General features: G+C 51.5%; 102 protein-coding genes and 2 tRNA genes (1 of these 104 running past the window's edge). 49 read left to right on the top strand and 55 right to left on the bottom strand.

Features of this window, described 5'->3' with window-relative positions; genetic code table 11:
• Positions 1 to 377, bottom strand: the 5' end (the start) of a protein-coding gene (locus ACYVJQ_RS19110) for a glycerophosphodiester phosphodiesterase (protein ID WP_460894721.1). The gene continues 499 nt to the left of window position 1, outside the view; 377 of the gene's 876 nt are visible here — the first part of the coding sequence; the start codon lies at positions 375 to 377; its stop codon lies beyond the left edge, outside the window.
• Between the two features lie 88 nt (positions 378 to 465).
• Complete coding sequence (locus ACYVJQ_RS19105; RefSeq protein WP_460894720.1) at positions 466 to 930, bottom strand: Lrp/AsnC ligand binding domain-containing protein; 465 nt, start codon at positions 928 to 930, stop codon at positions 466 to 468.
• Between the two features lie 618 nt (positions 931 to 1,548).
• Here ACYVJQ_RS19105 and serA point away from each other — a divergent pair.
• The 3 genes from serA to ACYVJQ_RS19090 all read left to right on the top strand — a co-directional run bounded on the left by serA (position 1,549) and on the right by ACYVJQ_RS19090 (position 5,184).
• Positions 1,549 to 3,441, top strand: a complete 1,893-nt coding sequence (gene serA, locus ACYVJQ_RS19100; protein ID WP_460894719.1) for a phosphoglycerate dehydrogenase — start codon at positions 1,549 to 1,551, stop codon at positions 3,439 to 3,441.
• A 318-nt stretch (positions 3,442 to 3,759) separates the two neighbouring features.
• Positions 3,760 to 4,830, top strand: coding sequence for an aminotransferase class V-fold PLP-dependent enzyme (locus ACYVJQ_RS19095; RefSeq protein ID WP_460894718.1), 1,071 nt, complete (start codon positions 3,760 to 3,762; stop codon positions 4,828 to 4,830).
• A 123-nt stretch (positions 4,831 to 4,953) separates the two neighbouring features.
• On the top strand, positions 4,954 to 5,184 hold the full coding sequence (locus tag ACYVJQ_RS19090) for a hypothetical protein (protein ID WP_460894717.1): 231 nt from the start codon (positions 4,954 to 4,956) through the stop codon (positions 5,182 to 5,184).
• Positions 5,185 to 5,293: 109 nt separating this feature from the next.
• Here the strand turns inward: ACYVJQ_RS19090 and ACYVJQ_RS19085 are convergent, their stop codons facing one another.
• The 5 genes from ACYVJQ_RS19085 to ACYVJQ_RS19065 form a co-directional block, all read right to left on the bottom strand.
• Positions 5,294 to 6,718, bottom strand: a complete 1,425-nt coding sequence (locus ACYVJQ_RS19085; protein ID WP_460894716.1) for a LutB/LldF family L-lactate oxidation iron-sulfur protein — start codon at positions 6,716 to 6,718, stop codon at positions 5,294 to 5,296.
• A gap of 252 nt (positions 6,719 to 6,970) precedes the next feature.
• Positions 6,971 to 8,629: a M28 family peptidase gene (locus ACYVJQ_RS19080; protein WP_460894715.1), complete on the bottom strand. Its 1,659-nt coding sequence runs from the start codon at positions 8,627 to 8,629 to the stop codon at positions 6,971 to 6,973.
• Positions 8,630 to 8,758: 129 nt separating this feature from the next.
• Positions 8,759 to 9,244: a 2-C-methyl-D-erythritol 2,4-cyclodiphosphate synthase gene (ispF, locus tag ACYVJQ_RS19075; protein ID WP_460894714.1), complete on the bottom strand. Its 486-nt coding sequence runs from the start codon at positions 9,242 to 9,244 to the stop codon at positions 8,759 to 8,761.
• A gap of 46 nt (positions 9,245 to 9,290) precedes the next feature.
• On the bottom strand, positions 9,291 to 9,683 hold the full coding sequence (locus tag ACYVJQ_RS19070; RefSeq protein WP_460894713.1) for a hypothetical protein: 393 nt from the start codon (positions 9,681 to 9,683) through the stop codon (positions 9,291 to 9,293).
• Positions 9,684 to 10,062: 379 nt separating this feature from the next.
• A complete protein-coding gene (locus ACYVJQ_RS19065; RefSeq protein ID WP_460894712.1) occupies positions 10,063 to 11,346 on the bottom strand; it encodes a M16 family metallopeptidase in 1,284 nt (427 codons plus the stop codon).
• Between the two features lie 323 nt (positions 11,347 to 11,669).
• On the opposite strand from ACYVJQ_RS19065, the gene ACYVJQ_RS19060 reads away from it, so the two are divergent.
• The 4 genes from ACYVJQ_RS19060 to ytxJ all read left to right on the top strand — a co-directional run bounded on the left by ACYVJQ_RS19060 (position 11,670) and on the right by ytxJ (position 14,752).
• Positions 11,670 to 13,649 (top strand): alpha-ketoacid dehydrogenase subunit alpha/beta, encoded by a 1,980-nt coding sequence (locus ACYVJQ_RS19060; protein WP_460894711.1) that lies wholly within the window; start codon positions 11,670 to 11,672, stop codon positions 13,647 to 13,649.
• Between the two features lie 108 nt (positions 13,650 to 13,757).
• Positions 13,758 to 14,051, top strand: a complete 294-nt coding sequence (locus ACYVJQ_RS19055) for a hypothetical protein (protein ID WP_460894710.1) — start codon at positions 13,758 to 13,760, stop codon at positions 14,049 to 14,051.
• Positions 14,048 to 14,383 carry a hypothetical protein gene (locus ACYVJQ_RS19050; protein ID WP_460894709.1) on the top strand — a complete coding sequence of 112 codons (336 nt, stop codon included), beginning with the start codon at positions 14,048 to 14,050 and terminating at the stop codon, positions 14,381 to 14,383. The genes ACYVJQ_RS19055 and ACYVJQ_RS19050 overlap by 4 nt, the downstream gene beginning before the upstream one ends.
• A gap of 30 nt (positions 14,384 to 14,413) precedes the next feature.
• Entirely contained in the window at positions 14,414 to 14,752 is a 339-nt protein-coding gene (gene ytxJ, locus ACYVJQ_RS19045; protein WP_460894708.1) for a bacillithiol system redox-active protein YtxJ, read from the top strand.
• A gap of 103 nt (positions 14,753 to 14,855) precedes the next feature.
• On the opposite strand, the gene ACYVJQ_RS19040 is transcribed toward ytxJ, so the two are convergent.
• Positions 14,856 to 15,263, bottom strand: a complete 408-nt coding sequence (locus ACYVJQ_RS19040) for an OsmC family protein (protein ID WP_460894707.1) — start codon at positions 15,261 to 15,263, stop codon at positions 14,856 to 14,858.
• Positions 15,264 to 15,335: 72 nt separating this feature from the next.
• On the opposite strand from ACYVJQ_RS19040, the gene ACYVJQ_RS19035 reads away from it, so the two are divergent.
• From ACYVJQ_RS19035 to ACYVJQ_RS19015, 5 genes are all read left to right on the top strand, one after another.
• On the top strand, positions 15,336 to 16,097 hold the full coding sequence (locus ACYVJQ_RS19035) for a hypothetical protein (RefSeq protein WP_460894706.1): 762 nt from the start codon (positions 15,336 to 15,338) through the stop codon (positions 16,095 to 16,097).
• Between the two features lie 69 nt (positions 16,098 to 16,166).
• The gene (lipA, locus tag ACYVJQ_RS19030) at positions 16,167 to 17,057 is read left to right on the top strand and encodes a lipoyl synthase (RefSeq protein ID WP_460894835.1); all 891 of its coding nucleotides are present in this window, start codon (positions 16,167 to 16,169) and stop codon (positions 17,055 to 17,057) included.
• A 476-nt stretch (positions 17,058 to 17,533) separates the two neighbouring features.
• Complete coding sequence (locus ACYVJQ_RS19025; protein ID WP_460894705.1) at positions 17,534 to 19,714, top strand: ice-binding family protein; 2,181 nt, start codon at positions 17,534 to 17,536, stop codon at positions 19,712 to 19,714.
• 38 nt (positions 19,715 to 19,752) lie between these two features.
• Positions 19,753 to 20,709 (top strand): PorP/SprF family type IX secretion system membrane protein, encoded by a 957-nt coding sequence (locus ACYVJQ_RS19020; protein ID WP_460894704.1) that lies wholly within the window; start codon positions 19,753 to 19,755, stop codon positions 20,707 to 20,709.
• 19 nt (positions 20,710 to 20,728) lie between these two features.
• Complete coding sequence (locus ACYVJQ_RS19015; protein ID WP_460894703.1) at positions 20,729 to 22,714, top strand: OmpA family protein; 1,986 nt, start codon at positions 20,729 to 20,731, stop codon at positions 22,712 to 22,714.
• A gap of 85 nt (positions 22,715 to 22,799) precedes the next feature.
• On the opposite strand, the gene ACYVJQ_RS19010 is transcribed toward ACYVJQ_RS19015, so the two are convergent.
• Positions 22,800 to 23,423 (bottom strand): DUF4136 domain-containing protein, encoded by a 624-nt coding sequence (locus ACYVJQ_RS19010; protein ID WP_460894702.1) that lies wholly within the window; start codon positions 23,421 to 23,423, stop codon positions 22,800 to 22,802.
• Between the two features lie 278 nt (positions 23,424 to 23,701).
• Positions 23,702 to 26,617, bottom strand: coding sequence for an aminomethyl-transferring glycine dehydrogenase (gene gcvP, locus ACYVJQ_RS19005; protein ID WP_460894701.1), 2,916 nt, complete (start codon positions 26,615 to 26,617; stop codon positions 23,702 to 23,704).
• 204 nt (positions 26,618 to 26,821) lie between these two features.
• Between gcvP and ACYVJQ_RS19000 the strand changes: the two genes are divergently transcribed.
• A complete protein-coding gene (locus ACYVJQ_RS19000) occupies positions 26,822 to 28,045 on the top strand; it encodes an NAD(P)-dependent oxidoreductase (protein WP_460894700.1) in 1,224 nt (407 codons plus the stop codon).
• An 89-nt stretch (positions 28,046 to 28,134) separates the two neighbouring features.
• On the opposite strand, the gene ACYVJQ_RS18995 is transcribed toward ACYVJQ_RS19000, so the two are convergent.
• The 5 genes from ACYVJQ_RS18995 to ACYVJQ_RS18975 all read right to left on the bottom strand — a co-directional run bounded on the left by ACYVJQ_RS18995 (position 28,135) and on the right by ACYVJQ_RS18975 (position 31,785).
• On the bottom strand, positions 28,135 to 28,569 hold the full coding sequence (locus tag ACYVJQ_RS18995; protein ID WP_460894699.1) for a hypothetical protein: 435 nt from the start codon (positions 28,567 to 28,569) through the stop codon (positions 28,135 to 28,137).
• Between the two features lie 197 nt (positions 28,570 to 28,766).
• Complete coding sequence (locus ACYVJQ_RS18990; RefSeq protein ID WP_460894698.1) at positions 28,767 to 28,988, bottom strand: hypothetical protein; 222 nt, start codon at positions 28,986 to 28,988, stop codon at positions 28,767 to 28,769.
• A gap of 288 nt (positions 28,989 to 29,276) precedes the next feature.
• On the bottom strand, positions 29,277 to 29,663 hold the full coding sequence (locus ACYVJQ_RS18985; protein WP_460894697.1) for a DUF6960 family protein: 387 nt from the start codon (positions 29,661 to 29,663) through the stop codon (positions 29,277 to 29,279).
• 37 nt (positions 29,664 to 29,700) lie between these two features.
• Positions 29,701 to 30,849 carry a ribonuclease D gene (locus ACYVJQ_RS18980; RefSeq protein WP_460894696.1) on the bottom strand — a complete coding sequence of 383 codons (1,149 nt, stop codon included), beginning with the start codon at positions 30,847 to 30,849 and terminating at the stop codon, positions 29,701 to 29,703.
• Between the two features lie 228 nt (positions 30,850 to 31,077).
• Positions 31,078 to 31,785, bottom strand: coding sequence for an SIMPL domain-containing protein (locus ACYVJQ_RS18975; protein WP_460894695.1), 708 nt, complete (start codon positions 31,783 to 31,785; stop codon positions 31,078 to 31,080).
• Between the two features lie 148 nt (positions 31,786 to 31,933).
• Between ACYVJQ_RS18975 and ACYVJQ_RS18970 the strand changes: the two genes are divergently transcribed.
• On the top strand, positions 31,934 to 32,932 hold the full coding sequence (locus ACYVJQ_RS18970; protein ID WP_460894694.1) for a hypothetical protein: 999 nt from the start codon (positions 31,934 to 31,936) through the stop codon (positions 32,930 to 32,932).
• Between the two features lie 19 nt (positions 32,933 to 32,951).
• Here ACYVJQ_RS18970 and ACYVJQ_RS18965 read toward each other — a convergent pair whose 3' ends face one another.
• Positions 32,952 to 33,737, bottom strand: a complete 786-nt coding sequence (locus ACYVJQ_RS18965) for a hypothetical protein (RefSeq protein ID WP_460894693.1) — start codon at positions 33,735 to 33,737, stop codon at positions 32,952 to 32,954.
• Positions 33,738 to 33,919: 182 nt separating this feature from the next.
• Here ACYVJQ_RS18965 and ACYVJQ_RS18960 point away from each other — a divergent pair, with 182 nt between their 5' ends.
• Together ACYVJQ_RS18960 and ACYVJQ_RS18955 are read left to right on the top strand one after the other, a co-directional pair.
• A complete protein-coding gene (locus ACYVJQ_RS18960; RefSeq protein ID WP_460894692.1) occupies positions 33,920 to 35,116 on the top strand; it encodes a cation:proton antiporter domain-containing protein in 1,197 nt (398 codons plus the stop codon).
• A gap of 220 nt (positions 35,117 to 35,336) precedes the next feature.
• Positions 35,337 to 35,732, top strand: a complete 396-nt coding sequence (locus tag ACYVJQ_RS18955; protein WP_460894691.1) for a hypothetical protein — start codon at positions 35,337 to 35,339, stop codon at positions 35,730 to 35,732.
• A 156-nt stretch (positions 35,733 to 35,888) separates the two neighbouring features.
• On the opposite strand, the gene sdaAA is transcribed toward ACYVJQ_RS18955, so the two are convergent.
• Positions 35,889 to 36,797 carry an L-serine ammonia-lyase, iron-sulfur-dependent, subunit alpha gene (gene sdaAA, locus ACYVJQ_RS18950; protein ID WP_460894690.1) on the bottom strand — a complete coding sequence of 303 codons (909 nt, stop codon included), beginning with the start codon at positions 36,795 to 36,797 and terminating at the stop codon, positions 35,889 to 35,891.
• A 222-nt stretch (positions 36,798 to 37,019) separates the two neighbouring features.
• Between sdaAA and ACYVJQ_RS18945 the strand changes: the two genes are divergently transcribed.
• Positions 37,020 to 37,571 (top strand): Crp/Fnr family transcriptional regulator, encoded by a 552-nt coding sequence (locus ACYVJQ_RS18945; RefSeq protein WP_460894689.1) that lies wholly within the window; start codon positions 37,020 to 37,022, stop codon positions 37,569 to 37,571.
• Positions 37,572 to 37,638: 67 nt separating this feature from the next.
• Positions 37,639 to 38,208, top strand: a complete 570-nt coding sequence (locus tag ACYVJQ_RS18940; protein WP_460894688.1) for a DinB family protein — start codon at positions 37,639 to 37,641, stop codon at positions 38,206 to 38,208.
• Here ACYVJQ_RS18940 and ACYVJQ_RS18935 read toward each other — a convergent pair.
• On the bottom strand, positions 38,189 to 39,637 hold the full coding sequence (locus ACYVJQ_RS18935) for a thioredoxin-like domain-containing protein (RefSeq protein WP_460894687.1): 1,449 nt from the start codon (positions 39,635 to 39,637) through the stop codon (positions 38,189 to 38,191). The two genes, ACYVJQ_RS18940 and ACYVJQ_RS18935, sit on opposite strands and share 20 nt — an antisense overlap.
• 149 nt (positions 39,638 to 39,786) lie before the next feature.
• Between ACYVJQ_RS18935 and ACYVJQ_RS18930 the strand changes: the two genes are divergently transcribed.
• From ACYVJQ_RS18930 to ACYVJQ_RS18890, 9 genes are all read left to right on the top strand, one after another.
• On the top strand, positions 39,787 to 40,269 hold the full coding sequence (locus ACYVJQ_RS18930) for an NADH-quinone oxidoreductase subunit A (RefSeq protein WP_460894834.1): 483 nt from the start codon (positions 39,787 to 39,789) through the stop codon (positions 40,267 to 40,269).
• Between the two features lie 20 nt (positions 40,270 to 40,289).
• The gene (locus tag ACYVJQ_RS18925; RefSeq protein ID WP_460894686.1) at positions 40,290 to 41,435 is read left to right on the top strand and encodes a toxin-antitoxin system YwqK family antitoxin; all 1,146 of its coding nucleotides are present in this window, start codon (positions 40,290 to 40,292) and stop codon (positions 41,433 to 41,435) included.
• Positions 41,436 to 41,484: 49 nt separating this feature from the next.
• Entirely contained in the window at positions 41,485 to 42,018 is a 534-nt protein-coding gene (locus ACYVJQ_RS18920; protein ID WP_460894685.1) for an NADH-quinone oxidoreductase subunit B, read from the top strand.
• A gap of 3 nt (positions 42,019 to 42,021) precedes the next feature.
• The gene (locus ACYVJQ_RS18915; RefSeq protein WP_460894684.1) at positions 42,022 to 42,582 is read left to right on the top strand and encodes an NADH-quinone oxidoreductase subunit C; all 561 of its coding nucleotides are present in this window, start codon (positions 42,022 to 42,024) and stop codon (positions 42,580 to 42,582) included.
• On the top strand, positions 42,575 to 43,036 hold the full coding sequence (locus tag ACYVJQ_RS18910; protein WP_460894683.1) for a hypothetical protein: 462 nt from the start codon (positions 42,575 to 42,577) through the stop codon (positions 43,034 to 43,036). Before ACYVJQ_RS18915 ends, ACYVJQ_RS18910 begins: the two co-directional genes overlap by 8 nt.
• A gap of 58 nt (positions 43,037 to 43,094) precedes the next feature.
• Positions 43,095 to 44,303 (top strand): NADH-quinone oxidoreductase subunit D, encoded by a 1,209-nt coding sequence (locus ACYVJQ_RS18905; RefSeq protein ID WP_460894682.1) that lies wholly within the window; start codon positions 43,095 to 43,097, stop codon positions 44,301 to 44,303.
• Between the two features lie 43 nt (positions 44,304 to 44,346).
• The gene (locus ACYVJQ_RS18900) at positions 44,347 to 45,177 is read left to right on the top strand and encodes a phosphatase PAP2 family protein (protein WP_460894681.1); all 831 of its coding nucleotides are present in this window, start codon (positions 44,347 to 44,349) and stop codon (positions 45,175 to 45,177) included.
• A 136-nt stretch (positions 45,178 to 45,313) separates the two neighbouring features.
• Complete coding sequence (locus ACYVJQ_RS18895; protein WP_460894680.1) at positions 45,314 to 46,075, top strand: phosphatase PAP2 family protein; 762 nt, start codon at positions 45,314 to 45,316, stop codon at positions 46,073 to 46,075.
• Positions 46,076 to 46,226: 151 nt separating this feature from the next.
• Positions 46,227 to 47,756 (top strand): NAD(P)H-hydrate dehydratase, encoded by a 1,530-nt coding sequence (locus ACYVJQ_RS18890; protein ID WP_460894679.1) that lies wholly within the window; start codon positions 46,227 to 46,229, stop codon positions 47,754 to 47,756.
• A gap of 112 nt (positions 47,757 to 47,868) precedes the next feature.
• On the opposite strand, the gene ACYVJQ_RS18885 is transcribed toward ACYVJQ_RS18890, so the two are convergent.
• The 11 genes from ACYVJQ_RS18885 to ACYVJQ_RS18835 form a co-directional block, all read right to left on the bottom strand.
• Positions 47,869 to 48,696 carry a UbiA prenyltransferase family protein gene (locus tag ACYVJQ_RS18885; RefSeq protein ID WP_460894678.1) on the bottom strand — a complete coding sequence of 276 codons (828 nt, stop codon included), beginning with the start codon at positions 48,694 to 48,696 and terminating at the stop codon, positions 47,869 to 47,871.
• Between the two features lie 206 nt (positions 48,697 to 48,902).
• Entirely contained in the window at positions 48,903 to 49,439 is a 537-nt protein-coding gene (locus tag ACYVJQ_RS18880; RefSeq protein WP_460894833.1) for an inorganic diphosphatase, read from the bottom strand.
• A 53-nt stretch (positions 49,440 to 49,492) separates the two neighbouring features.
• Positions 49,493 to 51,163, bottom strand: a complete 1,671-nt coding sequence (pafA, locus tag ACYVJQ_RS18875; RefSeq protein WP_460894677.1) for an alkaline phosphatase PafA — start codon at positions 51,161 to 51,163, stop codon at positions 49,493 to 49,495.
• 197 nt (positions 51,164 to 51,360) lie between these two features.
• A complete protein-coding gene (gene atpG, locus ACYVJQ_RS18870) occupies positions 51,361 to 52,251 on the bottom strand; it encodes an ATP synthase F1 subunit gamma (RefSeq protein WP_460894676.1) in 891 nt (296 codons plus the stop codon).
• A 73-nt stretch (positions 52,252 to 52,324) separates the two neighbouring features.
• Positions 52,325 to 53,905 (bottom strand): F0F1 ATP synthase subunit alpha, encoded by a 1,581-nt coding sequence (gene atpA / locus ACYVJQ_RS18865; RefSeq protein ID WP_460894675.1) that lies wholly within the window; start codon positions 53,903 to 53,905, stop codon positions 52,325 to 52,327.
• A gap of 2 nt (positions 53,906 to 53,907) precedes the next feature.
• On the bottom strand, positions 53,908 to 54,465 hold the full coding sequence (gene atpH, locus ACYVJQ_RS18860; RefSeq protein WP_460894674.1) for an ATP synthase F1 subunit delta: 558 nt from the start codon (positions 54,463 to 54,465) through the stop codon (positions 53,908 to 53,910).
• A 72-nt stretch (positions 54,466 to 54,537) separates the two neighbouring features.
• Positions 54,538 to 55,041, bottom strand: a complete 504-nt coding sequence (locus ACYVJQ_RS18855; protein WP_460894673.1) for a F0F1 ATP synthase subunit B — start codon at positions 55,039 to 55,041, stop codon at positions 54,538 to 54,540.
• Positions 55,042 to 55,156: 115 nt separating this feature from the next.
• Positions 55,157 to 55,411: an ATP synthase F0 subunit C gene (atpE, locus tag ACYVJQ_RS18850; RefSeq protein ID WP_048922327.1), complete on the bottom strand. Its 255-nt coding sequence runs from the start codon at positions 55,409 to 55,411 to the stop codon at positions 55,157 to 55,159.
• A gap of 38 nt (positions 55,412 to 55,449) precedes the next feature.
• Positions 55,450 to 56,535 carry a F0F1 ATP synthase subunit A gene (gene atpB / locus ACYVJQ_RS18845; protein ID WP_460894672.1) on the bottom strand — a complete coding sequence of 362 codons (1,086 nt, stop codon included), beginning with the start codon at positions 56,533 to 56,535 and terminating at the stop codon, positions 55,450 to 55,452.
• A gap of 32 nt (positions 56,536 to 56,567) precedes the next feature.
• Positions 56,568 to 56,963, bottom strand: a complete 396-nt coding sequence (locus ACYVJQ_RS18840) for a hypothetical protein (protein WP_460894671.1) — start codon at positions 56,961 to 56,963, stop codon at positions 56,568 to 56,570.
• 6 nt (positions 56,964 to 56,969) lie between these two features.
• Positions 56,970 to 57,206, bottom strand: coding sequence for an AtpZ/AtpI family protein (locus ACYVJQ_RS18835; protein WP_460894670.1), 237 nt, complete (start codon positions 57,204 to 57,206; stop codon positions 56,970 to 56,972).
• A gap of 306 nt (positions 57,207 to 57,512) precedes the next feature.
• Here ACYVJQ_RS18835 and porW point away from each other — a divergent pair, with 306 nt between their 5' ends.
• The 3 genes from porW to uvrC are packed head-to-tail and all read left to right on the top strand — an operon-like array spanning position 57,513 to position 64,208.
• Positions 57,513 to 60,086, top strand: coding sequence for a type IX secretion system periplasmic lipoprotein PorW/SprE (porW, locus tag ACYVJQ_RS18830; RefSeq protein WP_460894669.1), 2,574 nt, complete (start codon positions 57,513 to 57,515; stop codon positions 60,084 to 60,086).
• Between the two features lie 4 nt (positions 60,087 to 60,090).
• On the top strand, positions 60,091 to 62,388 hold the full coding sequence (locus tag ACYVJQ_RS18825; RefSeq protein WP_460894668.1) for a penicillin-binding protein 1A: 2,298 nt from the start codon (positions 60,091 to 60,093) through the stop codon (positions 62,386 to 62,388).
• Positions 62,389 to 62,402: 14 nt separating this feature from the next.
• Positions 62,403 to 64,208 (top strand): excinuclease ABC subunit UvrC, encoded by a 1,806-nt coding sequence (uvrC, locus tag ACYVJQ_RS18820; protein ID WP_460894667.1) that lies wholly within the window; start codon positions 62,403 to 62,405, stop codon positions 64,206 to 64,208.
• Between the two features lie 420 nt (positions 64,209 to 64,628).
• Here the strand turns inward: uvrC and porN are convergent, their stop codons facing one another.
• From porN to lipB, 10 genes are all read right to left on the bottom strand, one after another.
• Positions 64,629 to 65,654: a type IX secretion system ring subunit PorN/GldN gene (gene porN / locus ACYVJQ_RS18815; RefSeq protein ID WP_460894666.1), complete on the bottom strand. Its 1,026-nt coding sequence runs from the start codon at positions 65,652 to 65,654 to the stop codon at positions 64,629 to 64,631.
• A gap of 21 nt (positions 65,655 to 65,675) precedes the next feature.
• Entirely contained in the window at positions 65,676 to 67,268 is a 1,593-nt protein-coding gene (porM, locus tag ACYVJQ_RS18810) for a type IX secretion system motor protein PorM/GldM (RefSeq protein ID WP_460894665.1), read from the bottom strand.
• A gap of 60 nt (positions 67,269 to 67,328) precedes the next feature.
• On the bottom strand, positions 67,329 to 68,126 hold the full coding sequence (porL, locus tag ACYVJQ_RS18805; RefSeq protein ID WP_460894664.1) for a type IX secretion system motor protein PorL/GldL: 798 nt from the start codon (positions 68,124 to 68,126) through the stop codon (positions 67,329 to 67,331).
• A gap of 77 nt (positions 68,127 to 68,203) precedes the next feature.
• Positions 68,204 to 69,226, bottom strand: a complete 1,023-nt coding sequence (porK, locus tag ACYVJQ_RS18800) for a T9SS ring complex lipoprotein PorK/GldK (protein ID WP_460894663.1) — start codon at positions 69,224 to 69,226, stop codon at positions 68,204 to 68,206.
• Positions 69,227 to 69,427: 201 nt separating this feature from the next.
• Complete coding sequence (locus ACYVJQ_RS18795; RefSeq protein WP_460894662.1) at positions 69,428 to 70,396, bottom strand: PorP/SprF family type IX secretion system membrane protein; 969 nt, start codon at positions 70,394 to 70,396, stop codon at positions 69,428 to 69,430.
• 141 nt (positions 70,397 to 70,537) lie between these two features.
• The gene (locus ACYVJQ_RS18790; RefSeq protein WP_460894661.1) at positions 70,538 to 71,329 is read right to left on the bottom strand and encodes a uroporphyrinogen-III synthase; all 792 of its coding nucleotides are present in this window, start codon (positions 71,327 to 71,329) and stop codon (positions 70,538 to 70,540) included.
• A 61-nt stretch (positions 71,330 to 71,390) separates the two neighbouring features.
• Positions 71,391 to 72,518 (bottom strand): DUF4271 domain-containing protein, encoded by a 1,128-nt coding sequence (locus ACYVJQ_RS18785; protein ID WP_460894660.1) that lies wholly within the window; start codon positions 72,516 to 72,518, stop codon positions 71,391 to 71,393.
• A 3-nt stretch (positions 72,519 to 72,521) separates the two neighbouring features.
• Positions 72,522 to 73,556 carry an MraY family glycosyltransferase gene (locus tag ACYVJQ_RS18780; RefSeq protein WP_460894659.1) on the bottom strand — a complete coding sequence of 345 codons (1,035 nt, stop codon included), beginning with the start codon at positions 73,554 to 73,556 and terminating at the stop codon, positions 72,522 to 72,524.
• 67 nt (positions 73,557 to 73,623) lie between these two features.
• The gene (locus ACYVJQ_RS18775; protein ID WP_460894658.1) at positions 73,624 to 74,028 is read right to left on the bottom strand and encodes a hypothetical protein; all 405 of its coding nucleotides are present in this window, start codon (positions 74,026 to 74,028) and stop codon (positions 73,624 to 73,626) included.
• Positions 74,025 to 74,747 carry a lipoyl(octanoyl) transferase LipB gene (gene lipB / locus ACYVJQ_RS18770; RefSeq protein WP_460894657.1) on the bottom strand — a complete coding sequence of 241 codons (723 nt, stop codon included), beginning with the start codon at positions 74,745 to 74,747 and terminating at the stop codon, positions 74,025 to 74,027. Before lipB ends, ACYVJQ_RS18775 begins: the two co-directional genes overlap by 4 nt.
• A gap of 150 nt (positions 74,748 to 74,897) precedes the next feature.
• Here lipB and ACYVJQ_RS18765 point away from each other — a divergent pair, with 150 nt between their 5' ends.
• A complete protein-coding gene (locus ACYVJQ_RS18765; RefSeq protein WP_460894656.1) occupies positions 74,898 to 75,251 on the top strand; it encodes a YraN family protein in 354 nt (117 codons plus the stop codon).
• Positions 75,252 to 75,349: 98 nt separating this feature from the next.
• On the opposite strand, the gene ACYVJQ_RS18760 is transcribed toward ACYVJQ_RS18765, so the two are convergent.
• Both ACYVJQ_RS18760 and ACYVJQ_RS18755 read right to left on the bottom strand, forming a co-directional pair.
• On the bottom strand, positions 75,350 to 76,252 hold the full coding sequence (locus ACYVJQ_RS18760; RefSeq protein WP_460894655.1) for a toxin-antitoxin system YwqK family antitoxin: 903 nt from the start codon (positions 76,250 to 76,252) through the stop codon (positions 75,350 to 75,352).
• Between the two features lie 240 nt (positions 76,253 to 76,492).
• Entirely contained in the window at positions 76,493 to 77,317 is an 825-nt protein-coding gene (locus ACYVJQ_RS18755) for a septal ring lytic transglycosylase RlpA family protein (RefSeq protein WP_460894654.1), read from the bottom strand.
• A 421-nt stretch (positions 77,318 to 77,738) separates the two neighbouring features.
• Here ACYVJQ_RS18755 and ACYVJQ_RS18750 point away from each other — a divergent pair, with 421 nt between their 5' ends.
• Entirely contained in the window at positions 77,739 to 78,647 is a 909-nt protein-coding gene (locus tag ACYVJQ_RS18750; protein WP_460894653.1) for a DUF72 domain-containing protein, read from the top strand.
• Positions 78,648 to 78,778: 131 nt separating this feature from the next.
• Here the strand turns inward: ACYVJQ_RS18750 and ACYVJQ_RS18745 are convergent, their stop codons facing one another.
• The 9 genes from ACYVJQ_RS18745 to ACYVJQ_RS18705 all read right to left on the bottom strand — a co-directional run bounded on the left by ACYVJQ_RS18745 (position 78,779) and on the right by ACYVJQ_RS18705 (position 91,878).
• Positions 78,779 to 80,086: a sensor histidine kinase gene (locus ACYVJQ_RS18745; RefSeq protein ID WP_460894652.1), complete on the bottom strand. Its 1,308-nt coding sequence runs from the start codon at positions 80,084 to 80,086 to the stop codon at positions 78,779 to 78,781.
• Positions 80,070 to 81,452: a sigma-54-dependent transcriptional regulator gene (locus tag ACYVJQ_RS18740; RefSeq protein ID WP_460894651.1), complete on the bottom strand. Its 1,383-nt coding sequence runs from the start codon at positions 81,450 to 81,452 to the stop codon at positions 80,070 to 80,072. Before ACYVJQ_RS18740 ends, ACYVJQ_RS18745 begins: the two co-directional genes overlap by 17 nt.
• A gap of 128 nt (positions 81,453 to 81,580) precedes the next feature.
• Entirely contained in the window at positions 81,581 to 82,759 is a 1,179-nt protein-coding gene (locus ACYVJQ_RS18735; RefSeq protein WP_460894650.1) for an ABC transporter permease, read from the bottom strand.
• Entirely contained in the window at positions 82,756 to 83,997 is a 1,242-nt protein-coding gene (locus ACYVJQ_RS18730) for an ABC transporter permease (protein WP_460894649.1), read from the bottom strand. Before ACYVJQ_RS18730 ends, ACYVJQ_RS18735 begins: the two co-directional genes overlap by 4 nt.
• 10 nt (positions 83,998 to 84,007) lie before the next feature.
• Positions 84,008 to 84,700, bottom strand: coding sequence for an ABC transporter ATP-binding protein (locus ACYVJQ_RS18725; RefSeq protein WP_460894648.1), 693 nt, complete (start codon positions 84,698 to 84,700; stop codon positions 84,008 to 84,010).
• Between the two features lie 244 nt (positions 84,701 to 84,944).
• Positions 84,945 to 86,417 (bottom strand): TolC family protein, encoded by a 1,473-nt coding sequence (locus ACYVJQ_RS18720; RefSeq protein WP_460894647.1) that lies wholly within the window; start codon positions 86,415 to 86,417, stop codon positions 84,945 to 84,947.
• 3 nt (positions 86,418 to 86,420) lie between these two features.
• Entirely contained in the window at positions 86,421 to 87,671 is a 1,251-nt protein-coding gene (locus tag ACYVJQ_RS18715) for an efflux RND transporter periplasmic adaptor subunit (protein WP_460894646.1), read from the bottom strand.
• A 765-nt stretch (positions 87,672 to 88,436) separates the two neighbouring features.
• Positions 88,437 to 90,518, bottom strand: coding sequence for an insulinase family protein (locus ACYVJQ_RS18710; protein WP_460894645.1), 2,082 nt, complete (start codon positions 90,516 to 90,518; stop codon positions 88,437 to 88,439).
• Between the two features lie 34 nt (positions 90,519 to 90,552).
• Positions 90,553 to 91,878 (bottom strand): M16 family metallopeptidase, encoded by a 1,326-nt coding sequence (locus tag ACYVJQ_RS18705; RefSeq protein ID WP_460894644.1) that lies wholly within the window; start codon positions 91,876 to 91,878, stop codon positions 90,553 to 90,555.
• Between the two features lie 212 nt (positions 91,879 to 92,090).
• Between ACYVJQ_RS18705 and ACYVJQ_RS18700 the strand changes: the two genes are divergently transcribed.
• Together ACYVJQ_RS18700 and ACYVJQ_RS18695 are read left to right on the top strand one after the other, a co-directional pair.
• Positions 92,091 to 92,621: a hypothetical protein gene (locus tag ACYVJQ_RS18700; protein WP_460894643.1), complete on the top strand. Its 531-nt coding sequence runs from the start codon at positions 92,091 to 92,093 to the stop codon at positions 92,619 to 92,621.
• An 819-nt stretch (positions 92,622 to 93,440) separates the two neighbouring features.
• A complete protein-coding gene (locus tag ACYVJQ_RS18695) occupies positions 93,441 to 94,667 on the top strand; it encodes a Glu/Leu/Phe/Val dehydrogenase dimerization domain-containing protein (protein ID WP_460894642.1) in 1,227 nt (408 codons plus the stop codon).
• Positions 94,668 to 94,809: 142 nt separating this feature from the next.
• On the opposite strand, the gene ACYVJQ_RS18690 is transcribed toward ACYVJQ_RS18695, so the two are convergent.
• Entirely contained in the window at positions 94,810 to 95,166 is a 357-nt protein-coding gene (locus ACYVJQ_RS18690) for a hypothetical protein (protein WP_460894641.1), read from the bottom strand.
• Positions 95,167 to 95,238: 72 nt separating this feature from the next.
• Here ACYVJQ_RS18690 and ACYVJQ_RS18685 point away from each other — a divergent pair, with 72 nt between their 5' ends.
• A complete protein-coding gene (locus tag ACYVJQ_RS18685; RefSeq protein ID WP_460894640.1) occupies positions 95,239 to 96,354 on the top strand; it encodes a mechanosensitive ion channel family protein in 1,116 nt (371 codons plus the stop codon).
• Positions 96,355 to 96,411: 57 nt separating this feature from the next.
• Positions 96,412 to 97,191, top strand: coding sequence for a tetratricopeptide repeat protein (locus ACYVJQ_RS18680; RefSeq protein WP_460894639.1), 780 nt, complete (start codon positions 96,412 to 96,414; stop codon positions 97,189 to 97,191).
• Between the two features lie 70 nt (positions 97,192 to 97,261).
• Here the strand turns inward: ACYVJQ_RS18680 and ACYVJQ_RS18675 are convergent, their stop codons facing one another.
• From ACYVJQ_RS18675 to ACYVJQ_RS18665, 3 genes are all read right to left on the bottom strand, one after another.
• Entirely contained in the window at positions 97,262 to 98,110 is an 849-nt protein-coding gene (locus tag ACYVJQ_RS18675) for a tellurite resistance TerB family protein (RefSeq protein WP_460894638.1), read from the bottom strand.
• A 112-nt stretch (positions 98,111 to 98,222) separates the two neighbouring features.
• Complete coding sequence (locus ACYVJQ_RS18670) at positions 98,223 to 99,398, bottom strand: serine hydrolase domain-containing protein (protein ID WP_460894637.1); 1,176 nt, start codon at positions 99,396 to 99,398, stop codon at positions 98,223 to 98,225.
• A 62-nt stretch (positions 99,399 to 99,460) separates the two neighbouring features.
• Positions 99,461 to 101,980, bottom strand: a complete 2,520-nt coding sequence (locus ACYVJQ_RS18665) for an AsmA family protein (protein ID WP_460894636.1) — start codon at positions 101,978 to 101,980, stop codon at positions 99,461 to 99,463.
• Between the two features lie 172 nt (positions 101,981 to 102,152).
• Between ACYVJQ_RS18665 and ACYVJQ_RS18660 the strand changes: the two genes are divergently transcribed.
• The 10 genes from ACYVJQ_RS18660 to coaE all read left to right on the top strand — a co-directional run bounded on the left by ACYVJQ_RS18660 (position 102,153) and on the right by coaE (position 110,785).
• Positions 102,153 to 102,227 (top strand) — tRNA-Val (locus ACYVJQ_RS18660).
• Positions 102,228 to 102,496: 269 nt separating this feature from the next.
• On the top strand, positions 102,497 to 103,669 hold the full coding sequence (locus ACYVJQ_RS18655) for a hypothetical protein (protein WP_460894635.1): 1,173 nt from the start codon (positions 102,497 to 102,499) through the stop codon (positions 103,667 to 103,669).
• Between the two features lie 227 nt (positions 103,670 to 103,896).
• Positions 103,897 to 105,063, top strand: coding sequence for a hypothetical protein (locus ACYVJQ_RS18650; RefSeq protein ID WP_460894634.1), 1,167 nt, complete (start codon positions 103,897 to 103,899; stop codon positions 105,061 to 105,063).
• Between the two features lie 634 nt (positions 105,064 to 105,697).
• Positions 105,698 to 106,837, top strand: coding sequence for a transcription antitermination factor NusB (nusB, locus tag ACYVJQ_RS18645; protein WP_460894633.1), 1,140 nt, complete (start codon positions 105,698 to 105,700; stop codon positions 106,835 to 106,837).
• A 120-nt stretch (positions 106,838 to 106,957) separates the two neighbouring features.
• Entirely contained in the window at positions 106,958 to 107,263 is a 306-nt protein-coding gene (locus ACYVJQ_RS18640; protein ID WP_460894632.1) for a YtxH domain-containing protein, read from the top strand.
• A gap of 11 nt (positions 107,264 to 107,274) precedes the next feature.
• A complete protein-coding gene (locus ACYVJQ_RS18635; RefSeq protein WP_460894631.1) occupies positions 107,275 to 108,270 on the top strand; it encodes an isocitrate/isopropylmalate dehydrogenase family protein in 996 nt (331 codons plus the stop codon).
• Between the two features lie 29 nt (positions 108,271 to 108,299).
• Positions 108,300 to 108,842, top strand: coding sequence for a DUF1573 domain-containing protein (locus ACYVJQ_RS18630; RefSeq protein WP_460894630.1), 543 nt, complete (start codon positions 108,300 to 108,302; stop codon positions 108,840 to 108,842).
• Positions 108,843 to 108,857: 15 nt separating this feature from the next.
• Positions 108,858 to 109,193, top strand: coding sequence for a preprotein translocase subunit YajC (gene yajC / locus ACYVJQ_RS18625; protein WP_460894629.1), 336 nt, complete (start codon positions 108,858 to 108,860; stop codon positions 109,191 to 109,193).
• Between the two features lie 89 nt (positions 109,194 to 109,282).
• Positions 109,283 to 110,182: a YbbR-like domain-containing protein gene (locus ACYVJQ_RS18620; RefSeq protein ID WP_460894628.1), complete on the top strand. Its 900-nt coding sequence runs from the start codon at positions 109,283 to 109,285 to the stop codon at positions 110,180 to 110,182.
• Between the two features lie 3 nt (positions 110,183 to 110,185).
• Entirely contained in the window at positions 110,186 to 110,785 is a 600-nt protein-coding gene (gene coaE, locus ACYVJQ_RS18615; protein ID WP_460894627.1) for a dephospho-CoA kinase, read from the top strand.
• 380 nt (positions 110,786 to 111,165) lie between these two features.
• On the opposite strand, the gene ACYVJQ_RS18610 is transcribed toward coaE, so the two are convergent.
• Positions 111,166 to 112,266: a Glu/Leu/Phe/Val dehydrogenase dimerization domain-containing protein gene (locus tag ACYVJQ_RS18610; RefSeq protein WP_460894626.1), complete on the bottom strand. Its 1,101-nt coding sequence runs from the start codon at positions 112,264 to 112,266 to the stop codon at positions 111,166 to 111,168.
• 147 nt (positions 112,267 to 112,413) lie between these two features.
• Here ACYVJQ_RS18610 and ACYVJQ_RS18605 point away from each other — a divergent pair, with 147 nt between their 5' ends.
• The 3 genes from ACYVJQ_RS18605 to ACYVJQ_RS18595 all read left to right on the top strand — a co-directional run bounded on the left by ACYVJQ_RS18605 (position 112,414) and on the right by ACYVJQ_RS18595 (position 115,239).
• Complete coding sequence (locus tag ACYVJQ_RS18605; protein WP_460894625.1) at positions 112,414 to 114,201, top strand: ABC transporter ATP-binding protein; 1,788 nt, start codon at positions 112,414 to 112,416, stop codon at positions 114,199 to 114,201.
• Positions 114,202 to 114,436: 235 nt separating this feature from the next.
• Positions 114,437 to 115,024 (top strand): hypothetical protein, encoded by a 588-nt coding sequence (locus tag ACYVJQ_RS18600; protein WP_460894624.1) that lies wholly within the window; start codon positions 114,437 to 114,439, stop codon positions 115,022 to 115,024.
• A 141-nt stretch (positions 115,025 to 115,165) separates the two neighbouring features.
• Positions 115,166 to 115,239: transfer RNA gene (locus tag ACYVJQ_RS18595), tRNA-Pro, on the top strand.
• Positions 115,240 to 115,343: the final 104 nt, after the last annotated feature.

Below are 115,343 nucleotides of genomic sequence, written 5' to 3'. Positions count from 1 at the left end.
GAATCATGTTTAATGCCGGCGTCCAGGGCTTTCAATTCCTTTAGGGTCAGGTCCCCTACCCGGCCGGCGCCGGTGGTGGTACGGTCTACGGTGGCATCATGAATCACCACTACTTCACCGTCTTTGCTCAGGTGAATGTCTATCTCAATTAAATCGGCGGAGGTTTCCAGGGCCTTTTTCACGGCGGCCAGCGTATTTTCCGGGGCCAGCCCTGAGGCGCCCCTATGGGCGATCACCGTTACCTGGCGGGCCTGCTTTTTATAGAGAATGACTTTATCTGGGGTGCCGGAAGAACCGCAGGCAGATAGGAACAGGAGCAGGAACGGCAGGGCCGCCTGCCGCCACCAAGGGTGCATCCAACGTAAGCTTTCGCGCATAACAAGGCTAGTCCAAATAGGGGCTTCAGCGTTGAAAGATACTATAGTTTTCGGATTCACCCAACGGTTGCCGGCACCGGCCCGCCAATTATAAAATGCTTACCTGGCGGGTAATGCTCTCTTCCAGGGAAATAAAGGTTTCAGTGCGCTCCACCCCTTCAATGGCCTGGATTTTTTCGTTCAGGACCTCGCGCAGGTGCAGGGTGTCACGGCAGATGATTTTGGCAAACATGCTCCATTGCCCGGTGGTATAGTGCATTTCCACAATCTCAGGCACCTGACGCATTTTAGTGACCGCCGTTTGGTAGGCAGAGCCTTTCTCCAGGTAAATGCCAATAAAGGCGCAGATATCATACCCCACCGCATTAGGATTTATAAACAGGTGCGATCCTTTGATCACGCCCAAATCCTCCAGCTTCTTCATACGCACGTGTACGGTACCCCCAGAAACTTGTAGTTCTTTCGCTATGTCAGTGTAGGCTCTGGTAGCATCTTGCATGAGCATGGAAAGAATTCTTCTATCAAGATTATCAATTTCTGAAATTTGGGCCATTCTATAGATCAACTTTTAGCAATTCAACAACAAAGATTACCTCTTATTAAAGATGTGTAAAGATACAAAAAATATGTTTACGAATTTTTCAATTTAATTAAATAATTACTTATAAGTTGTTAATAAAATTAAAACAATGTTACCATATTTTCAATTTACATCTTCTTATGGTGCCTGCCAGTTGCCTAAAAGTACCTTTCAGGCTCTTTTTGCTACAGGAATACCCTTTTTATTGCCATAAATGTATTAAAAGGAAGGCAGGAACCTATAAAGATTCATACTAATGTCCGTTTGGCCACCAATGTAAGAAGAACTCTTCAGGAAAAAGTAAGCCAAACCAGAATTCCCCTTTGCCAGAATCACTATTCGCTTTGGGAATGCAAGTAGCTCTCCTAGAGCCCGCATCCTTAAAAGACGAAGGTTTAACGGTCAACCCAGTATGAGCATCTTTTCAACAAAAAAATCGTTTTTGTGCCGTTTTCTTAAAAACAATGCCGAAACGCTTTTCATTTCAGCAGATACTACCCGATATTGGGACGCCAATCGTAAATGAGAGGCATCCCGTTTCCAGTTTCTGTGACAGGCCTTTACAGCCACCCCATGTAAACCTTTTCTTCCATGAGCACGCACAAGCATTTCATCATTGATTTTGACAGTACGTTCACCAAGGTAGAAGCCCTTGACGAGCTTTGCGCCATCTGTATTCCAGACCCCATCCGCCGGCAGAAAACCCTCACTGAAATACAGCGCATCACAGACCTGGGCATGGAGGGCGAGATACCGCTGGTAGACTCACTGGACCAGCGCCTGGCCTTACTGCACGCTAACCAAAGCCATATAGATTCTTTAATAGAGCACCTCAAGAGCCAGATTTCAGAGTCTTTCAAAAACAACCGCGCCTTCTTTGAAGCCTTCAAAGACGATATCTATATTATCTCCAACGGGTTTAAAGAATTCATCGTGCCCATTGTGCAGGAACTGGGCGTAAAACCCGAAAACGTCTTCGCCAATAGCTTCACCTTTGATGAGACCGGCAACATCATCGGGTTTGACCGCGCCAACCCCCTTACCCAGAACCAAGGCAAGGCCAAGCAGATCAAGGCCCTGAACCTGCCCGGCGAAGTCTACGTGATAGGCGATGGCTATACTGACTATGAGATAAAGGAAGCCGGCATTGCCGATAAGTTCTATGCCTTCACCGAGAACGTGAGCCGCGACAGCGTGGTAGACAAAGCCGACCACGTCACCCCTAGTCTGGACGAGTTCCTGTACGTGAACAAACTGCCCAGCGCACTATCCTACCCCAAGAACCGCATTAAAGTGCTGGTACTGGAAGGCATTCATGAGCAGGCCGTTAACATGTTCAAAGCAGAAGGCTACCAGGTAGAGTTTATGGCCGGCGCCCTGGAGGAGGAAGAACTCTGCGAAAAACTGCATGACGTTTCCATCCTGTGCATCAGGTCTAAAACCCACGTGACCGCCAAGGCCCTGGAACACGCGCCAAGATTGATGGCGGTGGGCGCCTTCTGCATTGGCACCAACCAGATAGACCTGGCCAAATGCACCGAGCGCGGCATTGTGGTGTTCAACGCCCCGTACAGCAACACCCGTAGCGTGGTAGAAATGGCCATTGGCGAGATCATCATGCTTTCCCGCGGGCTGGTAGAGAAAAGCAACCGCATGCACCAAGGAGACTGGGACAAATCTGCCAAAGGATCTAATGAGATACGCGGCAAGAAACTGGGCATCATTGGTTACGGCAACATCGGCTCGCAATTGTCTGTCTTAGCCGAGAGCCTGGGCATGGAAGTCTATTTCTATGACGTGGTAGACAAGCTGGCCCTAGGCAACGCCAAAGTGTGTCATTCCTTGGCTGAACTATTGTCTCTGGCTGATATTGTGACCCTACACGTAGACGGCCGCGCTTCTAATAAAAACATCATCGGACCCAAGGAATTTGAATTGATGAAACCGGGCGTGTTATTCCTGAACCTGGCCCGCGGCCACGTAGTGGATATTGAAGCCCTGGCCCAGAACATCAAGAGCGGCAAGATACGGGGCTGTGCGGTAGACGTGTTTCCGTATGAACCCAAAAACAACCAGGAGAAGTTTGAATCAGCGCTCCGCGGATTGCCCAACACCTTGCTGAGTCCGCACGTGGGGGGCAGCACCGAGGAAGCCCAGGAAAACATTGCCCAGTACGTGCCCTCCAAGATGATTGACTACGTGAACACCGGCGGCTCTTACAACAGCGTGAACTTCCCTAACCTGCAGTTACCGGCCTTGGGTAACGCGCACCGCCTCATTCACATTCACCGCAACGTGCCGGGTATTCTGGCCAAAATCAACAACGTGCTGGCGGAGAGCAACATCAACATTCTGGGCCAGTACCTGAAAACCAACGAGACCATTGGCTACGTGATCACTGACGTTGATACCCAGTATGACCGCTCCGTGATCAAGAAGCTCAAACACATCCCAGACACTATCAAGTCGCGGGCCTTGTATTAGTAGTTATCGGTTGATAGTTGTCAGTTGATAGCCTTCAGTGGTTGCCCACTTGTCGTCCTGAAGGGGCCTTGTGGGCAAGCTGCAATAGCGCTTACTCTTCTGCTTTCCTAGTTGTGGCAAAAGGTCCTTTCAGGATGACAAAGTGAGAAGGTTACAGCATAAGGGGAATATCCTCTTTCGCAGGAATGAGGATATTTTTCTTTCGGTTATCCGAAGCATTAAGCAAACCTGTTTTGGGCCTGTTTTTCTAAAAACAGGCCCAAAACAGGTTTTTGCAATAGCACATCAGCACATTAAAAAAATTAGCACATTACCACCATGGTTTACTTCACCCCCGGCCCGGCCCAGCTTTACCCCACCGTGGCAAGCCACCTGCAGACAGCCTTAGACAAACAGATCTTTTCGCAATCGCATAGAAGTCAGGCGTTCAAAGATTTGTATAAGCGGGCCGATGTGGCTTTGCGGGCGCTGTTTGGGCTACCCGATGATTATGCCATTTACTTTACGGGCTCGGCTACGGAAATCTGGGAACGAAGCCTCCAGAGCCTCACGGCCCAGAACACCTTTCACCTGGTCAACGGCTCCTTCTCCAAGAAGTACCTGGACCACGCCAAATGGTTGGGACGCAACGCCCAGGTAACTGAAGTACCGTTCGGGCAAGGCTTCTTTGCTCAGGACTTACAAATACCCGCGGGCACTGAGCTGCTGGCCGTCACCCAGAACGAGACCAGTTCTGGGGTGTGTATGCCGGCAGCTGCCCTGAACACGCTCAAGCAGGCATTCCCAGAGCCTTTGCTGTCCGTGGACATGGTGTCTGGGGCTCCGTATGCGGCCATTGATTTTTCTAAAATAGACATGGCGTTCTTCTCGGTGCAGAAAGGCTTCGGCTTGCCGGCAGGTCTGGGCGTGTGGTTGGTGAATAAGCGTTGCCGGCAGAAAGCCGCCACCCTGGAAGGCCAGCAATATACCGGCGGCCACTACAGCATAGCTTCTTTACAGGACCAATACCAGCAGTTCCAGACGCCCTGCACGCCCAACGTACTGGGTATTTACCTGCTCACGCACGTGGTGGAAGACATGCTGGCCAAAGGAGTAGACGTCATCAGGAAAGAGACTGACGCTAAGGCGCAGCAGCTGTATGGTTTTCTGGAAGAGAGTACCTTGTTTGCTCCCTTTGTGCAGGAACCCAGCCACCGGTCGCCTACCGTGGTAGTGGCCAATGTACTAGGCACGCCGGCCTCTGAGGTGATTACTACCCTGAAAACAAAGGGCTTAGTAGTAGGATCTGGCTATGGCGCCTTTAAAGACACGCAAATACGAATCGCTAATTTTCCTGCAATATCTGAAGAGGAAGTTGACCTTCTAGTAAAAGAGCTACGTTCTGTATAGAATTATTCCACTACTGCTTTTTCATTGTGTTTTAAAAATTCAAAAATTAATTTGAATTTTTAAAACACAATACCTATAATTGGGTATAACTACTTCCAACTATAACAAAACCGCAGTAACCTCATGAAAAAACTTTTACTTTCTTTAGTACTGTGTGCCTTTGCCTTATCTTTTGCTCCGGTAGCCATGGCTACGGCAGACGTAACTACCTCTGCCACAGAATTGCCGTTCTTCAAGAAGAACAAGAAAAGCGGTTCTAAAGCCCGGTACAGAAAAATCCAGAGAAACAAGAAAGGCTTCTCTTTGAAGAGCTTAATGGGTAGCCGTAACAAGAAACCTCTTTCCAGAGGATAATTTCTTCTTACCTCCTTACCTCTCACACCCAGGCAGACAGACAAACAACCCAATCTTGACGTTCGTCAAACAAAAAGGCCTCCTGAAATCAGGAGGCCTTTTTGTTTGACTATGATTTTTTGGGCCGCTCTTTGCGCCACATCTCATTGAAAGACTTAGGGGCAGCCTCCAGGGGTTCCCGCCGCACGCTCCAGGTGTCTTTCTGCACCTGGCGCAGCACGTAGTTTTTCACAGAGGCCGGCACCATGTTCAGGAGCCGGCGGTTGTGCATGCCCTTCGCCCAGAATTTAAAGGCCAGCTTCTCGTTTTTGTCTACCAGGCCTTCTTCCACACTTTGTTTCCGGTTCAAGAGGAGCAGATTATGCAGGTTGATCTTTACCGGGCACACGCTGGTACAGGCGCCACACAGCGAACTAGCGAAGCTCAGGTGCTTATTTTCCTCAAAGCCGGCCAGGTGCGGCGTGATCACAGAGCCAATGGGGCCGCTGTAGGTGGTTTCATAGGTATGGCCGCCAATATTCTTGTACACTGGGCACACGTTCAGGCAAGCGCCGCAGCGTATGCAGTTAAGGGCCTCGCGCTGCTCGGGTTGGGCCAGCAGGTTGGTACGGCCGTTGTCCAGCAAGATCACGTACATTTCCTCGGGGCCGTCTTTCTCGGTGGGTTGGCGCGGGCCGGTTAAAATGGTGTTGTAGATGGTCACGTTCTGCCCGGTGCCGCTGGTGCTGAGCAAAGGCCAGAACAAGTCCAGGTCTACCATGCTGGGGATGAGCTTCTCAATGCCTACAATGGCAATGTGGGTCTTGGGGAAGGTAGTAGAAAGCCGGGCATTGCCTTCGTTCTCTGTCACGGCCACCCCGCCGATATCCGCAATCAGGAAATTACCGCCGCTAATGCCTACTTCGGCTTGGGTGTATTTCTCACGCAGCAAGTTGCGGGCGGTGAGCACCAGTTGCTGGGCATCATCGGTGAGCGGAATGCCCAGTTTGGCGGTGAACAGCTCAGAGATGTCTTTCTTGGACATGTGCATGGCCGGGGTCACAATGTGGTAGGGGCGCTGGCCCGCTAACTGCACAATGTATTCGCCCAGATCGGTCTCTACGGTTTCAATGCCATTCTTCTCCAGAAAGTCGTTGAGATGGATTTCCTCAGTGCTCATGGACTTAGACTTCACCACCGACTTAGCCCGCTTGCGTTTCATGATGGTGCCAATCTCCCGCAGGGCTTCCTCGGCGTTCTGGGCCCAGATCACCTTCCCGCCGCGCTTGGTGAAGTTGTTCTCAAACTCCACCAAGTACTTGTCCAGGTTATTGATGGTCTGGGTTTTGAGGAAAGAGGCCCGTTCCCGCGCCAGTTCATGGTGCTGGTAGGCCATCATGCCGTTCTGCACGGCCGCGTTGTATTTGCCTATGTTGAAACGTATTTTCCTGCGGTGCTCCAGGTCAAACGCCTTGGTCTCTGAGTCCAGCAGAAACTGTTTTAGTTTAGTACCCAATGTCTTCTCCTCTGGTTCTTTAAGGGCGCAGGCAATCATCTACCCCGCCTGGTTCAATTCCGTTTTAAGCCTGTTTTTTGAAAAACGTGCCCAAAACAGTTACCACTTACAATATTAACGAGCTTCTACGCAAGAAAATACATTAGCAACAAAAAAGGAGAGGCGGGGCCTCTCCTTTTTTGTTGCTAATGTATTTTTAGTCCTGAGTTCTGAGTCTAGAGTCCTGAGTTAAATCGTTTTCAACTCAAGACTTAGAACTCTAGACTCAGAACTCCAAAAAATAAGCTCCGCTTATTTTTTGTTACTGTCTACTTTGATGCGCTCAGTACGGTTGGCCAGGTCCCAGGCGGTGTAGAACACCAGGCGGGCTACTTTCTCAGCGGACTGGAAGTTGATTTTGTCTACATCATCAGTGGGCTGGTGGTAGTCTTCGTGCACGCCATTGAAATAGAAGGCAATAGGAATGTTGTGCTTGGCGAAGTTGTAGTGGTCTGAGCGGTAATAGAACCGGTTAGGATCATTGGGGTCATTGAAGGTGTAATCCAAGTCCAGGTTGGTGTATTTCTTGTTGGCGGCCTCAGAGATGGCATGCAGCTCTGAAGACAGCTTGTCTGACCCAATCACATAGATATAGTCGGGCTTGCCTTCGTGCTCTTTATCATGGCGCCCAATCATGTCAATGTTCAGGTCGGCCACGGTGTTTTCCAGCGGGAACACGGGGTGGTCTGTGTAGTACTCAGAACCTAAAAGGCCTTTCTCCTCGGCGGTCACGGTCAGGAACAGGATGCTGCGGCGCGGGCCGTGTCCGTTCTTTTTGGCTTGGGCAAACGCCTGGGCCAGTTCCATCACAGCCATAGTACCAGAACCGTCATCATTGGCGCCATTGTATACCACGCCGTTCTTGATGCCTTCATGGTCATAGTGTGAACTCACCACCAGCAACTGGTCTTTCAGGTCGGTGCCTTCAATGTAGCCTAGCACGTTCTCAGTGGGCAGAGGCTGCTTGTTACGGGAGGCTTTTATTTTAACGTTGGTAGCCACTTTGTACGGTGACGCCACAGCTTTACCGGCTTTCGCCACAGAGGCGCTGTAGTTGGCTAACTGCTCTGCCTTGGTGTTGAGCAATGCGGCTGCCATGGCCGGCGAAATAAAGAAACTAGCTGCCCGAGGTTGCGAAGGCGTAGCCCCAAACCCAATAGAGGGGCGGGAAAGCATACCCGCGTAGCGCGAGGTCAATTGCTTAAACTCCTCCTCATTAGACCCCATGATCACTAATACGCTCTTGGCTCCTTTTTTAGTAGCGGCAGCGGTTTTAGTGCGGGTGTCCTGAGACCAGGTGCTCATTTTATCAGTGCCACTGATCAGGTACTGCCCGGCGCTGTTCTTGGGCTCACCGGCCAGCACTACCACGGCTTTGCCAGCCACATCAAGATTGGTGTAGTCTGAGTACTTAGGGTCATCAATGCCATAGCCGCCAAATACCACGGCCACGGTTTCCTCATTCTGGTACGGCGAAGCGCCAGACACGAAGAAATCTTTCCCCATCACAAACTTTTTGGTGCCCACCGTTACGTGCCCATCGCCCCAGCTGCTTTTCTCCAGGTCAAAGGTTTGGTAATACGGGTTGGCGCCGCCTTTCACGGGACCAACCAGTCCATTGGCCTGAAAATGCTTGGAGATATAGTCAGCGGCCATTTTTTGCCCGCGCTCCCCGGTCTCACGGCCTTCCAAAGAATCAGAGGCCAATACCCGCAGGTATTTCTCCAGGTCGGCGGCGGTGATGGTATTGGCATAGGTGGTGGGGTCAGCGGCCAGGGCACCTGCGGCGGTGGCGGCTTTGGCACCGGCGGTACTAGTACCCGCGCTGCCCGAGGCACCAGGGGTTTGAGACGAAGAGCAAGCCGACAGGAAAGCGGCGGCCATGCCCAACGTGTACAAATGCTTTTTCATGAAAGGTTGTTTGTTGTAGTAGAATAAGACCTTAATGCTAACCAAATTTTGGCGAATGCGCAAGTAAAAGCCGTTTTGGGCCTGTTTTCTCAAAAACAGGCCCAAAACGGCTTTTACTTGCTAAATGGGTTACTTCCGGTAGATTAACACGGTGGCATACGCGGCCACTCCTTCTTTTTTGCCCACAAACCCTAATTGCTCGGTGGTGGTGGCCTTGATGGAAACGTCTTCCTCCGGAATCTCCATCACCTGGGCTAGGCAGCTTTTCATGGCGGGTATGTGCGGGTTTACCTTGGGCTCTTGCAGGCAGATGGTAGAGTCAATATTGCCCACCTCGTAGCCTTCGGCCCTGATCAGTTTCATGACATCGCGCAGCAGAATCTTGCTGTCTATGCCTTTGTACTGCGGGTCTTTGTCTGAGAAATGAAACCCGATATCTCTAAGGTTAGCGGCCCCCAGCAAGGCATCACAAATCACATGGGTCAGGACATCAGCGTCTGAGTGCCCCAGGGCGCCGTGCGTGTGCGGCACCTTGATGCCACCCAGCCAGAAATCCAGCCCTTCCTGTAATTGGTGCACGTCATAGCCGAAGCCGGTTCTTATGTTGAAAGACATGTATGTTAGATGTTAGTATTTAGATGTTGGATGTTGGATATAAAACTTAAAACGGGGTTATCCCAACATGCTGAGTAGCCCCTAAGATAAGTAACCAATTTTCAAATCCGCTTGAGTCATTAATGATTTCAACCTTGAAATCATTTTGAAAATTTAGATTTAAGTCGCCTGTTAGTGTGCGTCTATTTATCTGTTGCAGTTTAGAGGCACGGATGAGGTTCAGAATTTCACTTGTTAAATCCAAGGCAATTTCATGGCCGAAATTCAGGCCATGGTCCTTTGAAGTAAATCTGATTTTGCCTTCACTTAATATCCTCCAAAGGCAATCAACTTGCAGTATTACTTTATCTTCGAATTTAAAATTCCAGGCCTTAGATCCTTCATAGAATTCAAGGGAAGTGAGTTGCAAATTCCCAGTATAAAGGTCCTCTTCTTCCATAACTTATTTAGCCCTTGTTGGTGTTCTCACCAACAAGCAAGTTGGCGGTTAGTCTGAAGCTGTGCTTGACGGAAAGGTGAAAAACCTCAACCCTATTTTTTAAAGCCTTTGCCAATTGGACGGTCTTTCATTTGTTGGTGAGAACACCAACAAGGGCAGGGCACATACCTTTTGCGCAAGCAGCAGTAGCGTTTACCACATTGCTTTTCTAGTTCGCCCACAAGATCCTTTCAGGATGACAAAAGAGAGGAAAGAAGAGTACAGAGAAGTAGATTAGAGAAAGGCATTACCAATAATAAATCAACCCCCGAGCGTTCCTCTTTAAGTAGGCAGTTTCTGTTTCGGGCCTGTTTTCAGAAAAACAGGCCCGAAACAGAACTTACATTTCGTCCTGCACTTCTTCCAGTTCTTCCTGGGTTTCTTTGCTGGGAACCGCCCGGTAGATAAGCGTGGAGCAGTTCTCTGGTCTCAGGATTTCCTGCGCCTGTTGGTAGATATCCAGGGAGGTGACGGCCTGCACCAGGGCGCCTTCCTCGTTCACCAGGTTAGGGTTGTCCATGAGTTTTCCCACGGCCAAGTTCATGGCCCGGTTCAGGAGTTCAATCTCAGAGAAGACAATGGAAGTCTCGGCTTGGTTTTTCACCTTTTGTAGTTCCTCTTCAGAGATATGCTCCTGGCGCATTTTGGCTACAATGGCTTCCACGGCGGCATTGGCGGCCTGCGGGTCTACGCCCACGTTCAGTTTGCCCTGGATGACCAACAGCCCCGGCTCCATGGAACCGGTCACGAACGCCGAGATGGAGTTGAACAGTTTCTGCTCTTTCACCAGCTCGTTGTACAGCCTGGAGGAGTCGCCACGGCCCAGCACATCGCTTAAAAGATCAGCGGCGTAATAGTCTGGGCTGGTGCGGGCAGGCATGTGGTACGCTTTGTAGAGGGCGGTAAGTGGCACTTCGGCTTCTACTTCTAACAGTCTGGCCTGCGTCTGGCGTGTCTCTACAGGCAACTGGCGCTCATAGCGCATGCCCCCCGGTATGGGCCCAAACCATTTCTCGGTTAACTCTTTGGCGCGGTCAAACGTGATATTGCCGGCAACTACCAGAATAGCGTTGGCCGGTGAATAGTGCTTCTTGAAAAAGGCCCGCACGTCATCCATCACGGCATTCTCAATGTGGCTGATCTCTTTACCAATGGTGGCCCATTTATAAGGGTGCTCCTGGTAGGCCAACGGCCGAAGTTTGAGCCACACATCGCCGTACGGTTGGTTTAAATAATTCTGCTTGAATTCCTCTACCACCACCTTGCGCTGCACCTCCAGGCCGTTTTCACTGAACGCCAGGTTGAGCATACGGTCAGACTCCAGCCAGAAACCGGTCTCAATGTTTTGGGCGGGCACCGTTAGGTAATAGTTGGTGATGTCTGGAGAGGTGAAGGCGTTGTTTTCGCCGCCGGCCTGCTGCAGGGGTTCATCATAGCTGGGAATGTTCACCGAGCCGCTGAACATGAGGTGCTCAAACAAATGCGCGAAACCGGTGTGGGTTTCGGCTTCATCACGGGAGCCTACATTGTAGAGGACGTTCAAAACCGCCAGCGGCGTGGTAGGATCTTCGTGCACCAAACAGCGCAGGCCGTTCTCTAACGTGAATTCTTTGAATTGGATCATAGGAAACGTATTCTCTGGTTCTTGTGGAGAGATACGTATACGAAGGTACGCAAACCCGGCCTAATAATATAGGGCGGGTTTTTCTGCAAAAGAAAGTCACGGGTTTTGTGCTTGTCTGCGCAAAAGGGCACAATTTACTGGCCCTGCCAGCCAAAAGACCTAGATTGCGCCGGGCCAGGCAGACAAAAACCGTGACAGTAGCCGTTTTTACCTTAGTTTCCTTTAAACAGCCCTAAAACGCGAAAAGTAAAAATAACCGGCGCAATCCTTCCTACGCATGGGCGATTGCGCTAAATTTACGACTCGCCCCAACCGCGAAGACCATGAAATTTAACCGCAAAGAATACACCGACGACGACCTGCTGCACCTGTACCGCGGCATTCTCAAGCCCCGCATGATTGAGGAGAAAATGCTCATTCTGCTGCGCCAGGGCAAAGTAAGCAAGTGGTTCTCGGGCATCGGCCAGGAAGCCATCTCGGTAGGCTCAACCCTGGCCCTGGACCCAGATGAGTACATCCTGCCCCTGCACCGCAACCTGGGCGTGTTCACCTGCCGCGATATTCCGTTGGACCGCCTGTTTGCGCAGTTCCAGGGCAAGCGCACCGGCTTCACCAAGGGCCGCGACCGTTCCTTCCACTTCGGCACCAACGAACACCACATTGTGGGCATGATCTCGCACCTGGGCCCGCAACTGGCCGTGGCCGATGGTATTGCCTTAGCCGAGATGCTGGACAAGCGCGAGAAAGTGACCCTGGTGTACAGCGGTGACGGCGGCGCCAGCGAAGGCGATTTCCATGAGGCTTTGAACGTAGCCGCCGTGTGGGGTCTGCCGGTTATCTTCATCATAGAAAACAACGGCTACGGCCTTTCCACGCCCAGCAATGAGCAGTTCAAGTGCCAATATTTCATTGACAAAGGCCCCGCCTACGGCATTGATGCCCTGCAGATAGACGGCAACAACGTGCTGGAAGTCTATGACACCGTGCGCCAGGCGGCCTATAGCATCCGGAAGAACCCGCGGCCTATGCTTATTGAGGCCATGACCTTTAGGATGCGCGGCCACGAGGAGGCCTCAGGGACCAAATACGTGCCGCAGGAACTGTTTGAGCGCTGGAGCAAGAAAGACCCGGTAGAGAACTTTGAGAAATACCTCCTAGACGAGAAAGTACTTACGCCAAAGTCGTTGGCTGCCATACGCGAGGAGTTCAAGGAGGAAATTGAGCGCGGGCTGGAAATTGCCCATAACACGCCCATGCCTACCCCAGACGTGAAGGAAGAAATAGCCGACATGTACCAGCCGTTCATCCAGACAGAGATCAAACCCAAAGACACCAGCCGCACCGAACGCCGCTACGTAGACGCCATCTCTGACGGCCTGCGCCAGAGCCTGGAACGCTACCCAGAGCTGGTGATCATGGGACAGGACATTGCCGAATACGGCGGGGTATTCAAGGTGACCGAAGGCTTCGTGGAGAAGTTTGGCAAGGAACGCATCAGAAACACGCCTTTGTGCGAAAGCGCCATCCTGGGCATTGGCCTGGGTATGTCTATCAAGAAAAAGAAAGCGGTGGTGGAGATGCAGTTCGCAGATTTTGTGACCGCCGGCTTTAACCAGATTGTGAATAACCTGGCCAAGAGCCATTACCGCTGGGGCCAGAACGCCGATGTGGTGGTGCGCATGCCTACGGGCGCGGGCGCCGCTGCCGGTCCGTTCCACTCACAGAGCAACGAGGCCTGGTTCTTCCACACGCCCGGCCTCAAGATTGTGTACCCGTCTACGCCCTATGACGCCAAAGGCTTGTTAAATGCTTCCATTGAAGACCCTAACCCGGTCATGTTCTTTGAGCATAAACTGCTGTATCGCTCCATTGCGGAGCCCGTTCCGGATGATTACTATACCTTGGAAATCGGGCGTGCCCGCCTGGTACAGGAGGGCACAGATTTCTCCATCATCACCTACGGCATGGGCGTGCACTGGGCCAAGCAATTGCTGCAAACCATGCCAGACGTGAGCGCCGACATCCTGGACCTGCGCACCCTGCTGCCCTGGGACAAGGAGGCCGTGCGCGAGACCGTGCATAAAACCGGCCGCGTGATTGTGCTGCATGAAGACACGCTCACCGGTGGCATTGGCGCCGAGATTGCCGCCTGGATCTCTGAGAACTGCTTCACGCAGCTGGACGGTCCGGTGATACGCGTGGGCAGCCTGGACACGGCCATTCCGTTTGCGCCGCCGCTGGAGCAGGAGTTCCTGCCTATAAAACGCCTCCGCGAAAAAGTAGAAACCCTTTTAAGCTTTTAAGAAAAACCGTTGGATTCTCTTTTAGGCCTACTTTTCTAAAAACGGCCCCGAAACAGAATCCAACGGCCAATATTCATTAGTCCTCGTATACAGTTAGTTGAATTACCCATGATGAAGAAAAGGTTTGCGGTGGTGTTGGGGGTCTTGGCCATGAGCCTGGCCCTGGAAGGATGTAATCCCTCCAGAATTGCGTGCCCAGACGTGTCCGGGAAAAAGAAGTTCTCCTTTTTTGGCTTGTCCAAGAAAAGCGAACCCACTCCGGAAGACCAAGCCAATGAAGGCCGCGACCTGGGAGGCCGGGACATGAATTTCGACAAAAAGGGGTTACTCACTAAAAAGAAAACCTTCATTCCCACCCCCAAACGGAAAAGAAGTTTACTAGAAAGAGTAGGACTAAAATGAAACACGCTTTACCATCCTTTTTACTTACCGTAGTAATGGCCGTGGCTACCCTGGTTTCTTCGCCGGCCACCGCGCAAACAAATTACCTTAGCCGCAGCCAGCAGAAAAAAGAAGTCAAAAACAGCCTTAGAGACGCTAAGAAGGTGACCTCAGATTATGATGAATCACATCTTAACGTTAACGCGTACAACTTCCGCAACGGTGAGACCGGCCGCAAAATGAAAAAAGCGAAGAGAAGCGAGGAGATGCCCATCAATGAAGACGGCACCGCCATGGTGAAAACCAAATGGTTCTCTAAGAAGGGCGCGCCGGCCAGGGCCAGGAAAAACTAAATTTACCAGCAGACTTTTACCCAGATGACTATGCAGTGGCATCATTTAACCAGTATAGAACAGCTTACCCAGATACAAGAAGAATCTAAGGAACAACCGGTGGTAATCTTTAAGCACAGCACGCACTGCTCTATTAGCGCCACGGCCAAAAGCCGGCTGGAGCGCCAGTGGGCAGACGCAGACCTGGGCCAGGTGAAACCCTATTACCTGGATTTGTTGGCCAACCGGCCCATCTCCAATGAGATTGCCCAGGTGTTTGACGTGCGCCATGAGTCCCCGCAGTTGCTGCTCATCAAAGACGGGCAGTGCCAGTACCATGGGTCGCATTTGAGCATTAACCTGCAGGAAGTAAAGAAGCGTTCTGTCTAGGATAGAAAACGGAAATCCCGTTTTAGGCCTTGTTTTCTGAAAACATGCCTAAAACGGGATTTTCCTATATCTAACAGACTGTTTATTACGTTCTATATCAGCGTTACGCGTACACAAACCTAAGCGTCTGGGCAATGTCTGGATGTAGGCTTAACGCCACAGGACAGGTACGGGCGGCGTTTTCCAGCAGGGCCTTTTCTTTCTCGGTAAACGTTCTGGCAGGCATCTGTGTCTCCAGGATGATTTCAGAGATGCGGCGTGGGTCGGCGGCCATTTTTTTGGTGATGGCCATCTGCATACCGGTAAGGTCAATGGCGTTTCGCTCGGCCACAATGCCCATAATGGTCATCATGCAGCTGCCCAATGCGCTGCAGACCAGGTCTGTAGGCGAGTAGGCCTCCCCCCGGCCGTTGTTATCAACAGGGGCGTCTGTGGTTACGGTATTTCCAGAGGCCACGTGGGTTCCCTGGGTTCTGAGCTGGCCAGAATATGTTAGCGTCATTGAACTCATTGTCTTACTTTTTAAGATTTGCAGGTGCCTGTAAAGTTACTTACTTTTAAACAAAACTTAGCCTTCTACCCTGTGCGCAGATTCCTACTTGTGCTGGTGCTGGTGAGCTTTCTTCCTGTAGGCCTGGCCATGGCCCAGACCGCAGAAGAAGAGGAAGGCTATTCCAGGGAATTCACCTACGGCCTCAACTTCAATTCCAATGGTGGCCTCTTGGGTGGGGCTATGATCAAACAGGTATACCACATGGGTGGCAAATGGTATCAGTTCTGGGCCCTGGAGGGCGTAGAGGTGAAACACCCCAAAGAGGTACGCTACCAGAACCCCTATACCGGGGGCACCTACATCAAAGGCAAAAGCAACTACCTGTTTGTGCTGCGGCCGCAGTACGGCCGGGAGTATACGTTCTTCCGGAAAGCCGCCGAGTCTGGCGTACAGGTAAACGGTGTGGTGGCCGCAGGCCCTTCCATTGGCATCCTGGCCCCTTACTTCATCCAGTATGACTACACGCCTTACGATGTGAACCGGCAGCCTATTGGCCCCTCAGACATCCGCACGGAGCAATATGACCCCAGAATCCATACCCAGCCAGACACGCACATTCTGGGCAGCTCTGGGGTATTCACCGGCTTAGCCGAACCCCATTTCAGGGTGGGCGCCAACGCCAAGGCGGGCGTAAGCTTTGAGTATGGGCGCTACATGGAGAGTGTGACCGGCATTGAGGTGGGCATGCTCTATGAGGCCTTCGCCGGTAACCTGGACATGATTCCGCAGGCCTCCAACAACAACACCTTTCTTTCTGTGTATCTGACCCTCTATTATGGTCGCCGCCGTTGAACGATCCCTCCTGTCCGGCTGTTTTTTGTCTATCCGCTCCTCACTTAGTACCTTTGCGACATGGATCAATTGATTGCGCTGCCGGTTATACAACCCGCTGAAGCTGAAACCCAAACTAAACCCCGTAAGCCAGACTGGCTGCGCGTAAAATTGCCGGTAGGCAAAGAATACGCCAAGGTTAGGCAACTGGTAGACACCTATAAACTACACACCATCTGCGAAAGCGGAAACTGCCCCAACATGGGCGAGTGCTGGGGAGCCGGTACGGCCACGTTCATGATCCTGGGCAACGTCTGCACCCGATCGTGCTCTTTCTGCGCCGTGGCCACGGGCCGCCCCAATGAATATGACCTGGACGAGCCCCGCCGCGTAGCGGAAGCCATTCAACTTATGGGCGTGAAGCACGCGGTGATCACCTCGGTGAACCGTGACGAACTCAAGGACCGTGGCGCTGCCGTTTGGCACGAGACCATTGCCCTTATCAAGCAGCTTTCCCCGGAGACCACCATTGAGACCCTTATCCCCGACGTGAAAGCCAACTGGGAAGCGCTGGAAACCATGATTTCGGCGGGCCAGGAAGTGGTGTCACACAACGTGGAAACGGTGAAAGAACTGTACCGCCAGGTGAGGCCCCAAGCCAAGTATGACCGCAGCATGGAGCAACTCAGACGCATCAAAGAATACGGCAAACGCACCAAAACCGGTATCATGCTGGGCCTGGGCGAAACCCCGGAACAGGTGTATCAAGCCATGGATGATTTAGTAGCCGTTGGCCTGGATATTCTCACGCTAGGCCAGTACCTGCAACCCACCAAGATGCACCTGGAAGTAGCCGAGTTCATTCACCCAGACCTGTTCGCGCATTACAAAGAGGAAGGCCTACGCCGCGGCCTCAAGTACGTGGAATCTGGCCCCTTGGTACGGTCTTCTTACCACGCTGAACGGCACGTGCACGTATAGGCTTAATCACTATTCAACTGTAAGGCCATTGAAAAGTCCCGCTGGTGTCGGGACTTTTCAATGGCCTCTTTTTTTGGACTATTTTTATCGTACTTGTACTATCTTCCCATTTACCACGCTTCCCTTACCATATAAGATTCTTGCACAAAAATAATAAAGTGACAACCAGCCCTTCAGGGATACTTTGACACCGACCAACCAATAATAAATCAGGTTACTGCCGCAATTACACCTACCTTGCAAGGCTGTGCAATGATCCACTCGCTTGCATTGTAATCCTTCCTGCTAAAAATTCCCTAAGTACGCTTCACCATTTCCCACCTCAAGAAAGGCCTCCGGCGCTCTCCTTCTCCACCGTTTTTGCATATTTCTAACAAGGCAAAACCTTTCCCAGAAAGACAGGTACACGCACAGGATTCATTCATTTATAGGAATATCTGAGATCACCATCAAAACAACCTCCTTTTTCACATCACATGAATAAACTTTTACTCGTGATAGCAGCTTTGTTTGCTATTTCATCCATTACCCATGCGCAGACGTTAACCGCCCCTTCTTTAGGAATGGCCGGCGAGTTTGCAGTACTGGGAAGTAACGCGGTCAACAGCACCGGCAGCAGCATTATCTACGGAGACTTAGGCACATCGCCAGGCCTTTTAGTAACCGGTTTCCCTACTGGTGTAGTGCTGGGGGATACTGAGCGCGGCACCGTGGCAGCTGCCACCGCCAAAGCCGACGTTGTGCGGGTTTACAATGAGTTAAACAAATTCACCCCCACCCAGAACCTTACCGGCCAGACCTTGGGTGCAGGCTTTACCCCTGGTGAGGCCGCCGTACGCGGCACTACCCTTACCAGAGGCGTGTACCGTTTTGACGGCAATGCCCGCATTAGCGGCCGCCTGAAGTTTGACGGGCAGAGCAACCCCGGCTCCGTTTTTATCATTCAGGTGAACGGGGATCTGGTAATAGATGCGGGCTCCGCCATCAACGTGATCAATGCCAACCCCAACAATATTTTCTTTAGGGTAACGGGCAGCGTGACCGTGGGCACAGGCGGCCTAATTGAAGCACCTTCTACTTTAAGCGGCAATATCATCGCCCAGAACAACGCCATGTTGAGCCTATGCTCCACTCTGGTAGGCCGTGTGCTTTCCACCACAGGTGATATCACTCTCAACAACAACAATATCTCCTTACCTGAGCCTATCGGATCAGGTTCTGGCGGTGGCGGTGGCGGCGGAACAGGCACAGCCAACCTCAGCATTACCAAAACCGCCAACGGCAGCACCTTCACCATTGGCGACAATGTCATCTATACAATAAGGGTAACCAATTCTGGGGCTTCTGATGCCACCAACGTAACCGTAGAAGACAAGCTCCCGGCAGGTCTGACCTTTGTTCCACCGGCAGACGCGGATCGTGGCACTTATGACGCCAACACTGGCATCTGGACCATTGGTACCTTACCAGCCAACCAAACCGCCACTTTACGCATTACCGCTAAAACCACCGCTATAGGAGAGATTACCAACATTGCTGTGATTGGCAACGGTGGAGGCACAGACCAGGCTACCATCTGCGTGCGCCCGGCCCGGCCAAACGTGGTAGGCGCCCAGGAAGTATGTACCGGCGGCACTGTTACCTACACGGTAAGCAATGTGTCAGCGGGGGTTACCAATCTGGCCATAGTAGTGCCGGTGAACAGCGGGCTAACTATTGAGTCACAGACGCTTTCCGGCTTTACCATTAAGGCAGGTTCTACCACGGCCCCGGGCACCTATGCCCTAACCGTAGTAGCGGTCACCACCGGAAACTGCCAGAACAGCCAGGTCTTCCCGGTAGAACTGATTGTGAGGGCAGCCCCGGCCACCCCGGTGATTACCGCCCCCACCACCGCGCTCTGCGCCGGAACAACCTACCAATACAGCATAGCGCAACCACAGGCAGGCGTTACCTACACCTGGACCGTGACCGGAACCGGTTGGGAAAGAATCAGTGCCGCCACTGGTACCTCTGTACAGGTGAAAGCAGGCACCGGCCCAGGAAAAGTAACGGTGGTAGCCTCTAACCCTTGCGGAACTGCTACAACCTCTACTCCAGACGTGACTCCGGGTACGGCTCCAGCCACCCCAACCATAATAGACAACAGCGGCCCATGCACCGGCTTAACCTACAGCATCAGTAACCCGATTGCCGGCCTTACCTATACCTGGACGGCCCCGGCCGGCTTCACCTTCACAGACAACAGCACTACCATGAACGGCACGTCTGTGACCCTAAAGGCAACCAACGCCAACGCGGTGGGCACCTTGACGGTGACCGCCAGCAACGCCACCGGCTCTACCTGCCCAAGCGCCGCCGCCTCTGTAGAGGTAAGAGCCGCAGATGCCGGTAGTGAGATTGTGATCCCTACCGTGTTCAGCCCGAACGGTGACGGCATCAATGACAGCTTTGTCATCCGGAACCTGCTCAACTACCAAGATAATGACCTGACCATCTATAACCGTTGGGGCAACGAGATCTACAAGACCAAGAATTATAAGAACAACTGGATGGCCACCGGCCTAGAGGAAGCCACCTACTTCTACGTGTTGCGCGTGAGAGGATGTGATGGCAAAGACCAGGTATTCAGAGGCCCGGTGCAGGTAGTACGCTAAGCGCAGGGCATTTCCCAAAACATTAATTTCCAGTAGAAATGAAACGAATTATCATAGTAATGCTCACCCTGCTGGCCTCTACGGCCAGCAGTTGGGCACAGCACCGGTCACAGTTCTCGCAGTACATCTTCAACCAACTGGTAATCAATCCGGCCTATGCGGGCAGCAAGGAAACGCTTACCTTAAACGCCTTCCACCGCACGCAGTGGACCGGCCTCAAAGGCGCGCCCAACACCCAGACCTTCAGCATTGACGGGCTCACCAAGAATGAGCGAATTGGCTTGGGCTTCCATGCTACCCGTGATGAGATCTTTGCTCAGAACCGCAAGAACATTGAGGTAGATGCCGCCGTGAAATTACCGGTAAGCGGGACCGGTGTTCTTTCCATCGGTCTGGCCGCAGGGGTATCGCATTTCGCCGTGGATGGCTCCAAGCTGTTTACCGGTAATGACCAGGAAGACCCGGCCGTGATAGCCGCCCAGAAGGAAACCACCTGGAGCCCCAGCTTAAAGGCCGGTATCTTCTACCACACAGAGCGTTTCTACGCGGGCGTGTCCGTGACCGACTTATTGGGCATTGACAAAGACATCAATTATGACCCCGAGCGCCATTACTTCTTGAACATTGGTTACGTGGCAGACATCAGCCACAACATCAAGGTGAAACCCAGCATCATGCTCAAGGAGAATTTTGACGGCCCTACCAACGTAGACTTCAACGCTTTCTTTCTGTTTGGGGAGCGCATCTGGCTGGGGGCAAGCTACCGCACGGCCATGAACATTTTCAAGAATGACTTTGAGGCCAAGGGCCTGAGCTCCAAAGACGCCCTGGTGGCCATGGCCGAGTTGTTTGTGACCAAGCGCCTGCGCCTTGGCTATGCCTATGACTTTACGCTGCACGGTAACCTGAATGATTTGAGCACCCATGAAATATCCGTTGGCTATAGCTTCCTGAAAAAGGAACCTACCAAAATGGTTACCCCGCGGTATTTCTAATTTTAACAAGACGCACCTTATGTCTACTATATACAAATCACTTTTACTTACATTTCTTGCCGGTAGCCTTGCCTTAAGCGGCTGCCAGACCACGCGCAAAGCGGACCGACTCTATGAGAACTACGATTACTCGCTGGCCATAGAAGAATACCAGGAGGTTTTCTCTGAGAAGGCCCCAGACCTGAAAGGCTCCCAGCGCCTGGCAGACGCCTACCGCCTGACCGGCCGCACCAAAGAAGCCGAAGAGTGGTACGCCAAAGTGGTGGCCATGACCGAGGCAGACCCGATCAACCTGTATTACTACGCTGAGGCCCTGCGCAGCAACGGCAAGTACTTTGAGGCCAAGACCCAGTACCAGAACTATGCCATGAAAGTGCCCGCCGAAGCCGCCAAAGCCAACGCGAAAGCCCAGGCCTCTGACGCCGCCCTCAAACTGCTGGAAGAACCCGCCTCTGCCATAGTGGTGAATGAAACCGCCATCAACTCAGGAAATGCTGATTTCAGCCCTACCGTCTATGACCAGGGCATCCTGTTCACCTCAGACCGGGGTGGCAACGTGAGCAGCGACAAAGACATTGACGCCGGCACTTACGGCTGGACCGGCCGCCCCTACCTGCAGATGTTCTACGCCCAGCGCAACGCAGATAGTACCTGGCAGATGCCGGTGATTGCCGGTTCTACGCTTAACTCTATCTACCATGACGGCCCCGCCGTTCTAGACACCGCCAACACCACCATGTATTTCACCCGCACCCACATGGTGGAGAAAAAGCAGAAAGACGTGAACGTAGACCCTACCAGCTGGGTGAAGAAACCGCTTTCCAGTGACTACGTGAACTGCCTGGAGATTTTCTCGGCGCGCCGCGATGGTTCTTCCTGGTCAGACGTGAAGCCCTTTGCCTATAACAAGGTGGAGGAATACAGCGTGGGCCACCCGGCCCTTTCCCCAGACGGACAGGTGCTGTACTTTGTCTCAGACAAACCAGGCGGCCTGGGCGAAACCGATATCTACTATGCCGAACTGCAGCCCGACGGCTCCTGGGGCCAACCCATGAATGCGGGCAACACGGTGAATACCGTAGGCAAGGAGATGTTCCCGGGCTTTGACCAGAACGGCAACCTGTATTTCTCTTCAGACACGCACCCCGGCTTTGGCGGCCTGGATGTGTTCAAGACCAGAGGCAGCCGTGCCACCTGGAGCAAGCCAGAGAACCTGTTTGCACCGGTCAATTCACCAAAAGATGACTTTGGAATGGTGTTCATGCGTGGCGCTACCAATGCCCAGTCCGGTTACCTTTCCTCTAACCGCGACAGCAACAACGGCACCGATGACATCTACTCGTTTAAACTCCTAAGTAACGCCGTCCTGTTTGTAACCACGTTAGAGCGGGTACAAGTGAAAGGCAAACGCAGCATCAACCAGCCCCTCACAGATGTACGCCTGAAACTGACCCCGCAAAACACCAAGGACTCTACCGTGGCGTTCTCAGACCGCAACGGCGAATACAAGTTTGGGGTGATGAAAGGCACCACTTATGACCTGATAGGTGACAAATACGGCTTCCTGACGCAGTCTGCCCTGGTAAAGATTGACACCGTAAAACTAGCCGATACCACCCGCGTGACGCTCATCTTTGACAAGAGCCAGAAAAACCAGGCCATCGCCATGGACAACATCTACTATGACCTTGACAAATGGGACATCAGGCCAGACGCCGCCAAGGAGCTGGACAAGCTGGTACGCATGCTTAAAGACAACCCCAGCATCAAAATCGAGCTAGGCTCCCACACAGACAGCCGCGAAGGCTTTGGCTACAACCAGGTGCTTTCTGAGCGCCGCGCCCAATCTGCCGTAGAATACCTGGTCACCCAAGGCATCTCCCGTAACCGCCTCACCTGGAAAGGCTACGGGGAGACCGTCCTAATCAACGGCTGCGCCGATGGCGTAGAATGTACCGAAGACCAGCACCAACAGAACAGAAGAACCGAATTCAAGATCAAGTAACCTCACCTATATCTAAAACAGAAACGCCACCTTAAAGGTGGCGTTTCTGTTTTAAGGCCGTTTTCTGAAAAACGTGCTTAGAACGTTACCGGCGGGCCGTGGCTCTCTCCCCGGTCTGGGGCGGGAACTTAGCCAAAATGCTGGACACAATCTTCTGCACCCTTTCATCATTCAGAGACCGCTCATTAGCCGAGGTAGCACTGGTGCCCCGCCAGATCAGTTCATTGGTCTTGGCGTCTACCACGTCCAGAATAAGCGTTCCTTCCTGGTAGTCCTGCACGGTAGTGGTGTTATACAAGCGATTGTACGTGTAAGCGTAGCGGTAACCGTACCAGTAGCCATACCCAATAGAGGGCACACTGATAAAATCTGGCCGCAGGCGCTGCTGGTTCTCAATGGTAAAGTCATAGGCCAGCAACATGTCTGGCTTCTCTTTGCCAGTGGCCTTAGTGAACCCGCGCCGCTGCATCTCAGCTTCTACCGCGTTTTTCACGCGCTTGTCTAAAAACGTGGTGTATCTGCGGTTGGCAGAATCTTTGGCCACCGGCTGGTCCTGGTACCAACGCCAGGTTTTGTACGCCTGAAAATCAGTGGCTTTGTCAAAGTCGGTGGCTACGTTATAGGAAGAGGCACAACTGGTAAAACCAATCACCAACAGCCCCATCATCACGCTCATCACCCCCTTCTTCCATCTGTTGATTGCTTTCATGGATTTATACAGTTAGTAAGTAAGACGAAAATCAAGATCATCCCCACATTTCCAGCCTGCCACCCCTTGTATGCACAAAGAGCCCGACGACTCAGAGAACAGGACATGTCTTTCGTACTATTTTAACACAAAAATTATGCCTGTAATTCCAGTATCCTCATGGTTCTTTGCCATAGCCCTGCATTTGCGTTTTGAGGCCGTTTTTGAAAAACAGGCCCAAAACAAAAGCGCCTGCGGATGGTCCGCAGGCGCTTTATCAAAGTAAGGTAAGCTATAGGTTAAACGGCTTTCATTTCCTCGCCTTGCTCATTGTAGGCCTCAATGGGCGCACAGCTGCAAATCAGGTTACGGTCGCCGTAGGCGCTGTCTATGCGGCTCACGGTTGGCCAGAACTTGGCGGTACGGGTATTCTGGTTAGGATACACGGCACGCTCACGGGTGTAAGGCAACGTCCAGTCCTCAATCAAAACCACGTGGGCCGGGTGCGGCGCATTTTTGAGCAGGTTATTTTTCTGATCAGCTTTGCCTTCCTCTATCTCTCTGATCTCTTCTCTGATAGAGATCATGGCTTCAATGAAACGGTCCAGCTCTTCTTTACTCTCACTCTCGGTGGGCTCTACCATCAAAGTACCCGCCACCGGGAATGATACCGTAGGCGCATGGAAACCATAGTCCATCAAACGCTTGGCGATGTCTTCTACCTCTACACCGGCCTTTTTGAAGGAACGGCAGTCTAAGATCATCTCGTGGGCGCAGCGGCCTTTGGAACCAACGTACAACACAGGGTAATGGGCCTCCAGACGCGCCTTGATATAGTTGGCGTTCAGGATCGCCATTTTGGTGGCCTCCGTTAAGCCTTCGCCACCCATCATGGCAATGTAGGCATAGGAGATAGGCAGAATGCTGGCGCTTCCCCATGGGGCCGCCGACACCGCGTGAATAGCCTCTGGTCTGCCCAGGTCTACCACGGCATGGCCTGGCAAATAAGGAGCCAAGTCGGCTACTACCCCAATAGGGCCAACGCCTGGTCCACCACCACCGTGCGGAATACAGAAAGTTTTGTGCAGGTTCAGGTGACACACATCGGCGCCGATGTTAGCCGGGGAGGTCAGGCCTACCTGGGCGTTCATGTTGGCACCGTCCATGTACACGCGGCCACCGTTCTGGTGAATGATCTCGCAGATCTCTATGATGCTTTCCTCGTACACGCCGTGCGTAGACGGATAGGTCACCATTAAGCAGGAAAGATCGTTTTTATGCTCTTCGGCTTTGGCTCTAAGATCAGCTACGTCAATGTTGCCACGCTCATCGCACTTCACAATCACCACTTTCATGCCGGCCATTACCGCAGAGGCAGGGTTGGTGCCGTGCGCCGAAGACGGGATCAAGGAAATAGTGCGGTGATGGTCGCCGCGGGCTTCATGGTAGGCTCTGATTACCATTAGACCAGCATACTCGCCCTGGGCACCGGAGTTTGGCTGCAAGCTCATGGCCGCAAAACCGGTTACCTCACACAACCACGCCTCCAGGTCGTTGAAGATCTGGGTGTAGCCTTTGGTCTGGTCTGCCGGGGCAAACGGGTGCAACTGCCCAATCTCTGGCCAGGTCACCGGAATCATCTCGGCGGTGGCGTTCAGTTTCATGGTGCAGGAACCCAACGGAATCATGCCGTGCGTCAAAGAAAAATCTTTGTTCTCCAGATACTTCATGTAGCGCAGGATCTCGCTCTCAGAATGGTATTTGTTGAACACCTCGTGCTGCAGATACTCTGAGGTCCGGATCAGGCTTTCTGGCCAGGTAATCTCCGTCTCCTCCGGAATGGCGTCCAGATCAAGAGTAGAATCCTGTTTTCCGGCTACTTTCGCAAAAACGGCCAGGATGTCTTTCACCTCGTCCAGGTCGGTGTTCTGGTGCAGGGAGATACCAATTTTGTTCTCGCCGTAATACCGGAAGTTCATCTGGGCAGCCTCGGCCTCAGTGCGGATGGCCTGCTGCAACTCGGCGCTTTCTGCCTGCAGTTGCAGGGTGTCAAAGTAGTTTTCGTTCAACTGGTCGAAGCCCAGGTTTTTGAGCTCTTTTGCCAGGATCTGGGTCAGGCTATGGATGTTGAGGCCAATGTACTTCAGGCGGCGTGGGCCATGATACACCGCGTACATACCAGCCATGACGGCCAGCAATACCTGTGCGGTACAAATGTTAGAGGTAGCTTTTTCTCTTCTAATGTGCTGCTCACGGGTTTGCAGGGCCATACGGTAGGCTTTCTGCCCAAACGCGTCCTGTGACAAACCAATGATACGGCCCGGGATAGAGCGCTTGTACTCGTCTTTGGTGGCAAAATAGCCGGCGTGCGGTCCGCCGTAGCCCATCGGGATCCCGAAGCGCTGCGAAGAACCTACCACTACATCGGCTCCCATTTCACCTGGGGATTTCAAGAGCGTTAAGCTCAACAGGTCAGCAGCTACGGCTACCAGCAGGTTTTGCGCGTGGGCCTCAGAAATGAAATCAGTGTAGTCAAATACTTCGCCATCGGCGGCAGGGTACTGTACCAGGGCACCAAACAGAGTCTCATCCTGTAGGTTAGCCTCGCGGTGATCACCAACCACCAGTTCAATGCCCAGCGGCGTGGCGCGGGTGATTAATACGTCAATGGTTTGCGGCAGTACCTGGTCAGAGACAAAGTAGCGGTTAGCGTTTTTGCGGTTGCCTTTGCGCAGGGCGTGCTGCAGGTTCATGGCTTCGGCGGCAGCCGTAGCTTCATCCAGCAGAGAGGCGTTGGCAATGGCCATACCGGTCAGGTCCATGATCACGGTTTGGTAATTGATCAAAGCCTCTAAACGGCCTTGGGCAATCTCTGCCTGGTACGGCGTGTAGGCGGTGTACCAACCCGGGTTCTCCAGAATGTTGCGCTGGATTACGGGCGGCAGAATGGTGTCATGGTAGCCCAGGCCAATGTATGATTTGTAGAGTTTATTCTGCTTGGCAATCTGGGCAAACTTGCGCAGGAAGTCACGCTCTGTGAGCGGGGCCGGCAGGTTCAACGGTTTTTTCAGTCTAATGGCGGGGGGCACGGTCTCGTCAATGAGTTGATCCAGGGACGAGGCGCCAATGGTTTGCAGCATTTCCTGTACCTGGTCTTTCACAGGGCCGTTATGGCGCTCTTTAAAGATATCGGCAGGCTTGGTTTTGAATATCATTTGTGGCTGTAAGTTAGGTAGAAATGAGGCTGTTTTGTTGGGTAACAAACGTTTGGCCCATTTGATTTAACAAAAGTACAGGTTAAAATTCACTTATTACAGCCATAGCCCTTAAATTGCGCAAGGCACTGCGCCCTGGCGTTTTAGGCCTGTTTTTAGAAAAGTAGCCTTAAAACGCTACGCTCGGCTTCTTTTAAGTTTCCCATGAAAAGAGTAAAGATTGGCGTACTGCGCGAAGGCAAAATTCCGGTAGACAAGCGGGTGCCCTTCACGCCCAAGAAATGCCTGGAGGTGCTGCAGACCTTCCCGCAGGCGCAACTGGTGGTGCAACCCAGCCCCGTGCGCTGCTTCAGTGACCAGGAATACACAGACTTGGGCATTCCGTTGAAAGAAGACCTGAGTACCTGTGACGTGCTTTTTGGCGTAAAGGAAGTGCCCATTCAACAGCTCATCCCCAACAAGACCTACTTCTTTTTCTCCCACACCATCAAAAAGCAGCCGCACAACCAAAAGCTGTTGCAGGCCATTCTGGAAAAGAAAATCACGCTCATAGATTATGAGACCATCACCAATAAAGAAGGCGAGCGGGAAGTGGCCTTCGGCCGATGGGCCGGCATTGTGGGGGCCTATAACGGGCTGCTGACCTACGGCCGCAAATGGAACCTCTTTCACCTCAAGCCCGCCCATGAGTGCCTGGACATGGAAGACATGCTGGAGGAGTTTTTCAAGGTTAAGAACTTGCCCAGCATCAAGATTGCCGTGACCGGCGGCGGCCGGGTGGCGCAGGGGGCGCTGGAGGTGCTGGAAAGAATGGGGATAAAGCGGGTACCCGTGTTTGACTACCTGTACAAAGAATTCACAGAGCCCGTGTTCACGCAGTTGCGGTCCTCAGATTACCACGCCCGGCCCGATGTGGCCGTCTGGGACTCTAAAGACTTTTACCAGAACCCGCACCTCTACCAGTCTACTTTCTCCAAGTTTTCTCAGGTCACAGATCTGCTCATGGCCTGCGCCTACTGGAACCCAGCCGCCCCGCTGCTGTTCACTAGAGAGGAAATGCGCCAGCCCGATTTCAAGATCAACACTATTGCTGATATTACCTGCGACGTGGACGGCTCCATACCCTGCACCCAACGCGTATCTACCATTGCCGACCCCGCCTATGATTACAACCCTGTCACCGAAGAACTGGAACCGGCCTACAGCGCAGAGAAGAACATCACCATCATGGCCGTAGATAACCTGCCCTGTGAACTACCCCGCAATGCGTCACGTGATTTTAGCCGGCAGTTGCTGGACAGAGTGCTGCCCCACCTGTTCAACGGGGACAAGGAAGGAGTATTAAGCAATGCCACCATTGCCAAAAACGGGCACCTCTGCCCTAAATACCAATATCTGGAAGACTATGCTTTCCCGAAGGAGATTTGAGAAAGTAAAAGAAGGGAATTTCTGAAGGGCTTTACCTCAAGAAGAGCGGTGTATTACCGTTCTGGCCCTTAAGGTTTCTGCAGAACCTTTTAGGCAAAAGGCATTATTGTGCGTTCCTCTACCACTTTCACCGTAGGGGCTCGGTGGCCTTTGCTTAACCACTCCATGGCAGAGGCCACGTCACCAAAATACTGGAACTTGAAATTGATGGCCGGCCCGGCGCAGTACACCAGGTCTATCATGTCTAACTGCCCCATTTGGCTGGGAGACTCCAGGCACGCAATGCGACGCAGGGAAGTGGTAGACAGAAGCGGCAAAATCTCATGCATAAGCCATTCCTGGTCCTGCTGCTGAATGCTTTTCAGTTTAGTGAGGTCATAGATACACCCGCATAGTTCCCGTACCTGAATATGCTCCAGCGCGGTAACTACTGTCTGCCTGAAGATGTAGCTTGGTACAAGTCCACTCCACTCCACATGTATCACCTGCAGGCTGGTGTCTACATATATATTTGCGTAAGGCAAGGTTTGACAAGCGATTCTCACAAGCAGGTTCTATCAAAGAATTATCATACAAGGGAGACAAATATAACAACTTATTAATAATTAATATAACTATGCTAAAAATAAATTTAATAAATCCTTACTGATCAAGCTAAAAGAAAGCCCTTCTGGCAGAGAGAACTCCACCAGAAGGGCTTTACTGGAAACGGTAGCAGTGCTTACTGTTTCTCTACTTTATCGGCTACGCCATCTTTTACTGGCTCTTCTTTCACGGTGACTGTGTCTGTAGGAGTAAAGGCTGAATCAGCTTCTGCCTCTACCTCATCAACCGCAGATTCTGTGGTGTTTTCTACATTCTGAGCAGTTTTTGACTCGCAGGAAGCAAGCCCGAAAGTGAATGCCAAGGCAGCTGCGGCCATAACGCTGGTTACTTTTTTCATAGTGCTTATAAGTTGGTTTTAGTTGGGAGATGTATACGGCAAAAAAAAAGCGATGGCCGTAAATTTAATAGTTTCACGCCCCGCAGTTTTCCTTAACCGCTTTTTAATCATTGGTGAATATAGAAAACGGATAACCTTTCTCCAAATCTGTCTTGGAATACCACCAATGCCTGAAACCTTCCCCAAAGCCACGCTACTTATTTGCCGCTAGGTCTTTTGGCACTTGGTTGCATGCCACCCAAAGCCAAGGAAAAACACGGCAGGCAGTAGCGCCCGCCAGCGAAGGCATTAAGCGGCCCTGAGCTGTTCCTGGCGGTACACGCCATCCAATTTTTGCTTGCCTATGCGCAGGGCAAAGAAAGGGGCGTCTTCGGGCACGCTCCAATAGATATCGGTAATCTCAGCCACGGTACCGTTGGGCTGATTGGCGGGCCTAACCCATTCGCCAAAGGTGAAGGGCAGCCAGTCAATGGGCACGAAATGGTCTGGCCGCACCTTGAACTCCTCATCTGCGTAGCGCAGCAGAAACCAGCCATTTAGCTCGCTCACTTTCTCAAATACTTTGTTGTGCGGCTCCAGCAGCTCAAACTCGCGGCGGTTGGCCGGGTGAATGCTGGAATAGCCATACCCCGGAAACCAGGAATATAGCCCAAACTCAAGACTCTTCTTAGGCATAAAAAGGAAAAGCGAAACGGTGGCGCTAGAGCAGCCTTTACAAATGGATATTCAGTTCCTGGGCGGTGTCCTGCACCACTTCCCGTGCATATTTCTTACTGATGAGCAACTCGCCGGTTTGGCTGTAGTGGGTAATGGTGCTCTGGTCTAAAAGAATAGGCGTGGTATGGGCGCCATACTTTTCTATCAGGGCGCGTTGCACGGTGCATAGTAGCTCGCGGCGGGCTTCGGTCTCTGGGGTCTTGAGCCGGGGCGGGTACGGGTTGGGGGGCAGCCGATTGGGGATCTTGCGTTTCTGGGCTTCCTTTAAGGCACCGGCCATAATACGCTGGATCTGTTCTTCAAAGCGGTCTTGCTGCAGGCGTCCATGAATGCCCCTGGTGTGGTGGAGCCAGGCATTGATGTCTTGCTCTGGGTTACTGAGCAACTCCATTAGCGCATGGGTATTAATAATCTGCCCGGCGGGTAGGTTCCATTTCTGGGCCAGCTGGTCCCTGAAATCATAAATGGGCTTAAGGATGAACTGCTGCAGAAAGGTGAGCCGCTGCGGGAACTTGATCTTGAGGTGCGGGTCTTCCAGCTCCACATAGGTGATAGCCTCCAGCAACTGGTCTTCCTCCTCCAGCCAGTGAATACGGCCCAGGGCTTTGATTTTGGCTACCATGGCGTTTTTGAGCCGGTGCAGATACAATACGTCCTGGGCGGCGTACTCCAGCTGGCGCTGGGTAAGGGGCCGTTGGTTCCAATTGCTCATCTGCTGCGATTTGTCCAGTTGTAAGCCCAGCTCCTCTTCCAGCAGGGTGCCCAGGGCGGCCTTAGAATGGTTGAGTACCTTGGCCGCCACGGCAGTGTCTACCATGGTACGCACTTGGCAGCCCAGCATGCTCAGGAGCATAAGGTCATTATTGGCGTGGTGGAAAATCTTGACAATACCCGGGTTCTCCAGCACGTCCCACAGGGGCTGCAGGTCATCCAGGGGAAAAGGATCAATGATAAAGCAGGCGTCTGCGTCTGAAATCTGGATCAGGCAGAGCGTGAAGCCATAGGTATAGTGGTGTTGGTCAAATTCAAGGTCAAGGGCAAGTTCCGGCCGCTGGCTTAAGTGAGCCGCCGCGGCCTGCAAGGCCTCATTGGTTTGCACCAGGTAAACAGGGGTTCCCTCCAGAAAAAATGCAGGTTCCTTCATAAGTTTCAAATGTACCCAAAAAACAGAATAATCCCTTGACGGGGAAAATTACTCCGGCGTTGCCGTTTTGGGCCTGTTTTCCCGAGAACAGGCCCAAAACGGCAACGTAAGAAAGACAGGCCCAAAAATAAACCATCTTTCCTATAGGATACCAGCCTGAAGCCAGAAGAAAAAAGGGACAATTACATTTTCACTATTTGGGCGGAAGAAGATCTGGAAGAAGCCAGGTTACTCCAGCAGAAAACTCACCTCTACCACAGAGGAAACCGTGATCTCGCCCAGGGCCAGGGTAGCATCACCCGCCTCCATGGCCATTCCACGCAAGGCTACTTTGGCATAGCCCATGGGTTGCGGGCCACTGGAACCACCCTCATTGATCTGGTAAGGCCTGCCCACCTTGGCGCCTAGCTCAGAGGCCAGCAACGTAGCCTTCTGGCGGGCATCCAGCACCGCTTTCTTGCGGGCCTCATCCTGGTACTTGCGTAGTTGGGAGGTTTCATAACTGATGCCGTCTACCCGGTTGGCGCCCGCTTTGTAAAGCCCGGCCATGAGCTCATCAAACTTGTCTATCTTCTTGAGCGTAACAGAGATAGTGCGGGTAGCCTGGTAAAACTGTGGCGTGGTCTGCCCGTATTCACCACTGTAAACCGGCTGTATAGACAGGTAGGCGGTTTGCACGTATTTGTCTTCAATGCCGCTCTTTTTAAGGTAGCTGATTAGGGCGGCGGTGCGTTGATCGGCTTGCTTGCGGGTCTCTTCCAGGGTTTTCTCCCGGAGCTCCACCCCCACCCTGAAGACCACCTGGTCAGGCTGGACTTTTACTTCGCCCAGGCCAGAGGTACTCACCAAAGGGGGCATGACAGATGACTGGGCCAAACCCAGCAGGGGCAGCAGCAACAGCAGAAACGCAAAAACGGAGGCAGAAAGGTTTTTCATAGAAGATAGGTTAAGATAAGGGGGCCTTCACAAGTACTGTGCCGGATTTCCATAAACTGCCTACTTAACGTGCACTATCCCATTTCAGGTGTGCGCCTCACCCAATTGCTATGTATCTTTGCCCTTCTTCAGGCTTTACCCCTTTTTTATGCAGCAGCACCTGACCATCTTTGACCCATTTGAGGGCATGCGCTTTGGTAACCGCATCTGTTTTTCGTGCGGTACCCTGGTCACCGAAGACCAGCAGACCCCGGTGTTCCCGGCCTGGCTCATGGCCGAATACGGGTTGGCCCATGAGCCGCTGCGCCTGTTGGACCAAAGCGTGACCACGTACCAGGAACTGCAGATCCCGTGCTGCCGGCGCTGCCAGACCAAGCACCTGCAACCCCTGGAGGAACAGGTACAGAAGGCCCTGGCCGGGGGGGTGGACGGACTGCGGGCGCTGGATGAGAAGCTGCTGTTCCAGTGGCTGGGGAAAATGTTCTACGGTACGCTTATCACCGAACTGATCAAGGAGCAGAACCCATTGGTGCAGCCAGAGTACGCCGTGAGCGAGCAACCTAAAATGCTCATGAAGTTCCAGGCTTTTTTTAGGGTGCTGCAGTCTATACGGGTACCCATGGTGTTCCCAGATTTTCTGCCCTGTTCCCTGTTTATAGTAGACGTAGATGCCTCTTCTGAGCCTAGCCGGTTTGAGTTCAGGGATGAATTGTCTACCATGATGTTCAGCCTGCGCCTGGACAACGCCCTGCTCGTTTGTTGCCTGCTGGACAACGGCATGATCAAGCAGGCCATGCGCCGCGTGTGGGAAGAAATAGCCCCCCGGCAGCTGCAGCCTATTCAGGCCGCCGAGTTCAGCGCACGGGTATTCTACGCGGCCTACCTGCTCAATGTGATACCAGATTACCTGGTGCGGCACCCCAAACCCGAGGACGACCACCTGGTCATGGACACGCTCATTGATGACGTGACCAACGTGATCTTTAACCCATGGCAGAACAGTTCCTACGCCAAATTGCTGGCCACCGTCTGGGCCAGGTGGGGCATTACCCAGGAAGACATCCTGCGGGATCCGCAGGAACCCTTGAGCATGCTGTTTACGCCAGAGGGCGAATTCATTGCCTTTCCGGAGATTCCGGTGAAATAGAGGTACAGGGTAAGAGGGACTACTTCAAAAGCGAAAGAGGCAGGTTTATTTTGGTGCTGTTGGGTTCAGCGGGCATTGTATCCTCCAGCTTTTGGTAAAGCAATAAGGCGGCGGCGGCGGCACTTATGAGCCGTTGCTCCTTAAAATCAAGGTCTTTGTTCACCCATACTTTGCCTCTGTTGACCACCTGCACCGCTCCTAGCACCTCTTGCCCCGATTTAAACTCATAGCCCAGAATCTCTCCCGCCTGCACGCGGTGCTCGCTCTTGTAGCGGTAAACCGGTTCTATCATTATCTCATTGTCCCCATTCTGCAGAATACCCACAAAACCCTTGAAAGACATGGGGCTGCCCGGGTCTTTAGTTACTAGGAGCCAGGGGCTGCTATTAGGCACGTGCAGGGTACCCACAAAGACCTCGCGGTCATCGCCGCCCAGGCCCAATGAAACCCCTTTCCCTAGTTGAAGCTCCGTTACATTGATACCGGCCTGGCAACTCACATAGGTAGAAGCCCTGGTGCTGTCCTGCAGCGTGAATTCAAACCGCTGGTTTATTCTTTTAAAGGCTACCGGCCCCAAGGACTGCTCCCTGTAGCGGGTCCAGCCCCGGTGCACCTCTGCCACGGCAAAGTTGCCAATACTGAACTCGTTCTTAAGGCGAATGAGTTTACGGCCTTCCAGGGGCAACTCACGGGAGGACTGGAGCAGGGCGTCGCTCTGGTACATTTCAGCAAGGGTGCAGCCGCTCAACAAACCAGCAGACAGGAGGGTAGTCAGGGCAATAGCCCGTATCTTTTGAAAAAACATAGCGGATTAATAAGGTTGAAGGCATATCTTAGGGACATTCAATAGACCATTGACGGTCTGTTTACCCCTACCGGGAGCAAATCCTTTTCTTTAAGGGTCAGGCCATTGGGCCTGAAAAACGCCTGTATCTAAGCTTCTCAGGCAAAACTTCCGTATTTATCCTATACCAGACGCGCCTGCCTATGACTTTAGACGCCTACACCTTTCTCATTATCCTTAGCAGCCTGATTGTCCTTTCCTACGTGTTTGACATCGCGGCCAAGCGTTCCAAGATCCCCTCTGTTATTCTGCTTCTTACCACCGGTATTCTGCTGCAGCTGGCTGCCAAGTATTTCAACGTGACGTTACCCGGCCTCCGGAATATTCTGGAACTGTTTGGCATTATAGGCTTGATTTTGATTGTGCTGGAGGGCGCCCTGGACCTGGAGCTGAAGCGTGAAAAGCTGCCCCTCATCAGAAAAACGCTCATCACCGCCACCCTCACCCTGCTTATTACCACCGCGCTTATTGCCTGGTTCGTGAATTTCTGGCTGAACGTGCCCTATTACACGGCCATCATCAATGCTATTCCGCTGGCGGTGATCAGTAGCGCCATTGCTATTCCCAGCGTAGCCAACCTTACCCCAGAAAAGCGGGAATTCATTGTCTATGAGGCCACCTTCTCAGACATTATCGGGATTATTGCCTTCAACTTCGCTATTCAGAACCCCACCGTGGGGCTGGGGTCTTTTGTGGGCCTTACGGTAGACCTGTTGAGCATCTTTGTGATCTCCGTTGTCTGCTGCCTGGTGCTGCTCTTCTTTGTGGACAAGATCAAAAGCCACATCAAATTTTTCCTGATCATTGCCATTCTTGTGCTTCTCTACTCCATTGGCAAGAAACTGCACCTCTCCTCTTTGCTCATGGTACTCATCTTCGGCCTGATGCTCAACAACGCGGTGCTCTTCCTGAAAGGGAAACTAGCCAAGTACATTAACCTGCAGTCTTTGCAGTCTGAGATTGTGCAACTCAAGCAGATCAACGGCGAGAGTGCCTTTGTGATCAGGACGTTCTTTTTCCTGCTGTTCGGGTTTTCCATTAACCTGCAGGACCTGTACCAGCTGGACGTGTGGGTGCTGGGGTTCACCATCTTTACCATTATCTTGCTGGTGCGCTACGTTTACCTGCAGTACATTGCCCGGGTACCGCTTATCCCGGAGCTGTTCATTGCCCCCCGCGGCCTCATTACCATTCTGCTTTTCTACAGCATCCCGTCTGAATACGCCATTGTGGGCATGAATGAAAGCGTGCTGTTTTTTGTGGTGCTGCTCTCCAGCCTGCTCATGATGATGGGCCTGCTGCTCACCAAGAATGACGTGAATGAGATTCCTAACTATTAAGTTTAGGAATAGGGGAAAAGGATTACGCCTTGCTTTCAAATAGTGCTGCCACAGAAGGCAATTCTGACGTGAATTTTATAGTTTACAGTATATGAAGAAGCTGGCCTTATGTACTCTGGCATTGATATTCTGCACGGCAGTTCAGGCGCAGTCACAGGCGGGGCAGTATTTGCCTGTCCTGGACGGAAGGCCTTTCCAGCGGTTTAATGGAATAACCTCCATGAAAAATGAGCCGTTGCTCCTTTTAGGAAGCCAGGAAACCACCTACTCTTCTTTGTTGGTAAACCCTTCTGAAATTAAGATTGTAAAGACGTACCAGGATTCAGCTATTCTGGCCTCTATGGGTTACAAGGCCCGCAACGGGGTAGTACAGATAGAACTCAAACACAAGAAACCGCTGCTCAAGCTGGAAGACGTGCTGGATTACTTTGCCGTGCCTGCCCAGCAGCGGCAACTGCGGGTGCTGGTGAACAAAAGGCCCGTGCATCCCGGGCATTTCCTGGCAGATGTGAATCAGATTGAGAAGATTGAAGTCTACACGCAGGACAAGCACCACCCGCTAAGGTTAAGTTGGGATGCCGCAGAGCAGTTCCTAAACATTGTCACCAAAAAATAAGCCCTAGCCCATTTCTGTTTTAAAGCTGTTTTTCTAAAAACGTGCCTAAAACAGAAAGCTTCCTCCTCCACCCTCTTTTACAGCAGAAGTCCGTTTTGAGCCTGTTTTCTGAAAAACGGGCCCAAAACGGACTTCCTGGCAATGAAGCAAAATCAGTTACTCCACCTCGTCTTCGTCAGGGAGTATTTCTACGTTTTCTACCAGTACCAGCTTTTCAATTTCGCGGCCTCTGGGGGTATTGGCTAATCCGCCGAGGGCGGTTTCTTTGTATTTGGTTTCCATGCTCTGGCCAACCTCCCCTAGCGCCATCACGCACTGGTCTACGGGGATGACCGGGTTTACACCGGCAATGGCAATCTGGGCGCTGGAGAACGCAATGGCCGCCGCGCTGGCGTTACGCACAATACAGGGCACCTCTACCAATCCGGCCACGGGGTCACAGATGAGGCCCAGCATGCACTGGATGGTAATGGCCACGGCGGCAAATACCTGCTCTACCGTACCGCCCAGGCAATAGACAATAGCGCCGGCGCCCATAGCGGCAGCACTGCCGGTTTCAGCCTGGCAACCGCCCACGGCCCCGGCCAGAGAGGCGTTGGTTTCAATAATCAAGGCGATGCCCGCGGCTACCAACAGGCCTTCCAATATTTTATGGTCGTCTAGTTTGTGTAGGTCCTGAATGGTGGTTAAGATGCCCGGCAGAATACCCGAGGCCCCGGCGGTGGGGGCGGCCACCACGCGGCCCATGCAGGAGTTCACTTCCTTGGCCCCCAGCGCCCGGCTAATGAGCATCTGGAAGTCAGGGGACAAGACGGTCACCGGAGCGGCAGCCACTTTTTTGGCGCCGTTCTTTACCATGCCAGACCGCGAGGTCATGTCCTGGGTGAGGCCGGTTTTCACGGCATCGCGCATTACGTCATAGGCACGCTGCAGGCCGTCCCAGATCTCTTCTTCGGTGCGGCCCTTCTGCTCTATCTCATAGGCCAGCACTGCCTGGTACAACGGTTCCCCGGTGGCCTGGCAGTGGCGTTCCCAACTAGCGAAATCATTAAAAAGTAGTGACATATCTGTAAGGCAAAAGATCAAGGTAAAAAGAAATAAAACCTGCACAGGCTCTTCTCTTCTTCTACGCCAACTTGTCCTAAAAAAGTGTTTAGCCTTTAAAAGTACGTGAAAGAAAAGAGATATCTGCCATGGGTCTACTTACAGAAGCGAAATAAAGCGAACATTAGTTCCTGGTGCGTTTCTGGCTTATTTTTAGGAAATTGGCCATAAAACAGGTTTCCTATGCTGGCCTCGCTCTTACAACAAGTGCCGTATTTTACCCCTGAGGACATTGCCGCTTTCCTGCCCCTCTGGAAGAAGCGCCTGCGGGTGAACCGCTCAGATTTCCTGATCAGGGAAGGACAGGTAGAGCAACACCTCTATTTTGTGGAAAGTGGAACCCTGCGGCTGTACCTGCCAACGCCCCATGAGGAAATCTGCGTGGGCTTTGCCTACCCCAACACCTTAATCACCGCTTTCCCGTCTTTGGTTAGCCAAACGCCTTCTACGTATTGTATACAGGCCCTGCGCCGCAGCGAGCTGCTGGCCATCTCCAAAACTGATTTTGATTTAATTCAGGAAAAACGACCCGTATTTGGGAAGTTCTGGCGCATGGAACTGGAAAAGGCGCTGGCCGGAAAAATTGAACGCGAGGTAGACCTGCAACTCCCCGACCCCGCCCAGCGACTGGAGCGCCTTTTAAATAGAAGCCCGCACATTTTCCAGCTGGTGCCCCGTAAATATATTGCCTCCTACCTGCGCATGACCCCAGAGACCCTGAGCCGCATTATGTAAATCTTGATTTGGATCAAGGATTGGCAGTGAACGGGTTTTTACCTTTACTAAAAAAAAGATAACTGCCATGGAAACAGCCACTTTCATCATCCAACTAAAGCAGCAGGCCCAAGCCCAGCAGGCCCTGGTGCAAAACCAATTCCTCGCTTTGAACCCTCAAGCTCTCAATTTCAAGCCCCATGCCACCGGGTGGAGCATCTTAGAGTGCCTGGAACACCTGAACCGCTACGCCCGCTTTTACCTACCGCACCTGGAAAAGGCTTTGTCTGCGCCCGCTGCCGCCCAAGTGCCCCAAACCATACGTTACTCCTGGATGGGCAAAAAGTCCCTGGAACTAGTCAATCCTGCCAACGCCAAGAAGCACAAGACCCTCAAACACATGAACCCGCACAACAGCCAACTCACCCCTGCCGTCCTGCAGGAGTTCCTGCAGCACCAGGAAAGGCTTTTATCTCTCTTGGCAACGGCGCCCAAAGCAGACCTCAACAAAAAAGCGATTCCGGTGGAATTTTTGCGGCTACTGAAGATGCGTACCGGCGAGGCCCTGGAATTTCTGGTGCTTCACCAAGAACGCCACCTTTTGCAGGCCAAGCGCGTGAAGGAACAAGCCCAGGAACCTATCCGATTGGCGGTGTAGCGGGTAGGGTTGCCGGCTCCCGCACGTCTACTACTTCTTTTTCCCAGGTTTCCAGATTCACTTTCCAGAGTTCATGCGCGTTGGTGTTGGTGATCCAGAGAAAGCCATGGTGCACCAGCACGTCGTTGGGTTCCTGAAGACCGGCCACCACGGTTTTAATGCGTTCCTTTGCCAGGTTCATTACCTTGATTTTACCGTTGTAGGTGTCTGCTAGGTACAGGTTTCCGGCATGGGCCGAAATACCCATACAGTGCTGCAAAAAGGCCTCATCAAAATCACCGTCTTCATCGCCAAACTCAAAAAGGCCGCGGCCTATAAGGGTAGTCACAGAAGCCTTGTCCAAATCAACGGCCCTGATGGCGCTGGCCTCTGGGTCTGCCACATACAGCGTGCGGTTGACCAACGCCAGACCGCTGGGTTGATTGAAGGCGGCCTCGTGTAAGGTACCGTCGGCCAGGGCCTCGCGGCCGGTGCCGGCAAAGCGGTAAAGTTGCTGGGTCTGCAGATCCAGGCGCAGGATCTGGTGGTTTCCGGCGCTGGCCACGTAGAGGTTGTTTTGGTCTAGGGCCAGGTCCCAGGGGCTATTGGGGTTCACGGGCACGCCTGTTTCCTCATGGAAAAAATAGTAGCTCAATTCACCGGTACCGACCACCGTAGTCACTTCCCTGGTGACCAGGTTCACCTTCCGGAGGGCATTGTTCTTGGCATCGGCTACGTACAGAAACCCCTCATGCAGCGCCAGGCCGTGCGGCTCATGGAAAGAGGCCTCAGTTGCGGGCCCATCGGTAAAGCCTTGCTCGCCGCTGCCAAGGATTTCCAGTATCTGCCCGGTGGTATCCAGTTTCAGGATTCTGTTGTGGCCACTGTCAGAAAGGTAAAGGTGCCCCTGGTCATCCGCGATGAGCTTTGAAGGGAATTTAAGGGTAAAGGCCTCCGTGGTTTCAGCCTTGAAGGGGAAGGTTCTGCGGTCAATTTTATCCCCAAACGTCTGGATCAGGTCATCCAGGTAGGGCTTAATGACGTCATAGATGCCTTCTCCGGGCTTCTGGCCCACTACTTTCCCGTTGGGGTCAATGAGCACCACAGTGGGCCAGGCATTGATCGCGTACTGCTTCCAGACCTCAAAATCAGCGTCGTTCACCACGGGGTGCTCAATCCCGAATTTAAGGATGGCCTGCCGGATGGCGTTCTGCTGCTTTTCGGCGTGGAACTTAGCCGAATGAACTCCTATCACCACCAATTCCTGGGCATATTCCCTCTCCAGGCGCTTCAGGTCGGGCAGCAGGTGCTGGCAGTTAATGCAGCCAAACGTCCAAAAATCCAGCAACACAATCTTGCCCCTGAACTCCTTTAGGGAATAGGCACGATCAGTATTGAGCCAGCCGTGGCGGGTATTTATCTCAGGGGCGTTGACACGTCCGGTAAGCATAGAAGGAAGGTTAAATTCAAGAAGTGCTATATAGCGGGGTAATTTTTAAAAAACTCCTTTCTCCGCCAAAAGGTTACGGTTTAGGGAAAACAAAAAGGAGCGGAGCATGTCAGGAGAAAACCTTATTTTTGGATAAATACCTGGTGTTCATGCAGCCTGCCTATTACTCAGATTTCGGGGTTATCCTGCTCTTCCTGATTGGAGGGGTGGTCTTTATTGCCCTGGGTATGCTCACCAGCCGCCTCATCAGGCCCCACCGGCCTAACGCTGAGAAGCTGGCCACCTATGAGTCTGGCGAAGAAGCCTTGGGCAGCGCCTGGGGTGCCTTTAACCCCCGGTTCTATGTCATTGCCCTGATCTTTCTGTTGTTTGACGTAGAGCTGGCCTTTCTGTTCCCCTGGGCGGTAGTGTTTGGCAACCGTGAACTGGTGGAAAGCACCAACGGCGCCTGGGGCTGGTACGCACTGGCCGAGATGGTTTTCTTTCTGGGCGTGCTGGCGCTGGGCCTGGCCTACGCTTGGGTTAAAGGCCACCTGGACTGGATTAAACCCAAGCCGGTGCTGCCCAAGAGCAGGTCTACCATACCGGCCAGTCTTTATGAGCAGGTGAACGAGCGGTACCGGCAGAAGTAACTTTATTCAATATTCTATACATGCGTACATTTTTACTTATCCCCCTTCTTAGCTTATTCCTTTTTAGCGTCCCGGCCCAAGCCCAGAGTACAGAAGCAGAAAACCTTGACTTTTATAAGAGCCTAACCCAGGACAGTGTTCTGTTTTACTATGATTATAGCTGGAACCTGGTAGAACCCGCCTGCGCGGTCTATTACCGCCTCACTAAAATTACCCCAGAGGCTTTCTTCACAGGTGAATTCAAAGATTATAAGCTGCAGGACAGCACGTTACTGTTCTCAGGATTTTATTCTGGCAAAAAGAAGAATGGCTTATTTAAGCAGTTTCATGAGAATGGTTCAGTGTATTTCACTGGCAATTACCAAGATGACCAAAGAAAAGGCACCTGGGAATTATTCAGGCCAGACGGCAGCCTGCAGGCCAGCATTATTTTCAGTGATAACGATTACGTGATTGAGTCTGCCTGGGACGAAAACGGGAAACAGACGGTCTCAAAAGGGAATGGGCTTTTTGAGCAGGAAATCAACACGTATTTAATCAAGGGGGTTTTGAAAGATGGCGTACCAGATGGCAAATGGACCTATGGGTTCCGTAATGGTACCATCTTATCTAAAGAAGAATTTACCGCCGGAAAATTTATCAAAGGTTCCTTCCCTAACGCCCGAACCGGCAACACCTACAATGACCGTTCCCGTATCATTTTACTGCCTGTTCTTCATTCTATTGCCGCAGAAAAGTTTACCAGGCTAAAGGCCTGCCCTAAAATCACTAGTAGGCTAAAAAACAGCATTACCCTTCCCAAATACAAGCACACTACTAAAGACCTGACCGAAGTATCACGGCTATTAGCGGAGAGGATTATCAGAAGCGAAGTTGGAAGGGTGGTAGCACAGTATAAGGCGCCACTTAAATTCACTTTTATCATTGACTCCAACGGCAAGGTGAAGGATATTGAATTGGCGTCAAAAAACGTAGAAATGAGTTTTGCTGAAAAAGACGAAACCAAGCTAGTAGTTGACGTTTTAAGAAGAGCACTGGCCTCTCTAGGCGATTGGGTACCTGGGTTAAAGGATGGCAAGCCCATAGATTTCAATATGACCTACAATATTATCCCTGACTATGGCAGAGTTAATATGCGGTTTGGGTACGCCGGACCCGTTAAATAACATAACCGTTTCAAGCCTCTTTTTCCAAAAACACCCTTAAAACGCACCCATGACCCCAACAGACAAAACCGGCGAAGGCGGCGTGGTCATTGCCAAGGTAGATGACCTGCTCAACTGGGCCCGGCTCTCGGCGCTGTGGCCCATGGGGTTTGGCTTGGCTTGCTGCGCCATTGAGATGATGGGCGCCTACGGGCCCGCCTATGATTTGGACCGGCTGGGCGTCATTCCAAGGCCTTCGCCTAGGCAAAGTGATGTCATGATTGTGGCCGGCACCGTCACCTTCAAGATGGCCGACCGCATCCGGCGCCTTTACGAGCAGATGCCTGAGCCGCGGTACGTTATTTCCATGGGCAGCTGTTCTAACTGCGGCGGCCCTTACTGGGAGCACGGCTACCACGTAGTGAAGGGCGTGGACCGCATTATACCCGTTGACGTGTACGTGCCAGGCTGCCCGCCCCGCCCCGAGGCTCTCATTGGCGGTTTTCTAGAACTGCAGGCCATTATCAGAAAAGAGAGAGTGGTGGCAGCGCCCAAGGCGGTGCTCAAGCTCATGCAGAAACAGGAACCATCCTCTAACGTGTAGCCCATGACCTTTCCAGAACTCCACCAACTGCTGCTCACCCGCTTTGGCCCAGAAATTATTTTAGGCGAAGAAATACACCCCCACCAGTCGTTCCTGCTCATCGCGCCAGCGCAGATTGCCCAGGTAGCTGAGTTTTTGCATGACCATGAGCAAACGTATTTTGATTTTCTTTCCTGCCTCACCGGCGTAGACAACGGCCCTGAGGCGGGCACCCTGGAGGTGCTCTACCACCTGTACTCTATCCCCTACAACCATCACTTGGCCCTTAAGGTACAGGTATCCCGCAATGCCCCGGAAGAACCCTTGCCAGAAGTGCCCACCGTGAGTTCTGTCTGGCGTTCCGCCGATTGGCACGAGCGCGAAGTGTTTGATCTGGTGGGCATCGGGTTTATCCAGCACCCAGACCTGCGCCGCATTCTCTGCCCCGCCGATTGGCAAGGCCACCCCCTCCGGAAAGATTACGTCTGGCCTCAGGAATACCACGGCATTAAAGTACCCTATGACCGCCACAATGAAGAGAATGGTTTTAAAAACGAATGGCTGAACCCTACCACCCATGTATAAACTCCTGGACTTCCTCTCTTTGCTCCTGAACATTAGAACCGCCAGAAACACAGAAGGAATAAGATTGGCCCCTTTGGCTTGGTTGAGAAAGCTGTGGCAGGTGCTAAGGGTTGCGCTTCTGCTGTTCCTGGCATTTTTCGGGGTCCTGGTTTTAACCAGTTTCCTGACAGACACCTACTTTAAGCAAAGAAACACCTCCAATAAACTGGACAGCCTGAGCAGGATTATTGTGCATCACCGGCAAACCCAGTCCATGTTACCAGTTTCCCTAAAGGAGGTGATAGCCAATGACCCGCAGAAAAGAGACCTGGCCAAAGACAGCTGGGGAAACCAGATGCACTACCTGTTCAACCAGCAGAGCCGCACCTTTTCACTTACCTCAGCCGGGAAAGACCAGGTACTACACACGGCAGATGACATGACGTTGCGCGTGGAAGTAGGAAGTACATTATAAACTTATTTTCCTGTTTCCAGCCTGTTTTTCAGAAAGTAGCCCCAAAACGCAAAACCCCTTGGCCACCCAAACCCAATATACCCAGTACCTGCTGCAGTCTGAGCCCAATAAGTTCAGCCTGAAAAACCTGCAGCACGGTGAGCTCCTGCTCAACATGGGGCCGCAGCACCCGGCCACGCACGGAGTACTGCGCCTGGAGGTGATCACCGACGGTGAACTGGTGGTGGACGTGGTGCCGCACATAGGCTACCTGCACCGCTGCTTTGAGAAACACGCCGAGGCCCTCACTTACCAGCAGACTATTCCGTACGTGGACCGCATGGACTACCTGGCGGCTATGAACTCAGAGCACGTGTGGTGCATGGCCGTGGAGAAAATGCTGGGCCTGGACGGGCAACTGCCCAAGCGCGTGGAGTACATACGGGTGCTTATGGCCGAACTCAACCGCATTGCCTCGCACTTCATCGCTATTGGCACCTACGGTATTGATATTGGGGCTTTCACGCCGTTTCTGTGGCTCATGCGCGACCGCGAACATATCCAGCGCCTGCTGGAGTGGGTCACGGGGGCGCGTATGCTCTACAACTACATCTGGGTGGGTGGGCTGTACTATGATTTGCCGGTAGGCTTTGAGCAGCGCTGCCGCGAGTTTATTCAGTACCTGCAACCCAAGCTAGACGAACTGGACACCCTGCTGCTGCACAATAAAATCTTTATTGACCGAACCGCCAACGTAGGCACCTTGCCCCTAGACGTGGCTATCAACTACGGCTGCTCGGGCCCCATGCTTAGAGGTTCAGGCCTTAGGTTTGATTTGCGGCGCGTAGACGGCTACTCAGTATACCCAGAGCTGGACTTTGACATACCCGTAGGCTTGGGCCTTGCGGGCGCCGTGGGCGATTGCTGGGATAGAAACTACGTGCGGGCGCAGGAGTGCCGCGAGAGCCTCAAGATCATTGCCCAGTGCTTAGATCAACTGGAAGGCGACCATAAACGCACCCCAGACTTTGACCCGCAGGCCCTATGCCCCAAGAAAATTCGGCCCGTGGCCCAGGACTTTTATTTTAGAGCCGAGACCCCGCGGGGCGAGCTGGGCTATTTCTTCCGGACCACCGGCCGCACCGATGTGCCGTTCCGCTGCAAGGGCCGTTCGCCCTGCTTTTCTAACCTATCAGTACTCCCTGAAATAAGCAAAGGCTGCATGGTTTCAGACCTCATTGCCATTGTGGGCTCCGTAGACATTGTGTTGGGCGAACTAGACCGGTAAAACACCGTACAAACGGAAGTTCTAACCTGACTTCTCATGAACTATGATGTACGTATTTTTACCCTCTTTTTTTTCTAAAGTAAAGCATTTGGCGGTAGTGCCCTGTCTCTGGGTAGCCCTTTTGGCGGCCCCGGCGCAAGCGCAGGTGGTAGCAGATTCTACCCGCCAGGATGTTGTTTCTGCAGACACCGTTAAGGCTGTTGACAAAGGCCGTGACCCCTACCTGCAGAAAGGAGAATTGCGCAAACGCCTTATCATGCCGGCTGTCTTTGTGGGCACCGGCTTGCTCATGATCAACAACGGCATCTATGACCGGAAAGACGTTCGGCATGACCTACGCACCACTCTCTTCCCCAATTTCAAAACCGACATAGACGATTACCTTATCTTCGCGCCAGCCATAAGCCTGGTCGCCTTTGATGTGCTGTCATCACAGAACCGCCACGCCGTTACGCGGCAGGTGGCGCTGTTGGCTGCCTCGGGCGCCTTGGCCTCGGCCATCATGTGGCCCATGAAAAAAATCACCAATGAGCCCCGGCCCAACGGCGAAAACAACTACTCCTTTCCGTCTGGCCACACCACCTACGCTTTTGTGGTAGCCACCATGGTAAGCCGCGAGTTCAAGGGCAAGAGCAAATGGATAGGGATTGCCAGCTATACCGCCGCCGGCACCACCGGCCTTTTCAGGGTCTTGAATGATGCCCACTGGATATCTGATGTACTGGCTGGTGCCGGGGTAGGCGTGCTGTCTACCAACCTGGTGTACCTGGCCAATGACCGCTGGTTCAAAGACAAAGGCTTCAATGCCCAGTTTATGCCCACCATTTTGCCCAACGGCTCGCCGGGCCTGGGCATGGTCATTCTGTTAAACTAAGGCCGAAGGTGCGTTTTGGGCCTGTTTTTAAGAAAACGGGCCTAAAACGGGTGGCTTTACTTATTCCTATTTGTTTTAACTCAATCTTTACGTTCAGCCTTTAAATCCCCTACCGTTGAGCTTTAAAACTTATTTGATGACGCCGCTCCTATGGATTACCTTATCCGTAGGAATGACCGCCCAGGCGCAGGTAATAGACACTACCGCTAGTGTGGTAGCCCCTCCTTCGCCGCAGGCGGTGCCTGGAAAGTCCGCAACAAACCAGTACCTGAAACGGGCGGTATTGCCATCGGCTATTCTCATTGTGGCGGGCATCTCCACTATCAAAGACAACGGTTTTTATAGTAGCTATGACGCCAGCCGTGACGCTCGCTCCGCGTTCCCCAACTTCAGCAACAACATAGACGATTACCTTTTCTTTGTGCCCATTGTGGGTCTGTACGGGTTTAACCTGTTCTCCTCACAAAACAAACATGACATCAGGCGACAAACAGGTCTGGTGCTGGCGTCTGGGGCCTTGACGACCCTGGTGATTTACCCCATCAAAATCATCACGGCCCAGGAACGGCCCAACGGGTTGCCGCGGGCGTTCCCTTCGGGCCACACGGCCTACGCCTTCACCATTGCCACCATTGTAGACAAGGAGTTCAGGGGCAAGAGCAAATGGATTAGTATTGGCAGCTATACCATCGCCTCGGCCACGGGGGTGATGCGGGTCCTCAACAATGAACACTGGATGGCCGATGTGCTGGCCGGGGCCGGCATTGGTATTCTCTCGGTGAACACCGTCTATTTTCTGCATGACCGCCTCCTGCGCAACAAGGGCCTGAACGCCTCTGTCGCGCCCACGGTGCTACCCAACGGCCAGCTGGGCCTAGGCATGGCATTGCAGTTTTAGATTGCTGATGGTTGATTGTCAATTGACGGTTGCTGATTGTTATAAACAATTCTGTTGCTGGCCATAGCCTATGATTTCTTCCGTCTGGAATATTCACTTCAATGGAAAATTCCACGTAAAAACAATCAGCAATTAACAACCAGCAATTAAAATGAAGATCCTCACCGCTGCCCAGACCCGAGACGCTGATGCCTATACCATTGCACACGAGCCCATTTCTTCCCTAGACCTGATGGAACGCGCGGCGGGCGCGCTGGTGGAGTGGCTGGAGAAACGGTATTCCCCTGATAAGCCGTTCTACGTTTTCTGCGGGCCCGGCAATAACGGTGGTGATGGCCTGGCGGCGGCCCGGCTTCTGCACCAGGATGGGTATGACGTGCAGGTGTTTCTGGTGGGCTCAGGCCAGAAGACTTCCCCAGATTTTGACCAGAACCTCCAGCGCCTTCCGCAAGAGATCACCGTCGCTCATCTGCAAACTACCGCCGGGTTGAGCGATGTCTCGCCCCTGGGCATCCTCCTGGACGGTCTTTTCGGCTCAGGCTTATCCCGGCCGCTGCAAGGCGTGTACGCAGAAATGGTGGACTATATAAACCGGCAGGAAGCCACGGTGGTGGCCATAGACATACCATCGGGCCTTTTTGCTGATGCGCCTCTGGCAGAGGAAAGCCCCGTGGTGAAGGCAGATATTACTTTGTCTTTTGAACAGCCCAAGCTGACGTTTTTCCTGCCGGCCGCCGGGGCGTTTGTAGGCGAATGGCACGTATTGCCCATTGGTCTGTACCCCACATTTCTGGAGCAGGTTTCCTCACCTTACCGGGTTCTCACAAAAGAGATGGCGCAACGTCTTTTACTACCAAGAGCCAAATTTTCGCATAAAGGTTCCTACGGCCACGCGCTGCTGGTAGGCGGGAGCTACGGCAAGATGGGGGCCATCACGCTGGCGGCCCATGCGGCCTTGCGGGCGGGGGTGGGCCTGCTTACGGTTCAGGTGCCGCAGGCAGGCTATACCATTCTGCAGACCGCCGTCCCAGAAGCCATGGCCCTCACCGATGACCATGATCTGCACCTTACCAAGTTCCCGGAAGGGCTGGACCGCTATCAATGCCTGGGGATAGGCCCTGGGCTGGGGCAGCACGAAGAGTCACGGCTGGCGCTGGAGCGGTTGTTCAAAGAGCAGGTGCCGCCCCCGCTGGTTCTGGACGCCGATGCCCTGAACCTGCTGGCCGCTGACCGCGCCCTTCGGCAACACCTGCCCCCAGACAGTATCTTAACCCCGCACCCCAAAGAATTTGAGCGCCTCACGGGCCCGGCTACTGATGATTTTCACCGGCTGCAACTGCTCCAGACCTTTTGTGCGGAACATAACTGTTATGTAGTCTTGAAAGGCGCCCATTCCTGCATTGGTAGCCCAGACGGCACACTATACTTTAACACCACTGGCAACCCCGGCATGGCCACCGGCGGCGCAGGAGATGTGCTTACCGGAATTCTCACCGGACTGCGGGCGCAAGGCTACTCACCTCTGGATACCTGTCTGCTAGGCGTGTACCTGCATGGGCTCTCCGGAGACCTGGCCGTCGAGCAAGAAGGGCAAGCCTCCCTCATCGCGTCAGACCTGTATATCTATTTAGGAAGGGCTTTTAAGAAGCTGGCGGAACAAGAAGGCGTAGGTGCGTTTTGAGCCTGTTTTTAGTAAAACAGGCTCAAAACGCACCTACAAAGGTTGGTTACTCTCAAGAGTAGTCAGACCTGACGAAACCAGAAAAAAGGTTTTTTTAAAACTGTCTTAAAATCTAGGACAGCAACCAGACCAGAATAAACTGTACCAGCATCATGCCATCTGCCAGAATAAGGAAGTAATACTGGGAACGGTACTGATGGGAATACCAAACCACCAAGCCGGCACCTATGCCCGCCAGTCCCAGAGAAATGGTAGCCGTCCAGGACATTGAGAGCGGCGCCAACAGCACATACAACAGCAGGGCTCCCAAGGCTATTTGTTTAGTCTTCAAAATGCCCCACTTGCCCGGGAACGTAAGGGTACCGCTCTGTTTGTCTTTGTAAAGGTCTCTAATATCAAACACCAGGGTTAGGGCAAAAATAAATAAGAAGCGGCGCAGGAAGATGAGCAAGTTTTCCCCGGCAAACAGGTCTTTGCCCGCCTCCATGAGCGGCAACTGCACAGTAACGGCAGACCAGACATAGGCAATGAGAAACACCTTCAGCAAGGGAATATCCCGTAACGGAATGTAGCGTTCACCCTCTGGCACAATGGCTACCGAGTACAGTCCAGCCACTACTACCAAATGCAGCAGAAACCAGAAGTTTAAATCAAAGATGGCCGTCCAGTACAGGAAAAGCACGCTCAAGGCACTGCCCAGCGACAGGAAAATGAGCTCCAGCCGATTCTTCTGGATCCAGGCGGCCCGGGGCGTGTGCCCTCCTTCCTGGTTGAATTTGTAAGGCAGCAGGCTATCTACATTGTAGATAAAGAACGTGGAGAAAAACACGATTACCCCTAACCGCAGCGAAATAGGCATACTGGTCAGCAGATAGGTTTCCCAGACCAGTGCCGTAGCGCACAGGGCAAGAAAGATATTGCTGTACAGAATAAACTTCAAGATTCTCTTGGCTAGCCTCATGCAATAGGATATCAACGGGGTAAGGTTTCCCTTCTGGTTAGCAAGATACGGCTGCTTAAAATAGAGGTGCAACTATATTCTTCTGTTTCTGGAGAGCCAGCTTTTAAGGCAGTCCGTCAGGGCAAAAAAAAGCGCCACTCTCCTATACGGGAAGTGGCGCCTGACAACCAACCAGTGGCTGTTCCTTAATTTTGGTCTCTAAAGGTGGTATTGTACAGCTCAATGCTTTGCTCAATGATCTTGTAGGCATCTTCGCGGCCCAGGAAGTTCTCTACAATCACTTCTTTGTGCTCTAACTTCTTATAGTCTTCAAAGAAGCGCTGAATCTCAAGCAAAGTGTGCGGGGGCAACTCAGAAATATCATTGAAGTGCTTCACAGACATGTCATTGGCTGCTACGGCGATGATCTTATCATCTTCCTCGTTGTTGTCAATCATCTGCATCACGCCAATCACCTTGGCATCAATCAGGCACATGGGGGCTACGTCTATGGAGCAAAGCACCAGAATATCCAAGGGGTCTTTGTCATCACAGTAGGTCTGCGGAATAAAGCCGTAGTTGGCCGGGTAGTGTACCGCCGAAAACAAGACGCGGTCCAGTTTCAACATACCGCTGTCTTTGTCCAGTTCGTATTTTGCTTTTGAACCTTTGGGGATTTCAATAATACCGGTTACAATCTTAGGCGCGTCTTCGCCGTAAGCCACATCATGCCATGGATTCATGGCGACTTTTGAAGTCTCTAACATATTTCTCTTTCTCTAATTCACTTGTTGTGTTACTTCTGCATGTATTCCAGCAGGGGTTTGCCCGTTGTTCCGTTGGGCTCCTGGATCTTTAGCCAGGCGGCAATGCTGGGGGCAATGTCTATTATATTGGTTCTTACGTGTGATGTTCCCTGGGGCACTTGCCAGCCATACCATACCAACGGGACGTGCGTATCATAACCCCAGGCGGTGCCGTGGCTGGTGCCCTTTATTTCGGCGCGGCCGTAACCGTCATACCAACCTGGCTGCAATACCATCATCACGTCTCCAGACCTATAGGGCATGTACCCATTCTCTATCATCATGCCAATGCCCGTTGACCAATGCGAGCGCATAAGGGCATCTGCCGTGAAGGAGCGCATAATTCCCGGAAAGCGCTGTACAAACCGGGCGCATTCTTCCTGCAGGTCCACCAGATTCACTTTCTTGCTTTCGGCAACCTCATGGTTCAGGTAAATCTGCTGGTTCATGAACTTGATGATGTAATCCGCTTTCCCGAATTTTTGGTTCAGGTGCTTGGCCAGGGAATCACGCATGATGGCCCCGTTGGTTGTGCCCGCCGGAATGCGGTAATTCTTCAGGTACGTGGGATTGTTAGCCCCGGCGTGGTCTGCGGTTAGAAAAACCAGAACGTTTTCTTTGCCCAAATGGTTGTCCAAAAATTTCAGGAAATCAGCCAGGTCCCGGTCCAGGCGCAGATAGGTATCTTGCACCTCAATGGAATTTGGCCCAAACTGATGGCCAATGTAATCTGGCGAAGAAAAGCTCATAGCCAGAAAATCTGTGACGTCTCCTTTGCCCAGATTCTCCGCCTTGATGGCTTCAATGGCAAAGTCTTTGGTGTAGGTATTTCCGGCGGGAAGTGAGCGTAACAGGTCAAAGGTCTTTCCTCTCAACCCTGGTACGTCATGCGGGAAAACCGGCTTCTTTTCCCCGGCAAAGGTGCCTTCATACGGTTGGTCGTCCTGGTCGCTTTCTGTGTATTGGGCAATGGGCAGCAAGGTAGTCCAGGGCTGGCTTAGGTACTGATCTGCCAGTTTACGGCTGTTGAACGCTTGCACCCATGCGGGTAATTGCGTCATGTAGAACGTGCTGGTGATCATGGCCCCGTTGCTGCCGTCAAACCAATAGGCGGCATTAGCGGCGTGCCCGGCGGGCAGAATGGAACCCCGGTCTTTCAGGCTCAACCCAATCACCTTGCTTTTATGGTTGGTAGCCAGTTTGAGCTCATCTGTGATGGTGGAGGAGATCACGTTCACCGGCGACATTTCCCCGGCTATAGAAGTACTGCCCACGGTTTTCACTGTCTGGTCTTCTGCGCAGTAGAGGTTACGGCCCGTGGTGCGGTTATACCAGTCATTGCCAATGATGCCGTGCACCGCCGGGGTGGTACCAGTATAGATGGAAGCATGGCCAGGCCCCGTATAGGTGGGCACGTAGTTATAGTGGTTGTTCTGAAAATTAAACCCCTGGTTGACTAACCGCTTAAAGCCGTCATTGGTGAATTTATCCCAGAACCGGTAGAGGTAGTCATAGCGCATCTGGTCTACCACAATCCCAATCACCAGCTTCGGCTTTTCAGGAGTAGCGTTTCTAGACTTCTTTTTCTGGGCCATGCCTGGGCTCGTGGCCAGCAACAGCACCATAAACAGTAACCAGGGGGACTTGAATTTTGTCAACATGCGCTTCTTATTTCCTTAAGTATGTTTCAGAGCCGTTTTTGGAAAAACAGGCCCAAAACGTAAAGATACCAGTACCAGCGTGCCAGACTAATATTTCAGGCTTCGGCCCAGAAATTTAACGTGGGCGTAACGCACTGGCTAAAAAGCAAAACGCCCATTTTTCAATGGGCGCGCTGCTTGTATAGTGATTAGACGGTCTATCTACTGGCTGCCAGCGCCTCAGCACCACCCACAATCTCCAGGATCTCAGTGGTAATGGCGGCCTGCCGCGTTCGGTTATAGGTCAGTTTCAATTCTTTCAATAACTCACCGGCGTTCTCAGTGGCTTTGTCCATAGCGGTCATACGGGCACCGTGCTCAGAGGCATTGGATTCCAACACGGCCTTGTACACCTGAATCTTCAGAGACTTAGGAATCAACTGCTCCACAATCTCTTCTTTGGAAGGTTCAAAGATATAGTCAGACTCCACCTGATTGGCTGTTTGCTCCTCCGTTTTCTCCTGGATGGGAAGCAACTGTTCGGTGCGCACAATCTGGGTGGCCACGTTTTTGAACTCGTTGTACACAAGGTCCACTTGATCATAGGTACCGGCCACAAAACCGTCCATGGCTTGTTCTGCCGCCACGCGTACCCGCTCAAAGGAAAGATTATTGAATACAGTAGTGTAATCTCCCGCCAACGGCATGTTGCGCTTGTGGAAGAACTCATGGCCTTTTTTACCAATGGCCATGATCTCTACATTACCGGCTGCTGCCTGGGCACTGTACCGCTCATTGATAAGGTTGTTCACGGCTTTCATCACGTTACTGTTGAAAGCTCCGCAAAGACCGCGGTCTGAAGTAACGGCAATGATCAATACGCGTTGTACATCGCGCTTCTGTCCATATACATTTTCGCCGGCCTCGCTGCTTACGTTTGAGAGGTTAGAGAGAATGTTGTTCAGACGCTGGGCATACGGACGCATGCGCAGGATATTATCCTGGGCCCGGCGCAGCTTAGCCGCCGCCACCATTTTCATGGCTTTGGTGATTTGCTGCGTAGATCCTACCGATACAATGCGGTTACGTACTTCTTTTAAACTAGCCATTAATAGTTAGTCAGATATGAACAGAGAAAGAAGAGCACACGGTTGCCCGGCATGCTCTTCTTCTGTTGATTAATTATTTACGGTACTTGGCAGTAAGCTCACGAGCTACCTGCTTCAGCTCATTGGTTACGTTATCGTCAATCTTACCTGCTCTCAACGCATCCAATACCGGACGGTGCTGCGCGTTCAAGGTAGTAGTAAAGTCTTTCTCAAACGTACGTACTTCGTTTACCGGAACGTCGTCAATCAGACCATTGGTACAGCAGTAAATCATAGCTACCTGATCTTCTACAGATACCGGAGAGAACTGGGCCTGCTTCAATACTTCCAGGTTTCTACGGCCACGCTCAATAGTCAATTTGGTAGCAGCATCCAAGTCAGAACCGAACTTAGCAAACGCTTCCAGTTCACGGAACTGCGCCTGATCCAGTTTCAAGGTACCTGCCACTTTCTTCATTGACTTGATCTGGGCGTTACCACCTACACGAGACACCGAGATACCTACGTTGATGGCCGGACGGATACCAGAGTTGAACAAGTTAGTTTCCAGGAAGATCTGACCGTCTGTGATTGAGATCACGTTGGTTGGGATATAGGCAGAAACGTCACCGGCCTGCGTCTCAATGATAGGAAGAGCGGTCAAAGAACCACCACCTTTTACCAAGTGCTTGATAGACTCTGGCAAGTCATTCATATCCTGCGCGATGGAGTCAGAGGCGTTAATCTTAGCGGCACGCTCCAACAAACGGGAGTGCAGATAGAATACGTCCCCTGGGTAGGCCTCACGTCCTGGAGGACGACGAAGCAGCAGGGACACTTCACGGTACGCAACGGCTTGTTTAGACAAGTCATCATATACTACCAAGGCAGGACGACCGGTATCACGGAAGAACTCGCCAATAGCAGCACCGGTGAACGGCGCATAGAACTGCAGAGGAGCTGGATCAGCAGCCGGAGCAGCTACTACCACAGTGTAACGCATAGCGCCACTGGCTTCCAGCGCGTTTACAATCTGAGCCACGGTAGAGGCTTTCTGCCCGATGGCTACATAGATACAGAATACAGGCTCTCCACGGTCAAAGAACTCACCCTGGTTGATGATGGTGTCAATAGCCACGGCAGATTTACCTGTCTGGCGGTCACCAATGATCAACTCCCGCTGGCCACGGCCAATCGGAATCATAGAGTCAATGGCTTTGATACCGGTTTGCAACGGCTCGTTTACCGGCTGACGGTAAATTACACCTGGTGCTTTTCTTTCAATTGGCATTTCGTACAGCTCGCCCACTAAAGGACCTTTGCCGTCTATTGGCTGACCTAGGGTGTTCACCACACGGCCTACCATGCCATCACCTACTCTTACAGAGGCAATTTTATTTGTTCTTCTAACTGTATCGCCTTCTTTGATGCCGCTCCAGTCACCCAACAATACCGCACCTACGTTGTCTTCTTCCAGGTTCAGTACAAGGGCTTGCAGACCGTTTTCAAACTCGATCAACTCCCCAGACTGGGCCTTAGACAAGCCGTAAATACGCGCAACACCGTCACCGATTTGCAGAACCGTACCAACTTCTTCCAGTTCAGCTTCTGTTCTGAAATTTGACAGCTGTTCTCTTAAAATAGCTGACACTTCATCAGGTCTAACTTCTGCCATGATTATAGTTTAGTAATGTATGGGTTTTCTTTAAACTTGTTTTTCAACTTCTGCACGCGTGAACGCACAGTACTATCTAATTGTTCATCTCCAATGCGGAGCAAATAACCACCAATTACTTCGGGGTCAACCGTTTCCTGCAATTCTACTTTCATGCCGGTGCGGTCTTCTACCATTTTCTGGAAAGTGGCCCGCAGGTCTGCCGTTAAAGGAACAGCGGTGGTCACTGTAGCCTTCTGTATTCCTTTTAATAAGTTGTATTGCGTCACAAACTCCCTGGCCACGGCATCCAGCACATTCTCCCGGTTTTTCTGGGTAATGATTCTGAAGAAGGCCATGGTCATGGCGTTTACCTTATTGCCGAAAATAGCCGTTAGGATAGCCAGTTTCTTATCGTGCTTTACAATAGGGTTGCATAACGCCAGTTGCAAGTCACGGTTTTCTTCTACCGTTTTGGTAAAAAGGAGCATATCAGCATATATCTGCTCCAGCAGGCCTTTTTCCTCAGCCAGCCCCAGCAATGATTTTGCGTACCTGGAGGCAACTCTGATGTCTGACATTTCTTTCTCTTGCGTGAATGATTAAAACTCAGGCTTCCTTTTCAAAGCGGGAAGCGCCGCTCCTGTTACGTATTACTTCAGGCTTACCTCAGCATCCTGCAGGTAGCTCTCTACCAACGCACGTTGGGCTTGCTGGTCTTGCAGTTCACGTCTCAGTAATTTCTCGGCAATGTCAATAGACAAAGAAGCGGCCAGGTTTTTCACCTCAGTCAAAGCAGCGTTCTTCTCATTCTCAATAGACAAGCGGGCTTGCTCTACCAGGCGGGCACCTTCTTCGTTGGCTTTGGTGCGGGCCGTTTCCACTAGGTGGTTAGCTGCCTCAGAAGCGTCTTTCAGAATGCGGTCACGCTCAGCGCGGGCTTCTGTTAAAAGACGCTCGTTGTCTGCTTTCAGGGCCTGCATCTCCAGCTTGGCTTTCTCAGCCATGCTAAGGGCGGCGTCAATGTTGTCTTCGCGCTCACGCAGGGCCGCCATGATAGGCTTCCAGGCAAACTTAGATAACAGGAAAAGCACCACCAAAAAGGTGATCACTTGCCAGATAAGTAATCCGATACCCGGGGTTACTAATGGATTCATGTTGTATGGTTATTTAACGAAAGGTATTCTTTTTCAACGTATACGTTCTACTTGCTCTTTTTCCCCTCAACCCGTCCAGACCAATCGTCAGGACGGGTGAGGCGAAAGCATCCAACTATTGGATGAAAGAAATCAGAAGGCAAACCACTACCCCAAACAGGGCAACACCTTCAATAAGAGCAGAAGCGATAATCATCGCTGTCTGGATCTTACCACCGGCCTCTGGTTGTCTGGCAATAGATTCCATGGCAGAGCCACCGATTCTACCGATACCCAAACCGGCACCAAGAGCCACTAAACCAGCGCCGATACCGGCACCCATGATCGCGTAGCCTGAGCCAAGAGACAATGCAAGCAATAATCCTAACATAGTAGTAGTATATATAGTTAAAAAAAGGAATTCAAAAATTAATGGTGTGCGTCTACCGCGTAAGGGGCATCACCATGGCCCATGTCATCATGGTGGTCATGCTCCTCTACCGCGCCGCCAAAGTACATGGCAGACAGCAGGGTGAAGATATACGCCTGCAACAGGGCCACAAACAACTCAAGGAAGTTCATGAACGTGGCAAACGCCACACTCACCGGCCCAATGGCTAAGCTTTCAAAGATAAAGATCAAACTGAACAAACTCAGGATGATGATGTGCCCCGCCGTGATGTTGGCGAAAAGCCGGACCATCAAAGAGAAGGGCTTGGTGAAGATACCAATCACCTCTACCAAGGGCATGATAGGAATACCCCACTTCAACCACCACGGAACACCAGGGGTATTGAAGATGTGTCCCCAGTAAGATTTGTTTCCGCTGAACACGGTAATCAATAAGGTCATTAAAGCCAGCACCAGCGTAACGGCAATGTTACCGGTTAAGTTAGCCCCACCTGGTATCAAACCCAACAGGTTGTTAAACCAGATAAAGAAGAACACGGTCAGCAGGTACGGCATGAAGCGCTCATACTTAGGCCCGATGTTGGTTTTGGCAATCTCATCGCGCACAAACACAATGATGGGCTCAAAGAAAGACTGCAAACCTCTTGGTGCGCGGCCACGGTTCTTTTTGTAAGCACCGGCAATAGAGAAGAATACCAGGAACAACAGCAGCACACTCACAAACATAGAGGCCACGTTCTTGGTAATGGAGATATCAAATGGACCTACGTGGGTTTCCTCGCCTTTTTCATTCAAGGCAGTACGCGGGTGCCCGTTGGCATCGGCGTAATAAATATGACCGTGCTCCAACACATAGCCATTATAGGGCTGCAGGTTATGGTGGGCGTCATAGAAATTAGAGGAAGAGAAGACATCCAGCCCGTTCTCGCCATATAATATAACCGGCAAGGGCAGTACCAGACCATCAGCAAAATGCCAGGTATAATCATCCCCTACGTGGTGCATAATCATGTCACCGGGGCTGAATTTGGCGTTTTCGGCAGATTCTGCCGCTTGGGCTGAAAAAGTAAGAATAGTAAGCAGGAATACGAGTATCTTCTTCATTCAGAGCGGATTAAAAGGAACACACCATTAGGCTATACTTCCTCTTTGATTTGCTTTTTTGAATTTTGGCGCAAGTTACTTAACAATGCGTAGATTTCAAATCCGGTGTAGATAAAATAAAGCGCGAAAAAGTTAAACACGAATTGGATTAACCGCTCCTCATGGAAATATCTATATACAAAAATTGCTATTATAGCAAAGACCATCCGCACTCCCATGGCCGCGTAAAAATAGGCATGCAGGTTCTCAGAATCGTGCTTGAAACCTAAATGGGTGATGTAATGGGTGAAAATGGCGACAAACGAGAAAAACAGCAACCCCCACCAGATGAAGGGATGCACCAGCTTGTCACCGGTTAAAACCTGTAGCCCTACTACCACCAACACCAACACTCCGGTGAGCAGCAGCATGTTTCTAATAAATTTCACGCGGGGTTATTTCTTACGGGTAAGCGACACAATCACCGAGTACATAGAGGCAAAGACCGCCACCAGCAACAAACCCAGCGTCCACCAGGGCGTCTGGTTCTGGAAATGCGCGTCCAGTTTGCGCCCACCCCAGGCCGCCAATCCCATGATGGCAATCATCTGGAAAGCCAGCCCTGAATACTTCAGGTACGGCTTTACCTGAGACTCTTCTTGGTTATCAGAGGGTTGTTCCGGCTGGCTCATAGTTATTGTATTATAAGACAAAGGTAACAAACCATTTCACAGCAATGGCAGAAAGAATGAAGGCTGTTTTGGGCCTGTTTTTAGAAAAACGAGCAAAAAACAGGATCGGTTCGCACAAAAAGACGTTTCATGCGTTTATCTCCAACAGGCCAATTTGCGTACTAGCGTAGCAAGAGCGCAAAAAAACGTAAGTTTGCTTGGTTGCCTGAGGCACCTTTTGGTCTTGGCCAGACAGGCAACCCCTTTGAATACCCTAATTCTACTATATCCGGCACGATTCTACTGATACTCCATAGCTACTTTACCTTGAAGCTGACACGTTTTCTCTCTTTCTTCTTTTTCCTGACGCTTCTGGCCGGCTGCGCCCCAGATAAGCCCCTGGGCAGGTTTTACCGTAACCTGAACGCCCGGTTCAACGGCTATTTCCTGGCCCGGGAAAAAATGGAGGAAGTGGAAGCCAAACTGGAAGCCGCCACTGTCAATGACTACAACACCATCCTGGATATTCTGCCTCCTCTTGATACCACCGTGCTCAAGACGCTGGCCCCAGACCTGGACGAAGTGATCAAGCGGGCTTCCTTCCCCATTGCCCGGCACCCCAAATCAAAATGGATAGATGACTGCTATGTTTTGATTGGCAAGGCCCGTTACTATCAGGGTGAAGACGCCGAGGCCGCCAAGACGTTCCGGTTTGTACAGACCACCAGCCCAGACCGCCATGCCCGCCATGAGGCCATGATCTGGATGATGCGGCTGGCACTAAGGCAAAAAGACTATGACCAGGCCTTCTCCATTTCAGAGCAGTTCAAAAAGGAACGCATGAATGAAGACAACGGCCGCGAATTGTTGATCACCAGAGCCCACCTGGCTAAAATCCAGAACAACCTACCCCTGGCCGCCGAGAATCTGGAGCGGGCCGTGCAATACACCGAAAAGCGGGACCGGCAGTCACGGCTAAGATTTATCCTGGGCCAGCTGTACCAAGCCACTAACCAGGACGCCAAAGCCTATGAGCAGTTCGCCCACATCTTAAAGAAAAGCCCACCCTATGAACTGGGCTTTTACAGCAACCTGAACCTGGCCCAGGTAACGGAACTCAAGAGTGAGACAGACAAAGCCAAGGTGGCGGACTTTCTTTACAAACTCACCCGCGACGATAAGAACCTGGAATACCTGGACAAGATCTACTATGACCTGGCCAAGCTGGAGCTACGGGAGAAAAACTACCCAGAAGCATTAACCCTCCTTAAAAAATCCACGGCCGCCTCTACCTCCAACCGGGTACAGAAAGCCTATTCTTACTTGCTTGAAGGGCAGATTTACTATGAGAACCTGCAGCAGTACAAGCTGGCGCAGGCTTATTATGACAGCACCCTCCAGCTATTGCCACCCACCACGCTGGGGTATGAAGACCTGGAAGACCGGCGCACGGTTTTAACCGCCTTTACCCAACAACTGGAAATCATCAGGACCGAAGATAGCCTGCAGGCGCTGGCCCAATTACCGGCCGCCGAGCGCAGTCAGCGGGTAGCGGCTCAGATTCAGAAAGAAAAGGAAATGGAAGCGGCAGCGCTGGCGGTGGCTCCAAAACCCGGGCAAAACACTCAGACGGCTACGTTGCCTATAGCCGGAAGTCCTACACAAGGCAGTACCTGGTACTTTGACAACCCAGTGGTACTCGCCAGCGCCCGTAATGACTTTTTACGGACCTGGGGTGACCGGCCGTTGCAAGATAACTGGCGCCGTCAGGCGGCCCTCTCTGGGGGCGTAGGTTTAACGGCGGGGGTACCCACAAGCCCATCCGTAGACAGCACGGCGCTGGCTGCGGCCACTGCCCAGAAAGAGGCCACGTACCTGGCTGCCATCCCGCTTACCCCTGAGCAACGCAAAGCCTCAGATACCCGCGTAGAGGAAGCCTTATTTACTTTGGGCAATATTTATCAGCAACGTCTGCGCGAGCCCGAGAAAGCAAGCCAGACCTTTCAACAACTCCTGCAGCGGTTCCCTGCCTCGGCCCATGCCTCAGAGGTGTATTACAGCTTGTATGTCATGGCCTCAGCAGCGCAGCAGACAGAACAGGCGGCCGGCTTTGCCCGAACCCTTAAAGAGCGTTTCCCCAACTCAAAGTACAGCAAGCTGATTGAACAGCCAGATTTCCTGCGCACCTACTCGGTAGAGAACCAGGCGGCGCATGCGCTGTATGACTCTGCCTACGTGTTGTATGAGCAGGAGAAGTACCCAGAGACCCTGGCTGTTTTAGCCTCACTTTCCCAAAAACACCCTCAAAACGACATTCCGGACCAAGTGGCGTTTCTGCAGGCTTTAGTGAAGGGCCGCACCCAAACCCCCGCAGTCTTTAAAGCCGCCATGGAGGAGTTTACCGCCCAGTACCCTGAAAGCCCGCTGGTGCCCAAGGCCCGTGACTTCATTTCCCTGCACCAGCGCTATGAAAGCGGTGAACTGGCAAAGGTCCCTGAGATAACTGCCCCCATCACCCCCAAGGTAGAGGAACCCACCTATAAAACAGAGCGCAGCCTGCCGCATTCTTTTGTGGTGGTACATACCGGCGACAGCCTGGCCCTGCGCCAGCTCATGACTGCCTATCAGACCTACAACCAGCGGTTCCATCCTAAGAAACAACTGGTTCTGGAAAACGTGGCCCTGAATGACAGTACCCGTCTGTTGGTCATCCGGGCTCTGCCCGACTTTTTGGCTGCCCAGCAATATGCCAAACTACAAACCGCCCGTAGTTCACCCTTGGCCAACTTAAAAGGCCCGAAATTTGCTACCTTTGTAATTACTGACGCCAACCTGGCCTTGCTAAGAAAGCTGGGGGATATTGCGCAGTATGTAGCTTTCTTTGAAAAAAATTATAAATAATACCATGTCCTCAACGCCATCAAATGGGTACCGGAAGGCAATTTCGGCACTTTGGCTATTATTTGCCGGCGGATTCGTCTTCTTCCTTCTCTATATTTTTGCGGTCAGCATTAACTTCCTGAATCTTTTTGGAGACCTGCCGGACCTGAAAACCCTGGAAAACCCCAAAAGCGAACTGGCTTCTGAAGTCTATTCTGAAGATGGCAAACTGCTGGGTAAGTATTTCCGGGAAAACCGCAGCCCCGTTACCTATGAGCAACTGCCAGAATCACTGGTGAACGCGCTTATTGCTACGGAAGACATCCGGTTTGAGGAACACTCGGGTATTGATTTCAAAGGTACCCTGGCGGTCCCTTACTATAAATTAACCGGCAAGCAGGACCGTGGTTCCAGTACGCTTACCCAGCAGCTGGCCCGTAACCTCTTCCGGACCCGTGATGATCTTAATAACGGCCTGTTGAGTGATGTGCCCGGTCTGCGCATGCTTATTATCAAGACCAAGGAATGGATCATGTCCATTAAGCTGGAGCGCTCTTACACTAAGAAAGAGATCCTGCTTATGTACCTGAACACCGTGGATTTTGGCAGCAACGCCTACGGCATAAAAGTGGCCGCCAAAACCTTCTTCAACAAAAACCCTGACCAACTTTCCCTGGAAGAAGCCGCTACCCTGGTAGGTGTTTTAAAAGGACCATCCTTCTACAGCCCGGTTACCCGCCCTGAGCGCTCTATGAACCGGCGCAACACCGTGCTGGACCAGATGCTCAAGTATGAGTATATTGACCAGCCTACGTTCCAGGCGGTGAGTGCCAAACCCATCAAACTTGACTTCAACGTAGAGAACCAGAACAAAGGCCTGGCGCCTTATTTCCGCACCGAGATTGGTAAGTCTTTGGCGGTATGGTGCAAGGAAAACGGCTATGACCTATACTCAGACGGCCTCAAGATCTTTACCACCATTGACTCGCGCATGCAGCAGCACGCCGAGGCTGCCTTAGAGCAGCACATGAAAACCATGCAGAAGGAATTCTTCCAGCAATGGAAAGGCCGCAACCCCTGGATTGATGAAAATGGCAAGGAGATCAAAGGCTTTTTGATGGACCAAATGAAACGCACGGCCCGCTACAAAAGCCTGGTGGAGCAGTACGGAAGCAACGAAGACTCTATCAAATATCACCTGAACCATAAAATACCCATGCGCATTTTCACCTGGGAAGGCGAGAAAGATGTGGTCATGAGCCCTATGGATTCCCTCAGTCATTACAAGCATTACCTGCAGGCAGGCTTTATGGCCATGGATCCGCTCACCGGCAAAGTGAAGGCTTGGGTAGGAGGCACTAATTACAAGTATTTCAAATATGACCACGTGAAACAGGGTGCCCGCCAGCCGGGTTCTGTGTTTAAACCGTTTGTGTATACCGCCGCCATTGAGGCCGGTTATTCCCCTTGCTATGAGGTGGTAGACGCCCCGGTGACCATAATCAACTCAGACGGAGTTCCCTGGACTCCCAAGAACAGCGACGGGAAATACACAGGCCGTAAGCACACCCTGCGCGAGGCTTTGGCGCTTTCCATTAATACCGTGACCACTTACCTCATGAAGAAATTGGGCCCTGAAACAGTGGTAAGCACCGCCAAACGCTTAGGTATCACTACAAAGCTCAACCCTTATGCTTCCCTGGCTTTGGGCTCAGATGATGTGACCCTGTATGACATGGTGGGCGCCTACGGTACGTTCGTGAATAAAGGGGTCTGGACCCAGCCGCAATACCTGGTGCGCATTGAAGACAAAAATGGAACGGTACTGCATGAATTTGTGCCCAAAACCGTAGAAGCTCTAAGCGAAGAGACGGCCTACCTGATGGTGCACATGCTGCAAGGCTCCGCTGATACCCGTGGTGGTACCGCCTACTATGGCCTTCGTCACCGCTATGGCCTCAAGAACGAGATTGGCGCCAAAACCGGTACTACTTCTAATTACTCAGACGCCTGGTTCATGGGCATTACGCCAGACCTGGCCGCCGGTGTATGGGTGGGCGGTGAAGACCGAAGCATTCACTTCCGGAGTGCCGCGTACGGGCAGGGGAACAAGCTGGCCATGCCTATCTACGCCATCTTCATGAAGAAAGTGTACGCCGATAAATCGTTGAATGTCTCTAAGGCTCCTTTCCCTAAACCTGCGCAGCCGCTATCCATGCAAATTAACTGTGGGGTGTATAACAATGGCCCGGCAGTGGCAGATTCCGTACAACAAGACCAGGTGCTGTCCGTACCTGAGAACGTTGGAGAACAGGAGTTTTAAACTAGTACGCTGGTATGGCAGTAGATGAGGCCTTGAAGGAACAGTTGTTGCATTTGCCCCACCGGCCCGGTATCTATAAATTCTATGATGACCGTGGCATTATCTATGTGGGCAAAGCCATTGACATAAGAAAGCGGGTAAGCAGCTACTTCAACCGCTCTACGCAGCACAACAAGAAAACTCTCAAGCTCATCTCGCAGATCAAGCGGGTGGAGTTTACCATTGTAGACAGTGAGGCTGATGCTTTCCTGCTAGAGAATAACCTCATCAAGCAGCACCAGCCCAAATACAACATCCTGCTCAAGGACGGCAAGTCCTACCCGTATCTCTGTATTACCAATGAGCGGTTCCCAAGGGTTCTAAGCACCCGTAACAAGATCAACGACGGGTCCCGGTACTTCGGGCCCTACCCCAGCGGCACCAGCATGTACGTGGTGCTGGAGCTGATCAGGACTTTGTACCCCCTGCGTACCTGTAGTTATAACCTTAGCCCGGCCAACATTGAGGCCGGTAAGTTCAAGGTGTGCCTGGAATACCACATAGGCAACTGTAAAGGTCCCTGTGAGGCACTCTACAGCGAAGAAGAATACAACCAACACATTCTCCAGATCAGGAACATCTTGTCTGGCAACATGACCGTAGCCAAAAACTACTTCAAGGAAGTCATGTCTGCGGCGGCCGCCGAATTCCAGTATGAATTGGCGCACCAATTCAAGCAAAAGTTAGATATGCTGGATGATTTCCAGGCGAAGTCTACGGTGGTTAGCCACACGCTCACCAACATTGACGTGTTCACCATTACCTCTAATGAGAAGTGCGCCTTTATCAACTACCTCAAGGTGATGAACGGCTCCATCATTGGCACCCAGTCCCTGGAACTGCAGAAGAAGCTGGAAGAAACCGACCAGGATATCTTGGCTTCCATGATCATGCAACTCAGGCAGGAGTTTGACAGCGCCGCCAAAGAGATTCTGGTCAACATTGATAACCTGGAGCTTCCTCTGGAAGGCGTGACCGTGACGGTGCCTCAAATTGGTGATAAACGCAAGCTCCTGAACCTCTCCCTTAAGAATGCGCTCTATCTGCGTAAGGAAAAGGAAAGTATGCAGGACAAGTCTAAGGATAGCAACGAGGTACGCATCATGGAAACCATGAAACGTGACCTACGCCTCACTGAGCTTCCCAAGCATATTGAGTGTTTTGACAACTCCAACTTCCAGGGTGATAACCCAGTGGCCTCGATGGTCTGCTTCCGGAATGCGCGGCCTTCTAAAAAGGATTATCGCCACTTTCACATCAAAACCGTGGTGGGTCCCGATGACTTTGCCTCTATGTATGAGGTGGTCACACGCCGCTACCGCCGATTGATTGATGAAGGTACTTCCCTTCCCCAATTGATCATCATTGACGGGGGTAAAGGCCAATTAGGCATGGCGGTTAAAGCCCTTAAGGATTTGGGCATCTATGGGCAGGTGGCCATTGTGAGTATTGCCAAGCGCCTGGAGGAGATCTTCTACCCCGGTGACACCCTTCCCCTATACATTGACAAGAAGTCTGAGACCCTAAAACTTATCCAGCGCCTTCGCAACGAGGCCCACCGCTTCGGGATTACGTTTCACCGCTCTTTGCGCGATGCAGGCACCCTCCAGACCGAACTTACTAAAATCAAGGGCCTTGGCCCAGCCACCGCCGAAAAGTTGCTGACCAAATTCAAGTCCGTCAAGAAGATAGCAGAACTATCACAACAGGAACTGGAATCAGAAGTAGGAAAAAGCAAAGCCCGACTATTGGTAGATTATTTCGCACAGGCTAAACCGTAGGCATCCTGTTTTAAGCCCGTTTTTTGAGAAACGGCCTCAAAACAGAAATCCTCTTCTCTTGCTAGCAACCATTGGGCGCCAGCAATTTCTTCAAACTTTGGTTTTCCTTTCAAAAGATGAAATGCGTTTTAAGCCTGTTTTTCAAAAAACAGGCTTAAAACGCATTTTCCCCTTTATAATTAAGAGCCCCACGCTTCAGGGCTTTTAATTATGAACCAGGTATAAGGATAATCCTGGAATTAGGGTAATCCCCTTCCAAGTCAATTATTTTTAAAAGCGGGTCCCTTTTTAAGTAGGTTCGCAATCTGCCTCGATCTTTAGGCTTTAAGCTCTAACCATCAAAAGCCAGATACTTTTTTAAGGGCACAAAAAAAGGAGACCTGAAACGGTCTCCTTTTTTTATTTCATGCTTGGCTCACATTAGTAGCTCCACAAGCTGTATTCAAATTCAATGATCTCTTCCATGGCTTGTTGGGCAGCCAAAAGACCTTTTTTACCAGTACCATACACTTCTTCCAGGCGGGCATCACTTACGTTAGATACCTTGGTGATGTAAGAGCTGAATAACCACAGGTCAAAGGCATCTGCCAGGTTCTTGTGTTGTGCGTCATTCTGGGCGTTAAACCAGAGAGCTTCGTCTGGGTGCGCTTTGAATACACGGGCCAGGTCAGAGTATTTGAAAGAGGCAATTGGTTTCTCAAAGCCCAGGTTGTTATACTTTGCCGGCATTACCAAGGTAATAGCCTGGATATCATGGTATAACCGTGAACGCTTCTTATCAAAGATAACGTCTTCCTTGATCTCTAACTTGTAAAGCTCATTGGGCAAAAGCTCAAAGCCAGTGGTTGCAACGGTTGGTGCCGTGGTGGCCGTAGTGCTTTTCGCTTTAGCGGCTGGCTTCTTTGGCGCTGGGGTTCCCCATCCGTCATCTTCAGCGGCGGCTGGTTGGTCAAAACCAGCGGCTTTCTCCGCTTCCGTTAAACCACCACCTGAGGTGCTCGGGCTCATGTTTCCCATCATCTCAGAACCACTGATAGGGGTATTCAAGGTGTCAGAACGATAAGCCTGCAACTCTCCACGCTTCACTGCATCTACAATCAGCTTGGTAATTTGCTTGCCGTTAGAGAACATAGGCTTGTTCTGCTTTTCACGCAAGTCAACCGCACGCCAAACTGTCTTTTTGAACAAGACATCTGAAGCAGGAATTGGTCTGGCAGAGGCTGGTGCAGCCAAAGAGCTGTCCATTCTTGCCTGGTTTAATTCTGCCTGCTTCTGCTCTGCCTGCTGACGCTCCAACTCCTCCTGACGCTTTTTATCTGCAGCTGCTTTGGCGGCCGCGCTTTGCGTAGAAGTGGTAGTTTTTTTAGTAGTGGCACGTTTCTGTGCCGTACTAACTACCGGAATGCTAAGCAGACCAGCTAAACCCAACACAATTAATTTCTTCATGGTACTAAGAAAAATATCTTACTAGTTAAGCTGAATGTTGATACTTGAGTTATCAGAAGGAACAACTTCCTGCTGATCACGATAGTTCAATCTTCTGATCTCTTTAATGTCAACGGCAATTCTATCACCTGGGCGAGCCTGGCCAGCCAGGTTTCCTAAGCTTACAGTTGGGCCATTCCCTACTACCTGCCCTACCGGGCGGCTACCGCGTACCAGGTACACCGTATATTGAGTTACTCTGTAACGAGCATCTTTTGGCAATTGGTTTTTAAAGCTTTCATCGGCTACAGCTCTCACTTCCAGGACACGTGGTCCTGGGGCTGGCATGCCTTTCACTACATCAACCGGACGGCCATTAGCATAAGCTACTACTTGCGGTCTTGGTACCAGTTTCACAGTGAAGTCCTGTGACCCGATGGCGTTTCCGCCGCTGCTCACATTCAGTTTCACTTGGCGTGAAGTAGGGATGATGGTCAGGAAGCCTTTCTTGGCACCTTTGATTACAGACGCACCTGAAGCAGAGAAAGAAGGATCATATACCGCGCCAAGGGCTGGTACCTGAACACTCAGTTCGTTTCCGCAGTTGAAGTACAATGAGTTGATTGAGGCTGACTGGATTTGCATCACAGGCTTGGCCACTACATAGTCCTGTACAACGGTAAAGGTTGTATCACGGCCGCTGGCCTGACGGAAACGCACCTGGCCTTTCCATTGCTTTTTAGCATTACCTTCAGCATCATAGTTACCAGCAGTAGCAGTGAACTCAATCTGTCCTTTACCAGCTTTCACTGGAATAGATCTGCCATCTACAGACATGGTAGGTGATACCGCGTCAGAAGAAGCCGCCAGGAACATTTCAGCTTTGTATTTGGTACCAGCTGCTACAGTCTTAGACTCAGCACTGGCCATGGCAAAGATGTTCTCAAACTTGATGATATCAGCTCCTACCTTTTGGGCAAGTTGTGACAAGGTCTCTGCTTCATACTTCAACACCTCAGATTCCTTTTGAGCCAAGGTGGCCAAGGCGGCTACCATTGGGGTCTCTTCAAAGTTCAGCTGCGCGAAGTTCTTTTTGCGTTGATCTTTGTTAGTGGCTACGCGTGGATCTTCTTTCCCGCCTAAAGCCAGTTTCTGAGGCACTTTGTCATTGTATTTGCGCAGATAGGTAGCGTATTGGTTTAATTTGGCTTCCAGTTCATATCCTTTGCCTTTTTTCAAACCACCCAGCATTATCTCGTTTACAATCTCATTCGCCTCAGGGTTCTTGTAATTATCCGTTTCCGGGTCTTTACCGCCGGTTTGCTTTTCCAGTTCCGCTCTCAGCGATCTGATATAGCTTACCAACTCAGCGGTAGTGCTTCTTACTTCCTGGGCCTGCTCAACTACCAGCTTATCTTTGGCAGTGCTTGCGCCATCTGCCACTGCTGCCTGAATTCCCTTTACTGAGCCCTGGTTATCAGAAATAGTTTTCTGGTTAACCCCCATTAAGCTGGCATCAATAAATTGGAATTTTAAAAGTATTGCAGAGCTAACGTTCAATGCCAATAGCGCCGTAAGAACGAGATACATCATCCCGATCATCTTTTGCCGTGGCGTCTCTTTTCCTCCAGCCATAGTATCCTGTTGTGTTTACCTTTTTAGTTAAACTTATTATTAAAATAGGATTGGCAGAGATTACCCTCTCATGGCATTTAACATGTTGCCATACACGTTGTTGAGCGAGTGCAGGTTCTTGGTCAGGTTAGTCACCTCATCTTTGAACTGCTCTGTCTCACGGCTGGCCGCAGTCAGGTTCTCCATGGCGCCAGAGATGCTACCATAGAATTTGTTGATGGTTTTCAGGTGGTTGTTGGCATCCTGAAGCTCCATTTCATACACTGCGTTCAAGGCACCCAGGTTCTTGGTTACCTGCTGTACTTGTGCATGGTAAGCTTGGGTGTCTACGGTGGCGCTAGCCATTTGAGAAACAGCCTCTAACGTAGTACCATAAGCCTCATTGATTCTATCTAAAGAGCCAGTAGCCGTTCTTACACGGGCAGCATACTCTTTTGTAGCTACAGTAGCGTCTGTCATATCTGCCATTTGCGAAGCAGTATCACTTAAACGGTTCAAGCCTTGACCCAAAGAGCTGATAGTAGCAGGAGTGACATTGGCGTCACGCAGCATTTTGTCTAGATCTCCAGTGATAGAAGCACCAGCAGAGGCAGTAGGCACCGTTGGCAGAGGACCATCATAGTCATCACGCAACTGTGGATACACGCGCTCCCACTCTGGCTCATGCGGAGGGTTTGGTTGAAATGCACTCAGGAAGAAGATAACAGCTTCAGTACCCAGACCCACGATCAACATTTCATTGGCTCCTGGTAAGTGGAGGATTTTAAACAATGCTCCCACAATTACTACTGCAGCACCAATACCATAAATTTTTGGCATTACTTTATCGTAGAAGAAGCTGCCTCTTACTTTGCTCATTTTTTAATGGATTTAGATTGTACGATTTGGTTTTTTAGAAATTTACTTAGTTAGCTTGAGGGGTGACAGGCAGAAACCTATCTTCCCAGATCAAAGTCTGATGAACGGCCAATGTAGATCATGGCGCTACGGAACCCAATGTAAGAACGGGCAGAATCCTGGTACTCAAAGTTACGAACTCCTGTCTCCAGGAAATGTGCAATGTCTTTCCAGGAACCACCACGAACAATTTTGCGGGGCTCATCATCTTTATAGTAGGTTGGGTTCAAATCCCATACCACCGGTACAGAGGCCTCTGAGTAAGCATCTTCACACCACTCAGACACGTTACCGGCCATATCATATAAACCGAAATCATTAGGATAATATTGTCCTACCGGAGCGGTATAGGTAAAACCGTCGCTGTAGTAGTCACCACGGCCTGGCTTGAAGTTAGCCAGCATACAACCCTTGGCGTTACGCAGGTAAGGACCGCCCCATGGGTAGGTAGCCAGGTCACGGCCACCGCGGGCTGCGTACTCCCACTCTGCCTCAGATGGCAAACGGAAGCTAGGCATTGGCGCCATGCCGCTTTCTACGTTGTAGTTGTTTTTGTTTTTGGTTCTCCAGCTGTTGAAATACTTAGCCGCAAACCAGTCAACGCCTACCACTGGGTAGTCATCAAAAGCTGGGTGCGAGTAGTAGTATTCCATCAGGGGATCACCCATGTGGTAAGTAAAGTCCTTTACCCACACGGTAGTGTCTGGATACAGCTGTGTCATCACAAACTCTTCACCCAGAATATCCAGGGAGTCTTGACGGATGGCATCCATAAACTGGCGGTACTCATTATTGGTGATTTCTGTCTCGTCCATGTAGAACCCACCAATGGTTACCTGCTTGTTCATGTTTGACATACTGGCCGCAATGTCCTGATCAGTCTGTCCCATATGGAAAGTTCCACCTGGGCAGGCAATCATGCCATAAGGGATCTCCTGCGGATTGAACTCCGGCCGGTCCATCGCTCCCACCACATCGCCTTGTGAGTCTCTCCCCATACCACAACCTGCCATTAGCATTACGCTTAAAGCAATGGCAGAAAACTGTAAAAACTTAATCATATTCTTGGACTTGATAAAGGCAGCGCTTCCGCTTAGTATTTAGTAATTTATAAGACAGCAAATATATATCGCAACTTTGAAAAACAAAACTAGTGTTTTTTCTTGAAGAACAATATGCTAACGATGCAAAGAAAATAATATTTTATTTAATCATTAATTCCCTTACTACAAGCAGTATGCCTGCTACTTAAAAGTAAGTACTTAAAAATTATAGCGGGGAGTCTTAACGGGAGGTTTTGTATTATTTTTAGGTCTAGGCAACCTATAACCTAGCATTACTTCATGCGAAGTAGCACTCTTGGCATCTGACCCTACGGCGGTATAGTCAAAAGCATATCCAAAGTTCAAAGCATTGTCCTTTAACAGGTAAACTCCTAACATCCCGGTAATCGCCTCTCCAAACCTATACCCTGCCCCACCCCAGAATTTATCATTAAAAGTCACTCGTCCGCCGGCCTCCAAAGAGGCGACTCCGGCACTCAGATCCTGCTTAAACAATATTGTAGGTGTAACGTCAAGAGAGTTAGAAAGTTCCATTTCATACCCTGCCGTGGCCATCAGGTGCTTCTCGGCAGTCACCGTTCCGTATTCTGAATTCTTGGCAGCATTCTCAAACTCATAGGTTGCCCCTAATAAGTTGGTTATGCCAGCCCCTACATACCACCGTTCCTGCTGATACCATAGCCCGGCCCCCAAGTCATATTTTCTGTCTGAGCTATTGAAGGGCACCCGCGGATCTGATTCCACATTTGCCCGGTACCGCCCTTTGCTCATATTGGTCATTCCACCCTGCACCCCAATCCCAAGCTTTCCTTCTCCTAATGAAAGATGGTAAGCATATGAAAGTTGCGCCTGAAACACATCAACGGCACCAATCTCATCTTTCATCACTACAAGCCCTACGCCACTCTTTAACGCTCCAATAGGCGCTGAAATTGTGAAGAGACCCGTCTTTGGCGCTCCGCCGGCATCAAAAGTTCCATCATACCCTAACCACTGGTAACGGTACAGCACATTCATTTCTGTCTGGCCCTTTATGCCCGCGTAACCGGGGCTTATAAACTGCCCGTTAAACGCGTAATGGCTAAACTGAGGCAGCTGCTGCGCCTGCACCAATACCGGTAAAATAAGCCCGATCAAACAGAAAAGGAAACGTAATTTGTGCATCATTGGTGGCATTTAGACTACTCTTTGAACAGTAAGAGCCAAGTGGCATAAGCTAGCAAATTGCGCCATAACTACCAAAAGTTAACGTACAATTTGCCGGCCATAGCCTTGCTACGCACAAATAAGAGAAAAGTAACAGGTGGTTTACTTTTTCTTAGAATGTTGTTGGATATAAACCTCAATGGCCCCCGTCATGGATGGGGCATTGGGCATAGGCGCTTCAATGTCCAGTTCCAGGCCAGCATCTCGCACCGCCTGGGCGGTAGTAGGGCCAAAAGCGGCAATACGGGTATTGTTTTGCTTGAAATCAGGGAAGTTCACAAACAAAGAGCTAATACCTGAAGGACTAAAGAAAGCGATGCAGTCATACTTTACCTCGGCCAGGTCAGATAAGTCTGAGGCTACGGTCTTGTACATAGTGGCTTCGGTGAAGTCAAACCCATTGGCCCGCATGAACTCAGGAATATCTTCTTTTCTGATGTTGGAGCAAGGGTACAGGAACTTCTCGTTTTTATGCTTCTTGAGCACTTCAAACAAATCTGACGCTGTTTTACCACCAATAAAGAGTTTGCGCTTACGCAGCACTATGTATTTCTGGAGGTAATAGGCGGTTTGGTCAGAGATACAGAAGTACTTCATCTCTGCGGGCACCTCAATTTTTCCTTCGGCACAAATCCTGAAGAAATGATCTACGGCATTGCGGCTGGTGAAAATAACGGCGGTATGGTCCAGGATATTCACCTTGTCCTTCCTAAACTCCTTGTAAGGAACAGGCTCTATCTCAATAAATGCTCTAAAGTCTACTTTGATGCCGTACTTGTCAGCAATGCCCAAATAGGGAGAATTATCATTTGCCGGCTTTGGCTGCGTGACAAGAATACTAGAAATTTTCTTTGAATGTCTATCCGCACCCAACTCTTCTTTACCGTCAGCCATTTTTTTGATGGTAGTTTAACAACTTGTAATCTTAGCCTGGTTTATCCCGGAGAACAGATGGTTACACAAATACAATTAATTTGAGTAAAATCATCAACGGAATCACTTCTGTGGCGCAAAGGTATGAAAATAAATGTAGATTTTTAAGGGAATATTTTTTACTAACTGTATAGAACACCCTTAGAACAGTGAACACCAACAGCACTGTAACCGCCACATTAGCAATCCAATAGACTACTCCGGGAACAGTGGTACTCACTCCCAGATACAATAGCAAAATAAACGGAACAAAAATACCTAATCCCAACAGGGTGCGCAGGAATTCACGATACTGCGTCAAGACCATTTCCTCTACCCCAAACACAAAGCCCATAAGTTGCAGGAAAAGGTACTTCAAAACCACAAACAAGAAGACCATTAAGGCATACAGCAGTATTTTGGAGACCAGGTCTGCCTGCGTGGCGGTAAACAATTGGTTAAGCAGGGCCAGGTCTTCCAGGTCTGTATGAATGGCTACAATCAACAAGGAAAAGGATAAAGCAAATGCCAGTACAAACAAGATGCTGGACCAGTTACCAATGGGCTTTACCAACAAGCCTTCTTCCAGGGTAGAAATCTTGGAGAAACTACTCCATCTGAAAATACTGGCAAAATCTGAGTAGAAGGTCGTGCGAAGCGCCCCATACACCAGACCTATGATGACCATAAAAAACACCAGCGTATTTCTGGGGGCGTCAGATTGCTTTGGCTTGGGCTGGAAAATTACGTTCTGTTTGGAGTTTAAGGCGGCAATTTCCTGCTGCGGAACTTTAAAGGACGGGTAATTGGGCTGCTGGTCTGGGTGCCAGATGGTTAACAGGTACTTTTTGCCTGGCTTTAAGTGGGCGGAAAGGTCCAGGGTGTACCGGGCAGTAGAATCTGCCACAAACACCAGTTTATTATCAATAAAGATACAGAGCTGGGCACGGGCCGCAAATGAAATGCTCGGGTTGGTGAACTTATCTACGATAATCCACTGGTAGAGGGCCTTGTGCTCATCATGGAACTCAGGCAAATAAGGCACCAACTGATTGCTTTGGCCTTTAAAAACCAACCAGTCTGAAGAAAGCAACGGCTTAAGCGGCCCAGATTGGGCAAACGCACTTCCGCTTATAAACCAAAAGCAGAAAATTAATACCCAGGTCCTCATTTTTTAGCCAGTGGTAGTGGGCCTGGCAGCATATTGGCCTAACACGGCGCTCAACACCAAAGAGAAGCCCAGCAGACAGAGCAGCAGGTTAAGGTTTCCCCAGTGGGCAAAGTTAAACACAAACAGAATCACCAGCACATTAAGCAGCGCCAGGATGAGCACCGTACTCACCTGACTAAACCCCATAGCCAAAATACGGTGATGAATATGGTTTTTATCTGGTGAGAAAGGAGATAGCCCTTTCATGATCCTAATGACAGAAACCCTGATTGTGTCAAACAACGGCACAAATAGTACCCCCAGCGCCACTGACGGCGAGGAAGGCACAAACTGCATCTCTATAAACTGAATAGCCATCACTGACACTACAAAGCCGCAAAGCAGGGAACCTGTGTCACCCATGAAGATGCGGGCCTTGTAGAAATTGTACCGCAGAAACCCCAGGATACCGCCAATCAAGCACACTGCTACGCCGGCATAATTAGAGTACTCCTCCAGGTGGGCGTACCAGAAAAAGAACCCAAACGTGGCCACAATGATGGTGACAATGGTACCGGCCAAGCCGTCCAGGCCATCTATCAGGTTAATGGCGTTGGTGATGCCCACAATGGTGAAGAAGGTAAAACCGTAGCTCAGGCCTATGGGCAGTTCATGAATCCCGAAAATCCCCTGAAAACTGGTGATCCTGATATCTGCGATGAACATGACCACGCCCGTGGCCAGCACCTGCATAAAGAACTTTTTAAAGGCCGAAATAGACACTAAGTCATCTTTCAACCCGCCAAAGAACAGGATAATACAACCCGCCAGCACCTGTTGCACCCCGTTGGTGAGGTCACCAAAGATGGTAAGCGCCGACATGAACCCGGCAAACACGCCCAGCCCGCCCAACCGCGGGGTAAGCGACACGTGCACTGTCCGTTTGTTAGGCTGGTCCAGGATGTTTTTCAAATGGGCCACATATACAATAGAGGGTATAGCAAAGAGCGCAATGAAAAACGACCAGCTAAAGGAAAGCAGATAGGTAAAAAATTTCATGCCGGGGTTTAAGGGTTTATAAGCATGGAAGAATAACGCCTCTTAGAAAATCCTGAACGGGATAACCTCAAGAGTGCAAAATACCTTCTCTCTCTAATATAGAAATATGAATAAGATTTTCTTCAACAATGCTTCCGGGCACAAACAGAAAGCGTTTATCATAAATTTGCTGGCCAATGTAATAGCTCACCCAGAACTCATTGGTAAGGTGAAATAGCGCCGGGTCAATGGGCTCCACCTGAAGGGCGGCCTTGGCCTCTACCTCCGGAAACACATGACGCAGCACGGAGGTCTTCACTTCCTGGCCCTCATGCTCTCCATACCCTTTAGAGGCAATAAGCACGTTTTCCAACGGAAAGTTATTGTTATTGATAAAGTACACGTTCCATTCTACCTGCCCCAATTCTCCCTCTTCCCGGGCAATCGCCACAGAAACGCCTTCAACTTGCAGGAAATCAATATCTTTTTTCATAACTGAGGCTCCAACACCCTTGCGTCAAATAATCTTTCAAAATGCCTAAGCAGCTTTTCCTCCACCTCCGGCAAGGGCACTGTTCTACCCAGTTCTTTTTGCAGAGAGGTCACGGCTTTATCAGAAATCCCGCAGGGCACAATGTTTCCAAAATAGGAAAGGTCTGTGTTTACGTTTAGCGCCAGGCCGTGCATGGTAATCCATCTGCTGCATTTCACACCCATGGCGCAGATCTTTCTGGGGTTGCGCTGCTCCTCAAAGTCAAGCCACACTCCGGTTAACCCGGGTATTCTGCCCGCCTGCAGGCCATAATCTGCCAGGGTCATTATAACTGCCTCCTCTAGCAACCGAAGGTATTTATGGATATCGGTGAAAAAATTCTCTAAGTCCAGGATGGGGTAAGCCACCAACTGCCCGGGACCATGATACGTGATATCGCCGCCCCGGTTTATTTTATAGAAGGTGGCCTCTTTCTGTGCCAGTCCCTTTTGATCTAAAAGAAGGTGCTCTTCATGGCCACTTTTACCCAAGGTATACACGTGCGGGTGTTGGCAGAAAAGCAGGTAATTGGGCGTAGGTTGGCGTTCCCCTTCAGGCAAAGACCTGTTGAGCGTTTTCACGTCCACCACCTTTTTCAAAAGCTGCTCCTGGTAGTCCCAGGCTTGCTGGTAATCTACCAGACCCAGGTTCTCAAAAACAATGTTTTTATTCTCACCCATGCTTCTTCAGCCCGACGTTTTACAATCTTTGAAAGAGGTTTACTGCCTTCAAACCCCACTACCTGTCTACAGAAGCCTATTTTACACGTATAGAATGCTTTGCAACAGGAAAACTATGCAAATTACTCATTAAACCCAGACCCACCAAAAATGACTCATAATACTCAAATGGGCCAGCAGGGCGAAAAAGCCGCGGAGGACCATTTCCTGAGCCTGGGGTATGTAGTGCTGGAACGCAATTACAGGCATAAACGGGCCGAGGTTGACCTGATTGTGGCTAAAGACCAGGTGCTGGTTCTGGTGGAAGTAAAAACCAGAAGCTCTTACCGGTACGGGTTTCCTGAGGAGGCGGTCTCGGCCCGCAAGGAGGAACTCCTGCACCTGGCGGCCAACCATTACCTGGAAACCAAGCAATGGCCCCATGAAATAAGGTTTGATGTGGTCTCTATTTTATGGCGGGCCGGAAAACCCGAGATTCTACATATAGAAGACGCCTTCCATTAAAACGTCTTTCAAATGAAAAATCCGTTTTGGGCCTGTTTTCTGAAAAACAGGCCCGAAACGGATATACAGCAACGGCCTTACTACCGTCTATTAAGACCTTATTCCTTTTTCTCAAATACTAGCGCGCCGTGGCGGTCATACTGCTTTACCAACACCGGCTCAGCGGGCGGATCAAAGCCTGACTCAGCGTACTGGAACTCAAACTGGCGCCGGCCCCTGAAATCAAAGAAATTAATCCAGGTGCCTACCTTACGGCCTTTGTCATAGCTGCCCTGCCACTCCAGTTGGCCGTTCTCATAGAATTTGTAGTACTCGCCTTGCACCTGCCCGTATTGGTACGGGATTACTTCCTTGATCTTGGTCTTGGCGGCATCATAGTAGGTGATAACCGCGTCCCGCAGAAAACCTTTCTCATAATGCTGCTTTTGCACCAGGGTGCTGTCTGGCCTGAAGGTTTCCCAACGCAGGTGTTTGGCGCCCACGTAGAAATATCCTTGCTCAATTACTACATCGCCCCGTTTCTTGGTGTACGGCCCGTGCAGAATCAGCATTTTGGTCTTGGAGGGGTCCAGGGTGGGCGCCCTGAAGATGCGGCGCTTCTTCACATCATAGAAATGCTTGTCGCGCACGTAGGGGTTGGGTTCTTTGTATTCGCGCAGATAGTAAAACGTTTCTACTATCTGGTTCTTGCCTTTGCCCTGGCGGGCGAAGCCTTTCTTGACGCGGTACCCAAAGTAGGTCTTCTTCTTTTTTGGCTCTTTTTTCTCTTTCTCCACCACGCTGTCTGGCGCGGCGGTGGCCAAAGAGGGCTTGGCCAGCGAATCATTCAGCACGGCAGAATCTACCGGCTCCAGCACTAAAGGTGTTTTAGACTTCTGCCAGAAGAAAAGCTTGCTCTTCTTCTCCTTGCCAATGATCTGCGCCTGCGCCTGTTGGGTAAATGCCCAAACCAAACAAAGGCTCAGTACCAGCACTTTTGCCCACGTTCTTTTATTCCCCATGGTAGACCTTCACTCTCTGAATTTTCATTTAAACGTCCTCAGCCCTTAAATTGGTATGCGCGTAGTTCTTACGGCAATTTTTGGTTCTGGTGTCATGCTCCGTAAGGAGAGTAACAAATCAGGGAGAATAAAATTCAGAATTTGCGTTTTGAGGCCGTTTTTCTGAAAACAGGCCTAAAACGTGAGAACCAAGCCTACAGCAGCAGGCTTGGGGTACACATGCAAGAAGCACTGCAATCTTTACAGGGTGGCCACGGCCGTAGGCTCAGCTACTTGTCGCACTAAGCCATTGAATCCTCTCTTGCCTAAGTCTTTGCGCGCCTGTTCGGCTATTGTCTTAGAGACAAACTTACCTGCCAGAATACGGTGCACTTTCTTGCCGTTTACGGTTTCTTCCACTAAGGCAATAGGCATTTTCTGGTACATGCGGCGAAGTTTTTCCACCTGGGCCTCTGCGTTGCTTACGCTGCTATAGGCGCCGGCCTGCACTACGTACATAGGTTGCGGCGTCACCGCAGGCACCACCACTGGTTTCATGACTGGTCCCTCAGAAGAGGCAATGTCAGTTTTGGAAGAAGATGGTGTGGCCACAGGTGTAGCGGCCGAGGCAATCACTTCCTCTTTCACTTCTGGCTCAAGAACTGGTTTCTGGGATTTGGCGCGGCTTGCCAGGAATTCTTCTGGCAGTTCCAGTACCTCTACGGTTACTTTGGCCAGGCCTTCTTTGTGATAGTCAATTTTACGGGCCGCAGCCTCTGAGAGGTCAATGATACGGGCACCTCTGAAAGGACCACGGTCATTGATGTAAACCACTACGCTTTCGCCGTTAGCGGTGTTGGTTACTTTCACGGTGGTGCCTAACGGAAGGCCGTTGTGGGCTGCGGTGAGTTTGTGACGGTTGTAAACCTGGCCACTGCTGGTCCGCTTACCATGATATTTAGAGCCATACCATGATGCTAAACCGTTTTGCGTATCGCCTACCTCTTGCCCAAAAGTATTGGGCGCAAAGCTGAAGAAAAATATGAAAAGAACGGTAAGCGCATAGTAAATTTTCTGTATCCCCATTGTAGGTTTTGTTGGTGGAACATCAATTTCAAGCCCCAAAATTAGGACTTATTTTTTCCATGTCAAGCCAGCGCAAGAAAGCAAGACGGGTAAACGTACACATTAAATCAAATACCTCCAATTATTTTATTACAAAGTGCAATTAATTTTCTTTTCGATATGATTTATTTCATAAAACGTAGTATGGCAATTTAGCACTTTTTTATCCGGCTCATTTTCTGCGTTTTAACTACGCTGAGGTAATTTTTCCCTCGCAGATTGTACTTCTATGACTTTTATAATTGAACCTCGTATCCTTAGAAAAATAGAATGCGAGAATAAAAAATATTTTTTTTCTTAAAAATTTAGCCTTCGCCTTAAATTTCGCCCCAATTGCTTACGAATTTAGCAGATATATAGCTAAAAACAAATATTTAGACCTATGGATTTCGGCCGTCTCTCCAATATCAGTCAGGTAGACTTCACCCTCCCGGAAGACCACCCTGCCACCCACCAGGTACTGGCCCGGGCGCAGCGGCCCACCAAGCCTTCCCTTTACCTGGGCTGCCCCACTTGGACGAACAAATCCTGGCTAGGCACCTATTATCCGGACGGCGCCCAGGATGCGCAACTGCTCTATTGGTATGGCCGCCAATTCAATACCCTGGAGATGAATACCACCCACTACCGCATTCCGGACGCTACCTCCATTAACCGGTGGCGGCAGGCGGTACCCACCGGATTTGTGTTCTGCCCCAAACTTCCGCAGGTGATTAGCCATGACCAGCTGCTACGGCACGTAGGCGAGCCCACCAAACTGTTCTGTGACGCCATCTTAGGCTTGGAAGACCGCTTGGGCATGGCGTTTCTGCAGCTGCCCCCGTTCTTCGGGCCGGAGGACTGGCCTACGCTGGACCAGTTTCTGGAGCAGTTCCCCAAGGAGGTGCCCCTGGCCGTAGAGTTCAGGCATGAAGACTGGTTTAAGAACACGCCCCTTGCTCAACAGGCTTTCCAGACCCTGGAAGAACGCAACATCACAACTATTATGACAGACGTGGCTGGCCGCCGGGATGTGTTGCACATGCGCCTGACCACGCCGGTGGCCATGATCAGGTTTAACGGGCATGGCCTGGTCCCCTCAGACTTCACCCGTCTGGACGCCTGGGCCGAAAGAATACACCAATGGCTGGAAGAGGGTCTGCACACGCTTTATTTCTTCATGCACCAGCAGGAAGTCCTAGATGCCCCACCCGCCCTGGCGTACCTCATGGACCAACTGGAAAGACGCACCGGACTTACTCTGCAAAGGCCCCAGAAAGTAGTGCAGTTTGTGCAGGGTAGCCTATTTTAGTTTTTTAAAAGTAACGCTAACCATACTTCTACCTTAAAAATTTGAAAAGCCGTTTTAGGCCTGTTTTTAGAAAAACAGGCCTAAAACGGCTTTTACATAAAGGGGAGATTGTAGACCGATTCTTTCAAAAATCAAGCTTCCGCCAGGTCTATGGCAAAGGTGGTAAGATTGTTATCTTCTGTCTGGAGTGAGAATTTGAACCCGTGTTGCAAAAGGATTTCCCGTACCATGGTCAGGCCAATGCCTTGGCCATTGGCCTTGGTGCTGAAGAACGGCGAGAACAGCTTTTCCTGCACCTCTGGGGTGATGGGTTTCCCATTGTCTTGGATAAGCAGCGTTGGCGGCGAGGCATTGGTCTTCACCTTTACCCAGCCGCCGGAGTCGGTGGCTTCCAGCGCGTTTTTCAACACATTAATAAGTACCTGCTCCATCTGCTGCACATCTACGGCCACTGGTAAGGCTTCCGGGCTTAACTCCCATTGCCAGGCTACCTGCTTCTGTTCAAAGCTTGGGCCCATAAGTCTATGAATGCTCTGCAACAGTTCATGCAGGTTCACGGTCTGCTTTACGGGCACCGGAATGCGCACCACATTGGCGAAGTTGGCCATGAACCCGGCCAGGTTCTGGTTACGCGTGATGCAGACCTGCAGGGCCTCGTCAAAGTCAGGGCGGGTGTCTGCGTTAAGTTGCGGCGAAAAATAGGAGAAGGAATGCAGGATGGAGTTGACGGCGCCAATAGAGTTGTTGATCTCATGGCTCATCATTCTTATGAGCTTTTCATAGGCGTTCCGCTCTTTCTCCAGCAATTCCTGGGTGAGTTCCTCCACCAGAATAAAGTAGCGGTGATAACCCCGATCCAGGAATCTAATCTTGCGGCAGCGGTACGTCTGAATGCCGTTGGGCCTGATCACGCGCTGCTCGTCTTTGGGTATTTTCTCCAATGAGTTGCCCCAATGCCCCGGCAGTTCGCCCAGCGGCTTACCCACCACGTCTTTGCCTGAGGTCTGCAACAGATGCGCCGCCGCGGGGTTTAGGCCGGCCACACGGTCATAGGTATCTAATAAGATAATACCCGAGGGTGAGGCTTCAATGAGGCGTTCCAGCAGGAAATGTTTCTCCGTTTGGGTGACCCGCTGTTGCCGCAGTTCATCTATCATCTGGTTATACACTGAGATCAACTGGTCTACCTCTTTCTGGCCCGTCTCCATGAACTTGATGGAGAAATCCCGATCCCGGATGGATTCCACGCCGGCGGCGATAAGGTTGAGTGGGCGCACAAAAGAAGTGTAGAGCCGGGCGGTGAGTACCAGACTGATGACAATCAAGACCTCGGCGGCAATAAAGAGCACCTGGTTATAGGCCAGCAGTTGCCAGGCCAGCACGCCCATTGTCAGGTAGAGCACCGCGGCGGTGAGGACAAACTTACTCCGCAGCGTCATACGGGATGTTGAACTTCTCCAGTCTTCGGTAGAGAGAGCCGCGGCTCACCCCCAGGGCCTTGGCCACCTTGCTCACGTTGTTGCCGTAATAGGCCATGGATTTTTTGATCATGCTGGCTTCCAGTTCATCTAAGGTCATGGCCCCTACAGACGGAAGCGCTTTTTCTTCCTGCTTGCGTAGGCCGCCCTGCAACTGGTTCTGGAAATCTTCCACGCCCAACAGACTCTTCCCCGACACCAGCACGGTGCGCTCCACCAGGTTCTTGAGTTCGCGTATGTTACCGGGTAACGGCTGCTCCTTCAGCCAGGTTAGCGCCTTGGCACTTACCTGCAGTTCCTGCTTGTGGTAGGTTCTCTTGAGGTTGTTCACAAAATGCTGCACCAGCAAAGGAATATCCTGAGGCCGCTCGCGCAGGGCGGGGAGCCGCACCGTAATCAGGTTGATTCTATAATAAAGGTCTTCCCGGAATTTGCCTTCAGAGACCATCTCCCGCAGGTCACGGTTAGTGGCGCAGATGACTCTAATATCTAAGCTGCGGGAGCGGCTATCGCCTAAGACTTCATAAGTGCGGTCTTGGAGCACACGCAGTAGTTTCACCTGACTGGCCAGGTCCAGTTCGCCAATCTCATCTAAGAAGATGGTGCCTTTGTTGGCCATCTCGAAGCGGCCTACGCGGTCGGTTTTGGCGTCTGTGAACGCGCCGCGGCGGTGCCCGAACATCTCGCTCTCAAAGAGACTAGCCGAGATTCCGCCCAGGTTCACCTTTACAAAGGCCCCCCGGCTGCGGTGGCTGTTTTTATGAATGGCCTCAGCAATGAGTTCCTTGCCCGTACCGCTTTCGCCCTCAATTAAGATAGAGGCGTCTGTGGCGCTGATCTGCCCTATGTTACGGAGCACCTGTAGCAAACCCGGGTCTTCGCCCACAATCATGGAGAAGTCATAGAGTTCGTCCAGCTTCTTGCGGGTGAGTTTGTCAGTGGCGGCTTCCTGGGCGGGCAATGCCAGATCTATTGCCGTATGGATGGACTGCAGCAGGTAGTCGTTGTTCCAGGGTTTGGTAATGAAATCGGCGGCGCCGGCTTTAATGCCTTCTACCGCCAAATTAATGGAACCCCAGCCGGTAATGAGAATCACGGGCATAATGGGGTAGAGCTGCTTTAACTCCTGCAGAAGCTTCAGGCCGTCTTCACCAGTAGTTTCCATGGAGAAGTTCATGTCCAGCAGCACCAGTTGGGGCCGGTGTTTGGCCGCGGCTTGCAAGGCCTCGGGTTGGTTGGCGGCCTGTACCGTGGCAAAGCCCGCCTGCTTTAAGAGCAGACTTAAAGAGGCCCGTACGGCTACGTCATCGTCAATGATAAGAATCATGGTACCGGTAAGAAAAACACTATTGCTACTAGACAGGATGAAGGTAGCGTTTTTGGCCCGTTTTCAGAAAAACGGGCCAAAAACGACTTAAACAAGATGCTCCGCTCTAGGAAAGAGGGGCCGGGAGCCTACTCTTCATGCAGGGCCACGGCCGGTTGTATACCAGAGGCCTGCCGGCTGGGATAAAGAGCGCAAAGGGTAGTAAGCAGGAAAATGAAGACCGCGGCCAGGGCCATTCCCTGCCAGTAAATGGCTGGCGAAAGCTGGAATACCTGCAGCAACGGAAACTGCACCGCCAGCAGTAGGCCCAGCACTACCCCAAAGAAAGCCAGCACTACTACTTCCCCTACAAACTGGATTCTAATCTGGCGCGTAGTGGCTCCCATGGCCCGGCGCAGGCCAATCTCACCGGTACGCTTGTTAATGTTGTACCACAGTACGCCAAACAGACCCAAGGCCACGTTGAACACCAGAAACCCACAAACTACGCCCAGCGCGATCAAAGGCACCAAGGTCATTTTAGATTTGTTTTGACGCATCTTCTCCATGGTAGTCACTTCAAGGGTCCAGCCTTTGGCAATCTGGCCCAGTTCCCGCATCATTTTCTCCTCAAAGGCAATACCCGTACCCGGCTTTACGCGCACGAGCATGGAGCCCCATTGGTGGGCGTCTGCCCCCTGCAGGTTAATACGGGTGAACAAGCCTGGTTCTTCGGCGCCAAATTCACTGGAAGCCCTGAAATAGTCTACCACGCCAATCACTTTATACTGCGTAGAGTCATTCACCGGAATGATTTTGCCAATGGGGTTCTGCTCTGCAAATAGCTCTTGTTTCAGTTTGCCATTGATGACCACAGGCTTCTGCAGCGATGCATTGTCCTCTGGGCCGAACCATCTGCCCTGGCTTACTTTCAGGCCTAATACGTCTTTATAGGCGTCTTGCACCTCATATATGTTGGCCTCCGTTCTGATGTCTTTATAGGAGATCCCGTTGCTCATGGACGAGAATGAAAACGGGGTATTGTTGCTGGTAAAAGAGGCATGGGCTACCTCAGGGAAACTGCGTACCCGCTGCAATACCTGGTCCTGGATCACCAGTTTTTGGGCTGTGGAGTCTGACTGGGTGTTGAGCGAGAGGCTCCAGACATTTTCATGGGTAAAGCCTAGCGGTTTGCGGTAGTTATGGTAATTATAGAGGGCAAAGCTGAGCACCCCAAACAGCACCAGAAAGGAAAAGAAAATCTCAGAGATCAGCAGGAAGTTACTTTTCTTCCGGTTCCAGATCAGTTTAAACAGATGGCGTATCATTTTGAACCTCCTCTCAGTGCCTCAACGGCGTGTAAACGTGACATTTTGTAGGCGGGGTATACCCCAGAAATAAGCCCGAAGACCAGGCAGAGCAAAAAACCCCAGGCGAAGATCCGGAAGTTCAGGCCCAGGTCTGCGTAGGCAATGAGGCCGCTGCTATTAATGAGGTGCATGACACCCAAAGACAGCACCAGCCCCAGCAGACCGCCCAGCAGGGTCAGGAACACATTCTCCACCACAAACTGCCCTATAATCACGGACGAGGATGCCCCAAACGCCTTTCTTACCCCAATCTCTGAGGACCGTTCCATAATGCGACTGATGTTGATGTTGACCAGGTTAATGGTAGGAAGCAGCATGAACAGGAATACCAGCCCGGCAAGAATGACATACAGAAACCCTAGTTGGCTTTCCCTGCCTCTGCCCAGAACGGAGCGCGCGAAACTCTCCAGAAAGGAATCTGGGAAGGAATACAACTGCGTTGCTTCTTTGGGATTCTTGATTTCCACCTGGGTCATCATGTGGGCGTATTCCTCTTTGATTTTGGGAATATCCCCTGCCTTTCGGGCTTTGATAGTGGCGAAGAAAGTGCCACGCAGGTCTTTGTTTTTGAACTCGTTTTGCCGAAGGGTAATTGGCACCCAGACATCGGCGTAGGAATGCACCCTTAGAATAGGAATGTCTTCTACCACGCCTACTACCTTGTACTTGACCTGGTTCACCTCAATGTACTGCCCCACGGCCGGGGCATCCCCGAAGTACTGTTTGCGGGTGTTCTGGTTGATCACGGCCACGCGGCTGGCATTGTCTACCTCCTGCTTGCCAAAGGCCCGGCCTTCTATGAAGTTGAAATCCAGAATCTCCCAGAACTCTTTATCTGTGTGCTTAAGGTCCAGGGCCAGCTTTTTATTGTTCACGTAACTGTTCACCTGCACAAATACTGAATTGATAGACATTTTCTCTGGGGTCTGCAGGGTGCGTACATAATGGTCTAGGAAATAATAGCTGGGCGGACCGCTACTGTTAAAACCCTCATTACTCTGCTCACGCATCATATTCACAAACAGCAGCTTATCCAGCTCCCGCTCGGGCATCTGGGGCCCAAAGGCATGATCAAACAAGGAGGTCACCACCACCAGCACCATCAAGGTAAAACTGATTCCAAAAAGGCTGATGAAGGTGAAGAACTTGCGCCGTTGCAAGACCTTCCAGGCAATTTTTATGTAATTCTTTAACATGGCCGTAGTCTTAAATCTGGGCTTCTAACACCAAAGAATCTGCCACTTGCTGCCCGTCAAAGAACCTGATGAGGCGATTGGTCTTGTGGGCCATGTGCTCATCATGGGTCACCATCACAATAGTGGTACCTTCCTCTTTATTAAGTCTTAGCAGAATGTCCATGATTTCCTCACCCATCACGCTGTCCAGGTTACCGGTAGGCTCATCTGCCAGAATAATCTCTGGGCTGCCGGCCAAGGCCCTTGCAATGGCCACCCGCTGGCGCTGACCACCCGACAATTGGCTAGGGAAGTGGCGGGTGCGGGTGCTCAAACCTACTTTCTCCAAAGCCTCTAAAGCCCGCTTGCGGCGCTCACTACCACTCAGGTTTCGGTACAGCAAGGGCAGTTCCACGTTGTCTACCACAGATAGGTCATTGATAAGGTGATAGCTCTGGAACACAAACCCAATTTTCTCATTGCGCAGCTTGGCCAGCTGTTTGTCACTGTGGGTTTTCACGGGTTTGCCGTCAATGCTTACCTGCCCAGCAGAAGGATCATCCAACAGGCCCATGATGTTGAGCAGCGTGGATTTCCCGCAGCCCGAAGGCCCCATGATGGACACAAACTCCCCACGTTCCACGTGAAGATTCACGCAGTTGAGGGCTACCGTCTCTATGGTCTTGGTGCGGTAGACTTTTTCAATGTTAGATAACTGGATCATAGTCTAATGTGCTAAAGTGCTAATTTCTTAATGTGCTATTTTCTTCTTCGTCCCCCTTAGAAGGGGTTAGGAGGATGATTTACTCTAGGTGATAAAGGCGCTTCCAATGTAGGGGCAATCCCTTGTGGTTGCCCTTTGCGTTGGCTCCCTTGTTAGGGCAACCACAAGGGATTGCCCCTACATTTACAATGCGTCGTTCAAATTCCGTTTTGAGCCTGTTTTCCGGAAAATAGGCTCAAAACAGTTACTCTTTGGCCAGCAGTGGTTGGCCGCGTTCAAAGTCATATAAAGTAAGGGCCCGCAGGCGGTAATATGCTACCCAGAAATCCTGCAGTGCGGAGATGAAAGCACGGCGGGCCTGGTCTTTCTCCTGCAGGGCAATGTTGAGGTCGGTGATACTGATGCGGCCTACCAGAAACGTGGCCTTGGTAATATCATAGCGTTCCTGCCCGATGGAATCGGCGGTAGCCGTGATGCGCAGGCGTTCTTTCAGTAACTCTATCTGGTTTACCTGGGTCAGGACGCTTTGCTCAAAGGCGGTCTGCTCCTGCTCCACGGTGTATTGGGTGAGCTGCAACTGGGCCTGGGCGGTTTTCACACGGCCTTTCTGCTGCCCCCAATCCACCAGCGGCACACTGAAGCCCAAGGTCACCTGCTGCTGGTTTTCGGGTTGGGTGAAGCTCTCTGAGAAGTTATTGGCACTTTTGGTGAGCCCGAAGGTGGCGTACAGGTTGGCGTTGAAACCGCCCTTGCCCCTAGCCTCGGCTACGTCTTCCTGGGCCTGCAGCACCTTGCGCTGGTTCTGGAAGCGCTCTTTACGGTTTTGCCTAGCTTGGTCTAAGGCAGCCTGTTCTTCTACCAGCAAGGTGGGCACTTCATCGGGGGCTAATACGGTGATCTTTTCGCCCTGCGGCAAGCCTACATAGGCGGCAAACTGCATGGCGGCGGTCTTGAGTTCGGTGGCAGCCTGGGCCTGGGCCAATTGCGCGTTCATGAGGCTCAGTTTGAGTTGCAGCAACTCGTTTCTGGATAATCGACCCAGCCGATATTTCTCTTCGGCCACCTTGAACAGGGCCTGGTTGTTGGCCACGTTCTTGGAGGCTATCTCATGGTTTACCTGTTGCAGGAGCACCTCAAAGAAACGCTGGGTGGCAGTGGTGGCCAGATTTTCACGGTCTTCCAGGTACTGGCGTTCAGCTTCTTCAAAGCGAAGAGGCTCAATCTTTTTGGCCCAGGCCAGCTGGTTATAGCCAAAAATAGGCTGACTAAACCCAATAATGGCCGGGAAGGTGTTGTAGCGGCGCTGGTTCTGGTTGAAGTCATCAAAGCGTTGGCTCTGCGAGGTAATGAAGAACTGCCCACCCGTGGCGCCCACCGCCTGCGACACTGACAACGCCAACTCTGAGTTACTGATGGACACCGCCCTGAAATCTGTGGTTCCGTCTGGCTGCACCACCGGAATGATGCTTCTGGACATGTTGGGCACCGTGCCTGCCAGTGAAAGTTGGGGCAGGTAATTGGCTTTGAACGTGCGGTACTGCCAGTAACTGCTTGTCTTGTTGGTAGCATTCTGTTTGGCGGCAATGGAAGAGGTAAGCGCCAGGTCAATGGTTTCCTGCAACGTTAACAGACGGCCGGGGCTTGCCTGTTGTGCGTGAGCCATTTGGGTAAGCAGCACCAGCGTGGCCAGGAGAGAAGAAAGGAAAGTCTTTTTCATAGCCTAGTTGTCTGTGAGTTGAATCTCAGATAGGTGCGCATACTCCTTGGTGTTGGAGAGAATGATCTGCTCCCCGGCGGTGATGTCTCCCTGCAGTTCCACAAAGTCAAAGTTGCTGGCCCCGGTTTTGAGCGTACGCCGAATGGCTTTGTCTCCCTGTACCACAAACACGGCTTGTTCCCGGGCTCCGGTATAGAAAGGCCCGTTTTTCACGCGCAGTACATTCGGCCTGAAGTCTGTGAGCACAAACACCTCTACCCGCAAGTTAGAGCGCAAAGCCTGGTGGTTTTTCTCTTGCAGGCGTACATAAAAGGTGATGATACCGTTTTCTACCTTGGGTTGAATGTTGGCAATTTCGCCGCGCAAATCAGTATTGTTGATGCGCACCGTCACGGGCCCGCCTACTTTCAGTTGTTCGGCGTAGGTATCTGAAATGGTGGCTTTGATCTTGAAGCTGCTCAGGTCGGCCACCCGGGCCAGCGGGTCACCGGCGTTGACGGTGGCACCAATTTCTTCGTTAACCCAGGTCACTACGCCTTTGCGGGTGGCTTTCACGTCGGCCTGGTCTAGTTGGCGCTGCAGTTGGCCAATGTCACGGCGTTTCATTTCCAGTTCAAAGCCCACGTCTTTCATGCCTATGCGGGCCGCTTCCTGCTCATCTTTGATCTGGCGCTCCAACTGGTTTAGTTCCAGGACGGCTACTGTCAGATCCAGTTCGGCTTTTTTGACGTTTTCCTTGGTGCCACCGCCAATAGAAAGTAGGTATTGCTCATCTGCCAGGGCAGCTTGCAAGCTTTTCACGCGCACTTCCTGCACTGCATAGCGAGAGCGGAGTTGGTTCACGTTCTTGCGGAGGTCATTCTCTACCTGGGCGGTTTTGTTTTGCTTAAGTTGCTGCTCGTCTCTGAGTTTCTCAAAAGAGGTTTGCGCCAGTTGTTTGTCTAGCTGAAGCAGCGACTCGCCAGCGGTTACCTGGTCGCCGGGGGTATGGAGCACACGTTCAATCCTGGCCTGGATGGGACTGGTAATGACTTCTTCATTTTCGGGAACCACCGTACCGGTAGCGGTCAAGGAAGCTTCCACAGCACCCACTTCCACGGTGGCTAGTCTTATCTCAGATTTAGAGATTCTTGTCTCCAACATAAACCGGAACACCAGCACCCCCAGCACCATGACCGCCACTACACCGCTAAGGAGCCAAAGGCGCCGGCGCTTGGCTTGCTGAACTACGGTTTGGGGTAATTCTCTATCCATTTTCTTACAGGTTTAGTAGTGTCTGTTACCCAAGCACTGTGCCAACTCGTAACTTATTGTATTTCAGTGGTTTATATGCGTTTACAATTAATAATACTGTCCAGAAGTGGACACTCAGTCCAGATGTGGGCACAGTTTCCCTAGGGTTAATTAGGGTTGGTTTTGGGAAGAGTTAGTGGGGTTCGTTTTAGGCCTACTTTTGAGAAAACAGGCTCAAAACGGTAAGGCATATGAGAGGGGTACTTTTCAAATTGTTGCATAGCCTTTGCCTGTCTAGTTCGCCAACAAGATCCTTTCAGGATGACAGAAGAGGTGATGACAAAAGGCGTGATGACAAAAGAAAGGAAAGAGGAAGAGAGGAAAGGAATAGAGAGATAGAGGAGGAAACATCCCTCTCCCGCAAGTTTGAGCGAAGCGGTAACTTGTGGGTAGCATTGGGGCAAGTTTATAAACTTGCGTGGCTCTTCTGCCAGGTAAAGCAAGTTGAAAACTTGCTGCCATGCTAAGCTCCAAGTTGAGAACTTGAAGCAGAGAACAATTTAGGCATTACCTGTCTATTGGGCTCCACAAGATTTCTCGAAACACCTTTAGGGATGCCAATTCCAGAAGGGCATATGAGGAAGAAGGTGACGAATAGATGAGACGAAGGAAAGTATTGAGCAGGCGCAAAAAAACCGGTCCTGTTTTAGGCCTCTTTTTCTAAAAAGAGGCCTAAAACAGGACCGGCATGATTAGTAAGAAAGGCTTACGTCAGTTTCAGATTTCTTACTTCAACTTGAAGATATCGTCTTTCAGGTTCTTATTGATTTCAACGCTGGTCACGGTAGAGGAGATTACCTGGCTGCCTACGTGTAGGTCAATCTGGTGCGGGAATTTAATGCCGTTTACCTCGCGGTAGTTTTTCAGGTCAATGGTTTGGGTGGCGGTACCTATGCTGGTTTGCTCAGTGGCTACCTCGCGCACCTTCAGGCCAGTCTCCTTGTCAAAGTAGTGGAAGGATTTCTTGCCGCTAGGCATGGTCAGTTCCAGCTTGTAGGCTTCGCGGCCGTCTACTTTTTCTACTTGGTTTAGGGCCATTTTCACGCCCAGTTGGTCGTACTTCAGGAAACTGAACATCCAGCTTTCCAGCTTTTGGTCTAGTAACTCACCACCTTGCAGTTCTTTCACCTGGCCTTGCGAAGTCATGGTGCCTTTGTTGCCGTTGATCACCACGCGGTTCACCTCGTTTTCCCCGAAGCTTACCGTCATGTGCGATTTGTCTACGCCTTTCTGCTGCTGCACAATGGCTAGCTGCGCGCCCGGCATGTTCATGGTACGCTTGATGGTAAGGTCCCGCACGTTTTCCACGTTGGCCTTTCCGCCCAGGGCATTGATATAGGCCGCCAACACGCTTTGCACGGTAGCTCCCGCGGGCAGAGAGGCCATAGGGGCTTCCGTCTGCTCCCCGAAGGCGTTGAAATAGGCAATAGGCTGGCTTGGGTTAAATGGCTTCAGCTTGTCTGCTACTTCGCGGGCGTTGCCTACCACCACCAGGTGCGCTTTGTCGGGCTGCAGGTATTGCTGCGCCACGCGTTGAATATGTGCGGGAGTTACCGCGGCCACATTCTTGAGGTAGTTGGCATAATAGTCCTGGGGCAGGTTGTAGCGGGCGGTGTTAATGGCGAACATGGCCACTGTCAGTGGGTTCTCCAGAGACCGGGCAAAAGAGCCGGTCATCATGTTTTTTACTTTCTGCAGTTCGTCATTGGACACCGGCTCCTGGCGCAGGCGCTTCATTTCATACATGATCTGCGCGAAGGCACTGTCTGTAACCGGGTTACGCACGCTGGCAAACGCCCTGAAACGGCCTGCCACACGGTCATTGATTAAAGTGGAGTTGGAACCATACGTATAGGCGTGCTTCTCGCGCAGATTGGCATCCAGGCGTGCGAAGGAGCCACCCAGAATATTGTTCATCAAGCTGGCGGCAATGGCGTCTGGGCTACCGGGTTTCAGGTCTACCGCGTAGGCCACTGAGATAGCCGACTGCACCGAGTTGGGCCGGTCTACAATAGAAACTTTATTGCCCGTTAAAGGCGCCGGAGCGGCAAAGGCCGTCTGGCTTACCTCGGCTTTCTTCCATTTCCCAAAATACTGCTTCACCAGCTTCTTGGCATCTTTCACGTCCACGTCGCCCACAATGGCCAGATAACTAATGTTGGGCCGGAAGTACTTGCTGTGATATTGCTGCACATCGGCTAAAGAAATGGCTTCTACGGTTTTCTCAGTGATGGTTTCTCCGTAAGGATGGTTTTTCCCGAACAGCAGGGTTTGCTGCACGTTGTTCTCAATGGTAGCCGGGTCATCTTTGGAAGAGGCCAGGTTAGAGAGCATTTGTTTCTTGAACTTGTCCAGCTCTTCCTGGTTGAACTTCGGGTTCAAAACCACATCAGCGCTTAGCTCCAACAGCTTAGGAAAGTGCTTTTTAAGGCCCGAAGCCGAGAAACCAGTGGAAGAGGTATTCAAAGAAGCGCCAATAAAGTCAATCTCTTCGTCCAGCTGGTCATTGGTGCGCGAGGTGGTGCCACTGCGCATAAGGTAACCAGCCGCCGAGGTAAGGCCGGCTTTGTCGCCTTCCAGCAGCGGGGCGCGGTCCAGGACCAGATTCATGGCTACGGTAGGCAGACTGTGGTTCTCCACCACATACACCTTTAGCCCGTTAGAAAGCGTGAAAGACTCAACTTTACCAACCTCTATTACCGGGGCCGGACCAGCGGCCGGTGGCGTTTGCTTAGAGGTTTGGGCCATACTTACGCCACCCAAAGAGGTAGTGAGGGCCAGAAAGAAAACGGAAATATATTTTTTCATGGAAATCTAAAGTAAGAGAGCGAAGAACCGGTACTTATCTGGCTTGGGCAGCCTTGGGCAGGTAATGCAACACGGCCCGGTTTTCTTTGGTAAAATACTGCTTGGCCACCCGCGTCAGGTCATCTTTGGTCACGGCCAGGAACTTGTCCAGTTCGGTGTTGATAAGGTTGGTGTTGCCGTACAAGGCATGGTAAGACGCCAGTTTCTCGGTGCGGCCCTCCAAGGTGGAAAGTCCGTTGATATAGTCAGTCTCTACCTTGTTGCGCAGTTTCTGGAACTCAGCGTCTGAGATAGTCTCATTCTTTACCCGCTCAATTTCGGCATCCATGGCGCGTTCCAGGTCATGCACGTCTACGCCCATGTTGGCCACTGCCAGGTTGATGAACAGCCCCGGGGCTTCTAAAGACAACGGAATTGAAGCTACGGTCACGGCTTTCTGCTGCTTGTCTACCAGCGCTTTGTTCAGGCGTGAACTCTGCCCACCCGACAATAAGGTAGTGAGCATGCTGATGGCATAGGAATCTTCGGTGCCCTGCGCCGGAATATGGTACGCCTGTACCACAGCTGGTAACTGAATATTGTCAAAGACCACTTTACGGCCTTCTTCTATCTGTTTCGGCTCTACCACGCTGGGGCGCGGGATAGGCAAGGTTCCCTTAGGAATACCCCCAAAATACTTCTCTACCCACTGCTTGGTCTGGTTCACGTCCAGATCGCCGGCAATGGTGAGGGTAGCGTTGTTGGGCACGTAGAAGGTCTTGTAGAAATGGTTGAACTCGGCTAGAGAGGCTTTGTCAATGTACTGCGCAGACCCAATAGGCACCCAGCGGTACGGGTACACGTCATACGCCGTCGCGAAGGTGTTTTCCAAGAGCGTGCCGTACGGCTGATTGTCAATGCGCTGCTTTTTCTCTTCTTTCACCACCTGGCGCTGCGTCTCTACGCCCTGCTGGTCAATCTTCGCTGATTTCAAACGGTCGGCTTCCATCCAGAGACCCAGGGCCAGTTGGTTAGAGGGCAGAATCTGATAGTAGTAGGTGCGGTCAAAGGAGGTATTGGCGTTCACGGCCCCGCCCGCACTCTGGATCATGTTAATGTACTTGCCGCGCTCTATGTTCTCAGAGCCTTCAAACATCAAGTGCTCAAAGAAGTGGGCGAAACCCGTGCGGTCTGCATTCTCGTTCTTGGAACCCACGTGGTACATCATGGTTACCGCTACCGTGGGCGTGGTTTTGTCCTGGTGCAGGATCACGTGAAGACCGTTGGGCAGGTCATATTCCGTGAAGGCAATCTTGTTGCTCTGCGCAGAGGCCGCTAAGCTGGCACCCAGCAACAGGGTACTCAAAAATCTAAGTTTCATTCAGAAAGCGTTAAAATAATAAGGGTTGTTTGGTCGGTTCGGACGTTTTAAGGCAGTTCGGCAAAAAACGTCCTTAAAATTAAGCCAAATTTTCCTAAAACCCCTGTATTGCCCTGATTGCCTCTCTATTAGCTTCATATTTTTTTATTTTTGGATTAAACCTTTGTTAAAAATTGATCTCTAACCCAAACTAAAACGCTAAACCAAACAGTATGAAAACTTTACAAAGATTAGCCAAAGCCGCTACCCTGTGTGTGGCTTTAATGGCTGGAACATCAGCCTTCGCCCAAGAGCGCCCTACCGGCCCAGGACAAGGCGGTCAAAGAGCAACTCCGGCAGAACGCGCCGAAATGCAAGTAAAACGCTACGAGAAGCAACTTGACCTAACACCAGAGCAAGCCACCAAAATCAGAACCATTGTCTTGGCCTCCGTACAGGAAGGTGAAAAACTTCGCACTCCCGGCCAGAGACCAGACCGCGAAGCCATGCAGGCCCTTGCCCAAAAGCGTTCTGAGGAAATCAAAGCGGTATTGACTCCTGCCCAGCAAGAGAAATTTGCCCAGGCCCTGGCCCAGCAGATGGAAAGAGGCAACCAAGGACGCGGACAGGGACAAGGTGCCCAGGCACAAGGACAAGGCCAACAAGTTCAGCCGCAAGGAACCCAAGACCAAGGTCAAAAGGAAACCCCAGCCAAGAAAGCCGGCAAAGGCAAAAAAGGAGCCGATACCCAAGGCACTAACTAAGAGTTTTCCTTTTCAGGAAAGGCATGAAGCCGGAGCAATTGCTTCGGCTTTTTTGTGGGTTCTGGTGGCATGTGGAGAAGCACTTTTTGGGCCTGTTTTTGGAAAATCGGGCTGGAAACAAAACAGCTGCGCTGAGTCATGAGTCTTGAGTTCTGAGTTGATCTGCAAGAGTGGTCATCCCCCTACCCCCTTCAAAGGGGGACGATATGCGTGCCCTCCTGTGTAAACACCCCCCTTCAGAGCTTCGCTCGCTGCCTCGAACTCTCGTTCGGGCAATCCTCAAGGGGGGAGTCTGCGTTGAATAGGCGGTATTGCGGTTTTTGAAGCAGAATTGAGTTTTAAGCCTGTTTTCGGGAAAACGGGCTTAAAACGCTAACAACCTCTAACACTACTTACCTTCCCACGCATTCCCTCGATTCCAGTCTTTACTCTGAGCGCCTCGCTTGTGGCCCTGCAGTGGCTGGACTAAGGGCAGAAAGCAAAGCGGCCGCAAGGGCAGTGCGAGGGGGGAAAGACGGGGCCCCGCGGCCGTGAGCGCTCGGAGGGAAACCATGCAACAACCAAGCATAAGGGCTTAAGGCATAGGCTGGACCTACGCCAGCAGCAGGCGGAAAGGCATGCACAAGATCAAATGGAGAAAAAGTCTCAATTGTTAGGCCTATGAACACCAACAAGGACAGAGACTAATAGAACCACAAGGCAAAAACTTCATTCAAAAAGGAAAAGAGCTTCTAATAAGCTCTTTTCCGACCACTACTACCAACAAACGCCCGTTATCTTTTACCTTTGCCCCATAACCCCAGAAAACTTCCTCCTGTTATGAAAGACCTGCTGTCCAAATTTGAGAATAAACGCCCTGAGATTGTGTTTGAGTGGAAAGATGCTGAAACCGAAGCCGAAGGGTGGGTAGTGATCAATTCCTTGCGCGGAGGGGCGGCCGGCGGCGGCACACGCATGCGCAAAGGCTTGGACAAGCGCGAGGTAGAATCGCTGGCGAAAACCATGGAAGTGAAGTTTACCGTTTCGGGTCCGGCTATTGGCGGTGCCAAATCAGGCATCAACTTTGACCCGGCAGACCCCCGCAAGCAAGGCGTGCTGGAGCGCTGGTACCGGGCCGTCTACCCCCTACTCAAAAATTACTATGGCACCGGCGGCGACCTGAACGTGGATGAAATACACGAGGTGATTCCCATCACCGAGGAGTATGGCCTCTGGCACCCCCAGGAAGGCATTGTGAACGGCCACTTTAAAGCCACCGAGCCACAAAAAATCAACAAACTGGGCCAACTGCGCCAAGGCGTGAGCAAAGTACTGGAAGACGTGCACTACTCCCCTTCGCTGGCCCGCAAATACACAGTAGCCGACATGATCACCGGGTACGGCGTAGCCAAGGCGGTGAGCCATTACTATGAAATCTGGGGTGGTCAACTAAAGGGCAAACGGGCGGTAATTCAGGGTTGGGGTAACGTGGGGGCAGCTGCGGCCTATTACCTGGCGGCTGAAGGCGTAAAGATTGTGGGCATCATTGACCGCGCCGGCGGCCTGATCAACCCAGAGGGCTTTACGTTTGAGGAAATATCTAACCTATTCCTGAACCGCCACGGCAACGCCTTAACGGCAGACAACCTTCTTTCTTTTGATGAGGTGAACGCCCGCGTATGGGACTTGGGCTTTGAGGTATTTATTCCGGCGGCGGCGTCCCGTTTGGTATCTCAGGAGCAGGTAGCCCGCATGCAGCAACACGGCCTGGAGGTTATTTCCTGCGGGGCCAACGTGCCGTTCAAAGACCAGGAAATTTTCTTCGGTGCCACCGGCGAGTTCGCAGATCAGCAAGTATCGGTGATCCCCGACTTTGTGGCCAACTGCGGCATGGCCCGCGTGTTTGCCTACCTCATGGAACAGGATGTGGAGATAACGGATGAGGCCATCTTCTCAGATATTTCCCGCACTATTGGTCAGGCACTGGAGAACGCCCATGCCCGGAACCCGCAGAAAACCGAAATTGCCAAAACCTGTTTTGAGATTGCCTTAAGCCAGTTGCTGTAACACTGCAGTTAAGTACGCTATTCTCCCGGACCTGCTTTTGCCTTCGTTTCCTAAAAACAGGGCAAAAGCAGGTCTTTGCTCTTTTTTAGAAATCCCTGCATGCACGGCTAGACAAGATTATCGCCGAAAGTAAATTTCTCTATTACTGCTTCTTAAACCCCACCGCCAACAATTTAGAAACGTCTGGCTCGCTCACCTTCACCTTTAGCACCTGCCCGTTTAAACAGGTACATGCTAAACAGGAGGCACCGTCGTTCTCTCTGGTGACGGAAATTTCCAAAACTGTAAAACCCTGCTTTGAGATGTATTCCTTGGCACAGGCTTTGGCGTCTTGTAAAGGGCAGGGTTCCCAAGGGTCAGCGCACTGGGTTAGTTGGTAGCTGAGCCATTGGCCCATGACTAGTTCGCCCTCTTCCGGAGAGTCGTTGAGAAAGTCGCAGCCCGGCAGGGAAAACACAATTAGCAGGGCAAAAAGCTGGGATAGAACTTTTCGTTTCATAGATTTAACCTTCCATTTACCTCATGACCCTTGCCCGACCGCATTGGTTGCAAGGGGGAAAGACTTTAACAAATGCAGAATCAGCTTTCAGATATTCTCAGGTTTGTTTTCCTAGGCAATACCGTACAGCAATACCTGGTCTTTCTGGGCATCATGCTGTTTGGCTTCCTGTTTAAGACGCTGGTCTCCAAGCTTCTCTCTGAGATTCTATTTGGCGTCATTATCAAGCGTTTCAACAAAGAGGTAACCAAGGATGAATTCAAGCGCCTGCTGGTGACCCCGCTGGAGTTTCTCTCCTTTCTGATATTCCTGTACCTGGCCTTTGATTCCCTCACCTACCCTTCTGAATTGGGCCTGCCCAAAGAAGATGAACTGGGGTTAAAACGCATTCTGCAGCGCATCTACGGCATTTTCCTCATTGTGTCCATCACGTGGGTAACCATGCGGATTGTGGATTTCTTTGGCATGTTCTTCTCTAAGCGGGCGGCCAAGACGCATTCCAAGCTAGATGACCAACTGGTGCCGTTCTTCGTGGATTTCACCAAGGTCATCATTGTGATCATTGGCTTCTTTGTGGTGCTGGGAACAGTGTTCAAGGTGAATGTGGCGGGCTTGGTGGCCGGTCTGGGGGTGGGTGGTTTGGCCATCGCGTTTGCGGCCAAGGAAAGCCTGGAGAACCTGCTGGCCTCCTTTACCATTTTCCTGGATCATCCCTTTGTGGTAGGCGACCTGGTACAAGTGGGGGAGATCACGGGCACGGTAGAGAAGATTGGTTTCCGGAGTACCCGCATCAGAACCATGGAGAAAAGCTATGTGACGCTCCCCAACAAGAGCATGATTGACAAGCCCCTGGATAACCTCACGTTGCGCACATTCCGGCGGGTAAAGTTTGACCTAACGCTTACCTACACCACTACTTCAGAACAGATCAAGGCCATTGTCTCTGATATACAGCACCTCATTGACGAGTACCCCCGCACTAACCAGGACGGCCGCGTCCGGTTTTTTCACCTGGGCCCGCACGCCAAAGAAATCATGGTGCTCTATTTCATTGATACCCTGGATTGGGACCAATACATTGACGTGAAAGAGGAAATCAACTACCGGATTGTAGACATTGTGGAGAAACATGGGTCTTCGTTCGCTTTCCCTACGCAGACGGTTTACATGAGGCGGGAGGAAGAGTAGTTGTTTGAAAATCTGCCGATACACCCTTCTGCCAACTAATTAAATTGCATGAAAGCAGTGAAAAGAATCTTATTGCCGGTAGTACTTTGGGCCATTTCGTTTAGTTCCTTTGGGCAATCTGCAGCGGACTTGAACCGGAAATCTAAAGAGCACCTGGCCAAAAATGATTTCAAGGGGGCCTTACCTTTGCTCAAGAAAGCAGCTGAACTGGGGAACCCTGAAGCGCAGTACAACTATGGCTTTGCCTTTCAACAAGGGCTGGAGGTGGCCCAGAATGACCAGACAGCCAACGAGTGGTTTTTAAAGGCCGCCAACCAAGGCTACAGAGACGCCCAATATAAAATCGCCTACAGTTTCGCCACGGGGCGCGGAATAAAGCAAGACCACCGAAAAGCCTTCAGTTGGTCTTTAAAATGCGCTGAGCTAAAGGATACCGACTGTATGGTCAACGTCATTACGTCTTACTTGCAAGGGTATGGGACAGAGAAAAGCATAGATTCCATGCTAATTTGGGCCCGAAGACTGGGTGCCTTAGAGAACCCAGAGAACCTGGACCAGAGCGCCAACATCACCTCCTCCAGGTTACAGCTGGCCCAGATGTACCAGGCCGGTAAATACGTGCCCAAAAATGCCGTTATCGGCTACACGTGGTTTCTACTGTACAATGAGGGAAAACGAGACTTCTCAGTATTGGAACAGCAAAAGCACTTCAACTTCGGGAAAGAGTTGGAAAAGAACCTTACCCAAGCTCAGAGAGCAACGGCCCAGGCAGAAGCAGAAAAAATAATTGGAAGACCCCTAAAAAACTTGGCCAACTTATACCGTCAGGACATATAGAAAATTCCCGTTTCGGGGCTGTTTTTCAGAAAACAGCCCCGAAACGGGAATCTTAAAAGCTGCTTGAAATCTACCAGCCGGTTCCGCCTCTTCGGCCACCGCCTAGAAGACCGCCCAGCAGGCCACCAAGGCCACCGGAACCCATACCGCCGCCGTAGCCGCTACGGCCACCCAGCCCGCCTAAGATAGAGGCCATAGAGCCCAGGCCGCCTGACCGCCCATTACCAAACATACCGCCTCGGCCACCCATCATACCTCCGCCCATGGCGCCACCTAACAGACCGCCCAGCAGGCCACCCATTCCGCCGCCCATGGAACCCATGCCACCGCCCATCATGCCGCCCATACCGGAGCTTCGGCGGCGGTTCATCATGCCGCTAATCACCATGGGCGCCAAAACACCCAGCATACCGGCCACCATACCCGGCGAGATACCTGCTTTCTTGAACATATCGCCAAAGCCGCTTTTATTGAGGAAAGACTGGGAGGTAGGGTCTTCGCCTTTTTCCTGGGCCTGGTTGGCCGTGTCTACAAACTGGTCCAGAATGCTGAACTGCTTCTGGTCAATGCCCAGGTAGTTGCCCACCTCGGCTATGCGCTTCTGTTCTTCCTGTGAGTACTCGCCGTCAGATTTGGCGAAGCTGATGATATCTGTGATAAAGGAGAACCGCAGCGGGCTGCCCTTGAGCACGTCAAGGCAACGCTGCAGGCTTATCTGCGAGGGGTTCTTGGCAATGGAGATAACTTCTTCCTGCAGGTTCTGGGGGAGTTCGGCGGCCTCGCCTAAAAGGCCCAGAAAGGTGATCTCTTCCTCAGAGACGTGTCCGTCTGCAGAGGCAATAGTGGCCAGGGCACCTAGGTATGCACCTTTTTCCTGATCTGTGTAGTCTTTTAGTAAGGTGGTGGTTTCTTCAGCCATAGTTTCATTGTGTTAGTGTAGAATAACACAAACGAGGTGACTAAAAACGAGTTGGCGTTTTGAGGCTGTTTTTGGAAAAACAGCCTCAAAACGCCAACTCGCCCTACTATTTTTACTTGGTTTTTACCGCTGCCAGAATGCGCTTGAAGAACTCATCACCATTTGTCTGGTGCCAGCGCCACACTACTACTAGGTCATGCTCTGGGTCTACCCAAATAGTGTTGGAACCGGCGCCCAGGGCAGCGTAACTGGTGGCTGGGGCACTGGGCCATTGCTTTTTCTGGGTGTTCAGCCACCAGAGGTAGCCATAATCTGGGCCTACGGGGCCGGGCGTGGTGGCCTGTTTTACCCATTTCTCTGAGACCAGCTGCTTGTCTTTCCAGCGGCCGTTGCGCAGAAACAGGTATCCAAAACGGGCCTCGTCGCGGGTATTGATCCAGAGGCCTCCGCCCCAGCGGGTACCGCCGCTCACGCTGGGCATTTGCTTGCCGTCTACGTCTACATAAGAGTTTTTGTAGGGAAGGTACTGCCAGGTATTAGAAGCGCCTATAGGGTCCATGATCTGTTCTTTGAGCACCTGGGGCAAGGGCTTTTTCCAGAGCCTGAGCAACGAAAGCGATAACCGGTTAATGCGCACATCATTGTACTCATAGAAAGTGCCGGGTTCTTTCAGTTCGCGCGGTTTGCGTTCGCCACTGCCAAATTCCTCTTTGCCCACAAAGGTGTGGCTCTTGCCAAACAGCTCTCCCTCCCACTCGCTGGTCTGTTGGGCGTGGTGGTGCCAGGTTATTTTTCTGTTGTGCTCCGATTCATAGCCGCCATCTTTAATGTAGTTGGCCACAGGGTCATGCACGTCTTTGATCATGCCTTTGTCCAGGGTAATACCCAGAATGGTAGACAAAAAGCTCTTAGCGATGCTGTAGGTGGGGTCTACCGCCTTGGTGTCACCCCATTCGGCTACAATGTACCCGTTCTTCAAGATGATGCCGTTGGTGCTGGCGCGGTCCTTCGGGATGGGACCCAACAACTTCCCGAAGATCTGTTCCTGGTCAGAGAAGTCTTTGGGCCGCTTGGTTTCCTGGGTCTGGGCATAGTCCACCGCCTGGGCCAGCAGCTCGGCATCAAGGCCCACCTGCTCCGGCTTACGGGTTTCCCAGTTATCGCCGGCGCCGGGGTAATAGATTTTGGCAGAGGCATTGCCTGAGGATGTGCCGGTGGGTGTTTGCGGCTGGCATGCCAACAACCCCAGCAGTAACATAGGCGCAAGCCTAAACAGATATCTTTTCATAGTAGTGGGTTTTGGGCCTGTTTTCAGAAAATGGGCTTAAAATGGGAAGCCTTTATAGACGATTAAAAATCAAAATACTCGGTTGAGGGCTTCACCACTTTCTTCTCTTCTTTCTTGCCTCCCTGCTGAATCAACTGTTTCAATTCCTGCTTTTCCTGTTTCAAATCGGCGGCCACCTTGGTTTTTACTTTCTCTTGGTCATAGGCCACCTTAAAGTTTCCTTCGCGGCCTTTAATGGTCAGGAACAGGTTGGGGTTGGGGGCAGTAGACGCGGCCACCACGCCAAAGCGCTCGTCTTTGTCGCGTTTAGTGGGCCCCCGGCCCAGCGGAATGCGCACACGGTAATCCATTACCTGGTCAAAGGTGTGTGTACCCGAGACCGAGATGGAAGAGAGACGAGTAGCGCTGGACTTGATCTCCATTTCGGGAATGTACACCGTGCGGCCCTGGATGTAGAAGTTATTCCTGATCTCAGAGAAACGCAGGTTAGAGAGCTCGCGGCGGTCAATAAAGGCGCTTAGCTTTTGCATGGGCGCAAAGTCCAGCAGCTGGCCGTTGCGCAGATTCATCTTTATTTCAGCCTGCACCAGGTTAGTGAGCGGGGTTAAGGTATGGTCCAGGTAAATGTCAGAATCTATCTGCGCAGACAGGTCGCCGTGCAGGTGGCGCTGCGTGATAAAGGACTGCCCGAAGTTCTCAAACACATAGAAGAGTGTGTCTACTTTTATGTCGGTGAGGGTGGCCGTGGAGCTGATTTTGATGCGCGGGTTTCGGGCATCCATACTGCCCCGCACCTTGAAGCTTCCGCCGGCGGCCTGCAGCGCAAAATTAGGCGTAGAAAGCACCTTGTCTTTTAACCGTATCTGCCCGTGCAGCTGCTTGCCCCTGAACCGCCTGAACTGCACCCGACCTATAGATGCATTTAGGTCCAGTTCCAGCCGGGTGGGCATATTGAAGGCGTAAGAAGACTTGGCGGGCCTTCCGGCTTCTTTTTCTTCTGCGGCGGCTATTTTCTCAGAGGCCGCCAGAATCTGGTCCAGGTTCATAGACCGCGAGGCCACGTCTGCCTCTATGCGCAGGTGTTGCCCTTTCAGGAACGCCCAGGCCAGCACGTTTTTAAAATACCCATTCACCAGGAAATCAGAGTCGCCCATACGGCCAGAGAAGTCTGAAACCGCCACGTCATTCTTCCGGAGAATGAAGGTGCCGTTGAGTCCTCTGAACGCCGTAGGGTTTTTCCTGAACTGCAGGTTTACCTGCCGCAACACGGCTTCCCCATCTGCTTTAATGGCGGCACTGCTGGGGTTGTTTTTAAAGGCGCGCAGGTTACCGGCAAAGGCAAGCTCTACCTGCATGTGTCCGCTGCCGGTCCTGATCTCCGCTACCGGAAAAATACCCAACACATGTGCCACGTCTACATCAGCTTTCAGTTGAACCTGTAGGTGTGGGTCTGCGAAGTTCTTGTACATCACCTGGCCTGAGAAAGGCTTGCCCCGCAGATTGCCCTTGAGGTTGCGCAGCTCCAGCACAGAAGTCTGGCTGCTGTGCTGCACCCCGTTGGTAAACCGCCCTTCCAGCGTCAGGCCTTCTATCTTTTCCTTATAGTCTGGATGGTAAAAGGAAGCGCCCCGCGCCCCAAAGAACACGTCAATAAACGGGCTTTTGCGGGAAGACACCTCTCCTTTCACGGTTCCCTCAAAATAGATGTCGCCGTTGCTGCGGTATTGGGCCAGTTGCCTGGTGAGCCGGGGCGGAAGCAAGGCCAGCATAGACTGCACATCGGTGTTTTTGCCTTTGGCCGTCATGTTAAGCACTGTTTGTTTCCCGTAGCCAATCTCACCGCCCAACTGGTACACGGCTTTGCCTATCTGTAGGTCTGAGGGCTGCACCGAGATCTGCTTGCGCTGGGTATGAATGGCCAACTGACTAGCCACCGTGATTTCCTTTTGTTTCAGGAACTCGCTCCCCTGCACGTTGAGGGTGTGGATAAAGGCATTGCCTTTGGTTTTTATTTTGATGAGCGGTTCGGCTACCTCAAGGGCGGCGGTCAGTGTGTGGGCCTGCACTTCATAGCGCTGTTTGCGGTGCTCATCTGCGTACACCAGGTGCACGCGCTTAAGGCCTATGTGCTGCAGGTCAAAGCTGAGTTTTCCTTCCTGGGTAGTATCTGCCGTCTGGAAGAAAAGGTAATTGACGTCTCCGTTGGGCAGCACGCGCACGTCTACGTTTCCGTCTTGCAGGTGAATTTCCCGTATCTGGTAAGAACCGCCCAGCAGGTCCCAGGGCGCAAAGGTGCTGTAGATTTTCTTCAGCTTGGCCAGCGGGCGGGTGCTGCCGGGCACGGTCTCGGTAATCTCAACGTTGTGCAGGCTAATGGCTATCTGTGGAAACTGCTCCCACCAGGTGACTTCTATCTTCTCTACGGCTACCTTGGTCTTGATATGCTGATTGGCTTCGGCCAGAAACAGCTGGATAATTTTATCCTGGTAGAAGTAAAGTACCCCCACCACCAACGTCATCAACAAAAAAATTCCGGCCACTGCACCCAAGAGGTACCGCACCACCTTTTTTCTTAGCTCCACAAACTTTCTGATTTTCAGGGTTTAAATATATAAAGGCTGCCGCGCCCCTCCAATGGTTAGTTGACGAAGAGAAAATTTTTAATTTTTTTCAGGATGGGATTTGGCAGATAAGAAAACATCCCCCATATTTGCATCATCAAACGGGGACAAAAGGTCGCCAAAACAAAAAGAAGGGGTGTTAGCTCAGCTGGTTCAGAGCATCTGCCTTACAAGCAGAGGGTCGCTGGTTCGAATCCAGCACGCCCCACTTCAAAAGCCTCACCTACCCAGTGAGGCTTTTTTTATTGCCATATTTTGGCAGCCCCCAGCCGGTTGTAGCCTTTTCAACCAGCCTTCTTCTATCTCCTAAACACGTAATCTCCTGCCGCCCAACTGTGGTAGCTGGTCCCTTTTAAGAATTACAAGAAGTACGCCCTTCCCTCCCAACAAAATTCACCGGCGTCAATATGCATTATATTTAGATTTCTATATCTTTATTGAATAATATCTATCTTTCTGACCTTTAGCTGTTTCCCCATGGCAAAAAAACTACCCACCCTCTTACTGGCCTGCTTGCTCTTCTTTTCATGCGCCCAGGTGTCTGCCCAAAACGCACCAGATGAATTGGAAGCCTATGTGCAAAAATTGAAATCCTCTAAAATAACAGGCGGCAACGAGACGGCTTTTATGTCTATCGGGTCAGACTTCCTGTACGCCCAGGAATATTTTGAGGCCGGAAACTACTCCTCGGCGGCGGCCGGGTTCATGGCTATTCTACGGCGGCAGAAAGACCATCCTTTCTCCAATTACCAGCTAGCCATTGCGCTGCTCCGGCAAAATGAGCCAGAAAAGGCCAAGCAGGCCCAACAATTCTTGAACCAGGCTTTTGCCCTAACCCCCAGCCTTAAGGAGCGCTATGCGAAAGACATGCCGCAAAGCGCCTCTACAGATACTACCAATCCGCCCACTCCCACTCCTAAAGACCCTGAACAACCCAAAAAAGACGCCCCTGCTTCCTCCAATCAAGGGTTGGCGGCATACATTGCCAGAATCAAACACTCCAATGCCACCCGCGGCAAAGAGACGGAGATGTTTAGCCCGGGGCAGGAGGCTCATAGCGGCATTGAATATTATGAGGCCGGGGAATTTGGGAGCGCCGAGACCCGATTTAACCTTTCCCTGGCCCGGGATGCCAACAATCCCTATGTGAACTACCTTGCCGCCGTCTCCCTGGCCGCCCAGGGCAAACCCGCCGACCGCTTTTACCAGAAAGCCATTGCCGGAGACGCCTCCCTGCAGAACCAATATGCCGCAGACGTAGCCAAGGCCACCGCCGAATGGAACAGAAAGCTGGAAGCCAAGGCTCCGAAAACGTCGCCGGCTACCAAAGTGGTGCATGGCGGCCCCTTGGTATTTGGCAAGTACACCTGCCACCAATCCATCTGGAACGGCCCAAACACTACCCCCGCCTACCGGTTTGACTACAAAGGCTACTTTGAGCTCAAGAAAGATGGCACCTACCGCTGGCTGGATGACGGCGGCACCGGCAGGTATAGCTACAACGCCAAAACAGGCGGCATCACCTGGCTTTCCGGGCCCATGAAAGGACAAGCCCCCATCTCCTCTAAATACCAGCCAAGCCCCACTGTGCCCCAGGTAACCGTCCAGTTCTCTGAAAACTACAGGTGGGAGTGCGGTTGCAAGAAATAAAGATTCTAAAAAACGGGAACACAACCAGGAGCCCCAACTCAGCTACCATATACCCGGCGGCAGAGCAGAAGGTCCTGACCAGAAGATGCCCCAGGGAATGACGCCGCTGCCCACAGCCAGAAGTCAATTCTCTGGGGCATCTCATGTTCTATTGTAAACTTGCCTTACCCCATCGGAAAGCATGTGCCGTCTATTCTGTATTTTTGCCTTCCTAAGCCGTACCCACTATGTCTTTACTTGAAGTAACCTCCCCCGCCCTTGTCCGAGAATTCCTGCAACTGCCCGTGCGCCTCTACCAAGCCCAGTCCAACTGGATACAGCCCCTGGACCAGGACATTGAGCAGGTCTTTGACCCCAAGCGCAACCCCAACTTCCGGAACGGCAAGATCATCAGGTGGGTCTTGCAGGATGACCAGGGACAGACTATCGGTCGGGTGGCTGCCTTCGTGAACGACAAAACCAAGAACGCCTCTGAGTACGTGACCGGCGGCATGGGCTTCTTTGAGTGCATCAATGACCAGGCCGCAGCCAACACCCTGTTTGACGCCTGCCAAGACTGGCTGCAGGCCCAGGGCATGGAAGCCATGGACGGCCCCATCAACTTCGGGGAGCGGGACCGCTGGTGGGGCCTGCTGGTAAAGGGCTTCACCGAGCCCAACTACGGTATGTTCTACCACCTGCCCTACTACCAACAGCTATTTGAGGCCTATGGGTTTCAGGTGTATTTTCAGCAGTATACTTATAAGATGAGCACTACCGCGCCTTTGAACCCCAAAATTCTGGAACGGGCCGCCGTAATAGAGCAGGACCCTGGCTTCAGCATGGGCCACGGCTCCAAGAAGAACATGGAGAAGCTGGCCCAGGATTTCCTGGAGGTCTATAACAAGGCCTGGGCCGGCCACTCGGGCATCAATGAGATGACCCTGGAGAAGGCCCGCAAGCTCATCAACAGCATGAAGCCGGTCATGGAGGAAAAGCTTCTCATTTTCACTTACTACAATGAGAAACCCATTGCCTTCTTCCTTATGCTGCCTGAGCTGAACCAGATCTTCAAGCACCTGCACGGCCGCTTTGACCTCTGGGGGAAAGCTAAGTTCCTCTACTACAAATGGCGCTACAGCCGCCGCCGCGACAAAAAAGTATTTGGGATCATCTTTGGCGTAGTGCCCGAGTTCCAGAGCAAAGGCGTGGACGGCTATCTGATCAAATGGTCCCAGCAACCCGTCATTGACTACGGCGCCCCCGAAATAGAAATGAACTGGATTGGCGACTTCAACCCCAAGATGATGATGGTGACGCGCGCCCTGGGCGCGGTGATCTGCAAAACGCACAATACCTACCGCAAGATCTTTGACCCTTCCAAACCATTTACCCGCTACCCCATTATCAGGTGATAGCCTGTAAAAGCATGACTGCCTATGTAACAGTTTCAAGGTCCAACTGCGCATAGTTCTGAGTCTTGAGTTCTGAGTGCTGAGTTCAAATAAACACGCTTCCAGTCCCCTTTGAAGAGAGTAGGAGAAGGCCAGCTTTGCAGGATAAACTTTTTTGGGTAAAGGCGTTTTGAGCCTGTTTTTAAGAAAACAGGCTCAAAACGCCTTTACCCATTCCCTGGTTCAAGTTTTCAACTTGGACCCACTATGACGGGAAGTTTGTAACTCCCCTGAGGCGTAAGCCTCACCGCACGCATTCCATCCTCCTTTAATGAGGTAGAGAAGACTTTACCTTCGCTACTAACTTCAGAATTCAGCCTAGCCGTTTTAGGGCCGTTTTTAGAAAAACAGGCCTAAAACGGCTAGCCAGCATGGGCTTACCTGCCGGGTAGGAAACCGGCCGGCCTTAGAATAAAAAGGAAACAAGTTTGGTTCTTCCTCCACAAGTTCGGACCTTTGCGGCAGAATTGGCGGCAATACCGTAAAAGTCCTAAAGGGCCTTAGAACGGCCGCCAACTTTTAACGCTTTTTTCACGTTCACCACGTTCTTTCCTTATTTATCATGCTCAACCGCAGAATACTCCGTATCAAAGCCATGCAAGCCATTTATGCCTACGTGCAGGCAGAAGGCTCCAACTATTTATTGGCCCTGGATTTAATTGCGGACCGCTTCGCCCCAGACCTGATGGCCATTGAGGCACAAGACAGAAAAAAACTGGAAGGCCAGAAGCAGATAGCCAGCCTGATGTTCAAAGAGTGGTATGAGACCCGCAAATTTGACACCGAGGAAAAAGACCGTGAGATCCTGGACGCCTCCCAGGCCGCCGTTAACTTTTACCAAAACTCCCTTCGCAAAGACCTTAAGTACTTCGGTACTCAGATGGTGAACGCCGTAGAGGAAATCTATGACCGTTACCTGCTCACGCTGGCCCTTCTGCAGGAGATTGTGTACCTCATTGAAGGCGAAGAGAAGAAAGCCGCCACCCGTTTCACGCAACGCCAGGATGCTGACCTTCACCCGCTTATCAACAACAAGGCGGTGCAGAAACTCCTGCAGAACAAGTTTCTGGAGCAGCGCATTATCAGAAGGAACCTGAGCTGGGCCGGGGAGCAGGAGCTCATCCAGAAAATCTACCGCAGCAACTTCAAAAATGACCCTGAGATTCTGGCCTGGCTGGAGATTTCAGAGCCCACCTATGAGCAGGACCATGAACTGCTAAAACATATCTTCAAAAACCTTATCTTTAAAGATGAGAACCTGCAGGCCCTGTTTGAGGAGAAAGACCTCAATTGGGTAGAGAACAAATCTGTGGTGAAAAACCTGGTGAACAAATCCATCAAGATGCTGGAGGAGAATACAGATGAACACCTGGCTTTGCTGGATCTCTCCCCTAGCTGGGAAGATGACAAAGCCTTCTTTGAGGAACTCTACCATGAGACCCTCAAGGATGACGAGAAGTACGAGAAGATGATCGCTGACAGCGTGCAGAACTGGGATGTGGAGCGCGTGGCCCTGCTGGACAAGATCATCTTGAAAATGGCCCTCTGCGAAATGCATATTTTCCGGAGCATTCCCGTAAAGGTGACCATCAATGAGTATATTGACATTTCAAAAGTATACAGTACCCCCAAGAGTAAGCAGTTCATCAACGGGGTGCTAGACAAGCTGTCTCAGGATTTGATCAGCAGCGGCGCCATCCGTAAATCGGGGCGTGGTTTGCTGGACAACAAATAATCCGGGCGGTTTTCCGTTAAGTAGACAACAAGCCCTTTTAGGCGTTTCTGGCCTGTTTTGCGTAAAACAGGCCAGAAACAGAAAGGCTATTGCAACCACACACATAACACTACCAAAACTATGGGCAAAAAGACCAACGCCATCCTTGCCTTTTCCACCGGTATCGCCACAGGCGCCGTGCTGGGTATCTTGTTTGCGCCGGAGAAAGGCCGTGAAACCCGTGATAAGCTAAGCTTCCAGCTGGAGAAATACCGGGCCAAACTATTGGAGTTAACAGACGAGCTTATTGCTGGCCGCGAAGAGCCGGGCTCTGCCGCCAAAACCGAAGGCCAGCGCGTGATCAAAGACGCCCGCGACAAAGCTGAGCGCCTGCTGGAAGACGTGGACTCCCTCATCAATCAAATCAACAGTAAAAAGGAAATATAAGCCCCTTGCCCATGACAACCGTTACCCTAATTCCCGGCGACGGGATAGGTCCTGAGATCACGGAAGCCGTAAAGGCGATCTTTGCAGCCGCACAAGTGCCCATTACCTGGGAAGAAGAAAACGCCGGTCAAACCACGTTTGACGCCATGGGCGAACTCATTCCGCAATCCTTGATAGACTCTCTGGAGCGCAACCGCATTGCCCTGAAAGGCCCCATCACTACTCCGGTAGGCAAAGGCTTCAAGAGCATAAATGTGCAGCTGCGCCAGAAGTTTGATCTGTACGCCAACGTGCGCCCGGCCAAGACCACGCCCGGCATCAAGACCCGCTTTGACAACGTGGACCTGGTATTGTTCCGGGAAAACACCGAAGGCCTGTACGCCGGCCTGGAGACCTTTGACGAGCGCTTGGGCATCTCTGATTCTATTGCCCGGGTAACCGTAGAGGGCAGTCACAAGATAGTGCGCGCCGCGTTCAAATACGCAGACCAGCACAAGCTCAAGCTGACCGTGGCTCACAAAGCCAACATCCTAAAGTCAGCGGGCCGCATCTTCCTGGAAGCTGCCGCCGATGCCTCTAAAGAATTCCCGAACGTGGTGTGGGAGGATAAGATCATTGACAACATGTGCATGCAGCTGGTAAGTAAGCCAGAGCAGTTCCAGGTGATTGTGACCACCAACTTGTTTGGGGATATCCTTTCTGACCTGTGCGCGGGTCTGGTAGGTGGCCTGGGCGTGGTATCTGGCGCCAACATTGGCGATGACATGGCCATTTTTGAGGCTGTGCACGGTTCTGCCCCAGACATTGCCGGCCAAGGCCTGGCTAACCCCACCGCCCTGCTACGGTCAGCGTTGATGATGCTGGTATACATGGGCCTAACGGAGCAGGCGCAGAAAATAGAAAAGGCGCTGGAGAAAACCCTGCTGGATAAAAACTGCTGTACCCGTGACCTGGGTGGCACTGCCTCTACCTCAGAATTTGCGCAGCATATCATTTCTAATTTGTAACTTGTCCTACCTATTGAGGATTTACCATCATGAAAAAACAATTTGTAATTGCCTTGCTTTTGGCCGGCGGTCTTTGGACTACCAGCTGCGAGAAAAAAACTGAGACGGACACTACCGCTACCGTAACGCAGGAAACCACTGCCGCTACCACCGTGCCCGCCAATGACCCTGCCACTAACCCTAACGTTTCTGGCCAGCAAGCCATTGATCCTAACGCACCCAAGCCGGTCATGACGTTCAAGGAAACCGAGTTTGACTTTGGTACCATCAAGCAGGATAAAAAGGTAAACCATACCTTTACGTTTACCAATACCGGCCAGGCCCCGTTGGTGATTGAGAGCGCTACCGCCACCTGCGGCTGTACCGTGCCTGAGTGGCCAAAAGAGCCTATTGCCCCAGGCAAGACCGGTACCATCAAAGTAGAGTTTGACCCAACCGGCAAATCTGGCCAGCAGTCTAAGCAAATCACTATTACGGCCAACACAGATCCTCAGATCAACCAGTTGACCATTAAGACCAACATCACGGGCGCAGTGCCACAGGCGGGAGCAGCCGGTCCTGTTCGTTTATAATCTCAGAGCAACCTTATGCTAACCGTATTATTGCAAGCTACCCCAGAAGGGGCTAACCTTTATTCTAATTTCCTTTTCATCGGGTTGATCATCCTGGTGTTTTATTTCTTCATGATCAGGCCACAGCAGAAAAAGGCCAAAGACCAGAAGAAGTTCAGAGAGGAACTCAAACGCGGCATGAGCGTGGTCACCGTAGGTGGTCTGCACGGCCGTCTGCTCAGCATTGATGATGACACCGTCTGGATAGAGGTAGACAAAGGCATTAAACTGAAGTTTGACAAAGTAGCTATTGCCGTAGAGGCCACCAGCCGGGTGAACAGCGCCACTACTGAAAGCACTACTAATTCTTAAAGGACACCTTGCCGTTAAAGAAAACAAAGAACGCCCTCCTCTGGTTACTGAGGCCATTTTCGCCCAGGCAGAAACAGTACTGGAGGGTGGTGTTGCTTTGTTTTTTGACGGCGGCTACCTTTTGGCTTTTAAATGCCCTCAACAAAAACTACACCACCCAGGTCTCTTACCCCATAGAGTTTATCTATGACCGTAAAGTGCTGGTGCCGGTAAAACCCTTACCGGAAGAGGTCATGATCAACGTGACCGGCAAAGGCTGGAAACTACTGCAGAAGAACCTGCTCTTCAACGTGAAACCCGCCGAGCTGGCCATTAGGGGATTACCCTACTTGAAACGCCTTCCGGGTAGCGCCCTTCGGCCTGCCATTTCCGGGGCCTTAGATGGCCTTAGCCTTAACTTTGTGGCCACAGACACAGTCACCTTTGACTTTGACCGCCTGGTCACGCGCAAGGTTCCCCTGACTCTTGACACCACCCAGTTGAAACTAGAGGCTGGTTATGGGTATATGGGTCCCTTAAAAGTACGACCAGACTCCGTAACGTTTACCGGTCCTGAGCAAATCCTGAACCTCTTTCCCAGCCCGTACCCCTTAGCCCTGCCCACCGACGTTTTGAAGGCCCCTTTCAAGGGAGAATTGCCCCTTACCTATGATTTTACCACCCTGGTGAAAGCAGACGTGAGCGAGGCCGAGGTACAGTTTGGAGTAGTGCCGCTGGAACGCAAAGAAGTGGCCGTACAGCCGGTGCTGCAGAATTTCCCGCCTGGGCTGCTTCTACGGGTTTTGAACGGACCTATTCTGGTACAGTATTCATACTTACCTAAAAACAGGGACCTGGTAAAGCCTGAACTGTTCCAGGTAGCCCTGGACTTCCAGAAATTCGATCCCGCAGATTCCACCATTGCGCCTTTACTGCTGCAACGGTCGCCCAAGACCAAAAGCATTACGGTACAGCCGGGGCGCGTGAAAATCTCCCTAACACCGCAATAGCGTATGCTTAAGATAGGTATTACCGGCGGCATTGGCTCTGGCAAGAGCATAGTGTGCCGGTGTTTTCAGTTGCTGGGCGTACCGGTGTATGATTCAGATTCCCGTGCCAAATGGGTGATGCACCATGACCCTGAACTGCGGGAGCAATTGATTGCCGCCTTCGGGCCTGAGACTTTTGATGTCCAGCAGAACCTCAATCGCGCCTACCTCAGCCAGAAAGTCTTCCATAACGCCCCTGAGCTGGCCAGGTTAAACGCGCTAGTGCATCCGCAGGTGCGCAAAGATTTCCATATCTGGTTAGAGGCGCACCAAGCCGCGCCCTATGTATTGAAAGAAGCGGCCCTCATGTTTGAGTCTAATGCCTATACCCAGGTTGACCATGTGCTCACGGTGTCTGCCCCCACGCACCTACGCCTGGCCCGTACCCTCCAACGCGACCCGCACCGCACCAGCCTTGACGTGGAAGCCATCATGGCCAAACAATTAACCGAGGAAGAAAGGGTGCGGCGTTCTCCCTTCGTGCTTTACAATGATGACACGCAACTGGTCCTTCCGCAGGTATTGAAACTGCATGAAGCTTTTCTGAAGTTAGCCTCAAAGTAGCAAGCAGTTTCCGTTTTAGGCCTGTTTTCCGGAAAACGGGCCTAAAACGCCTGAACCTGGGCCGTTTTGGAAAAGGGACAGGTTTCGTCCATAGAAGTGAAGCTAGCGCGACTATTCCTGCATCTGCCATTTAGTTTGGGTAACGCCGATACCTTCTTCCCTCCCAACGCAAAACTGGCAACTCTAAAAATCTTGAAGCGTCTGCATGACCTGCGAGCGTTTATGCCAATGGCTTTTCCCATTATGCATCTGAGATAGCAATCACTTGCCCTTTGCGGCTTAAAGACTTGAAATGAAAAAGCGTTTCGGGGCCGTTTTCTGAAAAACGGCCCCGAAACGCTTTTATAGAAATCCTGCCCTCAAAAAGGGAAGAAAAAAGATTAATAGGTTTGCTTGATCTTCGCCATATCATCAATGCGCTTTTGGGCCAGCTGGATGGCGGCTCTTTGCGGGTGGGTGTTGTCCGCTTCGGCTTTGTTGAAGATATTGAGCGTGGTATTGTAGATCTGCTCGGTCTGCTGCATGGCCCAGTCGCGGTTCAGTTTCTTCACCTCTGAGTACACGTTGATGATACCACCGGCATTGATCAAAAAGTCTGGGGCATAGATGATACCCCGTTCTACCAGCGCCGGGCCGTGCACGTTCTCGTCCTGCAACTGGTTATTGGCGCAACCGGCAATAACCTGGCACTTCAAGCGAGAAAGGGTGTTGTCATTGATGGTGGCCCCCATGGCGCAGGGCGAATAGATATCCGCGTCAACGTCATAGATTTCGTCCAGGCCCACTACGGTAGCGCCGGTGGCCGAGGAGATACGCTTTAAGCGATCTTGGTCAATGTCAGTGATGAACAGTTGGGCGCCTTCTTTGGCTAAGTACTCAATCAGGTAACCTCCTACGTGGCCAGTGCCCTGCACAGAGATTTTCTTGCCGGCCAGGCTGTCATTGCCCCAGGCTCTTTTGGCGGCGGCTTTCATACCCATGTAGGTACCGTAAGCCGTCACCGGAGATGGGTCGCCGCTTCCGCCCTGCGATTCTGGTAAGCCCGCCACGTATTTGGTTTCCATGCCAATGTAGGCCATGTCCTGGGTGGTCATGCCCATGTCTTCGGCGGTGATGTATTTTCCGTTCAGGTTGTTCACAAACCGCCCGAACTTGCGCATCATGGCTTCGGTCTTGTCTTTCTTGGAATCGCCTATGATCACGGCCTTTCCGCCGCCCAGGTTCAGGCCAGAGATGGCAGATTTAAAGGTCATGCCGCGTGACAGACGCAGCACGTCACGTAACGCTTCGGCCTCAGAGGCGTAGGTCCACATACGGGTTCCGCCCAGGGCTGGTCCTAACACGGTGTTATGAACGCCAATAATGGCTTTCAGGCCGGTTTCGTGGTCATGGCAGAAAACAACCTGCTCGTGTTGGTTCTCGCTTATTTGGTTAAAAACAGAAGATTCCTGCGTTACGGGTAATTCTTTAAGTTCTATCATGTTATATGGAGCGAATAACACCAATTTTCTTTTGTTAGAAATTAGAAAAGCGAATTGGTAATTTTAAGGCAAAAATAAGTTTATATTTTAACTACAGCAAGAAAAAACTAACAAGTGTTAGTACGCTGTTTCTCTGACAATAGATCCGTGAAATCATTAAAATACCTGAATAAATACCTACTCAAATATAAGTTCCGGTTGTTCTGGGGCATTGTGTTTGTGATTGTCTCTAACATCTTCGCCATTATACCGGCCCAGGTGGTGCGCCACGCCTTTGATCTGGTGCGCGAAGGCATAACCATGTACCAACTGCACGAAGGGTTCCCGCAGCAGGAAACCGTTTATAACACCTTCGCCCGCAGTACCTTGTTCTATGGGGCGGTGATCGTGCTCATGGCCTTGCTGCGCGGTATCTTTTTGTTCTTTATGCGGCAGACCATTATAGTCATGAGCCGCCTGGTTGAAAACGACCTCAAGAACGAGATCTACGCCCACTACCAGACGCTGCCCCTCTCCTTCTACCGCAAGAACAACACCGGTGACCTCATGGCCCGCATCTCTGAAGACGTGAGCCGCGTGCGCATGTACCTGGGGCCGGCCATCATGTACGGCATTAACCTGCTGGTCTTGTTCCTGATGGTGATTCCGTACATGCTGTCTGTGAACGTGAAACTGACCATCTACACGCTTTTGCCACTGCCTATCCTGAGCGTGAGCATCTACTACGTGAACAACATCATTGAGAAGAAATCAGACGAGATCCAGAAGAGCCTGAGCGGCATCACCACGTTTGTACAGGAGGCCTTCTCAGGAATCAGGGTCTTGAAATCCTTTGTGCGGGAGCAGGACTCACACGCCAACTTCACCAAGGCCAGTGACACCTACAAAGACAAATCCTTGGAGCTCAACTTCGTGAATTCCCTGTTTTTCCCGCTCATTCTGTTCCTGATTGGCCTGAGCACCATCATTACCGTGTGGCTAGGTGGTAAGGAGGTTATCAATGGTAGCATCACCCCTGGGGTCATTGCCGAGTTTTTGATTTATGTGAACATGCTTACCTGGCCAGTGACCGCCCTGGGTTGGACCACCAGTTTGGTGCAGCGCGCGGCCGCCTCACAGCAACGCATCAATGAGTTCCTGAACACCAAGACAGATATTATCTCGCAGCAGAATCTGGAGAAAGATATACGGGGCGCCATCGTCTTTGACGAGGTGGATTTTGTGTACCCAGACACCGGCATTTATGCCCTCAAGAAGCTGTCGTTCCAGATTAATCCCGGCGACACGCTGGCGGTGATCGGTAACACGGGTTCGGGTAAGAGTACCATTGCCGCGCTGGTGTGCCGCCTGTATGACACCACTGGTGGCCGCATTCTCATTGACGGCGAAGACATCAGAAACTACAACATCACCAACCTGCGCAGCCAGATTGGCTACGTGCCGCAAGATGTATTCCTGTTCTCTGACTCCATCAGGAACAACATTGGTTTTGGGGTGGATGAATTGCCCGAAGAGAAGATGCTACAGGCCGCCAAAGACGCCGACGTTTACGAAAACATCATGCGCTTTCCGCAGCAGTTTGACACGGTGCTGGGCGAGCGCGGCATTACCTTGTCTGGTGGCCAAAAACAGCGCGTGTCCATTGCCCGCGCCTTAGCCCGGGAGCCCAAGATTTTGATCCTGGATGACTCGCTCTCGGCGGTAGATACTAAAACCGAGAATGCTATCTTGAACAGCCTGCAGCGCGTGATGGCCAACCGTACTTCCATCATTATCTCGCACCGCGTAAGTTCCGTGAAACTGGCCAACCGTATTCTGGTGCTGGACGATGGCGTGGTAGTGCAGCACGGCTCCCATGAAGAACTCATGGCCGATGTAGATGGTCTGTACCGCGCCCTCTACGAGCGCCAATTGCAGACCGACGAAGTGGAATAAGCGTATTAAGGCCGTTTTTCAAAAAACAGGCTCAAAACGCACAAAGAAAAAGGAGCCTCTGCCTGAACAGTGGGGCTCCTTTTTTATTTACCCTTCTTGCAGGAAAAGTACCGGTTTCTGTGACGCATGTATTGCCCTAGCCCGTTGGTTTACTTATATTTAACTCATTGAGCTTCCGGCAGTTTATTTTTACTGCCTGTATGCCCCGCCCGCTCTCACCCACCGCAACGCCCTTATGAAAAGCAGCTTTACCCTCTTTCTTTCCCGTGCGCTAATTTGCCTGCTTGGCCTGGGCTTTACCGCCTGCAAACTGCTGGACCCCGAGCCTGATGTCCCCATGGTTGCCGATGACCTTCACTTCAGTTTCAAAACCCCGGATTGGGAAAATAAAATGGACTGCACCCTGCTGGACCTTCCGTCTTACGGGTTAGATCCCCAGACGTATTACACGTTTGGAACCTCCGCCCAGGCGAATAACACGTTTTTCCTTTCCTTCCCCAAGGACAGCAGCTCCATGGTGGCCCCGGGCAACGTTAAAAAATACCCGGTACAGGAATTGGGCAACCATACCCTGCCTTTTCAGCTATCTATGAAGGTGCCGGTGGTGGAAGGCAGCCGTTGGTTCCTCATCAGTCAGGAAGGGCTGTCTACTGATTCATACAATGAGGTGGTGGCCGTGAAATACATGGGGCGGAATGGCTCAGAAGCTATTTTCCAGATAAAGGGACGGTACAAAATGGCGATGACCCAGGTAAACGCCAGTATGGCCCCAAAACCGGTCACAGGCACCTATCACCTGAAAGTGAAAACCACCAGGCTGTAGCAAGACCAGAGGCACGTCCTTCTGCCACTTCCCCGGCTATCTACTTTTTACCCGATATGTTAAATTTTTTACCCCTACAAAAGGCCTCTACCCTTTTGCTTCACCCAAATTTTCACTTTCTTTGCAGCAGATACCAATGATCGGGATGTAGCGTAGCCTGGTATCGCGCCAGCATGGGGTGCTGGAGGTCGCAGGTTCGAATCCTGCCATTCCGACGATTAAAACGGCCTAAACTCACAATTTAGGCCGTTTTTTATGCAAGACTATTACCTCGCGACAGTACTCGCGACACTAAGCATGGAAAAATCGCGCACGGATT

The organism is Rufibacter soli (assembly GCF_054781795.1).
This window is presented reverse-complemented; position numbering and strand designations above follow the sequence as displayed.

Coding starts and splice junctions, on each gene's coding strand:
- ACYVJQ_RS19105 (WP_460894720.1), bottom strand. CDS start 930: ATGGCCCAAATTTCAGAAATTGATAATCTTGATAGAAGAATTCTTTCC.
- serA (WP_460894719.1), top strand. CDS start 1,549: ATGAGCACGCACAAGCATTTCATCATTGATTTTGACAGTACGTTCACC.
- ACYVJQ_RS19095 (WP_460894718.1), top strand. CDS start 3,760: ATGGTTTACTTCACCCCCGGCCCGGCCCAGCTTTACCCCACCGTGGCA.
- ACYVJQ_RS19090 (WP_460894717.1), top strand. CDS start 4,954: ATGAAAAAACTTTTACTTTCTTTAGTACTGTGTGCCTTTGCCTTATCT.
- ACYVJQ_RS19085 (WP_460894716.1), bottom strand. CDS start 6,718: ATGATTGCCTGCGCCCTTAAAGAACCAGAGGAGAAGACATTGGGTACT.
- ACYVJQ_RS19080 (WP_460894715.1), bottom strand. CDS start 8,629: ATGAAAAAGCATTTGTACACGTTGGGCATGGCCGCCGCTTTCCTGTCG.
- ispF (WP_460894714.1), bottom strand. CDS start 9,244: ATGTCTTTCAACATAAGAACCGGCTTCGGCTATGACGTGCACCAATTA.
- ACYVJQ_RS19070 (WP_460894713.1), bottom strand. CDS start 9,683: ATGGAAGAAGAGGACCTTTATACTGGGAATTTGCAACTCACTTCCCTT.
- ACYVJQ_RS19065 (WP_460894712.1), bottom strand. CDS start 11,346: ATGATCCAATTCAAAGAATTCACGTTAGAGAACGGCCTGCGCTGTTTG.
- ACYVJQ_RS19060 (WP_460894711.1), top strand. CDS start 11,670: ATGAAATTTAACCGCAAAGAATACACCGACGACGACCTGCTGCACCTG.
- ACYVJQ_RS19055 (WP_460894710.1), top strand. CDS start 13,758: ATGATGAAGAAAAGGTTTGCGGTGGTGTTGGGGGTCTTGGCCATGAGC.
- ACYVJQ_RS19050 (WP_460894709.1), top strand. CDS start 14,048: ATGAAACACGCTTTACCATCCTTTTTACTTACCGTAGTAATGGCCGTG.
- ytxJ (WP_460894708.1), top strand. CDS start 14,414: ATGCAGTGGCATCATTTAACCAGTATAGAACAGCTTACCCAGATACAA.
- ACYVJQ_RS19040 (WP_460894707.1), bottom strand. CDS start 15,263: ATGAGTTCAATGACGCTAACATATTCTGGCCAGCTCAGAACCCAGGGA.
- ACYVJQ_RS19025 (WP_460894705.1), top strand. CDS start 17,534: ATGAATAAACTTTTACTCGTGATAGCAGCTTTGTTTGCTATTTCATCC.
- ACYVJQ_RS19020 (WP_460894704.1), top strand. CDS start 19,753: ATGAAACGAATTATCATAGTAATGCTCACCCTGCTGGCCTCTACGGCC.
- ACYVJQ_RS19015 (WP_460894703.1), top strand. CDS start 20,729: ATGTCTACTATATACAAATCACTTTTACTTACATTTCTTGCCGGTAGC.
- ACYVJQ_RS19010 (WP_460894702.1), bottom strand. CDS start 23,423: ATGAAAGCAATCAACAGATGGAAGAAGGGGGTGATGAGCGTGATGATG.
- gcvP (WP_460894701.1), bottom strand. CDS start 26,617: ATGATATTCAAAACCAAGCCTGCCGATATCTTTAAAGAGCGCCATAAC.
- ACYVJQ_RS19000 (WP_460894700.1), top strand. CDS start 26,822: ATGAAAAGAGTAAAGATTGGCGTACTGCGCGAAGGCAAAATTCCGGTA.
- ACYVJQ_RS18990 (WP_460894698.1), bottom strand. CDS start 28,988: ATGAAAAAAGTAACCAGCGTTATGGCCGCAGCTGCCTTGGCATTCACT.
- ACYVJQ_RS18985 (WP_460894697.1), bottom strand. CDS start 29,663: ATGCCTAAGAAGAGTCTTGAGTTTGGGCTATATTCCTGGTTTCCGGGG.
- ACYVJQ_RS18980 (WP_460894696.1), bottom strand. CDS start 30,849: ATGAAGGAACCTGCATTTTTTCTGGAGGGAACCCCTGTTTACCTGGTG.
- ACYVJQ_RS18975 (WP_460894695.1), bottom strand. CDS start 31,785: ATGAAAAACCTTTCTGCCTCCGTTTTTGCGTTTCTGCTGTTGCTGCTG.
- ACYVJQ_RS18970 (WP_460894694.1), top strand. CDS start 31,934: ATGCAGCAGCACCTGACCATCTTTGACCCATTTGAGGGCATGCGCTTT.
- ACYVJQ_RS18965 (WP_460894693.1), bottom strand. CDS start 33,737: ATGTTTTTTCAAAAGATACGGGCTATTGCCCTGACTACCCTCCTGTCT.
- ACYVJQ_RS18960 (WP_460894692.1), top strand. CDS start 33,920: ATGACTTTAGACGCCTACACCTTTCTCATTATCCTTAGCAGCCTGATT.
- ACYVJQ_RS18955 (WP_460894691.1), top strand. CDS start 35,337: ATGAAAAATGAGCCGTTGCTCCTTTTAGGAAGCCAGGAAACCACCTAC.
- sdaAA (WP_460894690.1), bottom strand. CDS start 36,797: ATGTCACTACTTTTTAATGATTTCGCTAGTTGGGAACGCCACTGCCAG.
- ACYVJQ_RS18945 (WP_460894689.1), top strand. CDS start 37,020: ATGCTGGCCTCGCTCTTACAACAAGTGCCGTATTTTACCCCTGAGGAC.
- ACYVJQ_RS18940 (WP_460894688.1), top strand. CDS start 37,639: ATGGAAACAGCCACTTTCATCATCCAACTAAAGCAGCAGGCCCAAGCC.
- ACYVJQ_RS18935 (WP_460894687.1), bottom strand. CDS start 39,637: ATGCTTACCGGACGTGTCAACGCCCCTGAGATAAATACCCGCCACGGC.
- ACYVJQ_RS18930 (WP_460894834.1), top strand. CDS start 39,787: ATGCAGCCTGCCTATTACTCAGATTTCGGGGTTATCCTGCTCTTCCTG.
- ACYVJQ_RS18925 (WP_460894686.1), top strand. CDS start 40,290: ATGCGTACATTTTTACTTATCCCCCTTCTTAGCTTATTCCTTTTTAGC.
- ACYVJQ_RS18920 (WP_460894685.1), top strand. CDS start 41,485: ATGACCCCAACAGACAAAACCGGCGAAGGCGGCGTGGTCATTGCCAAG.
- ACYVJQ_RS18915 (WP_460894684.1), top strand. CDS start 42,022: ATGACCTTTCCAGAACTCCACCAACTGCTGCTCACCCGCTTTGGCCCA.
- ACYVJQ_RS18910 (WP_460894683.1), top strand. CDS start 42,575: ATGTATAAACTCCTGGACTTCCTCTCTTTGCTCCTGAACATTAGAACC.
- ACYVJQ_RS18900 (WP_460894681.1), top strand. CDS start 44,347: ATGATGTACGTATTTTTACCCTCTTTTTTTTCTAAAGTAAAGCATTTG.
- ACYVJQ_RS18895 (WP_460894680.1), top strand. CDS start 45,314: ATGACGCCGCTCCTATGGATTACCTTATCCGTAGGAATGACCGCCCAG.
- ACYVJQ_RS18890 (WP_460894679.1), top strand. CDS start 46,227: ATGAAGATCCTCACCGCTGCCCAGACCCGAGACGCTGATGCCTATACC.
- ACYVJQ_RS18880 (WP_460894833.1), bottom strand. CDS start 49,439: ATGAATCCATGGCATGATGTGGCTTACGGCGAAGACGCGCCTAAGATT.
- pafA (WP_460894677.1), bottom strand. CDS start 51,163: ATGTTGACAAAATTCAAGTCCCCCTGGTTACTGTTTATGGTGCTGTTG.
- atpG (WP_460894676.1), bottom strand. CDS start 52,251: ATGGCTAGTTTAAAAGAAGTACGTAACCGCATTGTATCGGTAGGATCT.
- atpA (WP_460894675.1), bottom strand. CDS start 53,905: ATGGCAGAAGTTAGACCTGATGAAGTGTCAGCTATTTTAAGAGAACAG.
- atpH (WP_460894674.1), bottom strand. CDS start 54,465: ATGTCAGACATCAGAGTTGCCTCCAGGTACGCAAAATCATTGCTGGGG.
- ACYVJQ_RS18855 (WP_460894673.1), bottom strand. CDS start 55,041: ATGAATCCATTAGTAACCCCGGGTATCGGATTACTTATCTGGCAAGTG.
- atpE (WP_048922327.1), bottom strand. CDS start 55,411: ATGTTAGGATTATTGCTTGCATTGTCTCTTGGCTCAGGCTACGCGATC.
- atpB (WP_460894672.1), bottom strand. CDS start 56,535: ATGAAGAAGATACTCGTATTCCTGCTTACTATTCTTACTTTTTCAGCC.
- ACYVJQ_RS18835 (WP_460894670.1), bottom strand. CDS start 57,206: ATGAGCCAGCCGGAACAACCCTCTGATAACCAAGAAGAGTCTCAGGTA.
- ACYVJQ_RS18825 (WP_460894668.1), top strand. CDS start 60,091: ATGTCCTCAACGCCATCAAATGGGTACCGGAAGGCAATTTCGGCACTT.
- uvrC (WP_460894667.1), top strand. CDS start 62,403: ATGGCAGTAGATGAGGCCTTGAAGGAACAGTTGTTGCATTTGCCCCAC.
- porN (WP_460894666.1), bottom strand. CDS start 65,654: ATGAAGAAATTAATTGTGTTGGGTTTAGCTGGTCTGCTTAGCATTCCG.
- porM (WP_460894665.1), bottom strand. CDS start 67,268: ATGGCTGGAGGAAAAGAGACGCCACGGCAAAAGATGATCGGGATGATG.
- porL (WP_460894664.1), bottom strand. CDS start 68,126: ATGAGCAAAGTAAGAGGCAGCTTCTTCTACGATAAAGTAATGCCAAAA.
- porK (WP_460894663.1), bottom strand. CDS start 69,226: ATGATTAAGTTTTTACAGTTTTCTGCCATTGCTTTAAGCGTAATGCTA.
- ACYVJQ_RS18795 (WP_460894662.1), bottom strand. CDS start 70,396: ATGATGCACAAATTACGTTTCCTTTTCTGTTTGATCGGGCTTATTTTA.
- ACYVJQ_RS18790 (WP_460894661.1), bottom strand. CDS start 71,329: ATGGCTGACGGTAAAGAAGAGTTGGGTGCGGATAGACATTCAAAGAAA.
- ACYVJQ_RS18785 (WP_460894660.1), bottom strand. CDS start 72,518: ATGAGGACCTGGGTATTAATTTTCTGCTTTTGGTTTATAAGCGGAAGT.
- ACYVJQ_RS18780 (WP_460894659.1), bottom strand. CDS start 73,556: ATGAAATTTTTTACCTATCTGCTTTCCTTTAGCTGGTCGTTTTTCATT.
- ACYVJQ_RS18775 (WP_460894658.1), bottom strand. CDS start 74,028: ATGAAAAAAGATATTGATTTCCTGCAAGTTGAAGGCGTTTCTGTGGCG.
- lipB (WP_460894657.1), bottom strand. CDS start 74,747: ATGGGTGAGAATAAAAACATTGTTTTTGAGAACCTGGGTCTGGTAGAT.
- ACYVJQ_RS18765 (WP_460894656.1), top strand. CDS start 74,898: ATGACTCATAATACTCAAATGGGCCAGCAGGGCGAAAAAGCCGCGGAG.
- ACYVJQ_RS18760 (WP_460894655.1), bottom strand. CDS start 76,252: ATGGGGAATAAAAGAACGTGGGCAAAAGTGCTGGTACTGAGCCTTTGT.
- ACYVJQ_RS18755 (WP_460894654.1), bottom strand. CDS start 77,317: ATGGGGATACAGAAAATTTACTATGCGCTTACCGTTCTTTTCATATTT.
- ACYVJQ_RS18750 (WP_460894653.1), top strand. CDS start 77,739: ATGGATTTCGGCCGTCTCTCCAATATCAGTCAGGTAGACTTCACCCTC.
- ACYVJQ_RS18745 (WP_460894652.1), bottom strand. CDS start 80,086: ATGACGCTGCGGAGTAAGTTTGTCCTCACCGCCGCGGTGCTCTACCTG.
- ACYVJQ_RS18740 (WP_460894651.1), bottom strand. CDS start 81,452: ATGATTCTTATCATTGACGATGACGTAGCCGTACGGGCCTCTTTAAGT.
- ACYVJQ_RS18735 (WP_460894650.1), bottom strand. CDS start 82,759: ATGATACGCCATCTGTTTAAACTGATCTGGAACCGGAAGAAAAGTAAC.
- ACYVJQ_RS18730 (WP_460894649.1), bottom strand. CDS start 83,997: ATGTTAAAGAATTACATAAAAATTGCCTGGAAGGTCTTGCAACGGCGC.
- ACYVJQ_RS18725 (WP_460894648.1), bottom strand. CDS start 84,700: ATGATCCAGTTATCTAACATTGAAAAAGTCTACCGCACCAAGACCATA.
- ACYVJQ_RS18720 (WP_460894647.1), bottom strand. CDS start 86,417: ATGAAAAAGACTTTCCTTTCTTCTCTCCTGGCCACGCTGGTGCTGCTT.
- ACYVJQ_RS18715 (WP_460894646.1), bottom strand. CDS start 87,671: ATGGATAGAGAATTACCCCAAACCGTAGTTCAGCAAGCCAAGCGCCGG.
- ACYVJQ_RS18710 (WP_460894645.1), bottom strand. CDS start 90,518: ATGAAAAAATATATTTCCGTTTTCTTTCTGGCCCTCACTACCTCTTTG.
- ACYVJQ_RS18705 (WP_460894644.1), bottom strand. CDS start 91,878: ATGAAACTTAGATTTTTGAGTACCCTGTTGCTGGGTGCCAGCTTAGCG.
- ACYVJQ_RS18700 (WP_460894643.1), top strand. CDS start 92,091: ATGAAAACTTTACAAAGATTAGCCAAAGCCGCTACCCTGTGTGTGGCT.
- ACYVJQ_RS18695 (WP_460894642.1), top strand. CDS start 93,441: ATGAAAGACCTGCTGTCCAAATTTGAGAATAAACGCCCTGAGATTGTG.
- ACYVJQ_RS18690 (WP_460894641.1), bottom strand. CDS start 95,166: ATGAAACGAAAAGTTCTATCCCAGCTTTTTGCCCTGCTAATTGTGTTT.
- ACYVJQ_RS18685 (WP_460894640.1), top strand. CDS start 95,239: ATGCAGAATCAGCTTTCAGATATTCTCAGGTTTGTTTTCCTAGGCAAT.
- ACYVJQ_RS18675 (WP_460894638.1), bottom strand. CDS start 98,110: ATGGCTGAAGAAACCACCACCTTACTAAAAGACTACACAGATCAGGAA.
- ACYVJQ_RS18670 (WP_460894637.1), bottom strand. CDS start 99,398: ATGAAAAGATATCTGTTTAGGCTTGCGCCTATGTTACTGCTGGGGTTG.
- ACYVJQ_RS18655 (WP_460894635.1), top strand. CDS start 102,497: ATGGCAAAAAAACTACCCACCCTCTTACTGGCCTGCTTGCTCTTCTTT.
- ACYVJQ_RS18650 (WP_460894634.1), top strand. CDS start 103,897: ATGTCTTTACTTGAAGTAACCTCCCCCGCCCTTGTCCGAGAATTCCTG.
- nusB (WP_460894633.1), top strand. CDS start 105,698: ATGCAAGCCATTTATGCCTACGTGCAGGCAGAAGGCTCCAACTATTTA.
- ACYVJQ_RS18640 (WP_460894632.1), top strand. CDS start 106,958: ATGGGCAAAAAGACCAACGCCATCCTTGCCTTTTCCACCGGTATCGCC.
- ACYVJQ_RS18635 (WP_460894631.1), top strand. CDS start 107,275: ATGACAACCGTTACCCTAATTCCCGGCGACGGGATAGGTCCTGAGATC.
- ACYVJQ_RS18630 (WP_460894630.1), top strand. CDS start 108,300: ATGAAAAAACAATTTGTAATTGCCTTGCTTTTGGCCGGCGGTCTTTGG.
- yajC (WP_460894629.1), top strand. CDS start 108,858: ATGCTAACCGTATTATTGCAAGCTACCCCAGAAGGGGCTAACCTTTAT.
- coaE (WP_460894627.1), top strand. CDS start 110,186: ATGCTTAAGATAGGTATTACCGGCGGCATTGGCTCTGGCAAGAGCATA.
- ACYVJQ_RS18610 (WP_460894626.1), bottom strand. CDS start 112,266: ATGATAGAACTTAAAGAATTACCCGTAACGCAGGAATCTTCTGTTTTT.
- ACYVJQ_RS18600 (WP_460894624.1), top strand. CDS start 114,437: ATGAAAAGCAGCTTTACCCTCTTTCTTTCCCGTGCGCTAATTTGCCTG.